The following is a 108,513-nucleotide window of genomic DNA, read 5'->3' on the forward strand; positions in this document are numbered from 1 at the left end:
GCCCGCTCCGACATCGCGACCGAGCCGCACAACACCAACGGGCTGAACGCGCTGAAGAACTTCGTGATGGATGTCGACGGCTATATCGGGCTGTATTCGATCCAGAACGGCAACGAACAACTGGTCGATTGCCTGCGCAGCGAAGTCACGGCCGATATCCAGCTCAATCACCGGGTGCTCCAGGTCGGCAAGACGTCCTCCGGCCGCTATCAGCTCAACATGATGAACGGCAAGGGACCGGAGACGCGGGACTTCGATCTCGTGGTGATGTGCCTGCCGCATTCCTGGCTTGGCACGATGCGCTGGAACGGCGAAGAGCTGCGCAAGTCGATGGTCAAGCACGTCGCCTATTTCGACCGGCCCGCGCATTATCTGCGGGTCTCGATCCTGTTCGACGAACCGTTCTGGGGCGAGAAGATCCCCGGCGCCTGGTTCATGTCGGAGGCATTCGGCGGCTGCTGCGTTTACAACGAGGGCGCGCGCCATGACGTCGGCAAGCACGGCGTCCTGAACTGGCTGATCGCGGGTTCCGACGCGCTGGCGTTTGCCAATCTCAGCGACCAGGAACTGATCGACGCCGCGTTGAAGTCGCTGCCGGCTTCGCTCGGCAACGCCCGTGATTATTTCAAGGAAGGCAAGATCCATCGCTGGCTGTCGTCGGTTAACGCGCTGCCGGGCGGCTTGCCGGTACGCGACGTCATGACCAACCACCGGCCCGAGCCGAAGGAACATCCGGGGATCGTCGTGGTCGGCGACTATCTGTTCGACTCCACGCTGAACGGACTGCTCGACTCCTCCGACGCCGCCACCGACATCATCGTCTCCGAGATGATGCGGCTGCGCCGCGCACGCGCGCAGGCGGGCGGGGCGCTCTCCGACAAGATCGACCGCGATTATTTCCAGAATTATCGCGGGCTTGGCCCCTACAGCGAGGTCTGGCGCGAGTTTACCGACCCGGCCTATCTGACGGACCTGATCAAGATCGTCTGGAACCGGGCGAGGGGCTACAAGCTCCTGATCGCCGGATCCGCCAGCGGCGAATTGGTTGGCGCGCTGCGCGAGCGCGGCATCGACGCCTGGGGCATCGAAAACAACCGGGCCATCCATGCCCGGACGCCGAAGGCGCTGAAGAAATTCAACAAGCTCGGCTCGATCGTCGATTTGCCGTTCAAGGACGGCGAATTCGATTTCGTGTTCGAGACCAGCCTGTGCCACGTCGCGGAGAAGCAGGTGCCGCGTGCCGTGCGCGAGCTGAACCGGGTGATCAAGACCGGACTGCTGTTCGGCTCCGTCACGTCGGACACGCCGCCGGCGCTGATCGACCGCTACGACCTGCTGCGCGGGGTGAAGAAGCTCGGCACCTGGTGGGAATGGTCGGAGTTGTTCTTCGGCAACGGATTCGACCTCTCAATGCATCGCCGTGACGTCACCGATGCATTGTGGGCGGCGACGCTTGCCGCCAACAAGGGGCCGGGGCAGTGGTACGCCGACTCCGACAGCCTGCGTTATTCGTTTTTCGACAAGGTGGAGTCCGAAGACTGATCGGCAGCCGCCGGTACTCGGATTGTTTGGCAATTGTTTTGCCGAATTCATCCTGATCGCATAGGATCGGCGCGATAGCGTCCACCGCTATCGCGTTTCGATTTGCGGTCATGCCGGCCGTGCAGCATCGGTTGGTTTCATGGCGCCAAAGCCTCCTTCTCCGGATGATCAGAATCCCGCGCCAGCGGATGATCCTGAGCTTGCGAAGAGGCTCGCGCTCGAGGCTGTCGCCACTGGCAAGCCGGCCGGCCTGCCCGCCGCCGATGACGGCATCAAAGACAAAGCCAAGAAGGACGAGGGCGACGACGACGAGCTGGAGCTCGACGAAGATGATGACGAGGACCTCGTCGTCTTCACCGCGAAGGAAGCTGCCGGCGCGATGGCGACGGTCTATGGCTTCGTCCGGCCGTATCTGGGCAGTTACAGGAAGCCATTGGCGATCGTCACCTTCGGCGTGCTGGTCGAGACGCTGTTCAACGTCATCATGCCGCTCAGCCTGAAGTTCCTGATCGACGACGCGCTCGGCGAAGAGGATTTCCAGGCGCTGTACAAGATCCTCGGCGTGCTCGCGATCGCCGGCATCATCACCTCGATCGTCGCGATCTGGTATGAGCGCTGGGATGCGCGGCTGGCGGCCGGCATCATTTCCGATGTCCGGACCCGGTTGTTCGAGCATGTCCAGAGCTTGCCGGCGGGCTATTTCGCCCGCACCAAGCGTGGCGAAATTCTCTCGCGCTTCTCGATCGACCTCTCGGCGTTCGAGGGGGCGGTCAAGACCTTTGCCAACAGCGCGGCGCTGCCGTTCCTGGAACTGATCGCCGGCATCATCCTGATGCTGTTCCTGAACTGGCAGCTCGCGGCCGTCGCGCTTCTGGTGTTTCCGATCACGCTGATCGGCCCGCGGATTCTGACGCCAAAGGCGGTGCAGGCCAATTACGAGCAGAAGCTGAATGAATCGGCGCTGCTCGGTACGGTGCAGGAAAACGTCGCGGCCCAGGCGGTGGTGAAAGCGTTCAGCCTGCAGCGCCGCGCGTTCGGCTGGTTCTCCCTGCGCAACCAGGATGTGCGCATCAAGACCGCGTCCGCGGTGTTCCTGTCGACCATGGTGGAACGCACCGTCACGATCTCGGTGCTGTTGCTGCACCTCGTGGTGCTCGCGATCGGCGCCTATCTCGCCACCAAGGGCCAGATCACCATCGGCACCTTCGTGACCTTCGAGAGCGCGTTCTGGGAGGTGTCCTACAACATCGCCCATCTGATGCATTTCATTCCGGTGTCGATCCAGGCGGCCGCGTCGGTGCGGCATATGCAGGAACTGCTGGACGAGCCGACCCGCGGGGCCGACCGCCCCGGCGCGCCCGATCTGCCGCGCATCACCAACGACATCACCTTCGATCGCGTGACCTTCCAATACGAGGGCAGCGAGACCCCGGTGCTCGACAATCTCAGCCTCAAGCTCAACGCCGGCAAGCGTATCGCCATCGTCGGACCCAGCGGCTCCGGCAAGAGCACGCTGCTCAACCTGGTCCTGCGGCTCTACCAGCCCGACGAGGGGCGCCTGACCATCGACGGCGTCGACGTCCGCCGGGTCACCCTGGAATCGCTGCGCGGGAGCATGGCGATCGTGTTCCAGGAGAACATGCTGTTCAACATGTCGATCCGCGAAAACATCCGGCTCGGCAAGGAAGGCGCGAGCGACGAAGAGGTCGAGGAGGCCGCCAGGAAGGCCGAGATTCACCAGTACATCATGAGCCTGCCGCAGAAATACGACACGCCGGTCGGCGAACGCGGCGACACGCTGTCGGGCGGCCAGCGCCAGCGCATCGCGATCGCGCGCGCCGTCATCCGCAATCCGTCCGTCCTGCTGCTCGATGAGGCGACGTCCGCGCTCGACCAGACCACGGAAGCTGCGATCAATCGCACGCTGCTGAAGGTCGCGGAGGGACGCACCATGATCTGGTCGACGCACCGCCTGACCTCGGTGGTCGAGATGGACGAGATTATCGTGATTTCAAACGGCAAGGCGATCGAACGCGGCTCGCACGCGGAACTGCTTGCCCGCAATGGCGCCTACCGCAAGCTCTGGGACGACCAGGGCCACAGGCCGCACAATGCGGCCGGTCAGGCCGACGACGACAATGAAGACGACGACAATGAAGACGACGATGATGATGAGGACGAGGACGACGAGGAGTGAGCGTGGGTTTTTGCGCTGATGGCCTTGCGTAGCCGTCGCAAATTGCCTTTGCCAAACCACGCCAGGAACCGCGCCAGGCGTTGTGCGCGCCAGTAGATGCCGCGGTCCAGCGTGACCTTGCGGAAGCTGAAGGCCTTCGCCATCGACCAGGCGTCGCAGGCCTGCTTGACCGGATCTTCGTAGTACGACGCTATCTTGGCCTCGCTCATGCCCTCGGTCGCCAGCCAGGCGGGAATATGGACGTTGCAGAGCTGCGTGACGTCAGTGAGTACCTTGTCGGCGCCGGTGCCCGTGACGGGGCAGGTGGTCGCGAAGGCGTCGCCGACCAGGACGATGCCGGGCTGCCGATAGCCTGTGCTGACGTAAAGATCCGCCGGCCTGATCTTGACGTCGCCCGACACGGTATACTCGCCGGTGACGCGGCGCAGCCGCGGCAGCGCGGCATTCATGGTCTCGACCGGCTTGTGCCGCATCTCGCGCAGCCAGGGATCGTCGGCCTCGCGATAGGCGAACAGATTGGCCCGCATCTTCGTGCCGACCGGAAACAGCGTCAGATAGGGGATACGGCCGCTCGGACGTTCCGAGAAATACGTCAGCGCGGGAAATGCGAAAGCGGCGCGACCGGCGGGCGCAAGGTCGAACCCGATCGAGATCGAGTGACACGCGCTGATGATCTGGCGTTCGATGCCGAGATTGCGGCGCAGCCCGATGTTCAACCCGTTGGCCAGCACCACCAGCCGCGCCGAGATCGATTCGCCGTTCGAGAGCGTGAGCTTCTGGCGATCGTCGCTGGTCGAGACATCCGTGACCTTGGCGTGGACCAGTTCGGCCGGTTTGGGGATTTCGGCCCGAATCGCCATGATCAGCGCGTCATACATGATGCCGAACTGCTGGCTGGGCCGCTTGTCGAGCAGATAGCCGGCCCGCGCGATCCAGTTTTCGCCGTCATGGGTGGTCGAACGCAGCAGCGAATCGGCGAATCCCGTCTTGTGCAAAAGGTCGACCTGGGTGCCGCCGCTCAGCTTTTCGACGCGAAAATCGAACGGAAAATTTTCATGCGGGTCGATCAGGAGCGTCGGAATCCCGGCGCGTCCGAGCATCGCGGCCGCGGTCGAGCCGGCGAGGCCGCCCCCGATAATTGCAACGTCGGTATACCGCATAGGAATTTCCGGCCTTGAAGGGCCAGTTTTGTGCCGGGAAAGGCAAATAAAGGCTTAGCTTGGCAATCCGCTTTGGACGGGAACCCGGGAATTATGCTTCTGAATATATTTACCCGGGTAAAATAACCGAGAATCGCCGGCACCGTTCGATTCGAGGAAGCGGGGAGTGCCGCCAATTTCGGTGCGCACCGATTCACGCGAAGCTCTGAATCTGCCGGTGCCATAGGCGTTTCCTGCGTTGTCGTTTCGCTTGACTTAGCTACCCACGGCTTATAGAAGACCCCCACTTCACGACAGGCGGTGAGCGTCGCCAGCGTCGGAACGGAACACCCTTCAAATCCTTATGGACCCAAATCCTTCTGGACTGAGACGGGCACCAACCTCGACGAATGCCGCTCAAACGCTGTCGATCATATAGCTAGGCAATGCCAGTGCGATTTTAGTTCTCTTGAGCACGTTCTCTTGAGAGTGAACTCGGATGCATGACCTCGGTAGCAGGCCGAACAGCGAACGCTGATCGGTCTTCAGTCGCGGTCCTCTGTGGCGTCGAAGCGCTTTCCGCTCAGCAATGAGTGGTTGGCGCGATTTCGTTTTGCGTGGGTGTTTTCCCGTGCAGGGCGGCCGAACGGGGCGGCTAGTCCCGAGAAGAATTTGCGAAGCCATCTCCGGTTTCGCGCGAACTAAAGGGTGAAGGCTGACATGCCGACGATCAACCAGCTGATCGCAAAACCGCGTACCGTGCAGAAGTCGCGCAAGAAAGTGCCGGCGCTGCAGCAGTCGCCGCAGAAGCGCGGCGTTTGCACGCGCGTCTATACCACGACCCCGAAGAAGCCGAACTCGGCGCTTCGTAAGGTTGCCAAGGTGCGCCTGACCAACGGCTTCGAAGTGATCGGCTACATTCCCGGTGAAGGCCATAACCTTCAGGAGCACTCGGTGGTCATGATCCGCGGCGGTCGCGTCAAGGATTTGCCCGGCGTGCGCTACCACATTCTCCGCGGCGTCCTCGATACCCAGGGCGTCAAGAACCGTAAGCAGCGTCGTTCGAAGTACGGCGCGAAGCGTCCGAAGTAAGCGGGAACAGCCAAGATGTCTCGTCGCCATTCAGCTGAAAAGCGTGAAGTGAACCCGGATCCGAAGTTCGGGAACATCATCATTACGAAGTTCATGAATTCGATCATGTACGACGGCAAGAAGTCTGCCGCCGAGAGCATCGTCTACGGCGCGCTCGCCATGATCGAGGCCAAGACCAAGCAGGGTCCGCTGCCGGTGTTCGAGCAGGCGCTGGAAAACGTCATGCCGACCATCGAAGTGCGTTCGCGCCGCGTCGGCGGCGCCACCTACCAGGTGCCGGTTGAAGTGCGTTCCGTCCGCCGTCAGGCGCTGGGCATTCGCTGGATCATCACCGCGGCGCGCGATCGCAACGAGAAGACGATGACGGAGCGGCTCTCCGCCGAGCTGCTCGACGCGTCGAATAACCGGGGTAACGCCGTCAAGAAGCGTGAAGACGTGCACCGGATGGCTGAAGCCAACCGCGCCTTCTCGCACTATCGCTGGTAACGGCGAAACACGGATTTTAAGGAACAACCCATGCCCCGCGTTCATGCCATAGAGAACTACCGCAACTTCGGTATCATGGCGCATATCGATGCCGGCAAGACCACGACCACCGAGCGCATCCTTTATTATACCGGCAAGAGCCACAAGATCGGCGAAGTGCACGAAGGTGCCGCGACGATGGACTGGATGGAGCAGGAGCAGGAGCGCGGCATTACGATTACATCGGCTGCGACCACCGCGTTCTGGGAAGGCAAGCGCCTCAACATCATCGACACCCCCGGCCACGTCGACTTCACCATTGAAGTCGAACGTTCGCTGCGCGTGCTCGACGGCGCGGTATGCGTGCTCGACTCCAACCAGGGCGTCGAACCCCAGACCGAAACCGTCTGGCGTCAGGGCGACAAGTACCGCGTTCCGCGCATCGTCTTCGCCAACAAGATGGATAAGACCGGCGCCGACTTCTACAAATGCATGCAGGATATTGTCGATCGCCTCGGCGCCAAGCCGATTGCGATCCAGCTTCCGATCGGCTCCGAAAACAACTTCAAGGGCCTGGTCGATCTCGTCCGCATGAAGGGCGTGGTCTGGGAAGAAGAGAAGCTCGACGCCAAGTTCGTCGACATCGATATTCCCGAAGACATGGTCGAGAAGGCCAATGAATATCGCGAGAAGCTGCTGGAAGCCGCCGTCGAACTCGACGACGACGTTCTTGCAGCTTACCTCGACGGCAAGGAGCCCGATGTCGCGACCTTGAAGCGCATGATCCGCAAGGCCGTGCTGACCGGCGCGTTCTTCCCGGTGCTGTGCGGCTCGGCGTTCAAGAACAAGGGCGTGCAGCCGCTGCTCGACGCGGTCGTGGACTATCTGCCGTCACCGGTCGACGTGCCCGCGATCAAGGGCATCGATGACGACGGCAACGAAGTCACCCGCAAGGCCGACGACAAGGAGCCGCTGGCTCTGCTCGCATTCAAGATCATGGACGATCCGTTCGTCGGCACCATCACCTTCTGCCGCATCTATTCGGGTGTGCTGATGAGCGGTACCGGCGTGGTCAACTCGACCCGCGAGAAGAAAGAACGTATCGGCCGCATGCTTTTGATGCATGCGAACAACCGCGAAGACATCAAGGAAGCTTATGCCGGCGACATCGTCGCGCTGGCCGGCCTGAAGGAAGCGCGCACCGGTGACACGCTGTGCGATCCCGACAAGCAGGTGATCCTGGAAAAGATGGAATTCCCGGAGCCGGTGATCGAAATCGCGATCGAGCCGAAGTCGAAAGCCGACCAGGAAAAGCTCGGCGTCGCACTGGCGAAGCTCGCTGCGGAAGATCCGTCGTTCCGGGTGTCGACCGACCAGGAGTCCGGCCAGACCATCCTCAAGGGCATGGGCGAGCTCCACCTCGACATCAAGGTCGACATCCTGCGCCGTACCTACAAAGTCGATGCGAACATTGGCGCGCCGCAGGTGGCGTTCCGTGAGCGCGTCACCAAAAAGGCCGAGGTCAAGTACACGCACAAGAAGCAGACCGGCGGTACCGGTCAGTTCGCCGAAGTGTCGATCGTGGTCGAGCCGAACGAGCCCGGCAAGGGCTACGAATTCGAGTCCAAGGTTGTTGGTGGTTCGGTGCCGAAGGAATACATCCCCGGCGTCGAAAAGGGCCTCAACAGCGTCATGGGTTCCGGCGTCGTCGCCGGCTTCCCGGTGGTGGACGTCAAGGTGACGCTGGTCGACGGCAAGTATCACGACGTCGACTCGTCGGCGCTGGCCTTCGAAATTGCATCGCGCGCGGCGTTCCGCGAAGCGCTGCAGAAGGGCAAGTCCGTCCTGCTCGAGCCGATCATGAAGGTCGAAGTGGTGACCCCGGAAGACTACACCGGTTCGGTCATCGGCGATCTGAATTCGCGGCGCGGCCAGATCCAGGGTCAAGACATGCGCGGCAACGCCAACGTCATCAACGCGATGGTGCCGCTCATGAACATGTTCGGGTACGTGAATAACCTGCGCTCGATGAGCCAGGGACGCGCGACCTTTACCATGCAATTCGATCACTACGCGGAAGCACCCGCGAACGTGTCGGCAGAAGTCCAGAAGAAGTTTGCCTGATTGTCGTTGGCGGCAGTCAACGATTAAACGGAGAGTCAAATGGCCAAAGCAAAATTTGAACGTAACAAACCGCACTGCAATATCGGAACCATCGGTCACGTCGACCATGGCAAGACTTCGCTGACCGCAGCGATCACCAAGGTTTTGGCTGAAACCGGCGGTGCGACGTTCACGGCGTACGATCAGATCGACAAGGCGCCCGAAGAAAAGGCGCGCGGCATCACGATCTCGACCGCTCACGTCGAATACGAAACCGCCAACCGGCACTACGCCCACGTCGACTGCCCGGGCCACGCCGACTACGTCAAGAACATGATCACCGGTGCGGCGCAGATGGACGGCGCGATCCTGGTGGTGTCGGCCGCCGACGGCCCGATGCCGCAGACCCGCGAGCACATCCTGCTCGCCCGTCAGGTCGGCGTTCCCGCGCTCGTCGTGTTCCTGAACAAGTGCGACATGGTCGACGATCCGGAACTGCTCGAACTGGTCGAGATGGAAGTCCGCGAACTGCTTTCGAAGTACGAATTCCCGGGCGACACCATCCCGATCATCAAGGGTTCGGCTCTCGCCGCCCTCGAAGACAAGGACAAGAAGCTCGGCCACGATGCGGTTCTCGAGCTGATGAAGGCCGTCGACGAAAGCATCCCGCAGCCGGCGCGTCCGATCGACCAGCCGTTCCTGATGCCGGTCGAAGACGTGTTCTCGATCTCGGGCCGCGGCACTGTGGTGACCGGCCGTGTCGAACGCGGCATCGTCAAGGTCGGCGAGGAAATCGAAATCGTCGGTCTGCGCGATACCCAGAAGACCATCGTCACCGGCGTCGAAATGTTCCGCAAGCTGCTCGATCAGGGCCAGGCCGGCGACAACATCGGTGCGCTGCTGCGCGGTACCAAGCGCGAGGAAGTCGAGCGTGGCCAGGTGCTGTGCAAGCCGGGTTCGGTCAAGCCGCACACCAAGTTCAAGGCTGAGGCTTATATCCTGACCAAGGAAGAGGGCGGTCGTCACACCCCGTTCTTCACCAACTACCGGCCGCAGTTCTACTTCCGCACCACCGACGTGACCGGCGTCGTGCATCTGCCCGAAGGCACCGAAATGGTGATGCCGGGCGACAACATCGCGATGGAAGTGCATCTGATCGTGCCGATCGCGATGGAAGAGAAGCTCCGCTTCGCGATCCGCGAAGGTGGCCGCACCGTCGGCTCGGGTGTCGTCTCCGCCATCATTGAGTAAGCGAACAGGAATTGGCGAGTGGCGGATGAAATCATCCGCTACTCGCTAGCCACCATTCGCAGATACGACGACAAAGAAAGACAGCGGCAATGAACGGCCAAAATATTCGCATCCGTCTCAAGGCGTTCGACCATCGAATTCTCGATACGTCGACCCGCGAGATCGTGAACACGGCGAAACGCACCGGTGCTCAGGTTCGCGGACCCATTCCGCTGCCCACCCGCATCGAGAAGTTCACCGTCAACCGTTCACCGCACGTCGACAAGAAGAGCCGCGAGCAGTTCGAGATGCGCACCCACAAGCGCCTGCTCGACATTGTCGACCCGACTCCGCAGACCGTCGATGCTTTGATGAAGCTCGACCTGGCCGCCGGTGTCGACGTCGAGATCAAGCTCTAGATTTTTTTAGATCGTCCGAAGTTAGCGGACAGAAAGAACAGGAAGCACGCCGATGCGCTCCGGAGTGATCGCACAAAAGGTCGGGATGACGCGGGTCTTTACGGAGACCGGTGAACATATCCCTGTGACCGTGCTGAAGCTGGGCAATTGCCAGGTTCTGGGCCACCGCACGACCGAAAAGAACGGTTACGTTGCGCTGCAGCTCGGTTCCGGTACCCGCAAGACCGTCTATCTGCCCAAGGCAGAGCGCGGCCAGTTTGCGGTGTCCAAGGTCGAGCCCAAGCGGAAGGTCACCGAGTTCCGCGTGTCTGAGGACGCGCTGATCCCGGTTGGCGCCGAAATTCAGGCGGACCATTTCGTGGTCGGCCAGTTTGTCGACGTCACCGGCACCTCGGTCGGTAAGGGGTTTGCCGGCGGCATGAAGCGCTGGAACTTCGGCGGTCTTCGCGCCACCCACGGTGTGTCGGTTTCGCATCGTTCGATCGGTTCGACCGGCGGACGTCAGGATCCCGGCAAGACCTTCAAGAACAAGAAGATGCCCGGTCACATGGGCGTCGATCGCATCACCACGCTCAACCTGCGCGTTGTGCAGACCGACGTCGAGCGCGGCCTGATCCTCGTCGAGGGTGCCGTTCCCGGCTCCAAGGGCGGGTGGATCTCGGTGCGTGATGCGGTGAAGAAGCCGTTGCCGAAGGAAGCTCCGAAGCCCGGCAAGTTCAGGGTTGTCGGCGGCGCCGAGCAGGCTGCTGCACCGGCCGAGCAGGAGGGCGCGTGAGATGGAACTGAAAGTCACGACCCTTGAGGGCAAGGAAGCCGGTTCGGTCCAGCTGTCCGATGAGATCTTCGGCCTGGAGCCGCGCAAGGACATCATCCAGCGCTGCGTCAACTGGCAGCTAGCCAAGCGTCAGGCCGGCACGCACAAGACGCAGGGCCGCGCCGATGTCTGGCGCACCGGCAAGAAGATGTACAAGCAGAAGGGCACCGGCGGTGCTCGTCACGGTTCGGCCCGCGTTCCGCAGTTTCGCGGCGGTGGCCGTGCGTTCGGTCCGGTGGTGCGCTCGCACGCCTTCGCCTTGCCGAAGAAGGTGCGCGCACTGGCACTTCGCCATGCGCTCTCCGCCAAGGCAAAGGACGGCGGGCTGATCGTGATCGAATCGGCGACGCTCGAGGCCGCCAAGACCAAGGCTCTGGTCGGGCATTTCTCGGGTCTCGGCCTGACCAATGCGCTGATCATCGACGGCGCCGAGGTCAACACCGGTTTCGCGACCGCGGCCCGCAACATTCCGAACATCGACGTGCTGCCGATCCAGGGCATCAACGTCTATGACATTCTGCGCCGTCACAAGCTGGTGCTGACCAAGTCGGCGGTGGATGCGTTGGAGGCGCGCTTCAAATGAAGAATATCGATCCGCGCCATTACGACGTGATCGTTGCCCCGGTGGTGACCGAAAAGGCGACGGTAGCGTCCGAGCACAACAAGGTTGTGTTCAAGGTTGCCTCCAAGGCGACCAAGCCGCAAATCAAGGAAGCCGTCGAAAAGCTGTTCGACGTCAAGGTGAAGAGCGTGAACACGCTGGTCCGCAAGGGCAAGACCAAGGTGTTCCGCGGTAATTTCGGTTCGCAGTCGGATGTGAAGCGGGCGATCGTGACCCTCGAAGAGGGCCACCGCATCGACGTCACCACCGGACTATAAGGCGTTACGACGATGGCATTGAAAACATACAATCCGACGACGCCGGGCCAGCGCCAGCTGGTGATGGTCGACCGTTCGGCGCTGTACAAGGGCAAGCCGGTCAAGGCGTTGACCGAGGGCAAGCAGAGCAATGGCGGCCGCAACAACACCGGCCGTATCACGGTTCGCTTTCGTGGCGGTGGCCACAAGAAGGCCTACCGGATGGTCGATTTCAAGCGTGACAAGGTCGACGTTTCAGCGACCGTCGAGCGCCTGGAATATGATCCGAACCGCACCGCGTTCATCGCGCTGATCAAGTATGCCGACGGCGAGCAGGCCTACATCCTGGCGCCGCAGCGGCTGGCGGCGGGCGACACCGTCGTTGCCGGCAACTATGTCGACGTGAAGCCCGGCAATGTCATGCCGCTCGGCAACATGCCGGTCGGCACGATCGTGCACAATATCGAGATGAAGATCGGCAAGGGCGGCCAGATCGCACGTTCCGCCGGCACCTATGCGCAGATCGTCGGCCGCGATCAGGACTACGTCATCCTGCGTCTGAACTCGGGCGAGCAGCGCCTGGTGCACGGCCGTTGCCGCGGCACCATCGGCGCGGTGTCGAACCCCGACCACATGAACATCTCGATCGGCAAGGCCGGCCGTACCCGCTGGCTCGGCTGGCGTCCGCATAACCGCGGCGTCGTCATGAACCCGATCGACCATCCCCACGGCGGCGGCGAAGGCCGCACCTCGGGCGGCCGGCACCCGGTGACCCCGTGGGGCAAGCCGACCAAGGGGAAGAAGACCCGTTCGAATAAGTCGACCAACAGATTCATCCTCCTAAGCCGCCACAAGCGGAAGAAGTAAGGAACGCCGGACATGGTTCGTTCAGTCTGGAAAGGCCCGTTCGTCGAAGGCTCTCTGCTCAAGAAAGCAGATGCCGCGCGCGCGTCCGGCCGTCACGACGTCATCAAGATCTGGAGCCGCCGCTCGACCATTCTGCCGCAGTTCGTCGGCCTGGTCTTCGGTGTCTACAACGGCCAGAAGCATGTGCCGGTATCGGTCAACGAGGAAATGGTGGGTCACAAGTTCGGCGAATTCTCGCCGACCCGTACCTTCCATGGCCATTCTGGCGACAAGAAAGCCAAGAAGGCTTGAGGAATAAGCGATGAGCAAACCAAAGCGCGAAAGAGTGCTCGCGGATAACGAGGCCAAGGCTGTGGCCCGGATGCTGCGCGTGAGCCCGCAGAAGCTTAATCTTGTCGCGCAGCTGATCCGCGGCCGGAAGGCGTCTGCGGCACTGGCCGACCTGCAGTTCTCGCGCAAGCGGATCGCGGTCGACGTCAAGAAGTGCCTGGAATCGGCGATCGCGAACGCCGAGAACAACCACGACCTCGAGGTCGACGATCTGGTCGTCGCCGAGGCCCATGTCGGCAACGGCATCGTGATGAAGCGCTTTTCGCCGCGCGGCCGTGGCCGTTCGGGTCGTATCTACAAACCGTTCTCGCACCTGACCATCGTGGTTCGTCAGGTCGAGGCCGAGGCTGGCGCTTAAGGGCGCGGGAGAAGACGATGGGTCAAAAAATCAATCCAATCGGACTGCGTCTCGGCATCAACCGTACGTGGGATTCCCGTTGGTTCGCCGGCAAGAACGAATACGGCAAGCTGCTGCATGAGGACGTGCGGATCCGTGAGATCCTGCACAAGGAACTCAAGCAGGCAGCCGTCGCCCGCATCGTGATCGAGCGTCCGCACAAGAAGTGCCGCGTGACGATCCATTCGGCGCGTCCGGGCGTCGTGATCGGCAAGAAGGGCGCCGACATCGACAAGCTGCGCAAGCGGGTTGCCGACATCACGGCTTCCGACGTCGTCATCAACATCGTCGAAATCCGCAAGCCTGAACTCGACGCCACCCTGGTCGCCGAATCGATCGCCCAGCAGCTCGAGCGCCGCGTTGCATTCCGCCGCGCCATGAAGCGCGCGGTGCAGTCGGCGATGCGTCTTGGCGCCGAAGGCATTCGTATCAACTGCTCGGGCCGTCTCGGCGGCGCCGAAATCGCGCGTATGGAATGGTATCGCGAAGGCCGCGTTCCCTTGCACACGCTGCGCGCCGACGTCGATTACGGCGTGGCGACCGCGTTCACGACATTCGGTACCTGCGGCGTCAAGGTCTGGATCTTCAAAGGCGAGATCCTCGAGCACGATCCGATGGCCCAGGACAAGAAGATGGCCGAAGGCGACAATACCCGTCCGCGTCGCGACGCTGCTTGAGACATTAGAGAAGGTTTGAGGGCGTAAGCCATGATGCAACCAAAGAAAACGAAGTTCCGGAAGGCGCATAAGGGCCGTATCCACGGCGTTGCGACTTCGGGCGCGACGTTGTCGTTCGGACAGTTCGGCCTGAAGGCGATGGCGCCCGAGCGCATCACCGCCCGTCAGATCGAAGCCGCACGCCGCGCGCTGACCCGTCACATGAAGCGCGCCGGCCGCGTCTGGATCCGCGTGTTTCCGGACCTGCCGGTGTCGAAGAAGCCCGCCGAAGTCCGCATGGGTTCGGGCAAGGGTACGCCGGAATTGTGGGTGGCCCGGGTCAAGCCCGGCCGCGTGATTTTCGAGATCGACGGCGTCACGGTGCAGACCGCAAAGGAAGCGCTCTCGCTCGCCGCCGCCAAGCTGCCGATCAAGACGCGCTTCGTCGCGCGCATTGCGGAGTAACCGTCATGGCCGAGATGAAAACCGCCGACATTCGCGCGATGAGCGACGATCAGAGGGAGGACGCCGTCCTCAACCTGAAGAAAGAGCGTTTCAACCTGCGTTTCCAGCGCGCCACCGGGCAGCTGGAGAACACCACGCGGCTGCGTGAAGCCCGCCGCGATATCGCCCGCATCAAGACCATCGCCGCGCAAGCGCGCGCGAAGAAGAAGTAAGAGGCCGGATATGCCGAAACGAACCCTTCAGGGCGTGGTCGTGAGCGACAAGCAAGCCAAGACGATCGTGGTGCGCGTCGATCGCCGCTTCACCCACCCGATCTACAAGAAGACGATCCGCCGCTCCAAGAACTACCACGCGCACGACGAGAACAACGAGTTCAAGCCGGGCGACATGGTGTGGATCGAGGAGAGCAAGCCGATCTCGAAGTTGAAGCGCTGGACGGTTGTCCGGGGCGAACAGAAGAAAACGGCCTGAAGCAGGTCGGGCCTGGCCCGACCGGTTTTGGGAAATTTTAAGCGCGTTTCAGCGCATCAGAAAGAGGACGAGGTGCATCAATGATTCAGATGCAGACCAACCTCGACGTGGCCGATAATTCAGGCGCACGCCGTGTCATGTGCATCAAGGTGCTTGGGGGCTCCAAGCGCCGCTATGCCACCGTGGGCGATGTTATCGTTGTGTCGATCAAGGAAGCGATTCCGCGCGGCAAGGTGAAGAAGGGCGACGTGATGAAGGCTGTCGTGGTGCGGGTCCGCAAGGACATCCGCCGCGCCGACGGCTCGGTCATCCGCTTCGACCGCAACGCCGCCGTGCTGATCAACAATCAGTCGGAGCCGGTCGGCACCCGTATCTTCGGGCCCGTGCCGCGCGAGCTGCGCGCCAAGAACCACATGAAGATCATTTCACTTGCGCCGGAGGTGCTGTGATGGCTGCCAAGATCCGCAAGGGTGACAAGGTCATCGTGCTGAACGGCCGCGACAAGGGCCGTACCGGCGAAGTATTCGAGGTCCGTCCCGACGAGAACAAGGCTCTCGTGCGCGGCGTCAACTTGGTGAAGCGTCACCAGAAGCAGACCCAGTCCCAGGAAGGCGGCATCATCTCCAAGGAGGCGCCGATCCACCTGTCCAACATCGCGTATGTCGGCAAGGACGGCAAACCGACCCGCGTGGGCTTCAAGATTCAGGCTGATGGCAAGAAGGTACGCATTGCCAAGAGCTCGGGAGCAGAGATCGATGGCTGAAACCGCTTATGTGCCGCGCCTGCGCGTGGAGTATGACAAGAGCATCCGCAGCAAGCTGACTGAACAGTTCGGCTATGCCAACGTCATGCAGGTGCCGCGTCTCGACAAGGTCGTCCTCAACATGGGCGTCGGCGATGCCGTCAACGACCGCAAAAAGGCCGAGACCGCAGCTGGCGACCTGTCGCTGATCGCCGGCCAGAAGGCGATCGTGACCTATTCGCGCGTCGCGATCGCGACCTTCAAGCTGCGTGAAAACCAGCCGATCGGCTGCAAGGTCACGCTGCGCAAGGCCAAGATGTACGAGTTCATCGACCGCCTGGTGAACGTGGCGCTGCCGCGCGTGCGCGACTTCCGCGGCCTCAATCCGAAGAGCTTCGACGGCCGCGGCAATTATTCGCTCGGCCTCAAGGAGCACATCATTTTCCCCGAAATCGACTTCGACAAGGTTTCGGAAGCCCGCGGCATGGACATCACGGTTTGCACCACGGCGCAGACCGACGACGAGGCGCGTGCCTTGTTGACCGCTTTCAATTTCCCGTTCCGGCAGTGAGACGCAGTTAAAGCCTCTCAAACGCGGAAACCCAGGAGCCAAGCATGGCAAAGAAGAGTTCAATCGAGAAGAACAACCGGCGCAAGCGGATGACCAAGAACGCCGCCCCCCAGCGCGCGAAGCTGAAGGCGATCATCGCCGACAAGACCAAGCCGATGGAAGAGCGCTTCGCGGCGACGCTGAAGCTTGCCGAGATGCCGCGCAACTCGTCGGCGACGCGCATCCGCAACCGCTGCGAACTGACCGGCCGTCCGCGTTCCATCTATCGCAAGAACAAGCTCAGCCGCATCGCGCTGCGTGAACTCGGCTCCAAGGGCCTGGTTCCCGGGCTCGTGAAGTCGAGCTGGTAAGGAGGGTCGTCAGATGTCAACGCACGATCCGATCAGCGATCTCATCACCCGCATCCGCAACGCGCAGATGCGCTCGAAGTCCAAGGTTTCGACCCCGGGCTCGAAGATGCGCGCCAACGTTCTCGAAGTGCTGAAATCCGAGGGTTACATCCGCGGCTATGCCAGCGTCGAACATGCTTCCGGCCGCAGCGAGCTCGAGATCGAGCTGAAATATTTCGACGGCGAGCCGGTCATTCGCGAAATCGAGCGGGTGTCGAAGCCCGGCCGTCGGGTTTACGCTTCGGTGAAGAACCTGCCGCGCGTGAACAACGGTCTCGGTATTTCGGTCTTGTCGACGCCGAAGGGAATCATGGCTGACCACGACGCGCGTGACGCGAATGTGGGCGGCGAAGTTCTCTTCACGGTGTTCTGAGGAAGGATTCTAGCATGTCACGTGTTGGCAAACGGCCCGTGCCGATCCCGTCCGGTGTGACGGCGACCGTCGAAGGGCAGACCGTCAAGATGAAGGGGCCGAAGGGCCAGCTTCAGTTCGTCGTGCATGACGACGTCGAGGTGAAGTTCGAGGACGGCGCGGTCAAGGTCGCGCCGAAGCTCGAAACCAACCGGGCGCAGGCCATGTACGGCACCGCGCGCGCCCAGGTCGCAAACCTGGTCGAGGGCGTCACCAAGGGTTTCGAGAAGAAGCTCGAGATCACCGGAGTCGGCTACCGCGCCGCGCTGCAGGGCAAGAACCTGCAGCTCGCGCTCGGCTACAGCCACGACGTCGTCTACGCGATCCCGGATGGCATCACCATCGCGGTGCCGAAGCCGACCGAGATCACGATCACGGGCAATGATTCCCAGCGTGTCGGTCAGGTTGCGGCCGAGATCCGCGCCTATCGTCCGCCGGAGCCCTATAAGGGCAAGGGCGTGAAGTACGCCAACGAATTCATCTTCCGCAAGGAAGGCAAGAAGAAGTAACGGAGCCGGCCATGTCACTGAAAGTTACAAATGCCCGGCGCAAGCAGCGTGTGAGGAATTCACTGCGCCGCTCCGCCAATGGACGTCCGCGTCTGTCGGTGTTCCGCTCGTCGAAGCACATCTATGCCCAGGTCATCGACGACCTGAAGGGCGAGACGCTGGCTTCCGCATCGTCGCTGGAAAAGACCATGCGCGAGAGCGGCAACACGGGCGCCAACATCGATGCGGCCAAGGCCGTCGGCAAGCTGCTGGCGGAACGCGCCGTGCAGAAGGGCGTCAAGGAAGTGGTGTTCGATCGCGGTCAGTATCTGTATCACGGGCGCGTCAAGGCGCTTGCGGATGCGGCCCGCGAAAGCGGATTGAGCTTCTAACAACCGATTTTGAACCAAGATGAAGGACAGGGGCGTTAGGCTCCCTGAGATTGGAAAACACCATGGCAGGTGAACGCGAACGCGGCGGACGCGAACGGAGCAGGGATCGCGAAGAGCGCGACAGCGAGTTCGTCGACAAGCTGGTCCACATCAATCGCGTGGCGAAGGTCGTCAAGGGCGGCAAGCGCTTCGGCTTTGCGGCGCTGGTCGTGATCGGCGACCAGAAGGGTCGGGTCGGTTTCGGTCACGGCAAGGCGCGCGAAGTTCCCGAGGCGATCCGCAAGGCGACGGAATCGGCGAAGCGTAACCTGACGCGCGTTGCTCTGCGCGAAGGCCGCACGCTGCATCACGATATCGCCGGCCGTCACGGTGCGGGCCGCGTTTATCTGCGCGCAGCCCCCGCCGGTACCGGCATCATCGCGGGCGGTCCGATGCGCGCGGTGTTCGAAACGCTCGGCATCCAGGATGTGGTGGCGAAGTCGATCGGCTCGTCGAACCCCTACAACATGGTTCGCGCAACCTTCGACGCGCTGAAGCATCAGGATTCGCCGCGTTCGGTGGCGGCGCGCCGCAACATCAAGGTGTCCACGCTGCAGTCGCGCCGCGTCGGTGGCGATGCCGAAGTGGTGGCTGAATAAACAATCAGGCGCAGTTTCCCGCGCCGTTCGGAGTCAAGACGATGGCCAAGGCCGCAAAGATGATCAAGGTCGAGCAGACTGGCAGCGCAATCCGCCGCCACCACTCGCAGCGTGCGACGCTGATCGGCCTCAAGCTTAACAAGATCGGCCGGGTTTCCGAGCTGCAGGATACGCCTGAAGTTCGCGGCATGATCAGCAAGGTTCAACATCTCGTCCGCGTCGTCGGCGAGTAAGCAAGACAGGGAGGAGCATGATCCCGAAAAGTGGGGACCGGTTTTCGGTCAAGATCATGCTCCATAGATAAGGGAATTTCGCGATGAAGCTCAGCGATATCGCCGACAACGCCGGCTCGCGCAAGAAGCGCATGCGCGTCGGCCGTGGCATCGGTTCAGGCAAGGGCAAGACTGCGGGCCGCGGCGGCAAGGGCCAGACCGCGCGTTCGGGCGTGCGCATCAAGGGCTTCGAGGGCGGGCAGATGCCGCTGCATCGGCGCCTGCCGAAGCGCGGCTTCAACAACATCTTCAAGCTCGATTTCGCCGAGATCAATCTCGACCGCCTGCAGGACGCGATCGATGCCAAGCTGGTCGATGCCAATGAGACCGTCACCGCCGAATCGCTGGTGAAGGCCGGCGTGCTGCGCCGCGCCAAGGACGGCCTGCGGCTGCTCGGCCGCGGCGAAATCAAGGCCAAGCTCGCCATCGAGGTGCATGGCGCCTCGAAATCCGCGATCGCGGCGGTCGAAAAGGCCGGCGGCACGGTGAAGGTTCTGGCTCCGGCCAAGAAGGAAGAAGGCGAGGCGGCGTAACATCTGCGTCATTGCCCGCCGCGGCGCGGGCAATGCGCCGATTGAACGATGGACTTATCGAAGCCGAGCACCAAATAATGTCCGGCGTCTGCCGATGGCCCCGCTCGGGGCTTGAGGCGTGAGGGACGGCGGGAGAAAGCCTAGACATGGTCTCAGCAGCAGAACAACTTGCGGCAAACCTCAATTTCTCTGCGCTCGGCAAAGCCGACGAACTGAAGAAGCGCATCTGGTTCACACTGGGTGCGCTGCTTGTTTATCGGCTCGGCACCTATATCCCGCTGCCCGGCATCGATCCCGCGGCCTGGGAGCAGGTGTTCAAGTCGCAGGCCGGCGGCATCCTCGGCATGTTCAACATGTTCGCCGGCGGCGGTATCAACCGCATGGCGATCTTCGCCTTGAACATCATGCCGTATATCTCGGCGTCCATCATCATCCAGCTTCTGACTACGGTTTCGCCGCAGCTCGAGGCGCTGAAGAAGGAAGGCGAGGCCGGCCGCAAGACGCTGAACCAGTATACCCGCTATCTCACGGTGATCCTCGCCGCGTTCCAGTCCTACGGCATCGCCGTCGGCCTGCAGGGCGCCGGTAACGTCGTCAGTGAGCCCGGGCCGTTCTTCCTGATCTCCACCGCGATCACGCTGACCGGCGGCACCATGTTCCTGATGTGGCTCGGCGAGCAGATCACCTCGCGCGGCATCGGCAACGGTATTTCGCTGATCATCCTGGCCGGCATCGTCGCCGAGTTGCCCTCGGCGCTCGCCAACATGCTCGAACTCGGCCGTCAGGGGGCGCTGTCGACCGCCCTGATCCTGATCGTGATCGTGATGGCGGTCGTCGTGATCGCCTTCATCGTGTTCATGGAACGCGCGCAGCGGCGGCTCCTGATCCAGTATCCGAAGCGCCAGGTCGGCAACAAGATGTTCGAGGGCCAGTCCTCGCATCTGCCGCTCAAGCTCAACACCTCGGGCGTGATCCCGCCGATCTTCGCCTCGTCGCTGCTGTTGCTGCCGACGACGGTGGCCAACTTCAACGCCGGCTCGGGTCCGGAATGGTTCCAGTGGCTCAACACCCAGCTCAGCCACGGCCGTCCGCTGTTCCTGTTCTGCTATCTCGGGCTGATCGTGTTCTTCGCGTTCTTCTATACCGCGATCGTGTTCAACCCGACCGAGACCGCGGACAATCTGAAGAAGCATGGCGGCTTCATCCCCGGCATCCGTCCGGGCGAGCGCACCGCCGAATATATCGACTACGTGTTGTCGCGCGTGACGGTGCTCGGCGCGATCTATCTCGCCATCGTCTGCCTGATTCCCGAAGTTCTGATCTCCTACGCCGCGGTGCCGTTCTACTTTGGCGGAACCTCGCTTCTGATCGTCGTCAGCGTGACGATGGATACGGTGGCGCAGGTGCAGGGCTATCTGCTCGCCCATCAGTATGAAGGGCTGATCCGCAAGTCCAAGCTCAAGGGCCGCCGTCGATGAAATCTGAGCTGCCGCGCCGGATCGCGATCACGATCGGCGCGCTGCTCACCTTCCGGCTCGGCAGTCATATCCCGCTTGCGGGCCTCTCGCCACAGATGCAGGCCAGCCTGCTGCTTTCATCGCACGCTGCCGCCCGCATTTCGGTTTTCGCGCTCTTCATCATTCCCTATCTGAGTGTCGCGATCGTCATGCAGCTTGTCGCTGTGGTGTGGGGCAGGCTGAGTGCGCTGGAACGATCGGGTGAGGCCGGCCGCCGCAAGATTGCCCGCTTCACGCTGATCCTGACGCTGCTGCTTGCAGCATTCCAGGCCTTCGGCGTCGCATCCGGTCTTCAGGACGTTCCCGGCCTCGTCACAGAGCCCGGCGGCTGGTTCCTGCTGTCGGCCACTGCAACGATGGTGGGCGGCGTGTTCTTCCTGGTCTGGCTTAGCGAACAAATCACCCGCCACGGGATCGGCAACGGGCTCGCGCTGCTTCTGTTCGTCGGCATCATCGTTTCGCTTCCGGCAGATATTTCCGCCACCTTCCAACTGCTGGGACAGGGCGCGATCTCCGGCAGCCTTCTGCTGTTGCTGGCGATCCTCGCGGTCGTGGGCGTCGCGGTCATCGTGCTCGTCGAAGGCGCGCGGCGGAACGTGCCGGTGCAATATGCCGCGCGCCAGGCGGGAACACGCCTGCTTCCCGCGCGCTCCTCGGTGCTGCCGATCAAGATCAACAGCGCCGGGTTCCTGATCCCGGCCACCGTGACGCCGTGGATTTTCTATCTTCCGCTGGTGCTTGCGACCTTGGCCCTCGGCCAGACGCCAACGCTCGCCGTCGCCTACGACCACATCCAGTTCGCCCGGCCGGTCCACATGATCCTCGGATCCATTGCGGTCTTCGTGCTGGCTTTCATCTATACTGCCTATGTGCTTGATCCCGCGCGCATCGCCGAGGTCTTGCACAAGCGGGGCGGCGCGATTACAGACGTGGCGCCGGGCGAACCCACCGCCGACCATCTCGATCGCGTCGTGACGTTGACGACCTTCATCGGAGCCGTCTACCTCGTGGCCGTGTCGCTGATTCCGGAAGCCTTGGTGGCTTACGGTAAGCTGCCCTTTCTTTTTGGTGGTGGCTCGGCGCTGATTGTGGTTTGCACTATCCTTGATATCAAAACGCAGGTGCGCGGGCATTCGCTCACCAAGCCGGGGGGCGAATTGTCATGAGATTGATCCTTTTGGGGCCGCCGGGTGCGGGCAAGGGGACCCAGGCGCAACGGCTGGTCCACAAACACGACCTGATCCAGCTCTCCACCGGCGAGATGCTGCGCGCTGCGGTGGCCGCGCAGACACCGGTCGGCCTGCAGGCCAAAGACATCATGGCGAGCGGGTCGCTGGTGCCGGATGAAATCGTGATCGGAATCATCTCCGACCGCCTCGACCAGCCCGACATGAAGAACGGGTTCATCCTCGACGGCTTTCCACGCACGGTGCCGCAGGCCGCAGCCCTCGATGAACTGCTGAAGAAGAAGCACATCAAGCTCGACGCCGTGATCGAGCTGCGCGTCAACGAGAGCGCGCTGCTCGACCGCGTCGAGAATCGCGTCGCCGAGATGCGGGCGAGGGGCGAAGAAGTGCGAATCGACGACACTCCGGAAGTGCTGTCGAAGCGGCTGGCGAGCTACCGGACCCTGACCGAGCCCCTGATTCACTACTATTCGGAGCGGCGGAAGCTGCTCACGGTCGATGGTATGATGACCATCGAGCACGTCACCCGGGAAATTAACCGGATCCTGTCCGCCATCGGCGCGGTGGAACCCAAAGCATCGAAGGCAGCTGCGCCGGCCAGGCAGGCCAAGGCGGGCGCCAGGAAGACCGCCAAGCCCGCGGGCAAAAAAGCCGCCAAAACCGCCAGGAAAGCCGCCAAATCCGCTCAAAAGGCCGCCAAAGCCGCCTCCAGGGGGGCAAAAAAGGCCAAAAAGGCGACCAAGAAAACGGCCAAAAAGGTGGTCAAAAAGCCCGCCAAAAAGGCCGTGAAAAAGGTCACGAAAAAGCGAGCTAAACGATAGAGACGGTTGACGAAACCGAGTTGAATCCTTTAATAAGCCCCGCATCCAAGTCGGATAGTTGCAGACGATGCCGGGCCCCAAAGAATCTGAGGGGACGGGCGTCGTGTTCGCGTTTGCGGACGCCTGCCCGAGTTAGCAAGAACATAGCCCGGTCCGCGAGGGATCGGTGACAGGAGAGAAGTCCGTGGCCCGTATTGCCGGCGTGAATATCCCGACCAACAAGCGCGTCTTGATCGCGCTCCAGTACATCCATGGCATCGGCCAGAAGAACGCGGCCGAGATCATCGAGAAGGTGAAGATTCCCGTTGAGCGCCGCGTCAGCCAGCTCAGCGACCAGGAAGTTCTGCAGATCCGCGAAGTCATCGACCGCGACTATCTGGTCGAGGGCGATCTTCGTCGTGAAGTCGGCATCAACATCAAGCGTCTGATGGACCTCGGCTGCTATCGCGGCCTGCGTCATCGCCGCGGCCTGCCGGTGCGCGGCCAGCGCACCCACACCAATGCGCGCACGCGCAAGGGCCCGGCCAAGTCGATTGCCGGCAAGAAGAAGTAATTGGCGAGTAGCGAATGGCGAATGGCGAGTAGGGGCTCGACCCCTATTCGCTATTCGCCACTCACCATTCGCTCTTAGGTGTAGCCGCTGGCACTACGGCGGCGTTTGAGATCACAGGAAAGGTTTTGGAATGGGCAAGGAAGCCACCCGCATACGCCGCCGCGAACGCAAGAACATCGCCTCCGGCATCGCGCATGTGAATTCGTCGTTCAACAACACGACCATCACCATCACCGACGCGCAGGGCAACACTATTGCCTGGTCGTCGGCCGGCACGATGGGCTTCAAGGGTTCGCGCAAGTCGACCCCCTATGCCGCGCAGGTCGCGGCCGAAGACGTTTCCAAGAAGGCGCAGGAACACGGCATGCGCACGCTGGAAGTGGAAGTTGCAGGCCCCGGTTCGGGCCGTGAGTCGGCGCTTCGCGCGCTGCAGGCGGCGGGCTTCACCGTCACATCGATTCGCGACGTGACGACGATCCCGCACAATGGTTGCCGTCCGCGCAAGCGCCGGCGCGTTTGATGTTTTGGTCGCGGGCGGATTTATCCGCCGCGCGATTGCCTTGGAATTTCGACAGCCGCGGGCTGATCCGCGATCTCCAACGTCAGTTGCGGGCACGACTGGCCCAAAGGACTGACACATGGGTGACACAGTGACGATCCAGAAAAATTGGCAAGAACTTATCCGACCGAACAAGCTGCAGGTAACGCCGGGCACCGATGCGGCCCGGTTTGCGACCGTTGTCGCAGAACCCCTCGAGCGCGGCTTCGGCCAGACCCTCGGTAACGCGCTGCGCCGCATCCTGCTGTCGTCGCTGCAGGGCGCAGCGGTGCAGTCGGTGCACATCGACGGCGTGCTGCACGAGTTCTCCTCGATCGCGGGCGTTCGCGAGGACGTCACCGACATCGTGCTCAACATCAAGGACATCTCGATCAAGATGCAGGGCGAAGGCCCCAAGCGCATGGTCGTGAAGAAGCAGGGCCCGGGCGTCGTCACCGCCGGCGACATCCAGACCGTCGGCGACGTCGTGGTGCTCAATCCCGACCTGCAGATCTGCACGCTGGACGAGGGCGCGGAAATCCGCATGGAATTCACGGTCGCTGCCGGCAAGGGCTATGTCGCCGCCGAGCGTAACCGCCCCGAGGACGCGCCGATCGGCCTGATCCCGGTCGACAGCCTGTTCTCGCCGGTCCGCAAGGTTTCCTACAAGGTCGAGAACACCCGCGAGGGCCAGATCCTCGACTACGACAAGCTGACCATGACGATCGAAACCAATGGTGCGATCACGCCGGAAGATTCGGTGGCCTATGCCGCCCGCATCCTGCAGGATCAGCTCAACGTGTTCGTGAACTTCGAAGAGCCGCGCAAGGAAGTGGCGCAGGAGATCATCCCCGATCTCGCGTTCAACCCTGCGTTCCTCAAGAAGGTCGACGAACTGGAGTTGTCGGTGCGTTCGGCAAACTGCCTGAAGAACGACAACATCGTCTACATCGGCGATCTCGTGCAGAAGTCGGAAGCGGAAATGCTCCGTACCCCGAACTTCGGCCGCAAGTCGCTGAACGAGATCAAGGAAGTGCTGGCCCAGATGGGTCTGCATCTCGGCATGGAAGTGCCGGGCTGGCCGCCGGAGAATATCGACGAGCTCGCCAAGCGCTTCGAAGACCACTATTGAGCGAATAGGGAGTGGCGAATAGCGAATGGAAAGACAAACCATTCGCTACTTACTACTCGCTTCCCAGGGCGAACGCAGGCGGCCCACCTGAGCAACAAGTCCGACGAACCGTCGCGACAGAATAAGTATTGAGGAATTCAACATGCGTCACGGCAAGGTTCACCGGAAGCTCAACCGCACCGCCGAGCATCGGCGTGCGATGTTCGCCAACATGTGCGCGGCGCTGATCAAGCACGAGCAGATCGTCACCACGCTGCCGAAGGCCAAGGAATTGCGCCCGATCGTCGAGAAGCTGGTCACGCTCGGCAAGAAGGGCGGTCTGGCCATGCGCCGCCAGGCGATCTCCGAAATGCGCGACAAGGATCAGGTCCGCAAGCTGTTCGACGTGCTGGCGTCTCGCTACAAGGACCGCCAGGGCGGCTACACCCGCATCATCAAGGCCGGCTTCCGCTACGGCGACAACGCCCCGATGGCCGTGATCGAATTTGTCGACCGCGACGTCGATGCCAAGGGCAAGGACTCCGGCCCGGTGCAGGAAAAGTCCGCCGAAGCGGCGTAAGCCTTACAAGTCAAATGGTCTTAAAAGCGGCGCTTTCCGGCGCCGCTTTTTTATTTGCCGAACTCGAACGCGGCGCGCGATGTCCAGCGCCGCGTTCGCTTAACTCACCAGTGGCGCCAGTGGCGATGATAATACCGGGGCCCGCCATAATAGGCGAAGGCCGGGCGGATCACGCGGCGATAGCGAACCACGGGCACATAGGGCCCGCCATAATATCCGCCGTAGTAGGCTGGCGCATAACCGCCGTAATAGGCCGGAGCGTATCCGCCGTAGTAACGAGGGTATCCGTAACCGTAGCCGGGATATCCGCCATAGTATCCGTAACCAGGGCCATAGGCGTAGGCGTTGGACGCAAGGCCGCCGATCAACGCTCCCGCCAGGAGGCCGCCAGCCACAGCCGGGAAAAATCCGCCGCCGCGCCAGCGCGCTTCGGCGGGCGAGGGCGCTGCGACAGCCGTCAGGCCGAGGGTGGCCGCAAGCGCCAGGATCAAAGGTGCTTTCCTCATGGAACACTCCTTTCCGCAAATCCGTAAAGCAGACACTCAATAAACACATTCAAGTGAAGTTCGTTGCACGCCGCAAGCGGCCGAGCGGCCGGGCGGCAGATTTAATATTCATGAACGCCTGTTCACGGCTTCGAGCGGGCCTCCGGGCGCCGCTTTTTTTGTCTCGGCCGAAGCGAGCGTTCGCTTCCCCAATGATCCGAACCACAACGGCGGCGCGCCACCATTCGCGTCCTGAGCGACTGACGGTCGGCGGGATGGCCGACCAATCCTCGAAAGAGTCCTCGACGGCGAAAGCGGAGAGGCGGGGAGAGATCACGAACCGAAGAGAACAATTGCGGTTGCGCTTGTCGCGCCCGATATCCCCGTCATCAAACAGGGAGATACCTCATGAACATCGATCTTGCGGGAAAGACCGCGCTGGTCACAGGCTCGACCGCCGGCATCGGACACGCCATCGCCAAGGGGCTGGCTGCGTCGGGCGCCACGGTCGTGGTCAATGGCCGTGCGCAGGGCAAGGTCGATAGCGCGGTTGCCGCCATCAGCAAGGCGTCGCCCGGCGCCAAGGTCCGCGGCGTGGCCGCGGATGTCTCGACCGCGGCGGGTTGTGGCGCGCTGCTTGAAGCGCTGCCCAGCGTCGACATCCTGATCAACAATGCCGGGATATTCGAGCCCAAGGGGTTTTTCGACATTCCCGACGAGGACTGGAGCCGCTTCTACGAGGTCAATGTGATGTCGGGCGTGCGGCTGTCGCGCGCCTATATGCCCGGCATGCTGATGCGCAACTGGGGCCGCATCGTTTTCATCTCCTCGGAATCGGGACTGAATATTCCAAAGGAGATGATCCACTACGGCATGACCAAGACGGCGCAGCTCGCGGTGGCGCGAGGGCTTGCGGAACTGACCCGCGGCACCGCCGTGACGGTCAATTCGGTGTTGCCCGGGCCTACGATGTCGGAAGGCGTCGAGACCTTCGTCAGGGATCTCGCCAAGCAAAATGGCCAGTCGGTAGAGGAGGCGGCAGCCCGCTTCGTCAAACAGCACCGCCCGACGTCGCTGGTCGAGCGCTTTGCCAGCGTCGAGGAGATCGCCAACATGGTGGTCTATGTCAGCTCAAAGGAAGCCTCCGTCACCAACGGTGCGGCATTGCGGGCCGAGGGCGGCATCATCCAGACCATCGCGTGAGGAGCCATTACGTTTTCGAGCATTCCCCGGACTTGATCCGGGGGTGGGGACCGGTTCGAGGAAAGAAAACGCGCCAAACAAGGAAGGCTTCGATGCCGGCCTATGTCATTTCCGAAGTCGGGGTGCGTGATGCGGCAGACTTCGGTGCCTATCGCAGCCTCGCTGCCGAAACGATCGCGCAGTATGGCGGGCAATATCTCGTTCGTGGCGGGCGCGTCGAACTCATCGAAGGTGAACCGCCGCCGAAGACGATGATCATCGTGGAATTCCCGTCGATGGCGCGCCTGCGTGAATGGTATGCCTCGCCGGAATACGCCGAGGCATTGAAGGTGCGCGCGACCGCGCTGGAGCGCCGGCTGTTGTTTGTCGAGGGGGTGCCAGCAGTTTGAGATCGTAATCGTAGTAGATCGTAGGGTGGGTTAGCCGAAGGCGTAACCCACCACTTTAGTAAATCGCGTGGCAAGTTGGTGGGTTACGCTGCGCTAACCCACCCTACGCAATCTCGAACTACCATCCCTCCAGCACGATCTTGCCGCGCGATTTTCCCGACTCCAAAAGCGCATGCGCGCGTTTGAGGTTGGCGGCGTTGATGGTGCCAAAGGTCTGGTCGAGCGTGGTGCGCAGCACGCCCTTGTCGATGAGGTCGGCAACATCGTTCAGCAGCATGTGCTGCGCGATCATGTCCGGCGTCTGGAACGACGAGCGGGTGAACATCGATTCCCAGTGCACCGAGATCGCCTTGCCCTTGAACGCACTCATCGTGAATTCCGGGGGATCGTCGATCAGGCCGAATTTGCCCTGCGGTGCCATCAGGTCGGCGATCCCCTTGTAGTGCTGATCGGTGTAGGTGAGGCTGGCGACCAGGCCGACCGGCGGCACTTTCAGCTGCTCGATCTGCTCCTTCATCGGCTTGCCGTGATCGATCACGGCATGCGCGCCGAGATCGAGGCACCACTTTTTCGATTCCGGCCGGGTCGCGGTGGCAACCACGGTGAGGCCGGTGAGGCGGCGCGCGAGCTGGATCAGGATCGAGCCGACGCCACCGGCGCCGCCGGTAATCAGCAGCGTGCGCGGATCGACGCTCTTGCCCGGCACCGCGCCGAGCCGATCGAACAGCAATTCCCAGGCGGTGATCGAGGTCAGCGGCAGCGCGGCGGCCTGTGCGAAGGAAAGCGATTTCGGCTTGCGACCGACGATGCGTTCATCGACCAGATGGAATTCCGAATTGGTGCCCTGGCGCAGGATAGAGCCGGCGTAGAACACTTCATCGCCCGGCTTGAACAGCGTCACGTCAGGCCCGACCGCATCAACGACACCGGCCGCGTCATAACCCAAAATCTTGGTCTCGCCTTCGGGCGGCGCGGCGCGCTTACGGACCTTGTAGTCGACCGGGTTGGCCGAGATCGCTTTTACGGCGACTCTGACGTCGCGGCCTTTCGGCTCGCCCTTGGCGGTCTCGAAATCGATCAGCGAATTCGCGTCCTCGATCGGGAGCGATTTTTGGTATCCGACGGCCTTCATGGCTGCTGTCTCCTGCCAGTTCTGTTGATTGAGCCTACCTGTCGCGCTGGCATCAATTTGGCAAGTACTGTAAAATCGGGGAACTAGTCCCTGTTTGGATACTATTGGAAAATAACGCATGAAAAGGCGGAATTCTGCCCATCGGCCCGGCTGCTCGGTGGAAGCCACCCTCGATCTGATCGACGGCAAGTGGAAGGGCGTGATCCTGTTCCATCTGCAGGCCGGTACCCAGCGATTTGGGGAGTTGCGGCGGCGGATGCCCGGCATTACCCAGCGCATGCTGACCAAGCAGCTGCGCGCGCTGGAGGATGACAAACTGGTGGTCCGCAAGGTCTATGCCGAGGTGCCGCCGCGGGTCGAGTATACCCTCTCGGAGCTCGGCGAGAGCCTGCGCCCCGTGATCGATACGCTGAAGGCGTGGGGGGAGAGCCATCGGGACCGGCTGTCCTGTGGACCTGCGCCGGAAACCATCAAAGCGCCCGATCGCGCAGCGTAGTCGTGTACCGCCTTGTCTTCTCTCGTTGCCGCCTCGCATCTATATCTGACGCACCAAATTACGGGATTTCTTGCATGTTGATTCGCTCTCTTGCCCTGCTACTGGTTTCCGCGATCGTTGCCACGCCGGCGCTGGCGCAGGACCGCCGCGTGCCGTCGTCGGGAGCCGAGCTGCGGCTTTCCTTCGCGCCGATCGTGCAACGGGTGCAGCCGGCGGTGGTCAACGTCTATGCCGCCAAGACCGTGCAGAACCGCAATCCCTTGCTGGACGATCCGATCTTCCGCCGCTTTTTCGGCGTGCCCGGCCAGCAGCCCGAGCAGATGCAGCGTTCGCTGGGTTCGGGCGTGATGGTCGACGCCTCCGGCCTCGTCGTCACCAACAACCACGTCATCGAAGGCGCCGATCAGGTCAAGATATCGCTGGCCGACAAGCGTGAATTCGAGGCCGAGATCGTGCTGAAGGACAGCCGCACCGATCTGGCGGTGTTGCGCATCAAGGACAACAAGGAGAAGTTCACGACGATCGACTTTGCCAATTCCGATGAATTGCTGGTCGGCGACGTCGTGCTCGCGATCGGTAATCCCTTCGGCGTCGGCCAGACCGTGACGCAAGGCATCATCTCGGCGCTGGCGCGCACGCAAGTTGGCATCACCGACTACCAGTTCTTCATCCAGACCGATGCCGCGATCAACCCCGGCAATTCCGGCGGCGCGCTGGTCGACATGACGGGCAAGCTTGCGGGCATCAACACCGCGATCTTCTCGCGCTCCGGCGGCTCGCAGGGCATCGGCTTTGCGATTCCGGCCAACATGGTGCGCGTGGTCGTGGCCTCCGCCAAGAGCGGCGGCAAGGCGGTGAAGCGCCCGTATCTCGGCGCCAAGTTGCAGGCGGTGACGCCCGAGATCGCGGAGACGCTGGGGCTGAAGTCGCCGACCGGTGCGCTGGTCGCCAACGTCGCGGCGAACAGCCCGGCAGCGCGCGCCGGATTGAAACTGTCCGACCTGATTACCTCGATCGATGGCCAGGTGATCGACGATCCCAACGCGTTCGACTATCGCTTCGCCACCCGTCTATTGGGTGGTTCGGCGCAGATCGACGTGCAGCGCGCCGGCAAGACCGTGAAGCTGACGATGCCATTGGAAACCGCGCCCGATACCAACCGCGACGAGATCGTGTTGACCGCGCGCTCGCCGTTCCAGGGCGCCAAGGTCGCCAACATCTCGCCGGCGGTGGCCGATGAGCTGCGGCTGGACGCCTCGACCGAAGGCGTCGTCGTGATCGATCTTGCCGATGGCGGAACGGCCGCCAGCGTCGGCTTCCAGAAGGGCGACATCATCCTCGCGGTCAATAGCCAGAAGATCGCCAAGACCAGCGATCTCGACAAGGCCTCGAAAAGTCAGTCGCGGATCTGGCGCATCACCGTGGTACGCGGCGGCCAGCAGATCAACGTGACGCTCGGCGGATGAGCCCGAAGCAGCCACGCGAAGCTGCCAACCTCTTTGCCGCGGCAGGGATGGAGCAGGACGCGCCGCGTCCGCTGCCGGATCGGCTGCGCCCGCAGTCGTTGTCAGATGTCGTCGGCCAGGATCACATCCTCGGCCTCGACGGTGCGCTGACGCGGATGCTGGAAACGCGCACGCTCGGTTCGCTGGTGTTCTGGGGACCGCCCGGCACCGGCAAGACCACGGTGGCGCGGCTGCTGGCCGATGCCACCGAACTGCATTTCGAACAGATCTCTGCGGTATTTTCCGGCGTCGCCGACCTGAAGAAAGTATTCGATGCCGCGCGCGCCCGCCGCGAGACCGGCAAGGGCACGTTGCTGTTCGTCGACGAGGTGCATCGCTTCAACCGCGCGCAGCAGGATTCGTTTCTGCCCGTGATGGAAGACGGCACCGTGGTGCTGGTCGGCGCCACCACCGAAAATCCCTCGTTCGAGCTCAACGCGGCGCTGCTGTCGCGAGCCCGCGTGCTGGTGTTTCATTCGCTCGATGCGGTGGCGGTGGAGCAGCTGTACGCCCATGCGGAAAAGATCGAGGGCAAGAAGCTGCCGCTCGACGTCGAGGCCCGCGCCGTGCTGGTGCGGATGGCCGATGGCGACGGTCGCGCCGCGCTGACGCTCGCCGAAGAAGTCTGGCGCGCCGCGCGCAAGGGCGAAGTCTTCAACGCCACGCAATTGCAGGACATCCTGCAGCGCCGCGCCCCGATCTACGACAAATCCGCCGACGGCCACTACAACCTGATCTCGGCGCTGCATAAGGCGGTGCGCGGCTCCGATCCGGATGCGGCGCTGTATTATCTCGCGCGCATGATGGATGCCGGCGAGGATCCGCTGTTTTTGGCGCGGCGGGTGGTGCGCATGGCGGTGGAGGACATTGGCCTGGCCGATCCGCAGGCGCTGGTGATCTGCAACGCCGCCAAGGATGCCTATGATTTCCTCGGCCATCCCGAGGGCGAACTGGCGATCGCGCAGGCCGTGATCTATCTCGCCACCGCGCCGAAATCCAACGCCGCCTACAAGGCCTTTGGCGCGGCGATGCGCACGGCGAAGGAGGGCGGTTCGCTGCTGCCGCCAAAACACATTCTCAACTCGCCGACCAAGTTGATGAAGTCGGAAGGCTACGGTTCCGGCTACGAATACGACCACGATGCGCCCGATGCGTTTTCCGGCCAGGACTATTTCCCGGAAGCGCTGGGACGCCAGACATTTTATGATCCGCCCGACCGCGGCTTCGAGCGCGAGATCCGCAAGCGGCTGGACTATTGGGCGAAGCTGCGGCGCGAACGCGGCGGAGGAAGTGCTGAATGATTGGTCTGAAGTGCCGTGGCGTGTTCGCTCTTGCGTGCGCGCTGTTTGTCGCGGGGTTCGCGCAATCCGCGTCGGCTGACACCGTGCAGGTTGCGCCGGGAATACAGGTGACGAAGCGGACCTATGCTGCGCCCGCCAAGGAACAGCCGTTCTTTGGCTTCGAAGCCAAGACCGACGCGCAGCGGGACGAGGACGACAAGTTCGTCAAGGCCCTGGTGCAGGCGGCCGGGACCAAGGAGAAGGCGCTGGACGAAGTGGTCAAGCGTGGTTGGCGGGCGCTTGGATCGGGCAAGTACCCCGAAGCCGCACTGCGATTCAACCAGGCCTACCTCGTCGCTCCCGAACAGAGCGTCGTCTATCACGGCCTGGCGGCGATCGCACAAATTCGTTTCAAGGACCTCGACTACGCCGAAGAGCTGTTCCGGATTGCGCAGAAGCAGCCCAATCCGCTGAAGATGCTGAATGCGGACTACGGCCGCGTGCTGCTGGTCGCCAAGCGTCCGAAGGAGGCGCAGCCAGTGCTGGAGCAGGCGGTCAAGGACACGCCGGACTTCGGCGACGCCTGGATCAATCTCGCCCACGCCCGCCTGCAGAACGGCGACCGCGACGCCGCCTGCGCGGCGGCTGATGTCGCGATGAAGCAGCGTCCGTCGTCCAATGCGAAGGTCGATCTCGCCAAGTTGAGAAATGACGCGCAGTGCAAGTGAGTGTCGTTCGCTGATGTCGCTTCGCCGACCAAGCTGACGAAGTCGGAAGTCCATGGCTCCGGCTACGAATTCTACGCCGCTGCCGGAAAAGGGGTCTTGCAAAAATGTGCCAAAAATGGCACATTGAGCAATCCACATGATTGATCGAACAAAAAAAGCTGCCTGCTCGGTTCTATATCAGCCAGCAGGGCCGCAATCCTGTTCGGGAATGGATTTTGGAATTGTCTTCCGGGGACCGTCAAACGGTAGGCAAGGACATTCAGAAAGTGGAGTTTGGCTGGCCCATCGGGCGTCCGCATTGTGCTCCGATTGGGCACGGCTTGTGGGAGGTGCGAAGCGATTTTGACAGCAACCGAATTGGGCGAGTGATTTTCTGCATGGGTGACGGGCACATGATCCTCTTGCACGGCTTCATCAAGAAGACGCAGAAGACGCCGCAGCAAGACATTGAGCTCGCGCTGAAGCGCAAACGAGAGGTGACGTGATGGTGAAGAAGAAAGCGCGCGTGAGCGAAGAAACGTTCGACGAATTCCTTGCCGAACAGGGCGTACTTGGAGCGTGCGAAGAACGCGCAATCAAGGAGATCATCGCCGAGCAATTGGCGGAGGCGATGAAAGCGCAGGGCATTACCAAGAGTGCGATGGCAGAGCGGATGAAAACCAGCCGGCGTCAGCTTGACCGGCTGTTGGATCCCGGCACACCGTCCGTGACGCTCGAGACGTTGCGCCGCGCTGCGAACGCCGTTGGGCGCACCTTGCGTGTTGAGCTGACGTAATGAACGGACCATTGCGTCGCTACTTCCCCGTCTTCACAAACTCCATAATCTCATCAGTCAACCGCGTATCCGCGGTGTTGATCGCGTAGACCTCCGACATGTGGCTGTGCTGCGGCAGCATGAAGGTGCGCGCGCACCCCTCGGCGCTTTTGCAGGTGGCCTGTTTCAGCAATTCGTATTGCTCGATGAAGCGCGGTGGATCGAGTTCGGCGGCAGTGGCCATCAATGGAATCTTTGTCTCCAGCAAGCCTCGCAGCGAAGATCGTTCGGCATAGCGCGAGGGATCGGAGCCGAAATAGGTGATCTCGGCGTCGCCGACCGGCGATGCCGTCAGGTCGTAGATGCCGGAGACCATGATCGCGCCGGCGATGCCGCCGCCCTTCACCTTGTGAAGCTCGGGATGCGATACGTAGTTGGCGACATGCACCGCGCCGGCGGATTGCCCCATCAGGAAGACGCGCGTCGGATCGCCGCCACGCTCGCGGATTTTTTCGCTCACCCATAGCACCACGGACGCAAGGTCTTCGGCGCTGGCTGGATACACGAATTGCGGCGCCAGTCGGTAGGTGGCGTTGACGCCGACGAAGCCGTTCTTCACCGCCCACAGCATGATGTTGTCGTAAAATGGACTGCCGGGGTTGCGCTTGTTGCCGGCAACAAAGCCGCCGCCGTGGATGAAGATCAGCACCGGCCGCGCCGATGAATTGGTGTCCGGCGTAAACACGTCGAGCAGATGCCGCTCCGCCGCGCCGTATTTGACGTCGCGCTCGGTCTTGATGCCCTCGTAGGGCTCCTTTTGCTGCATCGGCGCGTAGAGCGCGGCGGTTTTGGGCGGGTCAATGGTGCGCCCGAGTTCCAGCAGCTTCCACGCCAGATCCTCCGACATCGCCGGCTGCTGCGCGAGGGCCGAACCTGCCCAGATGGCTGCGATCACGGCCAGGAACAGCTTCACGGCCCATGTCGTCGATTTCATCCCCCAACTCCCGTTTGCTTCCCAAACCATCATCCGGCCGCTGCTTGCCTGGCCGCCGGCCAGGCGGACAAGCTTTCGTACGCGACCCGCGCCCACACGAGTATCAGATGGATCTGGCGCGAGACCAAATGGAGCGGAAATTGAAGCCGGATCGGCCGGGTTTTGCTCCGACATTCTCCGGAACGGGCCGATTCACCGTGACGATTCGCTGCTTTTGCGCTAGGCAACGGCCTTATCCGGAGCCAAGCCAATCATGAGCCGTCGCGTCAAAAAACCTCTCCGCCCGGCGGGCGACCGCCCCAAGGGCGCGCGGCCCTATCGGGGCTCGAAAGCCGAGCGGCCGGCCCATCGTCCGGGCGGCAAGCCGCCGGCGCGTTTTTCCGCGTCGGCGCCCCGCGCGCCGAAACCGGCGCCTTACGTTCCCGAGCCTGAGAAGATCGTCGCCGAGCCGCCGTTGCCGACCAAGGTCCAGACCGTGGTCGTGACCGCGGACGAGAACAACATGCGCGTCGATCGCTTCCTCGAGGCGCGTTTTCCGGGCCTGTCGTTCTCCCACATCCAGCGCATCGTTCGCAAAGGCGAACTGCGCGTCAACGGCAAGCGCGCCGACAGCAAGGACCGGATCGAGGAGGGGCAGAGCATCCGGATTCCGCCGCTCAAGCTCGATACGCCGAAGGTCGGCGGCACGCTCTCGGAAGCCGCGACCAAGACGCTGCAGGCGCTCAAGGACATGATCCTGTTCGAGGACGCCGACGTCATGGTGCTGAACAAGCCAGCAGGGCTTGCGGTGCAGGGCGGCTCCGGCATCACGCGCAATGTCGACGACATGCTCGAAGTGATGCGCGACGCCAAGGGGCAAAAACCAAGGCTGGTGCACCGGCTGGACCGCGAAACGTCGGGCTGTCTGTTGATCGCAAAAACGCGCTTTGCCGCCACCGCGCTGACCGGATCGTTCCGCCATCGCTCGGCGCGAAAAATCTATTGGGCGATGGTGGCGGGCGTCCCGAAGCCGAAGCAGGGCCGCATCTCGACCTATCTCGCCAAGGAAGAGAGCGAGGACGACACCATCATGCGGATCGCCAAGCATGGCGATGAAGGTGCCAGCCACGCGGTGACCTATTACGCCGTGGTCGAGACCTCGGCGCAGAAACTCGCCTGGGTGTCACTGAAGCCGGTGACGGGGCGCACCCATCAATTGCGCGCGCATATGGCGCATATCGACCATGCCATCGTCGGCGATCCCAAATACTTCAACAAGGAAAACTGGGACCTGCCGGGCGGCATCCAGAACCGCCTGCATCTTTTGGCGCGCCGGATCGTGATCCCGCATCCGCGCGGTGGCGTGATCGACGCGACCGCGCCGCTGCCGCCGCACATGCTGCAGTCCTGGAATCTGCTCGGCCTCGAGGCCGACCGCTTCGATCCGATCGAGAACGCGCCGGAGGAGTAGCGTCTCCGTCAGCGCTTGAACTGCGCGAGAAACAGCCGCAAGGAATCTTGCGGGCTTTCGATGTCCGAAATCACCCAGCCGTCAGGCCCCTTGACGGCGATGAAGTTCAGCGTGATCGCGCGGCCGTTATTGTTGAAGCTGGCGGTGACATAGGTCTTGCCCGATTCCGTGCGCAGGATTTTGGTCGAGACCGGGCCGATTTTCCAGGTCGGGCTTTGTACCATGAAATCGTACGGCGCCTCGCGCGGGGCGATCCACGCGCTTCGCAGACTGCGATCGAAAAACTGTTCCGCGATCTCGGCGCTGCGCGGCAATCCCTTCGACAGGTCTGACGAGCCCTTGCCGTAATAGGCGTAGACGTTGCGGACCAGGGATTCCGGGGTGCGGAACCCGGCTTGTGCGGGCAGGGCGGCGAGAACAGCCATCGAAATCAGGATCGCAGCAAGGAGTTTCACGGCTCGCGGACCTTTCTTGGTTTCACCGGGCCCATTTTGGCGGCAAATGACATCAGGCGAAAGCCTTGCACACGGCTCGAATTGAAGCGTTTTTTGGCGTGAAGCGGTGTCCATTTCGCCCAAAAGCGCTATAAGGCGCGGATGCGTGAATTATTCGATGAAGTTGCCGGCCAGTCTCCGTTCGACCCGGAGGAGGCGGTGCGGCGCGCGACCCGCGTGCCACAACGCAAGCGCTTTTACGCCAGTGCCGGCGTCGGCGAGGCGGATGGCGGCTTTACGGTCACGCTCGACGGCAAGCCGATCCGCACGCCCTCCGGCCGCCATGTCGTCACGCCCAACGCTGTTATTGCGGAGGCGATCGCGGCAGAATGGAATGCGCAGGTCGAAACCATCAACCCCCTGACCATGCCGCTGACGCGCTTTGCCAACAGCGTCGGGGAAGGCGTCATCGATCGCGTCGATGCGGTGGCCGACGACGTCGAAAAATATCTCGGCACCGATTTGCTGTTCTATCGCGCCGGCCATCCCGAAGCGCTGGTCGCAAAAGAAGCCGCGCATTGGGATCCCGTGGTGTTCTGGGCGGCGAACGAACTCGGCGCCCATTTCATGCTGGCCGAGGGGATCGTGCACGTCACCCAGCCGGAGCCGGCGATCAAGGCGGCGCGCGCGGTATTCCCAACCGATCCCTGGTCGGTCGCGGCGCTGCATGTGGTGACGACACTGACCGGCTCGGCGCTGCTGGCGCTGGCGCTCTTCCACGGCGTGCGCAACGCCGAAGAGGTCTGGGCCGCCGCCCATGTCGATGAGGACTGGAACATTGAAAAATGGGGCCTCGACGAGGAGGTCGCCGCCCGCAGGGCGGCCCGGCTGGTTGATTTCACCGCCGCGGTGACCATTCTGAAGGCCTTGAAGCCTTGAATCGGATGGTCGGTTAACGAGAGGTTTACGACGCCGGGGTAGCCTGATGCCCTGGCCGAGACCTCTGATATGGCGATCTCTATCAACAATTCCGTGCTTCCGGTGCTTGCCGCCCAAGAGGTCGGCGGCGTGGCGCCCGAACTCGTGCTGGCGCAAGGCAGCGTGGTCAATGCGCAGGTCCTGAAGGTTCTCGACGCCAATCTGGTGCGGATCGCGATCGCTGCGCTCTCCATCGATGTCGCCACCGAAATTCCGCTGCAGGCGGGGCAGTCGCTGCAACTCGCCGTGTCGCAGACCAAGGACGGGATCCGGCTTGCACTGGTCGGGCAGGGCGGCGTCGCCAATGATGCCGTCACGCTGTCGCCGCAGGCGATGGTCGACGCGGCGGCCAACCGACCGACAATCGTAGCCCCCTCCAAAAACGTCCTGACGCCGCTGGAACGCGCGGCGGTGTCGGTCGCGGCGCAGAGCGCGGCAACTGAGCAGGATAGTCTCGCGCCATTATTCGCCAATCTCGGCGCCGCGGTATCATCCGCCAACCTGCCGCCTAAATTGCAAGCGGCGATTGCGCAGGTGCTGGCGCAACAGACCAGCCTCGACCAAAATCTCGACGGCGCCGACATCAAGACCGCGTTTCAGAAATCCGGGATTTTCCTCGAGGCGTCGCTGGCCTCGGGCGCGGTGCCGTCATCAGGCGCGCCCGATCTCAAGGCCGCGCTGATCGTGCTGCGCCAGACGCTGCAATCGGCGCTCGGCGGGGATGCAGCGGTGGCTACGAAGGCGGCGCCGGCCCAGGCCGGTTTGCCGAATGCCGCCCCCGGCCTCGTACCGTCTGTGGCTCCCGATCTCGACGTCCACGAAATCCTGCTGCCGCAGGCGCGGCTGCCTGTGGCTCAGGAGATTGCCCAAACGCGCGGTGGCCTGCAGGGCGCTCTCGCCCAGGCGCTTAACTCCGGACCGAGCGCGGGCGCGACCATGAACCTGCTGCAGGAAGCGCTGCAGCAATTCGGCACGCCCGCGCGATCGGCAACACTGTCGAAGGCGGTAGCCGGCGACGACGTCACCGTTCACACCAACACGCCGCCACCGCCGTTTCGCGGCGCATCGCCGACGGCCCAGCCGGTCGCGTTACCCTCGCTCGCGCCGGACGCGCCGCTTGCCACCACCGCGCATCATCTGCTCGACGACACCGATGCGGCGATTGCGCGGCAGACCCTGCTGCAGGTTGCCTCGCTGCCGGACCGCATCGATGTTACAGGCCCGAAGGTCGACGCAACGACGCCGCGCTGGAATTTCGAAATCCCGTTCGTGACGCCGCAGGGCACGGCGATGGCGCAGTTCGAGATTGCCCGCGACGGTGCTGCCGCCGAGGTCGAGGCCGCCAAGCAGGTGTGGCGGGCGCGGTTTTCGCTCGATGTCGAGCCGACCGGTCCGATCCATGCGCTGGTGTCACTGGTTGGCGAAAAGACCTCCGTGCGGATGTGGGCGGAACGTCCCGCCACCGCCGCGCAGCTGCGCGCCGGTGCATCAGAATTGAGCCAGGCGCTCACCAGGGCCGAACTGCAGCCCGGCGAGATCGTGATCCGCGACGGCGCGCCGCCGCAGGCCGCCCCTGCCAAGGCCGGGCATTTCCTGGACCGCGCGCTATGAGCGTCGAGGTCCGCAACCAGCTCGCGGTCGCGCTGCACTACGACAAAAAGGGCGCGCCGCGCGTCGTCGCCAAGGGCAAGGGCACCATCGGCGCCAAAATCATCGAGCTCGCCAAGGCCCACGACATCCCGATCGAGGAGAACGAGGTGCTCGCAGGCGCGCTGTCGCATGTCGAGATCGGCGACGAAATCCCGGAAGAGCTCTACAAGGCGGTCGCCGAAGTGCTGATTTTCGTGCTGCGTCTGACGGGGCGAATTCGGTAGCTGCTACGAAACGACCGTTCGCCGCTATTCGATGCCCCAGCGCTGCGGATCGAGCAGTTCAGCCGGCGGCTTTATCTCGTCGAGACTGATCGGGCGCCGAGACAGGCGGATCGCGGTCCAGCTTCGTTCGTCGGTTCTACTTCTGCCGGAGAGACTTTCCTTCAGCAAAATGCCATCGCTTGTCAGACAAATAAGGTGGCTCGCGTCATGCATGTGTATGCCGAACCATCGGCAGGTTTCACCAAGGACCGTTTCGGAACGCTCCAGATCCTTTGGCTCGATCGCTTTCGCTTGCTCGGGAGTAAGTGTAGAGGCTTCTGATTGTGCGTGCTCGTGTCTTGCCAAGCGGAGCTCCTCATGTGGGTGACCATCAGCATGAGTATATTGCAGACGGAAGCTGCGAGAATCGTGCGTGATCCTGACGCTGCGTCGGAAGTGGTTGCCTTTTTCGTCCAGATATTCCCAGGCACCATGACGACGCGTGGTGCGGATCGCTTTTTCCGCCCCGGCGGTGCCGTCGGAGAATTCCATGACCACCTCGTGATCGGGGATCGATTTCGCGCCTGACGTCGGTGGATTCTGATCCCACCAATCCAATGCCAGAAGTGTGCGTGGCGGCTGCACTTCTTCCGGCCTGACAGGTCGGCGTACAATACTGGTGGCTTCAGCCGAACCCGCCACTTCGCCTTTCCCATCGACGCTCTTCGACCATAGTTCGATGCCGTGGTCGGTGATGCAACTCAGATGGGTGACTCCGTGCCTGGAACGCTCGTCAATGGGGCGCGAGACGTTCCACACGGTGCAGCTTTCATCCAGATATGTCTGCCGCTCGCCAGTATTGCGAGGTTCATCGTTGCGGCGACGACTCGGTTTGCGACCGTGCGCGAATGAGATGGATCGGGCGTTATCGTCAATGCCTACACGCACGGCGTCGCTCGCGGAGATATAGGCGGACGTGCCGCCTTGATCGATGCGCTTCCACTTGCCGTGATAGGTCACGGTCCGCTGCCCGGACTTGCCCCAGGAGTTCCAGGCCATGGTGACCACGTAATCGGGTTGGCCGGCGTGACGCGCGAAGGGCGCTTGAGGGGCTGCGGGGCCACTGGCGAAGCAGGCGATGACGGGCAGGAGAAACAACGTCCTCAAGGCGGGCTCCATAATGCCATTCGCACAGATAGCATTCAATTTGCGCCGCAATCTTGACGATTCTACTCGGGAATCCTCTGACAAATCTGGCATTTCCGTTGTCATTGTTTTACCACGATGCCACCTGCATCGTTCCTGCGTTCCTCAATCGTTTCGGATATCTCGTGATCAATCGCCGCCATGCGCTCGGACTTGTTGCCGCCGCCAGCCTTTTGCCTTCGCGCGGTTTCGCCAATGTCTCTTATCAGCGCAGCGAATTTCGCGACGATCTGGCAAAACGGTTCTTCAGCCTGGGAACGGTCGGCACCTTCGTCGGCTACAAGGTCGACGATTATCTGATGATCGCCAGCGACAAGGTCCGCTCCGGAGAGGACAAGCTGCCGGCTTCCACCTTCAAGATTCCGAATTCGCTGATTGCGCTGGAGACCGGCGTGGTCGAGGACCCGGACAAGGATATCTTCAAGTGGGACGGGGTGACCCGCAGCATCGCGGCCTGGAACACCGACCACACCCTGCGCTCGGCGATCGCGGTCTCCGCGGTGCCCGTCTATCAGGAGATCGCCCGGCGCATCGGCTCGGAGCGGATGCAGAAATATCTCGACCTGTTCGAGTACGGCAACCGCGACATCGGCGGCGGCATCGATCAGTTCTGGCTGACCGGCAAGCTGCGCATCGACCCCGTCCAGCAGATCGATTTCATCGACCGGCTGCGGCGCGGCGTGCTGCCGGTCGGCAAGCGCAGCCAGGAGCTGGTGCGCGATATCCTCCCCGTAACGAAAGTCGGCGACGCCACGATCCACGCCAAGAGTGGTTTGCTGGGCGCCGAGCAGGGCAGGCCGTCACTGGGCTGGATGGTCGGGTGGGCCGAGAAGGGCAACATGCAGACCGTGTTCGCGATGAACATGGACTGCAAGGAGCCCGCCCACATCGCCGCGCGCATGACGGTGACGCAGCAATGCCTGTCGGACATTGTCGCGATTTGAATTCTTCTTCCCTTCTCCCTTGTGGGAGAAGGTGGCATAGGCGGCCTCCGGCCGCCGTTCTTAGAACGCCGATGCTTTGCATCGGCTATGGCGCCGGATGAGGGGTCTCTATCCGCCGTGAGATTGATCGTGAGGAGAGAACCCCTCACCCCAACCCTCTAAGAGCGAGCTTCGCTCGTCTCGACCCACAAGGGGAGAGGGGCTCACCGCTGTCGATGAGACACCTGACCTACTTCCAATTCACCCCAGCTTGAACAGCGCCAGCAAAAAGTCGCTCACGGCCTTGCGCGCTTCCGCGGCGGTCGTCGGGTTGCCGCCGACATGCGGGTTGAGCTCGATGCAGGCATCCTTGTAACTGAACGGCGCCTTGGTATCGCCATTCATCAACACGCCGCCTTCGCCCTCGCTGAGCTTGCAATTGCGGGCGGTCTGCGCATTGGTGGACACCGTCGTCGTGCTGAGGCCGAGCAGGCCGGAATCGAAGCCGTGCGGGGAGTCCGGATATTCGGTCAGCACCACGTCGCGCTTGGCTTCCTGCAACCGGGCCAGATAGGCCTTGCAGCTCGACACCGGATTATAATCGTCGGGCGTGCCGTGATGGATCCGGATCGGACGCGCCGCGACTTCGGTGTCGGTGGCATAGCTCGTCGAGCAATCCGGATAGAACGGGATGTAGGCGGCGAACTGCGCGCCGGATTTGTTCCAGAGCTTGTTGAATCGATCGAGGCTGGCGTAGAGCGTGGCCTGTCCGCCGCGCGAAAATCCCATCAGCACGATCCGCTCAGGGTCGACGCGCGGATGCTTGGCCAGGATATCCAGCGAGCGATAGATGTCGACGATGAAATTGAGCCGGCCGAGCAGGCCCTGGTTCGGGCCAACAGCGGTGAGGCCGCGGCCCGAGAAGCCGTCGATCACGAAGGTCGAAATCCCCAGGCTGTTGAGCTGACGCACCCACGGATCCATGCCGGCGCCGACGCCGCTCGAGCCGTGCATCAGCACCACGACCGGCAGCTTTCCAGTGCCTTGCGCGATGCGGAATTGACCGGCGACGGTGACCTGCTTGCCGTTGCTGTCGCCATTCAAAAATTGCTGGTCCGAAATCGTCAGCGACGGGATCGCGTAGATTTCGGTGCGCGCGGCGACGTCCCTGGGGATCGACTGCGCGTTGGCCTCAGGGTCGCTCAGGAGAATCCCGCCGCAAAAGATCGCGGCCGTGACGGCAAAGCGCCAGTCTCTCAGCATCGGTATGCCCCCCAGTATTTTTCGTCGTGGGAGCAACTAGACCAAGCAGAGCAATGCCTGTCAAACCGGTCAGCCCTAGGTCGATCTCTTCCCGATCCGCCCGAGATGGGTGAAGCCGAACCCGGTGGAATATTTCAGCCCAAACCCCAGCGCGCGGTCGAAGCCGATATGGGCGAGCCAGATCATGGCGATGGACAGCACCAAAGGCTCGGCCGTGACAAAGCCGACCGTCATGAGCGCCATCGGCACCATGTAAGTGTGGGCGGCGTTGTAGAGCATCGCCCCGAAGCGCGGCCCGAAAAAATAGGCGGCGAAGCTGAGGTCGGGCGCCAGGAACAGGGCGGCGTAGACCCACCACGATCCGTCCCAGACCCAGTAGAGCAGCGTCATCCCCAAAAACAGCGCCAGGCCTTCCAGCCGGAGCATGGTTCGCAGGCCCCCGGTAACGGCCCCGGCAGGCTCGGCGGTCGCAGTATCCGTCAATTGCATCCCCTGTGCAGAGGTGCGGATATAGGTGCACTTCCGCACCGGTACCAGAGGGCATGAAGGGGTGTTTCCGGTTCGCAAAAGGCCGTGTTAGAACCCCGGCCAATTCGGACCTGAGACGGGCGGCAGCACATGAAAGACATCCTGGACACCCTCGAAGAACGGCGCGCCGGCGCCAAGCTCGGCGGCGGCGAGAAGCGCATCGAGGCGCAGCACGCCCGCGGCAAGCTGACGGCGCGGGAACGCATCGAACTCCTGCTCGACAAGGGCTCGTTCGAGGAATTCGACATGTTCGTCGAGCACCGCTCGGTCGAATTCGGCATGGAAAAGAACAAGATCCCCGGCGACGGCGTCGTCACCGGCTGGGGCACCGTCAACGGCCGCAAGACTTTTGTATTCGCGAAAGACTTTACCGTGTTCGGCGGCTCGCTGTCGGAGACCCACGCGCTGAAAATTACAAAACTGCAGGACATGGCGATGAAGGCGCGGGCGCCGATCATCGGGCTCTATGACGCCGGCGGCGCGCGCATCCAGGAAGGCGTAGCTGCCCTCGCGGGCTATTCCTACGTGTTCCGCCGCAACGTCATTGCGTCAGGCGTGATCCCGCAGATCTCGGTCATCATGGGCCCCTGCGCCGGCGGCGACGTCTATTCGCCCGCAATGACCGACTTCATCTTCATGGTGAAGAACACGAGCTACATGTTCGTCACCGGGCCCGATGTGGTGAAAACCGTCACCAACGAAGTGGTCACGGCCGAAGAACTCGGCGGCGCCTCCGTGCACGCCACGCGCTCCTCGATCGCCGACGGCGCGTTCGAAAATGATGTCGAGACGCTGCTGCAGATGCGCCGGCTGATCGACTTCCTGCCCTCTAACAACACCGACGGCGTGCCGGAATGGCCGAGCTTCGACAATATCGAACGCCTCGATATGTCGCTGGATACGCTGATCCCCGACAATCCGAACAAGCCCTACGACATGAAGGAACTGATCCTCAAAGTCGTGGACGAGGGCGACTTCTTCGAGATCTCGGAGACATTTGCAAAAAACATCGTCACCGGTTTTGGCCGCATCGCCGGCCGCACCGTCGGCTTTGTCGCCAACCAGCCGATGGTGCTGGCGGGCGTGCTCGACTCGGACGCCTCACGCAAGGCCGCGCGCTTCGTTCGGTTCTGCGACGCCTTCAACATCCCGATCGTGACGTTTGTCGACGTGCCGGGCTTCCTGCCGGGCACCGCGCAGGAATATGGCGGCCTGATCAAGCACGGCGCCAAACTGCTGTTCGCCTATTCGCAGTGCACGGTGCCGCTGGTGACCATCATCACCCGCAAGGCCTATGGCGGGGCGTTCGACGTGATGGCGTCCAAGGAAATCGGCGCCGACATGAACTACGCTTGGCCGACCGCCCAGATCGCCGTGATGGGCGCCAAAGGCGCGGTGGAAATCATCTTCCGCAGCGACATCGGTGACTCCGATGCGATCGCCGCGCGAACGAAGGAATACGAAGACCGCTTCCTGTCCCCCTTCATCGCCGCCGAACGCGGCTATATCGACGATGTGATCATGCCGCATTCGACGAGAAAGCGGATCGCGCGGGCGCTGGCGATGCTCAGGGATAAGAAGGTCGAGATGCCGGCGAAGAAGCACGACAATTTGCCGTTGTAAGCTTCGTAGGGTGGGTTAGCGAAGCGTAACCCACCATCTTTGGTCTTCGCGCCCGCAATTGATGGGTATCGCTTCCGCCTTCGCTCTTTGAGCTACGGCGGACAGGTCGCTCCACCCATCCTACGCACCGTTATCGGCCCCCGAGAAACCCCAGCAGCAGCTCGTTATATTTCGCCGGTGCCTCCAGAAACACCAGATGCCCGGTGTCCGGTATCACTTCGGCGCGGGCGTTCGGCATTTTGGCGGCGAGCGCCTTGGCGAGGTCGGCGTTGTGGCCCATCTTCGGCCGCAACGCTTCGGGCGCATTGGCTTTGCCCGGTGCGTTGTGATCGTCGGCGCCCATGATGAACAGGGTCGGCCGCGTGATCAGCGGGATTTCATGCGCCACCGGCTCGCGATAGATCATTTGCGCGGAGCTGACGAAGGCGCGCAGCCAGCGCGGATATTCGGCGCTGCCCTTGATGTTGAAACGCGCATCGATGAAGGGCGTGACCTGGTCTGCCGGCAGCTTTAGCGCATAATTGGTCTCGAGCTGCTTGCGATATCCGTCGGCGGTCAGTCTGTCCTCGTTCTCCAGAATCTTTTCGGTCGGCGTCGGCGGCACATAGAGACGGTAATCCTCAAGCCCGATCGGCGCGGTCAGCACGAGATGGTCGACCCTGTCAGGGTAGGCGCGGGCGATCCGCACGCCGAGCATTCCGCCGAGCGAATGGGCGACGATATCGGCCTTGCCGATCTGCAGATGATCCAGCAGCGCCATCGTGTTGCGCGCCAGCGTGTCGAAATGCAGCTCGCCCTGCGGCTTGGAGGATTTGCCGAACCCGATCTGGTCCGGCACCACCACGCGATAGCCTGCGTCCGAGAGCGTCTTGATGACCGGCGCCCAATAGCTCGACGGGAAATTGCGGCCGTGCAGCAGCACCACGGTGCGCCCGTTCGGCTGCGTCGGCGCGACGTCCATATAGGCCATCCGCACTTGCTCGCCGTCGTTGGTGAGCGGCAGCAGGCTGACCGGATAGGGATAGGCGAATCCTTCCAGCCCGATGCCATAGGGCTCGCGCGCGGCGGCGCTGGCTGGTGCATGAAGTGAAACGAGCAGGGCGCTGGCCAGCGCCGCGGCACAAAGACGATTCATTGGGAACTCCGACGGCGTTGGCCTCGCGTGGCGGCATCGGAATCAAGAAGCGATGTCCACTTTTGGCAACGACATACCGGCGTTATGGTTTCGAGTGGAAGGGGGGCGCCCTTCACGAAACGTCACCATCGCTTGATCGGGATCGCTCCATGAGCGGCGCGGACAAGCCGTGCCACCGATCCTGCGTACAGGCCTGAAGCCCGACGCCTTGATCACCGGCGCCCGCAGCGCGTAGGGTTGACTTCCACCAATTCCGGTAACTACCCTTCAATGATTGAAGACGACCCGATCGAAGAGATTTCACGGATCGAAGCGCGGCTTGAGGAGCTTGCCGAGGCCGCCGAGCGATGCCGGAAGTATATTCTGACTTCCAAGGCGGCCATCGCCGGCGGCGCCGCCTTGCTGCTCGTCACGATGCTCGGTCTGCTAGGGGCCGGTCAGACGGCAGCCCTCGGATCGATCGCGATGATCCTGGGCGGAATTGTCTCGCTCGGGTCGAATGTCAGCACGTTGCGGCAGACGGAGGAAGCTATCGGCGCCGCAGAGCTGCTCCGTTCCGATCTGATCAGCAGGATCGACCTGCGGATGGTCGGCGATGCGCCGATGAAACTGGTGTGAGGCTAGCGGCCTTTCGCAATTACTGTTTTGACCCTGTCCAGCTTCCAGCACATCCATCCGATCGCCGGAACGAACCTCCGCCGCTGCGGCCTGAGAAACGGCCGGACATGGTCCAGCTCAGGCTCCCGGCGCTTCCGACTCCGGACACCGAGCCATTCGGGCTGACTTGAGCGGTGCCATATTGCCCCACCATCTTGCCGCCCGAGACGACCACCGTGTCGGTGGAGCTGCCGCAGGGCGTGCCGACGCTGGTAAGAACCCATGCTCCATCCAGATTGCCACCACCGCCGCCGGCATTGCTTCGCGGTGCCCGGCGCGGTGCCTCCGCTTCGGGCCTGCTGCGTCGTGCCGGCTTTGAAGGTGCAACCGTCCGGGGCGTCGCGCGTGAACCCGACAGCGATTTTTCGTCGTTGCCGATGCTGCCGCCGGCGCTGCCGGATTGCGCGCGCGCGATATCAGGCAGGGCGACAGTGGCGAGCGTGGCTGACAGCAGGGCGACTTTGACGCGATATCGAATGACGTTTTGCATAATAAAATGGTGTCCAATGAAAAGGGTCCTGATGGCCGGACCCGTCGGCAAAACAGCGCGCCGATCTGCGGGCAAGACTTGCCGGTCTCGCCGCGGTCGTCAAGCGCCGCGCCGCTGGGGCTTAGCTTACCGAAATCCACCAACTAAATCTGGAGCGTCCCCAGGGAGCAACGGCTACGCCCGCGCCATGATTCCCGGTTTGCCTGTACGCAAGCCGCGACCAGAAAAAATCCACCAGGCCGACGCCGCCCACGCACCATGCGAAAAAGAACTCGCCCCGGGCATAGCTGTGCGCGCCCAATAGCGTGTCGAATAGTGCGAGGATGAAGCCCGCTGCGACCCAGACGATGTCGCCATCCGTGGGAGGTTTTCGTTTGAAGGCGTGAAGCAGCGTTGCGTAAGCCCATGCAGCCAGGACAGCCATGCCGCCCCAGGTCGCTGCGGCGAGGATGTAGAAGCCCGGCAAGGCCTGACAGGTCTCCCCGCACGTTGCCTGCGCGGATTGGGCCAAAGCGGAATGATAGGCGGCGTGAGCCACCCCGCCGAACAGCAGGGCGAAGCAGGCCACATGACGAAGCGCGTGGAGCGCCGTCTGATGCTGGCTGGTCCAGGCATCAAAGCGGGCCACCGCTGCGCGGAAAGCTTGTTTACTGGATTGAACCAACTGCATGGGCAGTTAGACGGGGTGAACGGCTGGAAGGTTCAGGTCGCTGGGCGAGGCGGGGGTATTGGCTCCGCCACCGGTCCGTAGGGTGGGTTAGTGCAGCGTAACCCACCAATTTTGTTCGCCGCATCGCATCGGTGGGTTACGGCTTGCGCCACCCTACGATTCCGGCGAGTGCCGTTACTTCATCCCCATGCAGCTCGCATAGAACGTCGTGGTCGCCGGCCAGTCCGAGAACATGCCGCGGATGCCGACCTGTTTTGCCAGCACGTCGAGCACCGTCAGCGTGTCGCCGTCGCGGTCGATGGCCGGTTTGATGGAGCGATGATAGAAGCCGCCGCCCTTGTTGAGCGGGCCGTCGCGCTCCAGCGACCAGCCGATCAGATCGAGGCCGGCGGCCTTCGCGGCCTTGGCGTATTCCGACGGGATGATTTCCTTCTTGTCGTTCAGCGTCAGCATGGTCCAGATCGGCGGCGCCAGGATTCGGACGCCTGACGACTTGAGTTCGGCCATCGAAGGCTTCCAGGTCTCGGGCTTGGCGGGATCAAGACCCTGCTTCTCGTAGCGGTCCTCGAGATAGACCGCCTGCGCGCCGAAGTCAGGCTCGCTCTTCACCCAGAACAGCACATCGGCCAGATTAAAACTCTGCGCGAACACGTCGCTCGCCGGAACGCCCGCGGCCTTGTACGCCTGCAGCATTTGCGCGGCGTACTTCTCCTGGGTGTAGTCGCCGTCGAACGGCATCGGCACCTCGGGCGACTTCAGCTCGGGCGTGAACTTGGCGCCGAGGCTCTTGATCAGCGCGATGCTTTCGTCATGCGTCATCAGCGTGCCGGAAGCGGCGTAGAGATCCGTGCGCCAGCGCGGCGTGCCGTTCTGGTAATCGGTCACGTTGGTGGCATCCGGATTGAAGCTGTCCATTTTTGCGGTCAGCGACTTGAACTCGGCGAGCGTGATGTCGCTGGTGCAGCACTTGGCGGAGGCCTTCTTGCCGGCGGCGGGGTCGGACGGGCTGAAGCCTTGCGAGCATTTCGCAGCGAGCGCCGGCACCGACAGGATGTTGGTCGTGGTGTGCAGATCGCATTGTGCATGCCGGCAGACCAGCTGGCGGTCCTTGGTGAAGGTCACGTCGCATTCGATGATGCCGGCGCCCATCCGGGCCGCGGCGGTATAGGATTCTTTTGTGTGCTCGGGAAATTGCATCGCCGCGCCGCGATGGCCGATCGAAAAATCGGTCTTGTGGAACGGCCCGTTGCATTGGCTGAGCTTTTCCTTGAGCGGGCCGTCCTTCATCTTGTCGACGAGGTAGAACGGGCGCGGGCCGATCTGCGCCTCGCGGGGCAGGGGCACACTTTGCGCCGCGGCGGGAGCGGCGGTCGCAAACAGCGCGAGCGCGGAGAATAGAACCAGAAGGCGGCGAGAGTGCATGAACGAACCTCGGAAGTGGCGGTGTAAAAAACGGATATCACCACGACATTATGACGCCTGCGTGTGGGGTTGCGCCCGCTTGCGGTTTATCTACAGTTCGCGCGGTCGCACGGCGGTGATCTTACGCAAAATAACAATCGGGAGGAACCGAAATGCCGAAGGCCCTGTTCGTCGTCCGCGCCACCGTGACGGATGCCGCAAAACGTCAGGCGTTCGATGCCTGGTATTCGCGCGAGCATCTGCCGGACGCTGTCAAATCGTTCGGCGCCGAGAAAGCGTGGCGCTACTGGAGCCTCAGCGATCCCGCGCTGCATCACGCGATGTATCAGTTTCCCGACGAGGCTGCGCTCGATCGCGCGACCAAAGCTCCCGACATGACCCGGCTGATCGCCGATTTCAACCGCGACTGGCCCGACGTGACGCGCACGCGCGAGGTGCTGGTGTTGGCCGAGGAATTTGCGAAGTAACTCACTGTGAGCTCAGATGCGCAATTGCGCATCGGGGGACCCATAGCCACCGTCGGTAATTGTTTAACACGCTGGTCGTTATCTTCTTTTTCCATCAACACCGGCCGCGGCGTATGGGTCCCGGCCCCCGTGCGCAATTGCGCACTAGGCCGGGACGACGTTAGTGGCGGACAGCCAAACCTGAATGCGCAGTTCAGCTGGCATTCATCTCGGCGCACCGAAACTCTCCTGCTCAATCCAACCGATCGCAGAGGAGGAGATGTCATGGAGCGCCGGCACTTTCTGAAACTCGCCTTTGGATTTGCGGCAGGTGGTGTCGCACTTGCGGCCGGCGCACAGGCGGCGCCGCTGACGCCGCAGCCGCTGGTTCCGGACGGCCAACTCCCTGCCAATCCGGATGCGCAACCCGCCGTCACGTCCGGCGATGAGGTCGATCAGCTCCAGCCAGAGGAAGTGCGCGGGGGCCGAGGCCGTGGCCGCGGATGGGGTCGTGGCCGTGGCTGGGGCCGTGGCCGCGGATGGGGCCGTCGGCGCTGGGGCTGGCGCCGTCGGCATTACGGCTGGCGCCGCAGGCATTACGGCTGGCGTCGCCGCCGCTGGCGCCGTCGCTACTGGCGACGCCGTTACTGGTAACGTTCGTGGGGACGGGGCGGGGATGGCATTTGCCGTCCCTGCCTTATCGGGTTGGCGTGGGCTTCATTCCATCCGGCTATTTGATTTTCGGCGAAGTCTCGAAATTCGCCTGCGTGTCCTGCGTGTGAAGGTGCTTCAGCCTTCCGCGTTCTTCGATCAGATAGAAATGGTTTCCGACAATACCGGCCTCGTTGCGGGCGCCGCGGAACACGATCATGCGGCTGTTGGCGCGGCTGACGACGGGATCGAAATCATCTGACACCTCGTGCCAGCCGGAGACCGTGAACAGCTCGATGATCTTGCCGGTGCGCGCATCGAGCAAGGTGGGCGCGACGCAGGTCGAGCCGCAGGGCAGCTTGACCACGATGTAACGGCCCGCCGCATCGATCTTCCCGTCGTCGGCTGCGGCGAGAAAAGTCTCCCGGCGGGCGCGCAAATCCGGCGTCACCAGCCGCGGGATTGCGATTTTGCCGGCGTAGACCCTGACCGGATAATCCGCGAATTTGGGCGGTGCTTCGGCACGCGCCGATAGGGTGAGGCAGGCCAGCGCGATCGCGGTGGCGACAAAGCGGAGGGAGTTCATGGCTGCTTGCCCGGAAAGGTGCATCCCGCTTCGTCTGCGCAACACGCCGTGGCGTTCAATGCCGTCCTGCCCATAAAAAAGCCCCGCCGGAGCGGGGCCTTCTGCCGTATGAATTGATATTACCGAACGCGGCAGCGCCCGTAGGCCCAGACCATGCCGTAGGGGCAAACCCGGCCGCCGGGCCGCACCACAACAACCGGGGGCCGCACGACGCGCGGGGGGACGTAGACGGTGCGCGGCGCCACCACAACACGGCCGCGATTGAGCACGCATCCGCCATAGGGACCGCGATGATAGCCGGGGCCGCATCCGCCCGCGGCATTCGCCGCGCTGAAGCTCGCAAACGAGGCTGCGACCAAGACTGCAGCGAAAAGGTACTTCATGTTTTCTCCCGATTTTTAGCCGCCAGGCGGCGCGCTTCCGAACCTAGTCACGGGACCTGAATAGAAAATGAATGTTGTTGATTCGTGAAACAGCAGCAAGAAATTGCCGGTTGTGCGGCTGTCACATTTTCGTTGCCACGCCTCATTTGGGGCCAATTCGTAAACAAACGGCTGCACGAATTAAGCTTCGCTCGGGCCGAACAGCGCCGCGAACCGCTTCTCGCCGTTGCGCGTGAAATTGACGACGCGGCTGCCCGGCGCGCTATCGCGTGCGGCCCAGTTGAGTTCGGTGAACCGGCTCATGACCGCCGCACCCAGCGTGCCGGCGAGGTGATGCCGCCGTTCGCTCCAGTCGAGGCAGGCCTTGCAGACCGGCCGGCGTGGATGGGCCAGCGTATCGGCGTCGATCTGCAGCGCCTTTGCCATGAAGCGCTTGCCTTCACCGGTGAGTTCGATGGTCTCCTTGCTTTGCCGGACCAGCTTCTGCTTCTTCATGCTGTCGAGCATCTGCACGCCGAGATCGCCGGCGAGGTGGTCGTAGCAAATCCGCGCCCGGCGCAGCGCCGGCTCTTTCGGCCCGGTGCGCACACGCGTGTGACCGGCGCGTTCCGCAAGCCCCGCAAGGCCCTCGAGCACGCCGGCGACATCGGGATCGGTGAGGCGGTAGTAACGGTGCCGGCCCTGCTTCTCCTGCTCGATCAGGCCGCCGGCTTCCAGCTTGGCCAGATGCGAACTCGCCGTCTGCGGCGTGATCCCGGCCTCGTGCGCCAGTTCGGTCGCGGTCAACGCGCGGCCGGTCATCAGCCCGGTCAGCATGTTGGCGCGCGCGGGATCGCCGACCAGGGAAGCGACCATTGCGATGTCGGGGCCTGCTTTCATAGTTCGATGATAGCCGAAGCATCGCCGACGATCAAGCGGGTAGTGTTGGCTCGAACGTCATTGCGAGCGAAGCGAAGCAATCCATCGCGCCACGTGCGGAGGAATGGATTGCTTCGTCGCTTCGCTCCCTTGCGCAAACGCTTCGCGTTTGTCGCAGGCAATGACGACAACAAGGACCGGAGAACAACATGACCATCACCGTCTTCATCCGCTACCAGCTCGATCCGTTCAAGCGGGTGATGTTCGAGGAATATTCGAAAAACTGGCTCAGCATCATTCCGAAATGCGGCGGCGACCTGATCGGCTACTGGATGCCGCATGAGGGCACCAACAACATCGCCTTCGCGCTGATCTCGTTCGACAGCCTCGCGGCCTACGAGAGCTACCGGGCGCGGCTGCGCGCCGACAAGGAGGGTATGGCCAATTTCAGCTTTGCCGAGGAGAACCAGTTCATCCTCGCCGAGGAGCGCACGTTTCTGCGCAAGGTCGTGACGTGAGCGTCTGGCGGAGCAGGCGGTGCGTACCTATGTTGGCCGCGCCAACAAACAATTCGGGGAGTGACCATGCTGACAACTGCTGACAAACGCGCCGCCTTCAAGAAGTTGCACGAGAGCGGCTGCTTCATCATCCCCAATCCGTTCGACGTCGGCAGCGCGAAGGCGTTGCAGCATCTCGGCTTCAAGGCGCTGGCGTCCACCAGCGCCGGTTTTGCCTGGGCCATCGCCAAGGCCGACAACCGCGTCACCGTCGACGACGTCTGCGATCATCTGGCCGCGATCTCTGCGGCGGTCGACATTCCCGTCAATGCCGATTTCGAGGACGGTTTTGCGCATGAGGCGGACAAGGTCGGCGTCAACGTGGCACGCGCGGTCAAGACCGGCATCGCCGGCCTTTCGATCGAGGATTTCACCGGCGACAATTCCAAGCCGCTGTTCGAACGCGAGCTTGCCATCGATCGCATCAGGGCGGCGCGACAGGCGATCGATGCCGATAATAGCGGCGTCCTGCTCACCGGCCGCTGCGAGGCGTTCCTCCGCGGGGTAAAGGATATGAAGCTCGTGATCGACCGGCTCACTGCCTATGCCGAGGCCGGCGCCGACGTTCTCTATGCGCCCGGCATCTCGACGCCGGAAGAGATTTCGGCGGTCGTCAAGGCGGTCGCGCCAAAACCGGTCAATCTGCTGGTCGGCGCCGCCGGTCCGTCGCTGAAGATTGCCGGCGATCTCGGCGTGCGCCGTATCAGCGTCGGCGGTGCGCTGGCGCGGATGGCGTGGGCCGGCTTCATGAAGGCCTCGAAGGAGATGGCGGAGCAGGGCACGTTCACGGAGTTCGCCAACGGCTATCCCGGCGGCGAACTCAACAAGATGTTCAGCTGACACCTTCCAAACAAATACGCACAAAGAAAAACGCAGCGGGCGTAATGCCCGCTGCGCTGTCTTTTCAGATCACTCTTGCTTCAGCCGTTACTGCTTGGCCGGTGCGTCGGCCGGAGCGGGCGGCGCCGCCGGCGAGGGCGCTGCCGGACGCGGCGGCGCGGCACCGGTGGTCGTGCCGGGCTGGTTGTTGGACTTCGGCGTTACGTCACGCATGCCCGGAGGCGCCGCGGGGTTGGCCGGCTGTGTCTGCGCGGTCTGGCTGGACGGCGTGGTGCCGGCCTCGTTGACGCTCGTAGTGTTCAGACCATAGAACAACGCACCCATCACTACGGCGATGGCGATCGCGAACATCGCGATCTTGGCGCCGCTGGCCGGACCCTCTGCGAGCTGCGGGTCGGCCTGTATCTCGTTGTCGAGACTGTTCATACGTGCCTGGCGGCGGATTTCGTCATCACTCAGATTGGCACGATACGGGTCGTTCGGATTGTAGGTCATCAGTCAGTTCCTCCGTTAGAACCCCAAAGTGTTTAGCGGTGATACAATGGCTGGCGCGGCCGGATGTTCCGCGTCAATCTTGCAACCGGTTAATGATGGAACCGTGATTCGCGGGTTCCATCGAACCAGAGGGTGCGAAGAGGCCGCATAAGAGGTTGCCATGTGGGCCCTGCCGCCCAGCGATACCGTGCTGCACCTGTTGTCCTATGTGGCGCTGACCGCGCAGGCGATGACGGCCGCGCTGGCTGCGGGGCGCCGCAGCATGGATTGGGCCGGCGTATGCATGCTGGGTTGCATTACCGCGCTCGGCGGCGGAACCATCCGTGACGTGCTGCTCGGGCACTATCCGCTGGTCTGGGTGAAGAACCCGTCCTACCTGGCGCTGACCGCGATTGCGGCTTTCGTGACCATCCTGATTGCGCGCCATGTGCACCGGCTCAACGTCGCCTTCCTGGTGCTCGATGCGATCGGCCTTGTGGTGTTCACGATGGCCGGCTGCGATGTCGCCCGGCAAGTCGGCGCGCCGCTGCCGATCGTGATCGTCGCCGGCATGATCACGGGCTGCGCCGGCGGCGTGTTGCGCGATATCCTCTGCAACGACGTGCCGCTACTGTTTCGCTCCGAACTCTACGCCAGCGTTTCCGTCGTCACCGGGCTGTTCTACGTCACCGGCTCCGCCTTGCAGTTGGATCACGAACTCTGGACCGGATTGACCTTCGCGCTCGGGCTGACGCTGCGGCTGCTCGCGATCCGCTATAAATGGGAAATGCCGAAATTCGTCTTCGGCGGCAATCAGCGCTGACCGACGAACGCAGCGCACCATAACGTACCAGCCAGAATCGCCTGCAGCCAAAGGCCGCCTGGGGCGTTATCCCCAAACGCAAGGCAGCCGGCCACGTCATGCCGTTTCGTGCCGGGGCGGTCCGGCGACACAAAGCGAAACCGGCCGGCGTTCTTCCCGGCACGAAATTGCGATCTTTGATCGCGCGGCTGCCTTGCCCAGATTTGTGGTGCGGGAAGCGGAAAATCCGGCATAGACTGGTTCTAAGAAGTTCTGACGCCTACATAAAACACAGCCTTGCTCAGAAATCGTCTTGGCGATCAAAGCGGCTGGCAAAGAGGGCTTAAATGGGAATCAACCAGGGTCCGATCAGTCTCGATCAGAAATACACCCAGGGAAGCGGCCATGTCTTCCTGACCGGCATCCAGGCGCTGGTGCGGCTGCCGATGGCGCAGATCCGCCGCGACCGCGCGCAGGGCCTGAACACCGCGGGCTTCATCTCTGGCTATCGCGGCTCGCCCCTTGGCGGCTACGACCAGCAGCTGTTCGCCGCCCGCAAGCATCTCGAGCAATACAACATCAAATTCCAGCCCGGCGTGAACGAAGACCTGGCGGCCACCGCGGTCTGGGGTTCGCAACAGCTCAATCTGTCGCCCGGCGCCAACTATGATGGCGTGGTCGGTATCTGGTACGGCAAGGGCCCCGGCGTCGACCGCTGCGGCGACGTGTTCCGCCACGGCAACGCGGCCGGCTCCGCAAAGCACGGCGGCGTGCTGGTTCTCGCGGGCGACGACCACGGCGCCAAATCCTCCACCGTCCCGCATCAGTCGGACCATGCCTTCATGTCGGCGCTGATGCCCTATCTCTATCCCTCCAGCATCCACGAAATGATCGAGATGGGTTTGCTGGGGATCGCGATGTCGCGCTACAGCGGATGCTGGGTCGGCATGAAGGTGATCACCGAGACGGTGGAAACCACCGCCGAGATCGACCTCACCGACGAGATGACGCCGTTCGTGATCCCGACCGATTTCGAACTGCCGGAGGGCGGCCTCAACCTGCGCTGGCCCGACGACCGCTTCGCGCAGGACCGCCGCCTGCAGGACTACAAGGGCTTTGCCGCCATCGCCTTTGCCCGCGCCAACAAGGTCAACCGCGTCACCATGGATTCGCCGAACGCGCGCTACGGCATCATGGCGTCCGGCAAAAGCTACGAGGATATCAGGCAAGCGCTGCGCGAACTCGGCATCACGCCCGAAGTCGCCGCCAAGATCGGTCTCAGACTCTACAAGATCGGTATGCCCTGGCCGCTGGAGCCGGAAGGGGTCAGGCAATTCGCTGTCGGCCTTGAAGAAATCTTCATCATCGAAGAGCGCCGCGAGATCGTCGAGAACCAGGTCAAGCAGGAGCTGTTCAACTGGCGCGACGATGTCCGTCCCCGCATCATCGGCAAGATGGACGACCACGACAAGCGCTTCCTGCCCTTTGCCGAAGAGCTCAGCGTCGCCTCGCTGGCGAGCTCGCTGACCGAGCGGCTGCTTCGACTTAATCTCAATCCTGAAATCGCAGCACAGCTGCGCGCCAAGGCCGACTGGTTCAACGGCCGGCAGGCGAGCCAGATGCAGGCGGTGGCGCCGATCACCCGCACGCCGTATTTTTGTTCGGGCTGCCCGCACAACACCTCCACCAAAGTGCCGGAAGGCAGCCGCGCCTTTGCCGGCATCGGTTGCCACTTCATGGCGCTGTGGATGGACCGCTCGACCGAGACATTCACCCATATGGGCGGCGAGGGCGTGCCCTGGGTCGGTGTCGCCCCCTTCACCAAGGAAGAGCACGTGTTCGCCAATCTCGGCGACGGCACCTATTTCCATTCCGGCAGCCTCGCGATCCGCCAGGCGGTCGCCTCCGGCGCCAACATCACCTACAAGATCCTCTATAACGACGCGACCGCGATGACCGGCGGCCAGCATGTCGACGGCGAATTGTCGCCGCAGCAGATCACCTTCCAGCTTCACGCCGAAGGTATCCGCGAAATCTATCTGGTCTCGGAAAATCCCGATGCCTATCCGGCGTCCGAAATCGCGCCGGGCGTGAAGACCGCGCATCGCGACGAACTCGACACCGTCCAGAAGACGCTGCGCAAGGTAAAGGGCGCCTCGGCGATCGTGTTCGTGCAGACCTGTGCCGCCGAAAAGCGCCGCCGCCGCAAAAGGGGAATGCTGGAGGATCCGGCGCGCCGCGTCATGATCAATCCGGCCGTCTGCGAAGGCTGCGGCGATTGCTCGGTGCAATCGAACTGCATCTCGGTCGAACCGCTTGAGACGGAGCTGGGGCGCAAGCGCACCATCAACCAGTCGACCTGCAACAAGGATTATTCCTGCCTGAAGGGCTTTTGCCCGTCCTTCGTCACCATCGACGGCGGCAAGATGCGCAAGCGCGCGCCGGGCGGCGTTGGCGATATCGGCGAGCTGCCGGAGCCCGCGTCGCGCCCGACGCTGGAGCGGCCCTACAACGTCGCGGTCGGCGGCGTAGGCGGCACCGGCGTGCTGACCATCGGTGCCTTGCTCGGCATGGCCGCGCATATCGAGGGCAAGGCCAGCATGATCCTGGACATGTCCGGCCTCGCCCAGAAGGGCGGCGCGGTGCTGAGCCATGTGCGTCTGTCAGAACACACCGCCGACGTCACCTGTTCACGCATCGTCACCGGCACCGCCGATCTCGTGCTCGCGGCCGACGAGGTGGTGGCCGTCTCCAAGGAAACCATCACGCTCTGCGAATCCGGCCGCACCACCGGGATCATCAACACCCACCTCATTCCGATCGCCGACTTCATCCTCAACCGCGATTTCAATTTCCAGGCGCGCAAGGTCAACCATGTGCTGGAAACCGCGCTGCGCAAGGATTCGTCGTTCTTCGACTTCACAAAACCCGCCGAAATGCTGCTCGGCGATTCCATCGCCACCAACATGATGATGATGGGCTTTGCCTATCAGAAGGGCCTGCTGCCGCTCTCGGCCAAGGCCATCGAACAGGCGATCGAGGTCAACGGCGTTGCGATCAAGCTGAACATCCAGGCGTTCCAGCTTGGACGCCTTGCCGCGCACGATCCCGCAAAGCTGATCGCGATGATGAAGGATCAGGACGGAAGCGTCGCACCTAAGACGCTGGATGCGATGACGCTGGACGAGATCATCGCCCACCGCAGCAACCTCCTGACCGAGTATCAGGACGCCAAACTGGCCGCCCGCTATCAGGCGCTGGTCAAGAAAGTCCGCGATGCCGCTGTCGATGGCGGCTACGACGAGGCCTTGCCGCGCGCCGTCGCGATCAACTATGCCAAACTGCTGGCCTACAAGGACGAGTACGAAGTCGCACGGCTCTACACCGACGGCCGCTTCGAAAAACAGCTTCGTGACCAGTTCGAGGGCGATTTCAAGTTCAGCTTCAACCTGGCCCCGCCGATCCTGGGTGGCGGCGTCGATGCGCTGGGCCGGCCGAAGAAGCGCGCGTTCGGCGCCTGGATGATGCCGGTTTTCCGGACGCTGGCGAAGATGAAGGGCCTGCGCGGCACCGCGTTCGACATCTTCGGCTACAGCGCCGACCGCAAGATGGAGCGCGACCTGATCTCCGGCTATGAGAAGGACGTCGCAACCGTGCTCGGCCTGCTGTCGCCACTCACGCTCGACATCGCGGTCGAAATCCTCTCGCTGCCCGACCGCATCCGCGGCTACGGCCCGGTCAAGGAAAAGGCGGTGCACGACGCCAAGGCACGCTACACGCAACTGGCGGCCGACCTCGTCAACCCGCCGCCCGCGCCAAGACAGATCGCGGCGGAGTAGGGCGAGCTCTCACACCTACGTCGTCCCGGCCTTGAGCTCAGATGCGCAATGGCGCATCGGGGGACCCATAGCCACCGAACGCAGCTTTGCGAAAGCCGGATCACCAGCTTCGTAAAACGCAAAAGACCTCCGAGCCGAAGCTGGAGGCCTTCACTGTCACGAGGGGTACATCCGCCCTTCGCGACACTACTGGCGCGCATCGCTTGCGCTATGATTGATAGTCATAATCCACGACCGTCAACGTTTTATGACGTTGAAATCGCGATGATGGTGCGCGGGGCGGTGCCGAGCGATATCGAACCACCCCGCAACACTGAAAAATTGGCGACCTCTACAAGCGTCCTCTACAGGTCTGGCGATACCTGCGGCAATTTCCCTCGCCTCGTTCGCCCAACTGGTCCTTGTTGAGGCAGGCTTGTCTCAGTTCGCCGCACACGTCTCTCCGAGCTGATCCTTGGCAAGTCTCCCGGTATCTGCGGCAATTTCCTTCCCCACGCTCCCCTAGCGCGTCCTTGTTTTCGCAGGCACGCCGCAATTGCTCGCATTGCCCACCCCCTCGACCCTCGTACACTCGAACGCCCCCCGGCCCAACCTCAACGGATTGGGAAAAGGCCGGGATCGGAGTTACAAAAAGAGCAGTTGCCGCTGCGGCGCCGAGCGCATACTTGCGCATTCCTCTAAACATCCTGGTCCTCCAGCTGCTAGGTGCCCGTGAACTATCACGCGGGAAGCCGGATTTCGTTCCGAGGAAATGCACGAAAGTCGCTTATGGAACCCCGACGGGAAAATCAGCTCGTGTAGGGCGGGTTCTCTTTAACCCGCCATCTTGCATGGAGCGCGGCGGGTTAAAGAGAACCCGCCCTACCCAGCTGCGTCGCCTCGCTTGCAACTGGAATCTGGCTGCGGTGGGTGCGACAAAGCAACCCGTCGGGCAAATCAGTTCTGATTTACGGAAATCGTGTCAAGCAGAAAAATTCCGGAAATCAAAAATATTTCTCTTTCCTTCGACCCAAATCACCGGCACATTCTCGCCATCCCGTCCCACTCAGAGGGGCGTCGGCCGTCGTCACGACGAGGGGCGGGTCGCGGTGGACGCTGATGTTGCGATTGACGGTCGCGGCAAAGGCGTACGGTGAAAGCGTGTGGTCCTGGCGCCCGTAACGGCGTCAAGCTCTGAAGAAGCTAACGCTTCCGAGGGGTGATGGTGGCAATAGAGGCCGTCTCACCGGGGAGAGCGCGTTATAAGCCGTAAAGCCACTGCGCAGGGAATGTCGGATGTTCTCCGCTGCCCTGTATGCTCGTGTGCAGCTTTCTTAGCACAATCGCACGCGAGACCGCGGGTGCAGCGCGCATCCGGCATTCCCTGCGCCCTCTGTTTTGAAGGGCGAAACGATTTGCAAAACTTCGGGCGCAATGCGCCGCGAGAATGCGAAGGTGCGTTTTGAATGATGGTGCGACAACAAACACCACCGTCGTCCCGGCCTTGAGCTCAGATGCGCAATTGCGCATCGGGGGACCCATACGCCGCGGCCCATCGGTGAGAGCGCTGGCGTCAGATACCTTCTTCAACAACAACTGCCGCGGCGTATGGGTCCCGGGTCGAGCCCGGGACGACGCGTGGATAGAACCGGAGCGTTACAGCGTCGGCATCTCGACCTGATACGATGTTCGCCCATAATCATCCCGACTTGAGTCCAGTCGCTACGTCTCGCCTGACGGAATATTTCCTCGCTTGCCAAGGTCCTTCCGACAGGCCAGAAAAACCTTGGAAATAAGAAACGCCAGCGGAGAATGATTTGACCATCAAGGGCAAAGCCTACATTGCCGGGATCTATGAGCATCCGACCCGGCACGCACCCGATAAATCCACCGCGCAGTTGCACGCCGAGGTCGCCAAGGGCGCGATCGAGGACGCCGGGCTAACCAAGGCCGATATCGACGGCTATTTCTGCGCCGGCGATGCCCCGGGCGGCCTCTGGCCGATGGTCGACTATCTCGGCCTCAAAGTGCGCCACATGGATTCCACCGACACCGGTGGCTGTTCCTATCTGATCCATCTCGGCCACGCCGCCGAAGCGATCGCCGCTGGCAAATGCTCGATCGCGCTGATCACGCTCGCCGGCAAGCCGCGCACCGGCCCGATGCCGCCGCGCGCCGCCGGCGCCGAGGCCGATTTCGAGGCGGCCTATGGCGCGACTACCCACAATGCCTACGGCATGTGTGCCATGCGCCATATGCACGACTACGGCACCACCAGCGAACAGCTCGCCTGGATCAAGGTCGCGGCCTCGCATCACGCCCAGTACAACCCGCATGCGATGCTGAAGGAAGTCGTCACCGTCGAGGACGTCTTGAACTCGCCGATGATATCAGATCCGCTGCATCGCATGGACTGCTGCGTCGTCACCGATGGCGGCGGCGCGCTGATCGTCACCACGCCGGAAATCGCCAAAAGCTTGAAGAAGCCGCTGGTGCGCCTGATCGGCCACGGCGAAGCAATGAAGGGCCCGCGCGGCGGCAAGGATCTCGATCTGACTTATTCCGCCGGCGTCTGGTCCGGCCCGCGCGCGTTCGAGGAAGCGGGCGTGACGCCGAAGGACATCAAATATGCCTCGATCTACGACAGCTTCACCATCACGGTGCTGATGCAGCTCGAGGATCTCGGCTTCTGCAAGAAGGGCGAGGGCGGCAAGTTCGTCGCCGACGGCAATCTGATTTCCGGCGTCGGCAAATTGCCGTTCAACACCGATGGCGGCGGCCTCTGCAGCAACCATCCTGTGAACCGCGGCGGCATGACGAAAATCATCGAAGCGGTGCGCCAGCTGCGCGGCGAAGCGCATCCCAAGGTGCAGGTGCCAAACTGCGATCTCGCGGTCGCCCACGGCACCGGCGGACTTCTCGGCGTGCGCCATGCCGCCTCAACCTGCATTCTGGAGCGTGCGTGATGGCTGAAGCAAAGAAACTCCCCGTGCCGCAAGGCAACCCTGAGACCGCGCCGTTCTGGGAGGCCGCCAAGCAGGGCAAGTTCCTGATCAAGCGCTGCACCGCCTGCGGCGAGCCGCATTTTTTCCCGCGCTCGATCTGCCCGTTCTGCTTCTCCGACAAGACCGAGTGGGAGGAGAGTTCCGGTGAAGCCACGATCTACACCTTCAGCCTGATGCGCAAATCCCCGACCGGGCCTTACGCGATCGCCTATGTCACGCTGAAGGAAGGCCCGTCGCTGCAGACCAACATCGTCGATTGCGACATGGACAAGCTCAAGATCGGCCAGAAGGTGAAGGTGGTGTGGAAGCCGACCGACGGCGCGCCATTGCCGTTCTTCACGCCGGCGTAAGTTTCCCTTCTCCCCTCATGTCCGCCGAAGCCTTGGCGAAGGCGGATGTGGGAGAAGGTGGCAGCGAAGCTGCCGGATGAGGGGTTCTATCCACGGGCATATGTGCTCGTTGAACCAACCCCTCACCCAAGCGAGTTTGTTGCCGGCATCGGTGTAGCCCTCTCCCACAAGGGGAGAGGGCGCATTAATGGGCGCCGGTGAAGAAAAAGAATTCGGGAAGGACGCGCGAAGATGCCGATTAATTACGAACAGCTGATGGCCCTGAAAAATCTCGGCCAGAAATACGCCTATACCGACCGCGAGGTGATGCTCTACGCCTACGGCATCGGGATGGGCGCCGATCCGATGGACGAGAAGGAACTGGCCTTCGTCAACGAGGGCACGCTGACGCCGCGTCCGCTGAAGGTGGTTCCGACGTTCGCTTCGGTGGCGGCCTGGGGGGCAGGGCCCGGCGAGATGAATCTCAATCGCGTGATGGTGGTCGACGGCGAGCGCGACATCACCTTCCACAAGCCGCTGCCCGGCGCGGCGCATATCACGGCCGACTCGACCGTGCTCGACGTGTTCGACAAGGGCAAGGACAAGGGCGCGGTGATCCGCCACCAGACCGTGCTCAGGGACGAGAAGGGTGAGAAGCTTGCGACACTGGTCGCCTCGCGTTTCGCGCGCGGCGATGGCGGCTTCGGCGGACCGTCTGAAGGCCAGCCCGAGCCACACAAGGTGCCGAGCCGCGCGCCCGACAAGATCGTCGACATTTCCACGCGCCCGGATCAGGCGCTGGTCTATCGCCTGTGCGGCGATCGCAACCCGCTGCACTCCGATCCGGAATTCGCCAGGAAGGCCGGTTTCCCAAAACCGATCCTGCACGGCATGTGCACCTACGGCATCACCTGCCGCGGCGTGCTGCAGACCTATGCCGATTATGACTCCTCCGCCTTCAAGCAGCACGCGGCGCGATTCTCCTCGCCGGTCTATCCCGGCGAGACCGTGACGATGGAATTGTGGAAGGACGGCAACGTCGTTTCATTCGAAGCCAAGGTGAAGTCGCGCAATGTCACGGTGATCAAGAGCGGCAAGACGGTGCTGGGTTAAGAGGTCTCGTGCCCCGGACGCAGCGCGGCACGGAGTGCTGCGCTGCAGAGCCGGGGCCCACTGCGCCAGGTCCCGGCTCTGCGAAGCAGCGGTACACGCTGCATCGCGTCCGGGACACGAAACCGGAAAAAAGGAGAAACCACCATGGGATTACTCGACGGCAAGGTTGCGCTCATCACCGGTGCGGGCGGTGGGCTGGGTGAGGCCTACGCCAAATTGTTCGCGCGCGAGGGTGCGGCGGTCGTGGTCAACGATCTCGGCGGCCCGCGTGACGGCTCCGGTGGCGACCAGACCATGGCACAAAAGGTGGTCGAGGCGATCAAGGCCGAGGGCGGCCGGGCGGTCGCCAACGGCGCCGACATCTCGACCATGGCCGGCGGCCAGTCGGTGTTCGATGACGCCATCAAGAATTTCGGCCGCGCCGACATCCTCGTGAACAACGCCGGCATCCTGCTCGACGAGACTTTTTCCAAGGCGAAGGAAGCCAATTGGGACAAGGTGCTGAAGGTGCACCTCAAGGGCACCTTCTGCTGCACCCAGCCGGTGTTCAAATGGATGCGCGAGAATGGCGGCGGCGTCATCGTCAACACGTCCTCGACCTCGGGCCTGATCGGCAATTTCGGCCAGACCAATTACGGCGCCGCCAAGGGCGGTATCTGGGGACTGTCGAATGTGCTGGCGATCGAGGGTCGCAAATACAACATCCGGATCTGGACGCTGGCGCCGGGTGCGCTGACCCGCATGACCGCGGACCTGCCGCGCTATATCGAGAACCCCAAAGCGGCGCTGGGGCCCGATGGCATCGCGCCGGCCGTGCTATACATGGTCAGCGAATTGTCGGGCGACCAGACCGGCAAGACGCTCGGCGTTTCCGGTCCCCGCGGCGTCCGCGAGATGCGGATGATGGAAATGGAAGGCTGGAAGCCGCCCGGCGAGGCCTGGAAGGCGCAGGATATCGTCGAGCACGCCAAGGAGATCTTCTTCTCCGAGGAACAGATCAAGATGGGCGCGCGAAGGTTCTGACGTCGCGTCCCGTCCCCGAAGGAGGCTTCATGCTCGCACTGCGGCCCGCTCGTCCAGAGGAAGCGCCGGCACTTACCGAATTGTGCCTGCGCTCCAAGGCCGTGTGGGGCTATGACGCGGCCTTCATGCAGGCTTGCCGCAAGGAGCTTGCGATGACGCCTGCGGCGATCATGTCATCCCGCGTGCAGGTCGCCGAAGTCGATGGCCGTCTCGCCGGCGTTGCCGAGGTGAAATCCGAAGGCGATGTCGCGCAGCTCGAAAGGCTGTTTGTCGAACCGGGCATGCTTCGCGCCGGCACCGGCCGACAGCTGCTCGATTGGGCCAAGGCCACGGCACGCGCCGCCGGGGCCACGACCATGCTGATCAATGCCGACCCGGACGCGGCCCCGTTCTACCGCCGCATGGGGGCGGTCGACGATGGCGTTGTTCCATCCGGCTCGATCCCCGGAAGGTTCATTCCCAGGCTCAATCTCTCGCTTTGAGGCGCCAGTCAGTCGGTGGTATCACTAGTTCAGGGATTTCGTCCTCTCACCCTCATTTACGGAAACTGACCATGAAGCTTACCGCCCAGGCCGCAGGCACCTTTGCGATTGCGCCGACCCCGTTCCACGATGACGGCCGCATCGACGAGAAATCGATCGACCGGCTGACCGACTTCTATGCCGAAGTCGGCTGCGACGGCGTCACCGTGCTCGGCATTTTGGGCGAGGCGCCGAAGCTCGATGCGCATGAAGCCGAGCAGGTGGCGATCCGGTTTGTAAAACGCGCCAAGAACATGCAGATCATCGTCGGCGTCTCGGCGCCCGGATTTGCCACCATGCGTTCGCTGGCGAAGGCGTCCATGGACGCGGGCGCTGCCGGCGTCATGATCGCGCCGCCGCCTCACTTACGCACCGACGACCAGATCACCGGCTATTTCAAGCAGGCGCAGGAAGCGATCGGCGACGACATTCCCTGGGTGCTGCAGGATTATCCGCTGACGCTCAACGTCGTGTTCACGCCCGCGGTGATCCGCAAGATCGTGATGGATTCGCCTTCCTGCGTGATGCTCAAGCACGAGGACTGGCCGGGGCTGGAGAAGATCTCCACGCTGCGGAGCTTCCAGAAGGACGGCTCGCTGAAGCCGATGTCCATTCTGGTCGGCAATGGCGGCCTGTTCCTCGATTTCGAGATGGAGCGCGGCGCCGATGGCGCGATGACCGGCTACGCTTTCCCGGAATTGCTGATCGATGTCGTAAAACTGCAAAAGGCCGGCAAGCGCGACGCCGCGCACGATCTGTTCGATGCGCATCTGCCGCTGATCCGCTACGAGCAGCAGCCCGGCGCCGGTCTCGCCGTGCGCAAATACGTGCTGCAGAAGCGCGGCGTGATCGCCTCCAGCGCCCAGCGCAAGCCGGGCGCGACCATCACGGCGACGGCAAAGGCCGAAGTCGAATATCTGCTGTCGCGCGTGGCGCGGGTCGATCGCCGCGCCAACCTGCAACCGCAATCCAGCGCGGCGGGTTGATCCCATGACCGAACCCGCCAAAGCACCGCGCCCTGCGTCCACCATCCTGTTGCTGCGCGACGCCACGGAGCGAAGGGGCGACGGCAAGAACCGCGCCGAAATCGAGGTCTTCATGATGGTTCGCCATTATGAGATCGATTTCAATTCCGGCGCGCTGGTGTTTCCCGGCGGCAGCGTCGACAAGGGCGACCAGGAGATCATCGCGGCGCCCGAACTGTATTCAGGCGGCGAGGGGCTCGATGAGGCCACGCTCAGCTTCCGCATCGCGGCGATCCGCGAGACCTTTGAAGAGAGCGGCATCCTGCTGGCGCGCCCCAAGGGGTCGAAGACGCTCGTCGACGCCAAAAGGGCCAGCGAGATCGAGACCGCACATCGTGCCGACCTGTGCGACAGCAAGATCAGCTTCCTCCAGGTGCTGACCGACAACGGCATGGTGCTGGCGCTCGATGAACTCGTGCCCTATGCGCACTGGATTACGCCGGAAGGCATGCCGAAACGTTTTGACACCTGGTTCTTCCTCGCCGCCGCGCCGCCCGAACAGGTCGGCGCCCATGACGGCAAGGAATCCACCGATTCAATCTGGGTGTCGCCGCGCGAGGCGCTGGAAGGCGGCGAGAGCGGCCGCTTCAAGCTGCCGTTCCCGACCACGCGCAACCTGATCAAGCTCGGCAAGCAGGACAGCGTGCAGGCCGCGCTCGAGGATTCCAGAGGCAAATCCGTCGTCACGGTGACGCCGATCATGACCAGGAACAATGGCGGCCGTCAGCTGCGTATCCCGCTGGAGGCCGGCTATGACGGCGACGTGTTCGAGGTCGGCTCGGTCGGTTAGCCGTCATAGACAGACGCCTCACGCGAGATACGTGTCGATCACCGCCTGATCCTGATCCCAAACCCAGCATTCCCCAAGCAACCCGTCCCGCACGGCATAGACCAGCAGCCGCTCGAACTCCGCCGCCTTGCCATCGCGCTCGAAGCGCTCGCGCACCAGCAGCGCGCCACGCTCGGGGCCGGCCATGATGTCGACGATGCCGAGCAGTTTCCGGCTGGTGCGGCGGGTGACCTCGGCCAGGATCGAAAGCGCCGCCATCTTGCCCCGGTGGTCGCCAGCGAGCGGGTTGCGGCCGAAATAGTGCAGCGTGAAGTCGTCGTGGTAGCAGGCGGCGAGCGCGGCGCGGTCGCCGGCAAGCCAGGCGCTTGCGTAGCGCGTCACGGCCTGCCGGTTGCGCTCAATCGCGGCTTGGCTCTCGGTATCATCAGGCTTATCTGTCATCGTGCCGGGTCCTGTTGCTGTCCGGCACCCTACAATCGCCTGATCCATCCTGGCTTTCAGAAACTGGCTATGCGCGCAATCGGCGGGGCGAAATTGTTGGGGTGGGGCGCCCGCGTGCTCTATCTCGGCCCGGCCTTCGGATTGACGCCGCACCGCAATGCGACCGCCGTGCTTGCCGTGGGCCTCGATGCGGCGCTGGAAGTGGCCGACGATCCGACGGACCCCGCGACCGACTATCGTTCCACGCGTAGCGTGTTGATATTGCCCAACAGCCTGCATCATCTGCGGATCGCGCGCGGGCGCATGGCGTTCCTCTATGTCGATCCGCTGGGGCGCGACCTCAAGGCATTGCTGGCGCGAATGACGGATACGCGCGCGCGTGCGGCGTTCGATCTGCGGGAAGAGGCCGCGGTGATCGAGATCATGACCGGCCTTGCCGAAGATCGCATCCCGACGCGCGACGGACGTTCGTCGCTCGGCGAATTGCTCGGTGTCGGCACGCGCACCAAAGCCAATGCGCGGATATCGGTGGCGCTGCGGCTGATGCGGGATGAGCCGCATAAAGCCCACCGGCTCACTGAACTGGCGGAGCAGGCGGGGCTGTCGGCGTCGCGGTTCCTGCATCTGTTCAAGGCGGAGACCGGTGTGCCCTTGCGGCGTTACCGGATCTGGAACCGGATGGGCGCGGCGGTGCGCGCCTGCGGTGAGGGCTCGTCCCTGACAGAAGCCGCCCACGCCGCCGGCTTTGCCAGTTCGGCGCATTTCAGCAGCGCCTTTCGCGACATGTTCGGCATGATGCCGTCCGACCTGCTGAAAACCTTGCAGCCTGTGGAGGGCTAGGCAAGGCGCGGTTGTGTGTGAGGCCCGAGGGAAGGTCTGGCCATTTTGCCGCACGGCAAAGCCCCGCAGCGCCCAAAATCCCGGATTGGGGCAGCCGGGACCGGCAGTGTGACGCCAGCGTGACCAAGGGGGGGTGGACCGGTGCACCGCCCGGCCGGTCTGGCCGGCTTCGCGAGCTATTTCAGCATGTTCCCCACGACCCGAATAACGTCGTATATTACCGCCGATAGGAGCCCGGCCTCGATAACATGACCTCTGAATTGCCGCCGAATTCGCCAATGACGCGATCGTTTTCGTTGTCGATCGGCCAGCTGACATTCGGCAGTTTCATGCTGGTGCTGGCGGTGATCATCATCACCTCCACCGCCAGCGTCATCGCCATCCGCCACATCGATGCGACCTTCGCCGAGCTGCAGCGGCTGGAAAGCGTCGGCGACCTCGCCCAGGATATCGACCGGCGCATGAACGAGCTGCGGCTGGCGGCAAGGGATTTCGTCACCGACCCCGGCACCCAATCGGTCCAGGTCGGCGAGGCGGCGACCTCGCTCAGCGAGGTCCTGAAGAAAACCCGGCTGGAGCTTGCCCCCGAACAGCAGGACATGATCGATGGCGTCACCGAGCGCCTGTCGACCTACCGCAGCGGCATCGAGCGTATTTCCGCGCTGATCAACCGCCGCGCGGAGCTGATCGTCGGGCTACCGCCGCTGCGCGAGAAATTCGATGCCGCGATCGCCGACACCCCCGATCCACTGATGGCGTCGGCGCTGTTTCAGACCCAAAGCCAGATTGCCTCGGCTTTGCTGGCGCGAAATCCCTCCGCGGCTGAACTGGCGGCGCAAAGCATGCGCTCGATGACGATGGCGGAGCCAAAGCTTCGCGCGGCCGTCGATGATTATGCCCTGGCGATTATCAACATTTCGACCCGCGAGCGGCAGATTTCCGACATCGACAAGGAAGTGCTGGGCGCGGAGGGCCGCCTGATCCAGCGCGTCACCGAATTGTTGCGTGAGGTCAGCGCGCGTCGCGGCCATGTACTGTCCCGCGATTTCGCCCGGACGCTGACGGAGGCCAAATGGCAGAGCATCGTGCTCGGCACCGCCGGCGTCCTGATCGGGCTGTTCGCCTCGCTGCTGGTGGTCAGGCGCACCGTGCGCCCGCTCGCAACCATCGCGACCTCGATCCGCAAGGTGGCCGGCGGCGAAAAGAACACCTCGATCCCGCAGACCGATGTCGACAACGAAATCGGCGACATCGCGCGAGCCGCCGAAGTGTTCCGCCAGACGCTGGTCGATGCCGATGCGGCGCGCGAGGCGGCGGTACGTGCGCTGGCCGAACAGCGTCTCGCCGAGGAAAGCTATCGAAAACTGTTCGAAGCGTCGGTGGACGGAATCTACGTCACCACGCCCGGAGGGGCGCTGCTCAATGCCAACCCGGCGCTGGCGCGGATGATGGGTTACGCCACGCCGCAGGATCTGATCAACGGCCTCGGCGACGTCTCCGAATCCGTCTATGTCGATCCGCAGGCGCGCGTGGAATATGAGCGGCTGATGGAACGCGACGGCATGGTACGCGAGTACGAGTACCAGGTTCGCGCGCGCGACGGGACGGTGCTCTGGCTCTCTGACAGCGCCAGCGCGGTGCGCAACGAGAATGGCGAACTGATCCGTTACGAGGGAACGGTCCGCGACATCACCGACCAGAAACGGGCCGAGGATGCGATCGCCGAAGGTCGCCGTTTGCTGCAGCAGGTGATCGATACCGTGCCCGCGGTGATCAACGTCAAGGACAGGCAGCTCCGCTATCTCCTGATGAACCGCTACATGGCCGGTATTTTTGGCATCGAGCCCGGGGAAGCCATCGGTCGCACCACGGCCGAGCTGATGTCACGCTATGGCGCGGCGAAGACCGATGAGCCGGACAAGCGGGTACTGGCCGGCGGCAGCGAACTCGGCTTCTATGAGGAAGAGTACAAGGATTCCACCGGCAATATGCGGCAATGGCTGGTCAACAAGCTGCCGCTACTGGATGCGTCGGGCGAGATCGAGAACATCGTCACGGTCGCGCTCGACATCGGCGAGCGCAAGCGCGTCGAACTCGAGATGCGCAAGGCCAAGGACGCCGCGGAAGGCGCGCTGCGAAATTTGCGGGAAACGCAGAATTCGCTGATTGAAGCCGAAAAGCTCGCAGCCCTCGGGCGGCTGGTGGCGGGCGTCGCGCACGAGGTCAACAATCCCGTCGGCATCAGTCTCACGGTCGCCTCCGCGCTGGAGCGCAAGGCGGCGAATTTCACCGCCGAAGTGGCGCGTGGCGAACTGCGGCGGTCCAGTTTGACCGATTTTCTCGAAACCAGTCGCGACGCGTCATCGCAGCTCGTCGCCAATCTCAATCGCGCCGCCGAACTGATCCAGTCGTTCAAGCAGGTCGCTGCCGACCGCAACTATTCCGACCAGCGCAGCTTCGACCTTGGCGATCTTACCGAGCAGGTGGTGATGAGCTTGCGGCCGGGCCTTCGCAAACACAATCTGACGCTCAACGTCGATTGCCAGCCCAACCTGACGATGAACAGCTATCCCGGGCCTTACGGACAGGTGCTGACCAATCTGTTTCTCAATTCGGTCGCGCACGCGTTCCCTGACGGCAAGCCGGGCACGGTCGATATCCAGGTGCGCGAGTCCGGCAAGGACAATGTCGAGGTTCTGTTTTCCGACAATGGATGCGGCATGACCCTCGACGTTCGTCGCCGCGCGTTCGATCCGTTCTTCACCACACGCCGCGACCAGGGCGGCACCGGGCTCGGCCTGCACATCGTCTACAGCATCGTGACCAACCGTCTCGGCGGGCGGCTCGACCTCGATTCGGAGCCGGGAGGCGGCACACGGATCCAGATGATCCTGCCGCGCATCGCGCCGCTCGAAATGGCGGCGGAGTAGGGAGTAGACTGGCGCGCTAGTTGGTGTCGGCCAGCTTGCGCAGCGTGGCGCCGAAAATCTGGCTGGCTTTGCCGACCAGCGCCGTCCCGTTCATGGTTCCCCGCGTATCGGTGAACGTGCCTGATACGCCGATGCCGACGGGGGCCGGCCCGCCGAACAGCGGATTGGCATCGGGGCTCGACGTGTGACGCTGCACCAGCACCTCGCCCTTGAAGGTATCGCCCTTCACGGTGTAGCTGCCGGTGTAAAACAGATAGGCGTCGCCGCCGAGGATCTGGCCATCGCGGAACAGAATCACACCGCTGCCCTTGCCGGACCGCCCGTCCAGCAGGCTGACGTGGATCGAATACAGACCGTTTTTCATGACGTCCCAATCGGCCTCCGCGCCCACGGAACCCGGTCAGCTTTTATGCCAAAGCGGCACCTGCGGCGTCAACGTGGCAGGCCGTAAATATGCGCGCGCGCAGCGCGGTGGGTCACGCGTATTTCTGGTCGCGCTCCAGGAGCTCGATGGCTATGCCCTGCGGTCCGCGGATGAAGCAGATGCGTACGCCGGGCCGGATCGTTGTCGGTGGCTTGGTGAACTCGACGCCTTTGGCCTTGATCTCGGCGGCGACGGCATCGATGTCCTTTACCGTCAGTCCGAAATGATCGAGGCCCTGATAGGGCGTCACCGGCGGCGTGTTGACGCCGTCACCGGCCGCAACAGGGGCGATGAACACATTGGCGCCACCGAGCTTGACGTCGATTCGGCCTGGGCCGCGGACGATCTCGCCGCCCAGAATATCGGCAAGCCAGGCCGCGGTCGCTTCCGGATCGGGACTGCGCAGGTGGACATGGTCCCAAGTTACTGTCGGCATATTCGTCTCCCCAAGCCTCGTGCCCGTCGCGGTGATTGTTGCCGCGCCGCCAATCTAGCGGCCGGTGGTCCGCAATTCCATCCCCTGCGGTGCGCCTCGGCGGCCGCAAAATTGTCGAGCTCGCGTGCAACCATTCTGACCGTGCGTGATTATTGAGCTAGCGGCGGAACCGTCCAGCGGCAGTCGTGTGAGAGGCCGTACGGCGTAACGCCCGTAGGGCCTTTTTCATGCGCGGGTGCGGTGATATCGCCGCCGGGTGAGGGCATGGCCATGATGATCGCTGGACGGTCGTTTGGAGCCCCGCAAGCGCGACTGCTCGCGTTGCCGGCCATCGCCATCGCGGGATGCACGATATGGATGATGCTTCCCGGACCAAGCGACGCCGAGGGCGACGCCGCAGCAGAACCTTCCTCGGTCATCTACGCGCAGAATGTATCGCTGCTTGAAGATGCGGCGGCTAAGACCACTTTGGCGAATCCGGACCAAGCCTCGACGCCCGCCGCGGTGACCGCACCGTTGTCGCTCGCGCCGGAAGCGAGGTCGCCGATCGAGGGTTTGCGGATTTCCTCGCAATCGTGGCGAAGGGGTGGGCTGGGCTCGAAGGCGCTCGTGACCTTCACGCTGCGCAACGCCAATGAGTATCCGGTGAAGGATATCGAGATTGCCTGCGCCTTTACCCGCCGCGACGGCAGCCATTTGACCGACCGCCGGCGAGTGATCCCCGACACCGTGAACACCAGGAGCCGGAAGGTCTATTCGGGCGTGCTGGTCGGCTTCGTCAACGTTAACGCAAACAAGGCGAAATGTTCGCTGGTAACGGCAAGCCGAACTTAGCCCTGCGACCCAGCGCTGCGAACCCGAAAATGTGATCGCCGCCGTTGAACCTGGGGGATGCCCCAGGAACTAATCATCATATCTCCAGTTAGCCGAATGTACCGCGCGAACGGCGCGGGGGGAGCGACGTCAATGCCCGTAGCGCGCTATTTCCTGTTTGTCGGCGCGGCTTTGCTCGCGCTGTTGTTCGCGCTCGATGCCTTTGCCCCGCAACAGGTCGCCGTGGCTAGCAATTCGACAGGCTCGATCGACAAGACCGTCGTGCGGATCCGTTCCGACCAGAAACCTCCGGAACGCGTGGTTTACGACATGAGCCTTCCCACCATTGTTCCGCCGGCTGTGACCACCCAGGTGGCGGCGGCTCCGGCTGCGCCGATTGCCGACCTCAACGCCCAGGCTCGGGTGCGTGACACTTTTGCCCAGTTCGTACCGGCTGAAGCCAAGAAGGTTGAGCCGCAGGCTCCACGCAAGCGCAAGATCGCCAAGGTTCGCCCGGTTCAGCAGCCGACGATGCGCTTTGCCCAGCAGCAGCACTTTGGCTTTGGCTTCTTCGGGAGTAACACCTGGTAGCATCTATCCGCTTGTGAGGCCGCCCTGAGGACAACCGGTTTGACGGTTACCGGGGCAACTGCGGAAGCTTGTCGACAAATTTGTTGAAGCAGGTCAGCCGCTCGTCTTCTTCCTTCACGAACCGGCATTCACTGACAGTCTTGGCGGCCGCCGGCTTCGGTTTCGGCTGCGGCGCATAGACGCCGTCATAGCAGGTCAGGCGTTCCTTGGTTCCGTCGTCGATGTCCTGACACGCCTGCAGTTTCTGGGCGGGAGACAGGGGCTTGGCGGGCGCCGCCTTGGCCGACTTCTTCTCGCCAGAGGGCTTTTTCGACCCGACCTGCACCAGCGGTTTGCCGCCAACGGTCGGAGGAGGGGCCGGATTCGCGGGGGCGGGCGTAGCCGTTCCCTGAGCAAACGCTGCGGCCGGATACATGATCGCCAGCGCCAGGATCATCTTTCTCATGTCAATCGCTCTCGAATGCTTGGTTTGCCGGTTCGGTCATGCGCGGAAATGGCGCACTCGGAGAGATTCGAACTCCCGACCCTCGGAATCGAAATCCGATGCTCTATCCAGCTGAGCTACGAGTGCCTGTAGCCCGCCCGATTATCAGACTTGTCCGGGCAGGGCCAGCAGCGGAACGTTTAGTAACAGGGGTGCCGGCCGCCCTGGCCGATGTAGGCGGCCGAGCCCTGGCGGCAGTAGTTGGTCGAGGGCCCGTCATAATAGGCAAAAGTGCCGGGCTGGGAGCCGGGCCCGTAATTGTGCATGTAGCTGATCGGGTAGGGCAGCCAGTGATGGTGATGGCGGTGATGCCGGTTATGGCGGGCGTCCGCCAGGCTGGGCGCCAGGGCCGCGGCAGCAAACAGGGCGGCGGCGATCAAGAACTTGGCTTTGGGCATTTGATTCTCCGGGGATCCCACTGGAAACTAGACGTTTTTGGCCGGTCCGGGCACCATTTTACGCGAAACCACCGGAAAAGCTGCGGAAAACTGGCGGAAGCTTGCCTATTTTTGGCCCCTAAGGGATGCTTAACGAAATCCCAACACAGTCCGGCCAAGGTTCTGCGGTGTGGTCGGGACTTCAAGGGCCACCCTCCGCTTTGACAAGGCTACCCGGTTCCTGATCGACCCATGCGCATCACGTCCTTTGCCCTGCTGTTCCTCTCGGTTCTGGTCGCGACCCCGGCGCGGGCCGATCTGCACATCACGCGCGACCATGGCGGCTACGTCGAGGAATACAAGGTTAAGTACAAGCGCATCCGCGACCGCAAGGAACGCGTCATCATCGACGGCATCTGCAACTCGGCCTGCACACTGGTGTTCGGCATCGTGCCGATGAACAAGATTTGCGTGACGCCCAAGGCGAGCCTCGGCTTCCATCAGGCCTATTACGACAAGGCCTTCACCTTCGGCATCAAGGTCACGAGCTCTGACGGAACGTCGGACCTGATGTCCTATTATCCGGATACCGTGAAAGACTGGATCCGCCGCAATGGCGGGCTCACCACCGAGATGAAGAAGATCAAGAACGGTGGCGAGCTCTGGAAGATCGTCGATCCCTGTCCGGAAGCGTTTTGAGCCGGGCGCAACCACGCCGGCCGCGCGCCGTCAGTTCTTCTTAGAACGTCACGAAGCCTCGGATCGATTTCCCGCGCCTTTCGCGGATGTCGAGTGGCTCATGTAGTGGTCAATGGGTTTGCCGCCGAGCGAGAAACGCAAGGTACCGTCGGGCATCAGGCCCTGGCCTCGAGTGCGTTCAGGATCTTGCGATGTTGTCACGACATGGCGCGCGATCGACCCGCGCGATCAGTCCTTGCCGCATGGCATGTGATCGGGCACTACGCGTTCGCAAATGAACCGTGACCATGAAGATATTGCCGCGCGGGCGGCGCCGGCGATTTTCGTCGTGCTGTGGAGCACCGGCTTCATCGCCACCAAATACGTCGTCAATAACGCCGATCCCTTGACCTATCTTGCGATCCGGATGGCGCTGGTGGTGGTCTTGATGGCTGGCATCGTCGCGATCGCGCGGCCCCGCTGGCCGGATCGGATCGGCATCTTCCACAGCGCCGTCGCCGGCATTCTGGTGCACGGGTTCTATCTCGGCGGCACCGCGATTGCGATTGCGCATTCGATTCCCGCAGGACTGTCCGCGCTGATCCCCGGCCTGCAGCCGATCCTGACCTCGACCATCGCCAACCGCTGGCTCGGCGAGCGCGTCACGGCCATTCAATGGGCCGGACTTTTGCTCGGGCTGGCGGGCGTGGTGCTGATCCTGCACAACCGGCCGATGAGCGGCGAGGCGGGGTGGGGCTGGCTCGCTTCCGGCGTGTCGTTGATCAGCATCACGCTCGGCACGCTGTACCAGCGGCGCTATTGCAACGCGATCGACTGGCGCGCGGGCAATCTCGTGCAATACGTCGCGGTGACGATCTTCTTTGGAATCGGGGCATGGCTGTTCGAGAACAACGTGGTGCATTGGACCACGGAGTTCACGCTCGCGCTGAGCTGGCTGGTCGTTGTGCTGTCGATCGGATCGATCGGGTTGTTGTACTGGCTGATCCGTCGCTCAGCCGCGACGTCGGTGGCGAGCCTGTTCTATCTGGTGCCAGCGGTGACGGCGCTGATGGCCTATGTGCTGTTCGGCGAACGTCTCGATGCAATCGCCATCGTAGGGATGATCGCGTGCGCCGCCGCCGTGTTGCTGGTCAACCGGCGCGCCGCGTGAGGATGTTCAGGCATTGCGAATGCTCGCATAGGCCGCGAGAGCGCGTTCGCGACGAGCCTTGTGATCGATGATCGGCCGCGGATAGGTTCTGCCGAGTTCGATGCCGGCGCCGGCCAGTTCAAGCGGTGTCGCGGTCCAGGGTTGATGGATCACTTTGTCGGGCAGTTGCTTCAGCTCCGGCACCCAGCGCCTGACATAGACGCCGTCGGGATCGAACTTCTCGCCTTGCAGGATCGGATTGAATACCCGGAAGTAGGGTGCGGCGTCGGCGCCGCAACCGGCGACCCACTGCCAGTTAGCCGGGTTGCTGCCGGCATCGGCATCGACGAGCGTATCCCAGAACCATTGCTCGCCCTCGCGCCAGTCGATCAGGAGATGCTTGACGAGGAACGAGGCCACCACCATCCGCACCCGGTTGTGCATCACGCCGGTGTGCCAGAGTTCGCGCATGCCGGCGTCGACGATGGGGTAGCCGGTCAGGCCGCGCTGCCAGGCGCGCAATGCCTTGGTGTCGTGCTTCCAGGGAAACGCGTCGAACGATGCCTGCAGATTGCGCGTTGCGAGATCCGGCACGTCGTAGAGCAGATGACGGCAGAATTCGCGCCAGCCGAGTTCGCTGAGGAATTTATCGATATCGGATGACAGGCGAGGGTGCTCAGCGGCGGCGAATTTTGCGGCGTGCCAGACCTGACGCGGGCTGGTCTCGCCGAAGCGCAGATGCGGCGACAGAAGCGAAGTGCCCTCGCGGTCAGGGCGGTCGCGGTCACCGGAATAGCCGGCGATACCACCGGCGAGGAACGCCTTGAGCCGCGCCTGCGCCGCAGCTTCGCCGGGCCGCCAGTTTTCGCGCAGACCGCCGGCCCAGTCGGGACGGGTGGGCTCGAGATGCCAGTCTTCCAGCGCATCGCTGGCGATACCGGATATGCCGTTCAGCTTCGTCGGCGCCGGCAGCGGTTTTGGCGGATCGCCGAGGGATTGCACCCGCCGCCAGAACGGCGTGAACACCCGCAGGCCACGGTTCTCCTTGTTCCGGATCTGGCTCGGCGCCACCAGCAGGTCGCCGGGAGATCTGTGAGTCGTAACACCACCGAGTGCCGCCGCGACCTGATCCGCCACCCGCTGCTGCGGTGCCTGTGCAATCTCGTTCCAATAGACGGCGCCGGCATCGACCTCGCGCGCAAGGCCGGCAATGACCGTGGAGGCCGACCCTCGGCGCAATACGAGGGACGCGCCCCGATCCCGGAGGCTCTCTTGCAAGGCGCGCAACGACTGCGCCAGCCACCAGCGGGCAGCACCTCCGAGCGGACGAACGCCCGGCGTCCTCTCGTCGAGCACGAAAATGCACACAACCGGCGCTTGTGTGCTGGCGGCCGCGTGCAGGGCGGGATGGTCCGAAAGGCGCAGGTCCTCACGGTACCAGACGATGGCCGGTCGAGGACTCGTCATGCGCGCATCAGTTTCATCAAATTCCTGAGGCTTTGCCTAGGGTTGCATTCCATTAATGCGATCGTAAGCAAGAACCGTCAAATTGAGCCCGATTTTGGGGAAAACTGCACATGTCCTTGCTGTCACTTGGAAAACTCCTGCCGTCGCTGAAACTTCGTCTCGGCACCAAGGCGGTCATTTCCGCCGTCCTCCTGATCGCGGTGAATACCGCGCTGGTTGTAGGCGCGGCCTATTGGTCGCTCAACTCTGAGTTCGGCGACCGGGCGCTTCGCGACATCGAGGTCAATCTGCGCACCCTGGCGCTGTCATTTGCCGAGACCTACCCCGACGCCAAGATCACGCTGAAAGACGGCATGGTCGCCAAGGCCGAAGCGGCGAAGATGCCCGAATTCAAGGACCACGCGATCGTCGATCGCTCGGTCGGCTATGTCGGCGGCAACGCGACGCTGTTCGTCTATGACGAGGCCAGCAACCAGTTCGTCCGCCGCTCCACCAACGTGAAGAAGGAAAACGGCGACCGCGCCGTCGGCACCCAGCTTGCGCCCGACCATCCGGGACAGCCGATCCTGCGTCGCGGCGAGGCCTATAAGGGGCCGGCCACGCTGTTCGGCAAGACGTTCATGACGGCCTATTACCCGATCGCGAATTCGACCGGAAAGGTGATCGGCGTTCTCTATGTCGGCATTCCGATGGCGCAGTTCGAGACCATGCTGTCGCATGCGATCCAGAACATGGCGATCGCCGCGGGAATTGCAGCGCTGCTGGTGATGATGCTGACGATGCTGATCGTGCGCCGCGTGACCAAGCCGCTGACTTCGGTCTCGGCGACGCTGACGGCCATCGCCAACGGCAACAGCGATGTCGAGGTCGGTCATCACGAACGCATGGACGAGATCGGCGAGATCGCGCGCACGGTCGCGGTGTTCAAGAACAACTCGCTCGAGCGCCGCCGGCTTCGCGACGAACAGACCGCGGCCGCTTCTGCCGCCGCCGAACAGCGCAAGACCGAATTGCGCGGGTTCGTCGACGAGTTCCAGACCAGCGTCGGCGGCATCCTCGACAAGGTGCTGAATTCCTCGGGTGAATTCGAGCGCGTGGCCAAGCAACTTACCGAGACCGCGCGGACCACCGCCGGGCTTTCGGGCCAGTCGGCGGGCGCGTCGGAGACCGCCTCCGAGCATGTCCGCACCGCAGCTGTTGCTTCCGATGAACTCTCCAACTCGATTGCCGAGATCACCCGCCGCGTCCAGGAATCGAACGGAATCGCGGCCGACGCCGTCAAGCAGGCCGCGGCCACCGACCAGCGCATCAACGAGCTGTCGGAGGCGGGCGCGCGGATCGGCGACGTGGTGAAGCTGATCACCTCGATCGCCGAGCAGACCAATCTTCTGGCGCTCAACGCGACCATCGAGGCCGCCCGCGCCGGCGATGCCGGCCGCGGATTTGCCGTGGTGGCTCAGGAGGTCAAGAGCCTCGCCGGCCAGACCGCCAAGGCCACCGAGGAGATATCGAGTCAGATCGGCAGCATGCAGCTTGCGACCGAAGAGTCGGTCAGCGCGATCAAGGCGATTGGCCAGACCATCGAGCGCATCAGCGATATCGCGACCTCGATCTCGGCCGCGGTCGAGCAACAGCGCGGTGCGACGGCGAACATCGCCCAGAGCGTGCGGGCCGCCGCAAGCGGGACCGCCGACGTCGCCGTCAACATCCGCAACGCTGCACAGGGCGCGGGCGAGACCGGCGAGACTTCCAACCGCATGTTTGCCTCGGCGCAGGCGCTGTCGGGCGAGAGCCTGCATCTGAAGGCCGAGGTCGAGAAGTTCCTGGACCGCGTTCGCGCGGCCTGATCGCAATCTGGCTATTGCCTATCTTTCCGTGACGCCGGTTCTGATGGCATCAGAACCGGCGTCATATTTTTGTCTGACGCGCGAATGCGCGATGAACCGTTACTGTTTCGGCTGCGGCACGATCCGGATGTACGGCTTCGGCGACTTCCAGCCCTGCGGATAGATCGTCTTGGCCTCGTCGTCGGTGACCGAGCCGGCGATGATGACATCTTCGCCCTGTTTCCAGTCGGCCGGCGTCGCGACGCGATGTTTGGCCGTCATTTGCAGGGAATCGATCACGCGCAAGATTTCCTGGAAATTGCGCCCTGTGGTCATCGGATAAACCAGCACCAGCTTGATCTTCTTGTCCGGTCCGATGATGAAGACGTTGCGCACGGTCTGGTTATCTGCAGCGGTCCGCGTTGCGACATCCCCCGAGGTGGAGGCGGGGAGCATGTCGTAGAGTTTTGACACGTTGAAATCGGTGTCGCCGATCATCGGATAGTTCGGCGCCGCGCCTTGCGTCTCCTTGATGTCCTCCGACCATTTCGAATGCTTGTCGACGGGATCGACGCTGAGCCCCATCAGCTTGACGCCGCGCTTGTCGAATTCGCCCTTCAACTTTGCGAGAGCGCCGAGTTCGGTGGTGCAAACCGGCGTGAAATCCTTCGGATGCGAGAACAACAGCGCCCAATTTGAGCCAATCCAGTCGTGGAATTTGATTTTGCCCTCGGTCGTCTGGGCTTCGAAGTCCGGGGCGACTGCGCCAATCTGGAGTGCCATGGTACACCTCATCTTATTCAAGTTGCAGGAGAATTTCTGTTGATCTGTATAGACCCTAGCAGGGTGGAAGGGAACCTCCGGCCAAAAAAGGCGAGATCCTTCTCCGCGAATAGGGAACTCCTAGCACCTTCTTTCGATCTGCGCCCCTGCGACGAAAAATCCACGGCGGCGGTAATCGCCCAGATTGCCCCGATATCGCCTTTTATGGTCCGCAAGACCCCGGTCCCGGTGCCGGGGCGTTCATCGGTCATTCAACTGAACCGTGACATCAGTCACAGCGACTAACTGGAGTCACAGCGACTAATTGGCAACCATCTAAAAATCTCGGAATGCAAGTTTCGAATCGTTAACCACTCGTTTACGCCGGCATCGCAATGCTGGACCAGAAAAAGAAATTGAGAAGTGCAAGCTATGTCTGCCCCTAATACTACCAAATCTATTGAAGCGTTCGCCGTTCTCCAGCCTTCCTGTCGCAAGACCGCCGCCCACGCGCTGACCATCGTGCGCGACGGCGTCATCACCGGCGAGGGCCCGACCACCAAGGGCCGCATCCATTTTTCCCGTGCTCTCGATGCCGATGACGCCGCCTGGTGCGCGCGCATCCTGACCGCGACCGCCGTCGAGCATCAGCCGGTCAGCCGCGCCGAAGCCGAGGCGCTGTTCGAAATCAGCGACGCCGCCGCCGAGCGCAGCGACGGTGGCCGTTTCGACGATCTCTTGGCCAAGGCGGTCGCCCATCATGCGGCGTCCGAATCCGGACTGCCCGTGCCGCCGCGCACGGTTGCCCTGTCGCCGGACACCGACATCGAAAGCTGGGCCCCGGCCAAGGCCGTCAACATCGACACCAAGGTGCTGGAGTGGATTGCCGCCCAGATGCGCGGCAAGCGCCGCTCCAACCACGCGCTGGCCGCGATGGTCGCGACCCTGGTCGGCGCCGCCGCACTGCCGCTCGCGCAACTGCCGGGCATGCTGGACATGGGGATGATGTAACGTCATTCTCGCATCGCTGAATTCAAAGCGGCGGGGATTTTCCCCGCCGCTTTTGCTTGATGGGGCAGGGTGGTGCGCCATCATCCAAGCGCAGATTTCCGTTCTCGCGACGCATCGCGCCCGAGTCTTTCAAGTATTTTGCCCTCGAGAATTCAGAGGGCGCAGGGAATGCCGGATGCGCGCTGCACCCGCGGTCTCGTGTGCGATTATGCAACAAGATGGTGCACACGAGCATACAGGGCAGCGGAGAGCATCCGACATTCCCTGCGCAGTGGCTTTACGGCTTATGGCGTGCTCTCCCCGGTGAGACGGTCTCTATTGCCACCGTCGTCCCTCGGAAGCGTTAGCTCCCGCAGGACTTGACGCCGTTACGGGCGCCTGGACCACACGCTTTCGCCGTACGCTTCAGCCGCGACCGTCAATCGCAACCTCGACGTCCACCGCATCCCCGCCCCTCGTCATGACGACGGCCGACGCCCTCTGAGTGGGGCGGGATGGCGATAGATGCGCACTGATTTGGGTCGGACGACAACAGAAATATTTTTGATTTACGGAATTTTTTGGCTTGACACGAATTCCGTAAATCAGAACTGATTTGCCCGTCGGGTTGATTTGTCGCACCCGGACCGCAAGATTGCGCTTGCGCGCGAGGCGACGCAGCTGGCGTTTTGCAATTCGGCTGGAAGGAAGTGCGATGGTAGCGCAGGGCAGTCCGTAGGGCGGGTTCTCTTTAACCCGCCATCTCGCAATCAACGCGGCGGGTTAAAGAGAACCCGCCCTACGAAGGTCTACTCAAGCAATTCCGGATGCTCTACAACGGCGAACAGCCGGTCGGCGTCGCGCTATGGGCGCTGGCGGATGAGATCGTGGCGCGGGCGACACGCGGCTGACGGCGGTGGAATGGAAGAGCGGCAGCCACATGCGTATTGTCGATGTGGTGGCGCCGTTTGGGGGAGAGGCGGAGATGCGGGGGCAGGTGCCAGCCTAGCTCGAGTACTCCCAATGAGATAGAGGGCGCTGCTCCTCCACAAACTAAGCTGGTCAGATCGATCGGGAGATGACCCGACAACAGACCAAGATAGCAAGGTTCGCATCTATGAACGATCGCGCGGTATGGACCGAAAAGGATGTTGAGCGCCTCATTGACGCGCTTAAGACTGAGCACGGCTTTTGGGACGCCTATGTCGCAGGGGAAATTCGGGAGAAGCAAATCCAACCGCAAGTATCGCAATGGACTCGCATGACGATGCACCGCCTTTTTCCAAGCGCGTCCTTCGAAGAACTCACCGATCTTTTGATTCTATTCCGCGACCTCGTTCGCACGCAGCTTGGCCTGGAACGGTGATTGGTGACCCATGAGCAACTCCTTTTACCTCGACAACAACAGCCTAAACTACGCGTACCGCGCGGGAGGAGTGCTATGGCTTGATACCATCGCTGCAACCTTGACGCAGCGTGGCTATCAACTGAAAATTAGTGATGTAGTCAGAGGCGAAGTCGCGGACGGGGCTCATGGTTGGCCAGCAAGGGCCTATCGACGGAACTCCCACGCAAACAGGCCAGTTGCTCCAGTCAGGCGCCATCTCCACAAAAAGGCCCCGTAGGGCGGGTTCTCTTTAACCCGCCATCTCGCAATCAAGGCGGCGGGTTAAAGAGAACCCGCCCTACGAAGGTCTGTTCGACGACTCTCCTTTAATCGCTAACTTCGGTGGTTATGGGTCGGCTCAAGGCCGGGACGACTTGTTTCACGATCTCGCGGAGCATTACGCCCGAGGTTTGCATGTAATTTCGTCCTTCAAATCGGAGGGCGCGGGAACCCGGGTGCGCGCTGCACCCGCGGTCTCGTGTGCAATTTGTGCATAGGAACGCGCCCACGAGCATACATGGGCCTTTAATTCTCTCTCCGGCACCCCATATAGAATCCCATGGCACAATGGAAAGCATCTGTCGCGCGGCAACCACCGATGACCAAGGCGGAACTGCGGGAGATGCTGACGAACGCGGTCCGCAACACGCAACCCGGTGCTGACCAAAAGCCGAAACGCTCCCCGAAGGTCGAGAACGATCAGTCCTGACGGGTCGCCCGACGATATATCCGCGTCAGTTGCGGTCGATCCGAACAGCCTGGCCTCACAAGTTTCACAGGGAATAGCGTATGCGGCTGGTTGCCAAACCCACCGAGCAAGAGATCATCGAGGGACCGCAAGCGGTATCCTTTCAGATCGCGAACGGCAACGCGCGGCAGCGCTGCCTTCTGCAAACCGATCTTCCGACGCAGGCGCTGGCCCACAAATATCTGCTCACCAATTGGCCCGTGATCGAGCGGATGGCGCGCGAGGCTCTGGCGACCGGCATCCTTGACGATGGTCAAATCAAACTGGCCATGGTCTAAGCGGCACGTTCAACAATCAATGTCGGTTTTGGTCTACAGGGAATAGTCATGCTCAAGGATCGCGAGAATATCCTGAATGCGCTTCGCGAGAAGCCGCTCAAGGTCTACGAGATCATGAAACGCGCCAATCTTCCGAATGAGGAAGCCTGCCAGTCGCTGCTTCTGAAAATGCGCGACGAAGGTCTAGTGAAGTTCGACATCCACAAGGGTCGCTGGCTTGCCGGATGATGGCGCGGCGCGGACGACAAGTCGCGCGCCGAAGCTGGATCGCGGCTAATCCGGGCCGCGTGTGTCTCGAATGTCCCGCAAGAGCCAGGCGAGCACTAGAACCGAAGGCGTCCACGCGAGTAGTGCTCCGATCAACATCGCTTGCGCGCTTGTCATGATGGCTCCTCCACTTACTCTATCGACAAGTTCCACCTCGACGGTTTCGGCTCATCTACGTCCGACAGACGGTCTCCTGTCCGGAGCTGTCGCATCGCTGGATTATTTCTGGTTTGCGACAGACGGCTCGGGGCATTTGTAGAGCCATCTCCAGTAGGCCTTGTTACGATCCCGCTGACGCTTGCACTGCTCGCGGCACCTGGACGAGCAGAATTGCCCGAAGCGCCAGCTGAAACGGACCAACCCGAAGGGGCGGTCGCAGTTCGGATTGTCGCAACGGTTTGTCATGATGCGGCCTCCGCATTCGTTCGCAGGATCAGGCGAATGAATTTTTCCTGGCCCTGGCCGAGACAAGAACGTCCGCAGTAACGTTCACGCGCCGGATTTCGCAGGCATACTATCTTGGGTTCTTCACTGTCGCATTCGGAACAGCGTGGGCCTGTACGCATGGCGACCTCCTCCTGAGGAATTGCCATTCACTGATCGTGGTGTACTGGTTGTCGTGCCGTCGGATGACCGGAGGGCGACGATGCGTCACTCTCATTCCGTCCCGCCCCATATGCAACTTGTCTAGATGGTTGATCGGCTTATCCCTAGGTATGACCGGCTCGAAACTGCCAATTTCGGTGGAATGGAATGGTTGTTCTGTCCCTGTCGCCAGACCGATCGGAATAGCGGTGCGATGCCGTGCTAACCCAATCGGATCGGGTCATCTGCTCTTTTCCTCGCCGTGCTCGCCCAGCGCGGCGTCGAGGCAGTTGATCAACGCCTCTCCCGTGAAGGGTTTGGTGAGAAAGCAGCTCGCGCCGGCCTTCAGCGCTTGCATGCGCGCGCTCTCGGTCGCGAAAGCCGTGATGAAAATGAATGGCAGCCGGTATCCGTCGGCAACCAGGTGAGCTTGCAGCTCGAGACCGCTCATGACCGGCATTTGAATATCTGCGATCACGCACGAGGTGTCATCCAGATGAGGCGACCGCAGGAACGCTCCGGCCGATTCAAAGGTGTGAACGACGTATCCAAGCGTCCGCACGAGATTGTAGGTCGCGGTGCGAACGGAGCCGTCATCGTCAATGATTGAAATCACGGGTGGGTTGGCCAAAGCGGTGCTTCCTGACGTGCTGGCAGAATGCCTCTTGCTGCAAGCCGCTTGGGAGCAGAGTGCGTCGCAAATCAGGGGCGGAAAATCATACTTAGGTTTGCAGAACGGGATTTGGAGCGCTCAACTAGAGCAGAATGACGTTTCTTCGAACCGTCATCCTGCTCCATCTCTTTGTTTGAGCATGATCTTTCGGAAAACCGGTACCCACTTTTCCGGATCATGCTTTATCCGCCAGGCTATTGGGGCGGCGCCGGGCGCTGTATTTCGAGTGCCTGGGCCATCTTCACCAGATCGGCCAGCGATTTCGCGGCCATTTTTCTCATGATGTTTCCGCGGTGTATCTTCACGGTGATCTCGGCAATGCCGATTTCGGCCGCGATCTGCTTGTTCATGAGCCCGGACGTGACCAGCGCCATCACCTCCCGCTCCCGGGCAGTCAAGGTCGCGAACAGCGCGTGCAGGTCAGAGCGGATCTTTGCTTCATTCCGGCTACTTCGATCGCGTTCGATGGCCGCCGTCACGGCATCCAGCATGTCCTGATCGCGGAATGGCTTGGTCAAGAAGTCGACAGCCCCGGCCTTCATGGCCCTGACCGTCATCGGGATATCGCCGTGGCCCGTCATGAAGACGATGGGAATGTGAATGCCTGCCTTGGCAAGGTCGGCCTGAAAGTCGAGGCCGCTCAGTCGAGGCAGCCTGATGTCAAGGATCAGGCAGCTCGCAACGTCCGGCAGCTTGCTCTGCAGAAATTCAGCGCCCGAACCGAACACTTCGACCCGCAAGCCCACCGAGCGGAAAAGATTCCGGAGCGCTTCACGCACCGACACGTCATCGTCGACAACATAGACGATCGGCTCGTCCGGGCCGCCAATGGTGCGAGGCGAGTTTGAGCGGCCGGTCACGGCGTATGGTCCTCTTGATGCATCGGCAGGCTGAACTGAAACGTCGCGCCGGGCCCGACATTGACGGAGGCCGACAATCGCCCGCCATGGGACTCGACGATTGATCGGCAGATCGACAGGCCCATGCCCATGCCGTCGGGTTTGGTGGTGAAGAACGGGGCGAACAGCCGGTCGGCATTCTGAACGGCCAATCCGACACCGGAGTCTGTTACCGTGACCAGAATCTCGTGGGCGTCATCCTGGTGCGTCCGGATCGCCAGCTTGCGCGGCCGGTCAATGACCGGTTGCATCGCTTCAATGGCGTTGATGACGAGATTGAGGATGACCTGCTGCAGCTGAATCCGATCGCCGAGGACCTGGCCGAGAGCGGGCGCGAGGTCCTTCCGCAGCACGATCCGCTGGCTGAACAGTTCGCGATGCAGCAAGGTGACCACCTCATTGACGAGCGCATTGATGTCGAGAGGCGCTTTCTGATCGGCGGTCTTGCTTACCAGCCCGCGGACGCGCTGGATCACTTCGCCCGCCCGGTTGCCGTCATCGATAATCGAGGCCAGAGCGCTGCGCGCTTCCTGCAGTTCGGGAGTGTCGCGGTCGAGCCAACGCAGCGCGGCCGAGGCGTTGGCGACGACGGCGGCCAGCGGCTGGTTCACTTCATGGGCAATCGACGCGGCCAGCTCCCCGAGCGCCGTCACGCGCGTGACATGCGCCAGTTCAGCCTGCGCCTCGTGCAATTTCTCCTCCGCTCGCCTTCGTGCCGTGATGTCCGTCACCGCGCCGACAAATTCGATGCCATCAGATGCATCGGTTACGGCATGCGCCGTTGCATGGACATATTTGACGGAGCCGCCGGGCATCAGCAATCGATATTCGTGATCGAAATGCGTGCCGTCGCGGGATGCCCGGTCGATGTTCTGTTGCGCGCCCGCTCGATCGTCGGGATGAATGCGTTGAACGACCGTGTCGAGTACGACAGAAGGTGCCTTTTCAAAACCGAATATCCTGAAGGTTTCGTCCGACCAGATAATTTCGCCGGTGGCGACGCGCCAGCCGAAGCTGCCGGTGTGGCTCAATCGCTGTGCTTCCGCCAGATAGTTCCCACTCTGCCGCAAGGCGTTTTCAGCCTCCTTGCGCTCGGTGATGTCCTCGCATGCGATCAGGACGATCAGCCGGTCATCCTGCCGTCGTACGGCCTTCGCGTTTTCACGAACCCACAGCGCCGAACCGTCCTTGCGAACCTTTCGGATCTCCCAGCTATGCGTTTGCCCGATATGCGCCAGACAGATTTCAACGCTTTTTCGCACCGTGTCCCAGTCTGCTTCAAAGAACACCCCGAGCACCGGTTGTCCCCGTAGTTCGCTGACGAGATAGCCGAGCTGGGCGGCGCCAAAAGTGTTGACCGACAGGACGATGCCGTCCGCATCGACCATGAAGTACATGACGGGGTTGTGCTCGAACACCTCCTTCCATTGCGCCTCGCTCTCGCGCAGGGCTTCTAATGCGCGTTGTTCGGCGCTTGCCCGGCTCTCAAGCGCGGCTTCCATTTGCCTGCGGGTGCTTCCTACCAGGTGCATCACGATCAATGAGGCGAGAAACAGGGCGAGCAGCAGCGCGACGGCAATCAGATAGTCGGCAACCTCCGGGGCGGGACCGAGCACGAGCCAGATGCAAGCCGCCGTCAACGATGCCAGCGCCATGCCGCCGAGCAGCGACTGCTCGGCCGAGCGCCGGGATTTTAGTATCTGGTTACGCATGGCATTCGGCCATCCGGCCCCGCGCCGCGTCGTCAGGTGATCATCACCATCGACGGCAACACGTGGCCCCACGAATGGGCCGTATCCTAGCAGCTTTTCCCGGCCCGGAGGTATGGTGCATCGCGATACGCAGGTGGCTCAAAGCGCTTGCGGTCGCGGCCGTTCGTCGCGCCTGCAAGCCTCGGTTGACAGTCGCGGAACGCGCAACGTCGACAACTGGATATCGCTGCGGGTGGAGGAGGGCGCTCGTCCCTCGCAAGGCTTGGGCGGCTGATCCTAAACCTAAGTATGCTCCTCTCACCCAAATGTAACGTGCATATCAACCTCCGTTCAATGGTTCGGCGAATCTCCGCGACTAGGCTTGCGCGATAGCCGAGCGGCAGCAGGTATCTCGCGCCATCGCTCTTGCTGATTGAACGTTGAACCTCGGCGCCGCTGTCCGGGGTAGCCGCATTGTAAACATCGCTTGCGTAACGACCGCCGTCTCGTACCGCCACAAATTCGGGGATTGAGATGCCAAAGCCAAGCCTGCAATTGATCCACTGCTCGAACGATATTCGCCCGGGTGCCAAACGCCGTCAGGACAGCACCAACTCCAACTTCCAACCCTACGTCATTCCTGGAGGCGCGCGATCCGTGCCGATCGATCGGTCATGGGAGGCCGCGCTGGATCTGGTCGATTTTGGCGTTCTGGTTTGCTATCAAAACTATCTTGCCTTCCTTGAGGCGAGTGCGGCCGTTCTCGGCGGCTCCAGGTGGACTGATCATGAAGAGACCCGCTAGATTGACAAGGCTCGCCCGAACCATGCGTGGTGCATCGACGATCCCTTGCTCCGGGGCGTCAACGCCACCCGCGTCGGCCAGCTGCGGTGTCCTTCAACTTGTCCGCAGAGCCGAAGCCGGTCACTCTGCTGAGCTGCGCATCTCGAATTGGGGGGCTGGTGCCTGATGTTATCGTCCGACAGGATCGCGCTGTTTATCGATGGCGCCAATCTCTACTCGACCTGCAGAGCGCTTGGTTTCGACGTCGATTACAAGCGTCTGCTCAAGGAATTCCAGAGCCGCGGTACGCTGCTGCGGGCGTTCTATTTCACGACCATTATCGAGGATCAGGAATACACATCGGTCCGCCCGCTGATCGATTGGCTCGACTATAACGGCTACACCGTCGTCACCAAGCTCACCAAGGAGTTCATCGACCCCAGCGGCCGCCGCAAGGTGAAGGGCAGCATGAATATCGAGCTCGCCGTCCACGCGATGGAGCTTGCCGATCATGTTGACCGGATGTTTCTGTTCTCGGGCGACGGCGACTTCCGCTCGCTGCTCGAAGCGGTGCAGCGCCGCGGCGTCCACGTGACCGTGATCTCTACGATTGTCAGCCAGCCGCCGATGGTGGCGGACGACCTGCGGCGTCAGGCCGACGCCTTCATCGATCTTGCCGAATTGAAGCCAGTGCTCGGGCGTGATCCGTCGGAGCGGCCGGCGGCACGTGAGATACGCCAGCAATCGTCGCAATTCCCGTCGCACGTGGCGATCAATGGAAATGACCTCAGGTCATGATGTCTCCGGGATGTCGTCCCGCTCATCCGTGCTGTGTTTGTTCTGATGACGAATCCCCGCGCGCAAAAGGGATTCGCGCACCGTCAAGAATTGACGGGATCGCGTCCCGATGCATCATTGTGCGATGTTCGGTTTCTTCAAAGGTTGCCGCCTGGCCCGCATGAGCAGCGGGCGCTTCTGCGTGGTGCGCGATCTCGGCCTCGTCAAGGGCGGCAAGGGCATGCGGCACCATGAGGTGGTGATCGCCTTCAGCGCCCGCGAGTTGCTGAAGTGGCTGCGCCAGCCGTCGCCGAAGCAGGCGGAGCCGGACGCGAGTTCGCGCGCGAGCAGCGCCTTGCCCCATGAACCAGAGGCGTTGGCTAACCTCGGACCGCGCTCCTGAAGGCAGCCGAAAGCGCGGCAAGCGCATCGCGCGGCCGGCCGTCCTTGACCCTGGAGTGAAGCAAGACCGGCAAGCGCGGCAGATCGGGAAGTCCGAGCTTGGGGCCGACCTCAACGGCGCCGAATGGCAGCATGCGCGGCGCCAAGGCCGCAACGCCGAGCCCGGCCATGACGGCGGCTGCAACCGCCGCAACGCCGCCGCCGACGAAGATTTCCGTCCAGGGCACGTTCGCCGCATCGAGCAGCCGCCCGGCCATCGCACGCACGCCGCAGGGCTCGGCCATCGTGGCAAGCGGCAAGGGCTCGCCCGCGCGGTACTGCCAGCCAGGTGCTGCGAACCAGCCGAATTTCTCTTCGGTAATGATTTCTCCGTCGTCCCGCCCGGCCTCGAGGCGGACGATCACCGTATCGAGCTCGCGCCGGTCGAAGCTTTGCAGCAGGTCGCCCGACGATCCGATCCGGATTTCGATCAGCAGCTGCGGGTCTTGCGCGTTCATTCGTGCGATCAGCGCCGGGAGCTCCGGCCCCGCAACATGGTCGCTGATGCCGATGGTGAGGCGCTGCCGGGCACCGGCAAATACGGCGAGCGCACGATCGTGCACCGCCAGCAGTTCACGGGCGTGTTCGAGAAAGGCTGCGCCTTGCGCCGAAAGCTGCACGTAGCGGGGCGTCCGCTCGATGAGCCGGCAGCCGAACCTCTCCTCGAGCCGTTTCAGCTTCAGGCTGACCGCGGCCTGCGTCGTCCGCATGGCCTCAGCCGCGCGCGTGAAGCTGCCAAGTTCGGCGATGCGGACGAAAGCCCTGATGGCATCGAGGTCGAGGGGGCGTTCTGTCATTTCCAGCCATTATAGCTGATATCCGTATCCATAGCATATCAAAATAGTCCGGCGGCGTTTAGCGTTACGGCCAGTCCAAATGGACCAGCACGATATGGAAAGGATCAGCTGTGCCGCTGCTACACATCTCACTGCGCGCCGGAAAGCCGGAAGCCTACCGCCAGGCGATCTTCGACAGCCTTTATCGCGCGATGCGCGAAGCGTTGAACGTGCCTGAAGACGACCAGTTCATGACCATCACGGAGCATGACGCAGCGAACTTCCGTTACGGCGCTGCCTTTGGCATCGTCCGGAGTGACGACCTCGTGTTTATCCAGATCACCGTGTTCGACACCCGCCCCGCGGAACAGAAGAAGGCGCTGTTCCGGCGGATCGCGGCATTGCTTGGCGAGCGCCCCGGCATACGGCCGGAGGATGTGTTCGTGAACGTGCTCGACGCCGCGAAGGAGAATTGGTCCGTCGGCCACGGGCTCGCGCAATTCGCTTGAGCAGAGGATCGTTAGTCAGCTCGGAACTGTCTCGTATGCAGACGGAACCCATTCGTATGCAGATCTTTGATCGGCTCCACCGGAAACTTTGCTGCTTTCAACCGTTCTCCATGAAAGGAGATTTGCATGAGCACCTTCAGAGAGAAAGCAGAGGCGCAAACCGAGCAGGTGATTGGACAGATGCTCGGCGATGAGTTGCTGGTGAGGGAAGGCCAGTCGCGGTTGCGGAAAGCGGAGAGTGAGGCTGAAGAACCCTCCGAGGATCGGGCCAAGGAACGAGACAAGGATCGTGCCAAGGGTGCGGATCAGGGCATCGTCCGCGATGAACGCGGACAGGATCAGCCAAAGGACAAGGCGCGCGCCCAGCAGGTGAGCCGCGTGGATGAAGGCGGCGATCCGCCCGGCAAGAAGGCCTAGGCGATCGCTCGCCGATGAGAAGCCATGTACCGTGGCCGCAAACGCAGGATATCGATATGAAGAACCAGCTTGTTGCCGACGACCCCGGCGGGCGGATCCACGTCGTCATTCTGGAGTCCGGCGAAGAGGCGTTCGCGGCGCTGACGCGGTTTGCGAACGAGGCAAGGATGACGGCGGCGTCCGTGACGGCGATCGGCGCCTTCGAAAAGGCTGTCGTCGGCTGGTTCGATTTTGCAACGAAGACCTACAAGAAGATCGAGGTCAACGAACAATGCGAAGTGCTGAGCGCGCTCGGCGACGTTGCCGTCGGCGATGACGGCAAGGCCAGCCTTCACGTCCACATCGTGCTCGGACTGTCCGACGGATCGACGCGGGGCGGCCATTTGCTTTCCGGCACGGTGCGGCCGACACTCGAGGTGGTGCTGACCGAAGTCCCCGCCAGGCTGCGGCGGAAGAAGCGGGCGGATATCGGGATCGCGCTGATCGATATCGCTGCGGGCTAAGGCTAGCGCTTCAGTCGGAGGCGATGCTGCCCCGCGGCAAGGCGAGCCTGCGCCGACACCCTGGGCATCAACGAATCGTCACAAATGTTTGCCGCCGGACCCAGGCCGTAAGCAAACGTTTAGCCGAAGGCTATAAAATACCGGCGACCACGTCCTGTGTTAACCACCGGTTAATCATGCGCCTCCTGCCGATGAGCTCCGACAAGTCCTGGCGTTCGATCAAGGCGCAATGGAAGAAGGACGCTGAAAGCGTCGGCGAAGACTTTTCCACGTTTTCGAACGGTAGCTACGCGGCGTTCGACGCCCTGACCAAGGACGGCGACAACCCGACGCTGTATTGCCTTTCGGACGGAGAGAAGATTCACGCGGCTTGTCAGGTCAGCCGCCTGATGATGAGCAAATTCCCGACCCCGATCCTGCGCGCGCGCTTTGTCGTGGTCTCTCCGCTCTACGAACTCGGGGTCGCGACATCAGGCCAGTACGCGCAGACCATGGTCGCCCTGTTCTCCGGGATCGTATGGTTGTCGCGCGACACGCTGTCGGCGGGGCATGTCCGGTTCTTCCTCAAGAGCCCCGGCGATGCGCAGTTCTTCGCGGCGCTGCAGGTCGTGACGGAGCTTTCGCCATTCTCGGCATTCGCGATCGACGGGGCCTTGATCGAGTGCAGCTTGAAAGAGGCGGAAGTTCCGGAAATGGCCTGATCCGGGTGCGCGCTTTAACCCCGCAATAACTGATTTTGCTAACGCCCTCTTGGGTTGTCTTCCCGTACAAAAGCGACTGTGGGGGCGGACGAGAATGCCGGGTAGTGCATCGGATAGCGTCATGGCGGGGAGCCTGCGGTGGTCAATCGCCGGCGTGCTGTCCCGGATGCGCCTGGGCGTGGTGCAGTGGCTCATTCTGTGCGCCGCGGCGACGGTGATCGCGATCATGCTCGGCACCGGCTATTTCGCGCTGCAATTTCGCGAGCGTGCGCTGGACGTTGCCGAGCGCGAACTCAACAACACCGCGCTGCTGCTGTCGCGCCATTTCGACCAGCAGCTCAGCGATCTCCAGCACGTGCACGACGACGTCCTGAACTATATCCGGGCCGGTGGGGTCAACACACCAGACGAATTCGAAAGGAAAATGTCGACCTTGAGCGCGCATGAGATGGTGCGCACAAGGCTTGCGACGCTGCCGCATGTCGGCGCCCTGAACCTGTTCAATGCCAAGGGCTGGCTGATCAATACCTCCCAGATGTGGCCGGTGGGAGACGTGAACATTTCCGACCGGCGTTATTTCCAGGAATTTACCTCGGGAAAGCCGACGCCCGACGTGATCGTCGAACCGGTCGTCAGCAAGGTCACGAAAGTCTGGACCACGGTGTTTGCGCGCAAGATCGTCGGCCGCAATGGCGAGATCATCGGCTTTGCCAGCCGCGGCGTCGAGCCGTCGCATTTCGAAGCTTTTGTGGGCTCCCTGGCGCTGGACAGCGATACCGCGATTTCGATGATCCACCGCGACGGCACTATCATCGCCCGTTATCCGAAAGAAGCCAAGCTGCTCGGCGTGAACGTCGCCAAGTCGCCGTCGTTTCAGCGGGCGCTCGCCCTGAACGGCAACATCTCGGGACGCTTCACCAGCTCGTCGGAGAATGAGGACAAGGTTGGTGCGGTCCGCTCGCTCATGCATTTTCCGATCCTGATCGTTGCGACCACCAAGACCGAGACCGCGCTGGCCGATTGGCGGGCGCAGACCAAACTGCAGTTTTGCGCGGCGGCGCTCGCGATCATCGTCGTTGTCGTCATGATCTTCCTGATCGTGCGCCAGTTGCGCAGCCAGCATGCAGCAGCCCAGTACAAGCTGTCGGAAAAGACCCAGCATCTGGACGCCGCCATCAACAACATGACTCAAGGCCTGTTGCTGTTCGATTCCTCGGCCCGCCTCGTGGTCTGCAACCAGCAATATATCGACATGTTCGGCGTATCACCCGAGATCGTCAAACCAGGTTGCCATTTGCGCGACATCATCCTGCATCGCCAGGAGCAGGGCTCCTTTGTCGGCGACGTCGACGCCTATTGCGCGAGATTTCTGAGCCCCACGGACGACGGCGTTCGGATCATCGAGACGACGACACCTGACGGGCGCACGATCCAGCTGATCTACCAGCGCTCGCCGGACGGCGGCTGGGCGACCACGCTGGAAGACGTGACCGAGAGGCGGCGCGTCCAGGCGAGGATCCAGCATCTCGCCCATTACGACGCGCTGACCAATCTGCCGAACCGCACGCTGTTCCAGCGCCATGCCGAAGCGCTGCTCGGGGAATCCGAAGCCGCGCAATTCGCGATCCTCTACATCGACATCGACGAGTTCAAGCGCATCAACGATTCGCTCGGGCATCTGATCGGCGACGAATTCCTCAAGGGCGTCGCGGATCGCCTGCGCCAGTCGGTCGGGCCCGAAGACTTCGTCGCCCGTCTCGGCGGCGATGAGTTCGCCGTCGTGCAGCGTCACGTCACGTGTGATAACGACGTCAGCATTCTGGTCGCGCGGATTTACGATCGGCTGCGGACGCCGTTCGATTGCAACGGCCATCGCCTTTCCAGCGACGCCAGCATCGGCGTCGCAGTCGCGCCGCGTCACGGCTCCGATCTGTTCGCGCTGCTGAAGAGCGCTGACCTGGCGATGTATGCGGCGAAGGCGGCGGGCCGCCGGACCTATCGCTTCTTCGAACCGACCATGGAAAAACAGGCCAACCATCGCCGCGAACTCGAGAGCGATATGCGCGCGGCGCTGGTCGATGGCGGGTTCGAGCTGCACTACCAGCCGCTGGTCGATTTGCGCAACGACGAGGTCAGGGGATGCGAAGCGCTGCTGCGCTGGCGCCATCCGCTGCGCGGCATGGTTTCGCCCGCCGATTTCATTCCGGTGGCCGAGGAGACCGGCCTGATCGAGGAGATCGGACAGTGGGTGCTGCGGACCGCCTGCGCCGAAGCGACCACCTGGCCCGCGCATGTGCGCGTCGCCGTCAACGTCTCGCCGATCCAGTTCCGCTCGCAGTCACTGTCGCTGAAGGTCGCCGCTGTACTCGCCGACACCGGGCTCGATCCGCGCCGGCTGGAGCTCGAGATCACCGAGGCGGTCTTGATCGCGGACGATGACGCCGCGCTTGTGGCGCTGAATCAATTGCGCGCGCTCGGGGTTCACATCGCGCTCGACGATTTCGGAACCGGCTATTCCTCGCTGCAATATCTGCAGCGCTTCCCGTTCGACAAGATCAAGATCGATCGCAGCTTCGTCAAGGAAGTCACCTGCAATTCGAGTTCGGCCTCCATCATCAAGGCGGTGGTGAGCATCGCGGCCGACCGCGACATGATCACGACGGCCGAAGGTGTCGAGACCTTGCAGCAGCGCGAAACCGTGCAGAATCTGGGCTGCACCCAGATGCAGGGATACCTGTTCAGCGCGGCCCGGCCGGCGCATGAAATCCGCGCGCTGCTGGCCGCGTGCCCGACCGCGGTCGAGAATGCGGCGTAACGGCTGCCGATCGCCGCTAAAGCCGCGCGTCTGAAATCGCCTTCCGCAGGATGCGCGACAGCGACTCGACCGAATAGGGTTTCTGGATCAGCTCGAAGCCGCGATGGGCATTTTCCGCCAGTACGTTGCTGTAACCGCTGGTCAGCACCACGGGCAGGCCCGGATAACGTTCGCGAATGACGCCGGCGAGCTCGACCCCGTTCATGCCGGGCATGATGACGTCGGAGAATACCAGATCGGCGGCAAACTCGTCCTCGGCCAGGATCGCCAGCGCGGTGTCGGCATTGTCGGCGCGGCGCACCATGTAGCCGAGGTCCTCCAACAGCTCGGTGGAGAACTGTCCGACATCGTCATTGTCCTCGACCACGAGAACGCGGTAGCCGCGTCCGCGCGGGCCGGGCTCCTGGCCAGCGGCCGCGGCTACCGCCGCCTGCATCGGCATCGCGGCCTGCGGCAGGTAGATGGTGAAGGTCGCGCCCTGTCCGGGCTCGCTGAGAACGGCGATATCGCCGCCGGATTGCTTGGCAAAGCCGAAGGCCTGGCTGAGGCCGAGCCCGGTTCCCTTGCCGACTTCCTTGGTGGTGAAGAACGGTTCGAAGATCGCCTCGATGTGCTCGGGGGTGATACCGAGGCCGGTGTCGGTCATGGCGATGGCGACGAAGTCGCCGCTGCGTGCGGTCTGGGCACGCAGGGCAGGGATGGAATGAGCCTTCCTGACGCTGATCGCGAGCCGGCCTTCGCCCTCCATGGCGTCGCGCGCGTTGACCGCAAGATTGATCAGCGCGGTCTCGAACTGCGCGATATCGGCAATCGCGAAGCAGTCGGGTGCTGAGATATCGACCTCGATCCTGATCCTCGGGCCGACGAGCGGGCGAACCAGCTGGGCGACGGCTTCGACCTGGGCGCCGACATCGAACACCTGGGGCTTGAGCGGCTGCCGGCGGGCAAACGCCAGCAATTGCGCGGTCAGTTTCGAGGCGCGTTCCACGGTATCGGAAATCGCATCGATGTAACGCCGGCGCCGCTCATCCGGCAGGTCGCGGCGGCGCAGGAAGTCGGTGGCGGAACGGATGATGGTGAGGAGATTGTTGAAATCGTGCGCGACACCGCCGGTCAATTGGCCGACCGCTTCCATCTTCTGCGACTGCCGCAGCGCTTCCTCGCCCTTGCGGCGCTCGGTGATGTCGATGGCTTCCGGAACCGCACCGATGACGGCGCCGTGCTGGTCGCGCAAGGGGCGCATCGCGAAGTCGAAATAGCGCTCGCCGACCGGCAGATGCAGCCGCATCTCGGTCTTCACCTCGTCGCCCCTCATGACCGCGACGAAGGCATTGCGGACGGCGTCAGGCATGCCCTCGGTGGCGCCAAACCACGGCGTTTCCCAGAACGGCTTGCCAATGACGTCGGCGGCGTCGGCGCGAATGCCGTCCAGCGCCGTCTTGTTGGCGTAGAGCACATCGCCATGGGGATTGAGCAGCGCCTGGTACTGGTGGCTGGTCTCGAAAATCGCGCGCATCTGGGCTTCGTTGGATTCCAGTTGCGCCGTCCGCTCGGTAATCCGCAGTTCCAGGGTTTCGTTCAGTCTCCGCAGTTCGGTTTCGGCCTGCTTGGCGGCGGTGATGTCGTGGGCGACGCCGATGAAGCCGATGTGGTTTCCGGTCGGGTCCCAGCGCGGCTGGGATTCCGACCTCAGCCAGCGCCATTCGCCGTCTGCGCGCTTGTAGCGGGCCTCCAGCACGAACGGCTTCAGCGAGGCCTCGCCGGCAACCGATTCCTGCAGGATGCGCGGCAGATCCTCCGGATGCAGCACCTTGCGCCAGTCGAACCCGATCGCCTGCTCGAACGGCAACCCGAGGAAATCGACATAGGCCTGGTTGGCGAAAGAGCGCGTGCGGTCGAGCTTGGTGACCCAGATCGGGACGGGGGCGCTGTCGGCGATCAGGCGGAAGCGCTCCTCGCTTTCGCGCAGCGTTTCCTGGGCCAGCATCTGACCTGACACGTCGAGATCGGCGCCGACCAGGCGCTGCGCGCGACCGTCGCGGCCGCGCTCGATCTTGGCAACGACGCGGATCCATCTGATGTCGCCGTCATTCGGCCGGATGATGCGGTATTCGGCCGAATAGTCCTCGCTCTCGCTCCGCAGCACGCCGAACAGATGTTTGACCGTCCGCTCGCGATCTTCGGGATGGATTCGACTGACCCAGTCCGAATAGGTCTCGCCGGCCGCCTCGGGCGGCAGCCCGTGAACGAGGAGGTATTCCGGAGAGCGGCGGTTCTTGACGCCGTCGCGAAAATCGATTTCTAGGCCGCCGACACCGGCTATTCGCTGGATCCGCGCCAGCTCCGCCTCGCGTTCCTGCAGCGCGCGATGAGCCCGGTCGCGCTCGCGCGCGATTTCTTCGAGATGTTGACGCAGCCTTTCCGCAGCGGCTGCTTCAGGAAGTGGGTTGGAATGATCAGGAGGAGTCATACGCGCCCGCAAGCCTCTTGCCGCACTCTCACACAAGAGGCGCAAGGTTTGCCAGCATCATTTGCTTTCATTTGCTCTTGGCGGGGGGCCGGCAATTATAGGCTCTGCGGAACCCGCCGGCCTGGGCGTCCTCTTCGGAACAAAACCACCGGTCCGGATTGGTCAGTCCCGGATAGCTGCGGCAGGCCTGCAGATGATAGATGCCGAAATTGCCGGTGACGCGGGCGCGGACCGCGAACTTGCCCTTGATGTTGCAGCCGGACGGCATCACGAAATCCTCGGGGAATAGGGCCTCGCGAATCTGGCGGTCGCGGTCGGCGCGGCATGCGGCGCCCAGCAGCGTGCCGTCCTTCAGGCCGCGGCGGAACTCTTGCGGCGCTGCGAAACAGCCTTTCCAAAGTCCCTGACGGTCGTCCCTGGCGCGGGCCTCGTCGGTCTTGAAACGCCCGGTTGCAGAGGCGTCGATATTCAGGGCGAAGCCCTGGCGGACCAGCAACTGGCTGAGGCTGGTGGTGTCGCCCTCGATCTTGCACACGCCGAGGCGCCGCTTTTTGAAGGTGGGATCGGGGCCGAGATCGTCGCAGCGGACCTGGCGGCCGCCGATCAGCTTGACCAGTTGATCGCGCGCCTCGATGCCGCAGGTCCAGCTGTCGGCATGTTCGTCGATGCAGAGCTGATCGAACGCCGGGGCGTCGATCCCGTCGAGCCGGTAGGTAACGTTGCCCAATTGAAGCATGCCGCCATCCTTGACGGTCGCCGTGGCGGCCCAAGCTTGAGATAGAGATACGGGGGGGCACGTCACGAGCAGCATCGCGACAAAGAAAATCAGGAATCGCATTGTCTCACTTCAAATGCATTTCGGCGGGCACGACCTTCTAGCACGGGCCAGTGCTAGCGGCGGAGGAATAACTAGGGCACCTAGGACAAGGCTGTGAGCAGCGCGATGAGGGTCGCAACTACACTGAAGAGCCAGGGAAAGCTGTACGCAGTCCAGCCGAATACTGCAGCGAGGAAAGTCGAAGGCAGCCACCCCAGCTCTAGGCCCTAGGTGTGGTCGCTGCTGATCGCGACCGCATACATCGCCAAAAACACAATGACGGCCACCAGGCCATCCGGTCCGCTTTCGAATCGGGGTCTTTCGCTCCTGATCTTTCGCGATCTCGATATTCGGTTCCATTGGCCCCGGGGGCCTCCTGGTGATTAGTCGGGGAAATCGTGGGCCGGTCGGGACTATCAGTTGACTTGTTTGGAACAAATAGAGAACATGGGGCTCAAGGATCATTTCCATGTCTTCTTCCTCCCAGCCAGCCACCGAACTGAATGACGAACTGGAAACGGCGGTGGATCAGGCCATTTCGGCCTGCGGCGGGGATATGCGCGCGACCGTCCGCGCGCTGGTCGTGGCCAATGAATATCTGGAAACCGAGGTCGGCGAACTGATGAAAGCGGTGTCGCACGCCTATGCGCGCGGCCGATTTCACAGCTATTCCGGCTGACGGGCTGCAGCGGGCCGCAGCCTGAGCAGGCGGCCTGAAACTGGACCGTTGCCTCGGTCGATTTTTGCTGTACGACGGGTTTGTTAGCCGCGTTCCCGCATGTCACATTGCGGGTGAGGATCCTGCCCCAAGCCTTAAAATCCAAGCCTTCAAATCCAAGCCTTCAAGTAAAGCTCAAGCAAGAAGCACATGTTCAAACGAATTCTGATCGCAAATCGCGGCGAGATCGCCTGCCGGGTCATCAAGACTGCGCGGCGCATGGGGATCGAAACGGTAGCCGTATATTCCGAGGCCGACCGCGATGCGGTTCATGTCGAAATGGCCGATGAGGCGGTGCTGATCGGCCCGCCAGCCGCGGCCGAGAGTTACCTTGTGATCGAGAAGATCGTCGAGGCCTGCCGCAAGACCGGGGCGCAGGCCGTGCATCCCGGCTACGGCTTCCTGTCCGAGCGCGAATCCTTTCCGCGCGCGCTGGCCGAGGCGGGCGTCGTCTTCATCGGTCCGAACCCCGGCGCCATCGCCGCGATGGGCGACAAGATCGAATCCAAGAAGGCCGCCGCCAAGGCCAAGGTCTCGACGGTGCCGGGACATCTTGGCGTCATCGAGGACGAAAAGCATGCGGTCAAGATCGCCGACGAGATCGGCTATCCCGTGATGATCAAGGCGTCCGCCGGCGGTGGCGGCAAGGGCATGCGCATCGCGCATTCGAAATCCGAGGTCGCCGAAGGTTTCAACCTGGCCAAGGCCGAGGCCAAATCCTCGTTCGGCGACGACCGCGTCTTTATCGAGAAGTTCATCGTCGATCCCCGCCACGTCGAAATCCAGGTGCTGGGCGACAAGCATGGCAACGTGATCTATCTCGGCGAGCGCGAATGTTCGATCCAGCGCCGCAACCAGAAGGTCATCGAGGAGGCGCCGTCGCCGCTGCTCGACGAGAACACCCGCCGCAAGATGGGCGAGCAGGCGGTCTCATTGGCCAAGGCCGTGAATTATGATTCCGCCGGCACGGTGGAATTCGTCGCCGGCCAGGACAAGAGCTTCTACTTTCTGGAAATGAATACCCGCCTGCAGGTCGAGCACCCCGTCACCGAACTGATCACCGGCATCGATCTGGTCGAGCAAATGATCCGCTCCGCTGCCGGCGAGAAGCTTATCATCGCGCAGAAGGACGTCACGCTGACCGGCTGGGCGGTGGAATCGCGCGTCTATGCCGAAGATCCGTTCCGCAATTTCCTGCCCTCGATCGGCCGGCTGGTGAAATATCGCCCGCCCGCGGAAGCGAGCCATGACGGCATCACGATCCGCAACGACACCGGCGTGCAGGAGGGCGGCGAGATCTCGATCCATTACGATCCGATGATCGCCAAGCTCGTGACGCATGCGCCGTCGCGGGCGGCCGCAATCGAGGCGCAGTCGACGGCGCTGGATTCGTTCTATATCGACGGCATCCGACACAACATTCCGTTCCTCTCCGCGCTGATGAGCCATCCGCGCTGGCGCGAGGGCAATTTGTCCACCGGCTTCATCGCCGAGGAGTTCCCGAAGGGATTTGCAGCGCGGCCGCCCGAAGGCGAGATCGCGCGCCGGCTTGCGGCGGTCGGGGCTGCGATCGATCACGTGCTCGGCGAACGCAAGCGGCAGATTTCCGGCCAGTTGAACGGTCGGCTGGTGCAGCGCGAGCGCCGCCGCGCGGTGTGGCTCGATCGCGCGGAAATCGCGCTCGACGTCGCGCGCGAAGCCGATGGAATCGCGGTGCGCTTCATCGGCGCCGACGATCTGCCGGGCAATCCGCATCAATTGGTCTCGAACTGGACTCCGGGCGAGCCGGTCTGGCAGGGCACCATCGATGGCCATTATGTGGCAATGCAGGTGCGCGCGATCCCGAACGGCATCCGCCTGGCGCATCAGGGCTTTGAAGTTCCGGTCAACGTCTTCACCGAGAGCGAGGCGGCGGCCGCCCGGCTGATGCCGGTGAACTCGGCGGCCGATACCGGCAAGAAGCTGCTGTGCCCGATGCCCGGTCTGGTGGTGTCGATCGCGGTTGCCGAAGGGCAGGAGGTCAAGGCCGGCGAAACGCTGGCCGTGGTCGAGGCGATGAAGATGCAGAACGTGCTGCGCGCCGAACGCGACGGCACCGTGAAGAAGATTCACGCCGCCGCCGGCGCCACGCTCGCGGTGGATGCGCTGATTTTGGAGTTTGCGTAACCCCCGGAGCAATCAAGCCGTCATTGCGAGCGCAGCGAAGCAATCCATAGAACAGCCAAGCAAGAATGGATTGCTTCGTCGCTAACGCTCCTCGCAATGACGAGACACGGAGGAAATCTCGATGGCCTTCCAACAACGCCGCGAAAAACTGCGATCCATCCTCAACGGATCCGCCTGCATCCGCCCGGGTTCGGTTTACGATCCGGTTTCCGTCCGTATCGCCGAAGATCTCGGCTTTGAACTTGGCATGTTCGGCGGCTCGGTGGCCTCGCTGGCGGTGCTCGGCGATCCTGACATTGCGCTGATCACGCTCACCGAACTCGCCGAACAGATGCGCCGGATGTCGCGGGCCGCTTCATTGCCGGTGCTGGTCGACGCCGACCATGGTTACGGCAACGCGCTCAATGTCCGGCGCACCGTGCAGGAACTGGAAACCGCGGGTGCTGCGGGCCTGACCATCGAAGACACGCTGCTGCCGCAGGCTTTCGGCGTCTCGGAGCCGCAGCTGATCCCGCTCGAAGAGGGCGTCGGCAAGATGAAGGCGGCGCTGGACGGGCGCAGCGATCCCGCGCTGGTCATCATGGGCCGCACCGGAACACGCGGCGGTGGCCCGTCGGCGGCGAGCTTCGAGGAATGCCTGGTGCGCGCGAAGGCCTACAACGCCACCGGCGTCGATGCACTGTTCTTCACCGGGCTCACGACGCGCCGGGAAGTCGAGGCGATTGCCGCGGTGACGACGCTGCCAATCGTGCTCGGCAACCCCCAGGGCGAACTCGATGATGCGGCCTTTCTCGGAAGTCAGCGGGTGAAGATTGCGCTGCAGGGACACACGCCTTTCGCCGCCGCCACGCAGGCCGTCTACGAGACGCTGAAAGCACTGCGCGAGGGAGCCTCGCCGAAGAATCTCAAAGGCCTCGCATCGTCTGAGTTGACCGGCCGGGCCATGCGCGAAGCCGATGTGAAGGCGCGCAGCGCCGAATTTCTCGGGCTGAAGAAATAGATGACCGGCGCGATCCGCCATGTCACGGTCACGGGCCGGGTACAGGGCGTCGGCTACCGTGCCTGGGTCGCGGACGAGGCGATGACGCGTGATGTAGAGGGCTGGGTACGCAATCGCAGGGACGGCAGCGTCGAGGCGCTGTTCGCGGGGCCTGCGGATGTCGTCGCCGACATGATCGCAGCGTGCCGGCGCGGGCCGCCATTGGCGCGGGTCGACGCGGTAAGGGAAGAGGACGCCCATCCCGACGCGCTGAAACTGCTGCGGCCAGGGGAGCGGTTCTCGGTGTTGCCGACGATCTGACATTGGCGCGGATCAAGTTCGTTGCCATAGTCGCCACGGGCCGAAACCCGCCAACGAGGTGATCCATGAAACCGCCAACTTCCGAACGCGATTGGAGGCGTGTCCATCATTCGCCGATGTTCTGGGTCGGCCTCGTGCTGTGCCTGGCTGCGATCGCGATCTATCTGTGGTCGGATGATCTGTCGTGGCGGCCGGGGACGCGATAGCGTCCGCGCTGGCGAGGGACGTGCGGCCAAGTCCGGGGTCAGTGACCCTTGCCCATGTAAAGCTGATAGATCGTGATGATGACTTCGAACGCGATCAGCCCGACGATGATGAGTTCGAGGCGCAGGGTTCGGCGCGTGTCGATGATATCGGCAAGGGTGTTGGCGGTCTCCGCGACCACGGCAAGCTTCCGGTTGAGGGCATCGAGGCGCTCCTTGAGTTCGTATTCGTCTTCAAGCCGGGCGTAAAGCCGCTCGAGGTCGGGACGATCCCACAGCACGTCAGGCTTCTCTCCGATCGCGACACGGCCGGATACCCTGTGCTGGACCAGCAGGGCGCTTCCGATCAGTTGCATGATCCCTTTTCGATCACGGCGGGTTCGTCCGTGATCTGCCAGCTCTTTGGCAAACGGTTCGATGATCTCGAATACCTTCGCCACTTCGCGTTCGTCGTGCGCCAGCACGACGCTCTTGGCCAGCACGTCGGCAACGACAAGGAGCCTTGCCGGCGACATGTCGCGCAACTGTATGGGTCCGCCGGACTGGACCTGATCCTCGGCCTCGCCGGAAAAGGCGAGAATGGCGGCTTCCTCTTCGGGACGCGCCAGTTTGCCGTCGATCCGGCGTTTCAGCGTTTCCAGGAAGCGGCTGTGTTCTTCCGGCGCGAGGCCGATCAGCACCGCCACGCCGTAGCGAAACAGAACCGCGACGCCGCTCGTGCCAACCCTGATCGCGAGCGGGATCGCCGAGAGCGCCTCTGTTTCGAAGCCGATCGTATTGATGCGGTCGCCAACATGCAGCGCGTGCACCGTCACCCGCGTCCCGATTTCAGCGGGAATGAATTCGGGTTTGGTCATCTCGCCGTCTCCTCGAGGCCGATGCTGGCCGGCGGAGATTACGCGTGTTCGATGACAGGCGCGATGCGATATCGGCTTATGCGGTCGCGCGAATCGGAGAGGGCGGCGCATCGATGTGCCGGTACTTGTGTTCCGACGACATCACCAACCGATAGGCTCTCAGCTTGGGACCCTGCCAGGCATCGAGAAGCTGGCCGCAGGTCGTGCATTCAATCCGGCCCGGCCGTCCGATCGGTGAACTTGATTCCGCGACCTCATAAGCCGACGCGCAGGATGGGCAGGTGAAATCTGATATTTTCATGGGGAACCTGACAGTGTTTTCCGCAGCTGCGATTGTTCGGGATCAATGTGGCGCCACAAGGATTCAGCTTGACGCAAGCCGCATAAAATTTGGGCGCACGCGCTAAATCCGGCCGCTATGGCAGCAGGGCTGACATGCAGAACTATATGTGGATGGTCTCGCCAAAGACCTTGATGCGCACACGCGCGCGCTAATGCACCAGCTTCCGTTTGACGGGCGGCAGGTCTGGATCGTGCTGGATCGAACCGGTTTCGACATATCGCAGGTTCAGCGATGAATAGACGATGCTACGATTGCGGCCGAGACGCTTGGCTTCGTAAAGCGCGACGTCGGCTTCTCCGACCAGCGCAGCCTCACCAGGCGTCGAACCCGTCCGGCTGGCGATGCCGGCGCTGATGGTGACGAAGCCACGATTGGCGGCGGTGTTGGGAAGGCCGAGGGCGCGCACGGTCAGCCGGATCGATTCGGCGACTTTCAATGCATCGTCTTCGGAAATGTTCGGCAAAACGACGGCGAATTCCTCGCCGCCATAGCGCGCGGAGAGGCCCGATGTATTCGAGGTCGCATCGCCGATGGCGCGGGCAACGGCCTGCAGGCAGCGGTCGCCGGCCTGGTGTCCATAGGTGTCGTTGTAACCCTTGAAGTTGTCGATATCGAACAGCAGCACCGAAATCTCTTCGCAGGTCTCAAACTCGCGCGCCAGGAAGCCGTCGAAGGTGCGGCGATTGGTCAATCCGGTCAGACCGTCGGTGGCCGCAAGCCGGGTCAGGCGGCGGTTGAGCAGGTTCAGCTCATCTTCCATCCGCTTGCGTTCCGTGATGTCGCGCAGCACCCCGACAAACTCGGCCTCGGCGGGATTGTCGCGTTCCGATGCCTGCTTGAAGTTGCTTTCGACCCATACGATCGATCCGTCGGCACGGTAGGTCCGGAACTCGGTTGTGCTGACGGCGCCCGAACCGTTCAGCCGCGCGCTCGCGGCCATCACGCCTTGCTTGTCCTCGGCGTGGACCATGTCGAAGCAGGATTTGCCGACGAGGTCCTGCGGGCGAACGCCCAGCATCTGTTCGACCGAGTGGGACACATAACGAAGCGTGCCGCGGCCATTGAGCAGGATCACGACGTCGGCGATATTGTTCGCCAGCAGGCGATAGTGCTGCTCGCTCTCCCGCAGCGCGCGTTCGGTCCTGACGCGAAAATTGAACTGCGCCGAGAGCAGGGCAGCGAGCAGGATGATCACGCACAGCAATACCACCGCCACGATCGCATCCGTGCGCAGGTCCATCGACCAACTGGCGAGCAGCCAGTCTTCGGACATGGCCACCGTAACGAGCAGCGGATAACGCGGCGCCTGCTCGTAGCCGAAATACTTTACGATGCCGTCGAACGGTGACGTGATCTTGTAGTATCCGGCCGAGCTCCGTTTGAGGTGTGTCGTGAACAGGTCCAGTCTGGAAAGGTCGGTGCTCTGGCTCGAGAACGGCCAGCGGGACATGACGACGCCGTCATTCCGCAGCAGGCTGATGCCGCCGTCCGGGCCGAGCTGGAAGGCGCGGTAGAAGCCACTGAAATAGTCGCTTTCGATCGCGGCCGTCAGCACGCCGCCGAAACTGCCGTCCTCCTTGCTGATGCGCTTCGACAGCAGGATCGTCGGCCGCCCGGTGAAGCGCGACAGGATCGGTTCGCTGATGCGCAGCGTCCTGTCCGCACTGTCGCGATGATAGGCGAAGTAACCTCGGTCGCTATTGTTATAGCGCGGCGTTTCCGGCAGCGACGAGTAGCGCCAATTGCCTTCGGTATCGAGGACGCCGATCTCGCGTATTTGCGGCAGCGCGGCCGCGGTGTCGGCCAGATGTTTGTTGAAACGTTCCGGCACCGGGTTTCGGTATTTGAGCAAGTCGACCATGCCGCTCATCGCGATGTCGACCGCCTGGATGGTGTGCCCGGCGTGCTCGGCCAGCGAGTGGGCGAGGTTTTGAATGTCGGTGGAGCCGCGCGACAGCGCCGCCGACTTGGCTTCGAGCGCCTTCCAGACCACGACGCCCAGGATGCATGCCGTCATGACCAGTGCAAAGAACACCACGACCATCCCCGGCGTGATCCGCCGCAGGAGGCCGCTTTGGTTTGCGAGGTGTCGGTCGGGCATCTTCCGCCTGATGGGGGAGTGCCAAATCATTCTGACCGGCAAGCTAAATGCGTGGCCGGAATCTAGCGGCCAATAGGTGGCGATGCGGTTAATAAGCCGGTCAGGAAAACAACGGAGAAGCCGGCATTTCGGCCGGGATGCCGGTGGAACCGGGACGGCGCGGCCCGCCGGTCACCGCGGCAATTTTGCGATCGCCTGGCTCAATTGATGGATCTCATATGGCTTGCGGAGGATGGGAAAATCGCCGCGCACGTTCAAGGCGGCATCGCTATAGCCGGTCGCCAGCAGAATGGGCAGCTGGGGCCGCATCGCCTTGAGGCGGCGCGCCAGGCCGAGGCCGTCCAGTTTGCCCGGCATCACGATGTCGGTGAATACGAGGTCGATCCCGTCGTGCTCGATCTCGCGCAGGGCGGCCTCGGCATTCTCTACCCTGCGGACGGTGTAGCCGAGTTGTTCGAGCAGGCTGGTGCTGACCGCGGCGACTTCCGGATTGTCATCGACCAGCAGCACGGTGCCGCTTCCACCGGATTCGACGACGCTGACCTCGTCAACCGGCAGACCGCCATGCTGTCGCGGCAGCAGAATGGTGATCTTCGTACCCTTGCCGAGTTCGCTGGCAACTTTGACCGTTCCGCCGGCCTGATGGATGAAACCGTGCACCTGCGAAAGACCCAGTCCGGTGCCCTTGCCGATCGGTTTGGTCGTAAAAAACGGATCGAATATCTTGCTCAGCACGTCAGGCGCGATGCCGGTGCCGGTATCCGTCACGGAGATGGCGACATAGTCGCCGCTATGAGCTTCCTCGATCAGCCTGGTGTTGTCGGCAGCGATCTTGATGATTCCTCCGTCGGGCATGGCGTCGCGCGCGTTGATCACGAGATTGACCAGCGCGGTCTCGAGTTCGGTGATATCGACCATGACCGGCCAGACGCTGCGGTCGAGGTCGAATTGCAGTGTCACCGTGCCGCCGACGCCGGTGTGCAGAACATCGCGCACCGACTTGATTCTTTCGGTGACATCGACCGTTTGCGGATTGACGCTTTGCCGCCTGGCGAATGTCAGCAGCTGGCTGGTCAGGGCTGCGCCGCGCTTTGTCGCCCCGTCGATAGCGGCCAGTGCGCGCTGCATTTTGGGATCGTCGGAGACGCCCTTCCTGAGCGTATGAAGGCTGCCGCTGACGATCATCAGGAGATTGTTGAAATCGTGCGCCACGCCGCCGGTGAGCTGGCCGAGCGCGTCCAGCTTCTGCGATTCCGCCAGCTGCGCCTGCATCTGATCGAGCTTGAGCTGGGCCTCGCGGCGTTCGGTGATGTCGCGGGTAATCTTGGCAAAGCCGACCAGCCGGCCATCCTCGTAGATCGGGTCGATCACCACGCTCGCCCAGAAGAAGGTGCCGTCCTTGCGGACGCGCCAGCCGTCCTCCTCATAGCGGCCGGTTTCGCGCGCGATGCGCAACGCGCGCGTTGGCTTGCCGTTGGCGCGGTCGGGCTCGGTGTAGAAACAGGAGAAGTGCCGGCCCAGGATCTCCGCCGGCGAATAGCCTTTGATGCGCTGACCGCCGATGTTCCAGCTGGTGATGATGCCGGTGGGATCGAGCATGTACAGCGCGTAGTCGGCAACCCCCTCCACCAGAAGCCGGAAACTGCGTTCGCTCTCGAACAGATTCCGCTGCTGTCGTTGGTCTATTTCGGACATCTAAACCCCTAACCTAGTGGCCGAAACGCGCGGGGTGCCGGATGGTTCCGGGCAATGGACAAGTTTTAGGGACATTTTAGCTCGGGCGCGATCGGGCAGGGCACGTTCGGGAACGTGCGGGACGCCGCGGACGGATGGTGGCCCGTTACTCGCGTGGAGGGTCTTGACGTCTGTCCAGAAATATCTGATATTTCTGTCATGACAGAAACAACCGAAAAGAAGAAACTCCCGGCCGCCGTCGAACGGTTCATCCTGCACTGGGGTGACATGGGGGACGAGTGGGGCGTCAACCGCTCGGTCAGCCAGATCCACGGCCTGCTGTACCTCGCCGAGGCGCCGATGACGGCCGAGGATATCGCCGAGACACTCGGCATGGCTAGGTCCAACGTCTCCAACTCCATCAAGGAGCTGCTGTCCTGGAACCTGATCCGCCGGGTGCCGATCCTCGGCGACCGCCGCGATCATTACGAGGCGGAGACCGACATCTGGGAAGTGGCGGCGCGGATCGCGTCCCGTCGCAAGGAGCGCGAGATCGACCCCGCGGTCGATGCGCTGCGCGCCTGCGTTTCTGATGCCGCCGACGATCCGACCATCAGCGAGGTCGCGAGCAAGCGGCTGAGGGAGATGCTGGAATTCACCGAGCTGGTCGACCGCTGGTACATGCAGATGCTGAAGGTGCCGCGGCCGAGATTGGTCGCCCTGATCAAGCTCGGCGAAAAGATCGTCAGCTTCCTGCCGATGGGAAAATCCAAATAGCGCGGGGCAAATAATACTGG

121 protein-coding genes and 1 tRNA gene (1 of these 122 running past the window's edge) are annotated in these 108,513 nt (G+C 62.6%); 88 read left to right on the forward strand and 34 right to left on the reverse strand.

Annotated elements, in window-relative coordinates; genetic code table 11:
- Positions 1 to 1,542, forward strand: the 3' portion of a protein-coding gene (locus tag JQ609_RS04545) for an FAD-dependent oxidoreductase (protein WP_212272175.1). The gene continues 513 nt to the left of window position 1, outside the view; the window shows 1,542 of its 2,055 coding nt (coding positions 514-2,055); its start codon lies beyond the left edge, outside the window; the stop codon is at positions 1,540 to 1,542.
- Between the two features lie 139 nt (positions 1,543 to 1,681).
- Positions 1,682 to 3,739: an ABC transporter ATP-binding protein gene (locus JQ609_RS04550; protein ID WP_212272176.1), complete on the forward strand. Its 2,058-nt coding sequence runs from the start codon at positions 1,682 to 1,684 to the stop codon at positions 3,737 to 3,739.
- Here the strand turns inward: JQ609_RS04550 and JQ609_RS04555 are convergent.
- On the reverse strand, positions 3,664 to 4,899 hold the full coding sequence (locus JQ609_RS04555; RefSeq protein WP_212272177.1) for an NAD(P)/FAD-dependent oxidoreductase: 1,236 nt from the start codon (positions 4,897 to 4,899) through the stop codon (positions 3,664 to 3,666). The two genes, JQ609_RS04550 and JQ609_RS04555, sit on opposite strands and share 76 nt — an antisense overlap.
- 699 nt (positions 4,900 to 5,598) lie before the next feature.
- Between JQ609_RS04555 and rpsL the strand changes: the two genes are divergently transcribed.
- From rpsL to rplQ, 32 genes are all read left to right on the forward strand, one after another.
- The gene (gene rpsL / locus JQ609_RS04560) at positions 5,599 to 5,970 is read left to right on the forward strand and encodes a 30S ribosomal protein S12 (protein WP_057849132.1); all 372 of its coding nucleotides are present in this window, start codon (positions 5,599 to 5,601) and stop codon (positions 5,968 to 5,970) included.
- Between the two features lie 15 nt (positions 5,971 to 5,985).
- On the forward strand, positions 5,986 to 6,456 hold the full coding sequence (gene rpsG, locus JQ609_RS04565) for a 30S ribosomal protein S7 (RefSeq protein ID WP_192733871.1): 471 nt from the start codon (positions 5,986 to 5,988) through the stop codon (positions 6,454 to 6,456).
- 30 nt (positions 6,457 to 6,486) lie between these two features.
- On the forward strand, positions 6,487 to 8,559 hold the full coding sequence (gene fusA / locus JQ609_RS04570; RefSeq protein WP_212211784.1) for an elongation factor G: 2,073 nt from the start codon (positions 6,487 to 6,489) through the stop codon (positions 8,557 to 8,559).
- A 39-nt stretch (positions 8,560 to 8,598) separates the two neighbouring features.
- A complete protein-coding gene (tuf, locus tag JQ609_RS04575; protein WP_192733869.1) occupies positions 8,599 to 9,789 on the forward strand; it encodes an elongation factor Tu in 1,191 nt (396 codons plus the stop codon).
- 89 nt (positions 9,790 to 9,878) lie between these two features.
- A complete protein-coding gene (rpsJ, locus tag JQ609_RS04580) occupies positions 9,879 to 10,187 on the forward strand; it encodes a 30S ribosomal protein S10 (protein ID WP_002712302.1) in 309 nt (102 codons plus the stop codon).
- A 52-nt stretch (positions 10,188 to 10,239) separates the two neighbouring features.
- Positions 10,240 to 10,962: a 50S ribosomal protein L3 gene (gene rplC / locus JQ609_RS04585; protein ID WP_192733868.1), complete on the forward strand. Its 723-nt coding sequence runs from the start codon at positions 10,240 to 10,242 to the stop codon at positions 10,960 to 10,962.
- A 1-nt stretch (position 10,963) separates the two neighbouring features.
- Complete coding sequence (gene rplD, locus JQ609_RS04590; protein ID WP_192733867.1) at positions 10,964 to 11,584, forward strand: 50S ribosomal protein L4; 621 nt, start codon at positions 10,964 to 10,966, stop codon at positions 11,582 to 11,584.
- The gene (locus JQ609_RS04595) at positions 11,581 to 11,880 is read left to right on the forward strand and encodes a 50S ribosomal protein L23 (protein ID WP_192733866.1); all 300 of its coding nucleotides are present in this window, start codon (positions 11,581 to 11,583) and stop codon (positions 11,878 to 11,880) included. Before rplD ends, JQ609_RS04595 begins: the two co-directional genes overlap by 4 nt.
- A 12-nt stretch (positions 11,881 to 11,892) precedes the next feature.
- Positions 11,893 to 12,726, forward strand: a complete 834-nt coding sequence (gene rplB / locus JQ609_RS04600) for a 50S ribosomal protein L2 (protein WP_211998086.1) — start codon at positions 11,893 to 11,895, stop codon at positions 12,724 to 12,726.
- Between the two features lie 12 nt (positions 12,727 to 12,738).
- Positions 12,739 to 13,017, forward strand: coding sequence for a 30S ribosomal protein S19 (gene rpsS / locus JQ609_RS04605; protein WP_027536815.1), 279 nt, complete (start codon positions 12,739 to 12,741; stop codon positions 13,015 to 13,017).
- A 10-nt stretch (positions 13,018 to 13,027) separates the two neighbouring features.
- Positions 13,028 to 13,414: a 50S ribosomal protein L22 gene (gene rplV, locus JQ609_RS04610; RefSeq protein WP_192733864.1), complete on the forward strand. Its 387-nt coding sequence runs from the start codon at positions 13,028 to 13,030 to the stop codon at positions 13,412 to 13,414.
- 17 nt (positions 13,415 to 13,431) lie between these two features.
- Positions 13,432 to 14,130 (forward strand): 30S ribosomal protein S3, encoded by a 699-nt coding sequence (rpsC, locus tag JQ609_RS04615; protein ID WP_192733863.1) that lies wholly within the window; start codon positions 13,432 to 13,434, stop codon positions 14,128 to 14,130.
- Between the two features lie 30 nt (positions 14,131 to 14,160).
- Positions 14,161 to 14,574: a 50S ribosomal protein L16 gene (gene rplP, locus JQ609_RS04620; RefSeq protein ID WP_025588649.1), complete on the forward strand. Its 414-nt coding sequence runs from the start codon at positions 14,161 to 14,163 to the stop codon at positions 14,572 to 14,574.
- Between the two features lie 5 nt (positions 14,575 to 14,579).
- A complete protein-coding gene (gene rpmC, locus JQ609_RS04625) occupies positions 14,580 to 14,786 on the forward strand; it encodes a 50S ribosomal protein L29 (protein WP_192733862.1) in 207 nt (68 codons plus the stop codon).
- A 10-nt stretch (positions 14,787 to 14,796) separates the two neighbouring features.
- Entirely contained in the window at positions 14,797 to 15,045 is a 249-nt protein-coding gene (rpsQ, locus tag JQ609_RS04630) for a 30S ribosomal protein S17 (protein WP_192733861.1), read from the forward strand.
- Between the two features lie 80 nt (positions 15,046 to 15,125).
- On the forward strand, positions 15,126 to 15,494 hold the full coding sequence (gene rplN / locus JQ609_RS04635; RefSeq protein WP_011473865.1) for a 50S ribosomal protein L14: 369 nt from the start codon (positions 15,126 to 15,128) through the stop codon (positions 15,492 to 15,494).
- The gene (gene rplX / locus JQ609_RS04640) at positions 15,494 to 15,808 is read left to right on the forward strand and encodes a 50S ribosomal protein L24 (protein WP_192733860.1); all 315 of its coding nucleotides are present in this window, start codon (positions 15,494 to 15,496) and stop codon (positions 15,806 to 15,808) included. Before rplN ends, rplX begins: the two co-directional genes overlap by 1 nt.
- Positions 15,801 to 16,358 carry a 50S ribosomal protein L5 gene (gene rplE, locus JQ609_RS04645; protein ID WP_192733859.1) on the forward strand — a complete coding sequence of 186 codons (558 nt, stop codon included), beginning with the start codon at positions 15,801 to 15,803 and terminating at the stop codon, positions 16,356 to 16,358. The genes rplX and rplE overlap by 8 nt, the downstream gene beginning before the upstream one ends.
- A 44-nt stretch (positions 16,359 to 16,402) precedes the next feature.
- Positions 16,403 to 16,708, forward strand: coding sequence for a 30S ribosomal protein S14 (rpsN, locus tag JQ609_RS04650; RefSeq protein WP_074276047.1), 306 nt, complete (start codon positions 16,403 to 16,405; stop codon positions 16,706 to 16,708).
- Positions 16,709 to 16,721: 13 nt separating this feature from the next.
- Positions 16,722 to 17,120 (forward strand): 30S ribosomal protein S8, encoded by a 399-nt coding sequence (gene rpsH / locus JQ609_RS04655; protein WP_211998087.1) that lies wholly within the window; start codon positions 16,722 to 16,724, stop codon positions 17,118 to 17,120.
- A 14-nt stretch (positions 17,121 to 17,134) separates the two neighbouring features.
- Positions 17,135 to 17,668: a 50S ribosomal protein L6 gene (gene rplF, locus JQ609_RS04660; protein WP_192733856.1), complete on the forward strand. Its 534-nt coding sequence runs from the start codon at positions 17,135 to 17,137 to the stop codon at positions 17,666 to 17,668.
- An 11-nt stretch (positions 17,669 to 17,679) separates the two neighbouring features.
- The gene (gene rplR, locus JQ609_RS04665; protein WP_212035204.1) at positions 17,680 to 18,039 is read left to right on the forward strand and encodes a 50S ribosomal protein L18; all 360 of its coding nucleotides are present in this window, start codon (positions 17,680 to 17,682) and stop codon (positions 18,037 to 18,039) included.
- Between the two features lie 62 nt (positions 18,040 to 18,101).
- The gene (gene rpsE / locus JQ609_RS04670; RefSeq protein WP_028349043.1) at positions 18,102 to 18,677 is read left to right on the forward strand and encodes a 30S ribosomal protein S5; all 576 of its coding nucleotides are present in this window, start codon (positions 18,102 to 18,104) and stop codon (positions 18,675 to 18,677) included.
- Between the two features lie 41 nt (positions 18,678 to 18,718).
- Positions 18,719 to 18,910, forward strand: coding sequence for a 50S ribosomal protein L30 (gene rpmD / locus JQ609_RS04675; RefSeq protein WP_192733854.1), 192 nt, complete (start codon positions 18,719 to 18,721; stop codon positions 18,908 to 18,910).
- Positions 18,911 to 18,993: 83 nt separating this feature from the next.
- On the forward strand, positions 18,994 to 19,482 hold the full coding sequence (rplO, locus tag JQ609_RS04680) for a 50S ribosomal protein L15 (RefSeq protein WP_212211783.1): 489 nt from the start codon (positions 18,994 to 18,996) through the stop codon (positions 19,480 to 19,482).
- Positions 19,483 to 19,628: 146 nt separating this feature from the next.
- Positions 19,629 to 20,960, forward strand: a complete 1,332-nt coding sequence (gene secY / locus JQ609_RS04685; RefSeq protein ID WP_212211781.1) for a preprotein translocase subunit SecY — start codon at positions 19,629 to 19,631, stop codon at positions 20,958 to 20,960.
- A gap of 95 nt (positions 20,961 to 21,055) precedes the next feature.
- Positions 21,056 to 22,165 carry a preprotein translocase subunit SecY gene (locus tag JQ609_RS04690; protein ID WP_249127646.1) on the forward strand — a complete coding sequence of 370 codons (1,110 nt, stop codon included), beginning with the start codon at positions 21,056 to 21,058 and terminating at the stop codon, positions 22,163 to 22,165.
- Positions 22,162 to 23,007 carry an adenylate kinase gene (locus JQ609_RS04695; protein WP_212272179.1) on the forward strand — a complete coding sequence of 282 codons (846 nt, stop codon included), beginning with the start codon at positions 22,162 to 22,164 and terminating at the stop codon, positions 23,005 to 23,007. Before JQ609_RS04690 ends, JQ609_RS04695 begins: the two co-directional genes overlap by 4 nt.
- A gap of 184 nt (positions 23,008 to 23,191) precedes the next feature.
- Positions 23,192 to 23,560, forward strand: a complete 369-nt coding sequence (gene rpsM / locus JQ609_RS04700; RefSeq protein ID WP_211998091.1) for a 30S ribosomal protein S13 — start codon at positions 23,192 to 23,194, stop codon at positions 23,558 to 23,560.
- 130 nt (positions 23,561 to 23,690) lie between these two features.
- On the forward strand, positions 23,691 to 24,080 hold the full coding sequence (gene rpsK, locus JQ609_RS04705) for a 30S ribosomal protein S11 (protein ID WP_192733848.1): 390 nt from the start codon (positions 23,691 to 23,693) through the stop codon (positions 24,078 to 24,080).
- A gap of 118 nt (positions 24,081 to 24,198) precedes the next feature.
- Positions 24,199 to 25,230 (forward strand): DNA-directed RNA polymerase subunit alpha, encoded by a 1,032-nt coding sequence (locus tag JQ609_RS04710; RefSeq protein ID WP_192733847.1) that lies wholly within the window; start codon positions 24,199 to 24,201, stop codon positions 25,228 to 25,230.
- Positions 25,231 to 25,372: 142 nt separating this feature from the next.
- Positions 25,373 to 25,789 carry a 50S ribosomal protein L17 gene (gene rplQ, locus JQ609_RS04715; protein ID WP_212211768.1) on the forward strand — a complete coding sequence of 139 codons (417 nt, stop codon included), beginning with the start codon at positions 25,373 to 25,375 and terminating at the stop codon, positions 25,787 to 25,789.
- Between the two features lie 104 nt (positions 25,790 to 25,893).
- On the opposite strand, the gene JQ609_RS04720 is transcribed toward rplQ, so the two are convergent.
- Positions 25,894 to 26,295 (reverse strand): hypothetical protein, encoded by a 402-nt coding sequence (locus tag JQ609_RS04720; RefSeq protein WP_212211766.1) that lies wholly within the window; start codon positions 26,293 to 26,295, stop codon positions 25,894 to 25,896.
- Between the two features lie 387 nt (positions 26,296 to 26,682).
- Here JQ609_RS04720 and JQ609_RS04725 point away from each other — a divergent pair, with 387 nt between their 5' ends.
- Positions 26,683 to 27,477, forward strand: a complete 795-nt coding sequence (locus tag JQ609_RS04725) for an SDR family NAD(P)-dependent oxidoreductase (RefSeq protein WP_212211764.1) — start codon at positions 26,683 to 26,685, stop codon at positions 27,475 to 27,477.
- 92 nt (positions 27,478 to 27,569) lie between these two features.
- Positions 27,570 to 27,866 (forward strand): DUF1330 domain-containing protein, encoded by a 297-nt coding sequence (locus JQ609_RS04730; RefSeq protein WP_212272180.1) that lies wholly within the window; start codon positions 27,570 to 27,572, stop codon positions 27,864 to 27,866.
- Positions 27,867 to 27,984: 118 nt separating this feature from the next.
- On the opposite strand, the gene JQ609_RS04735 is transcribed toward JQ609_RS04730, so the two are convergent.
- Complete coding sequence (locus JQ609_RS04735; RefSeq protein ID WP_212272181.1) at positions 27,985 to 28,998, reverse strand: zinc-binding alcohol dehydrogenase family protein; 1,014 nt, start codon at positions 28,996 to 28,998, stop codon at positions 27,985 to 27,987.
- 118 nt (positions 28,999 to 29,116) lie between these two features.
- On the opposite strand from JQ609_RS04735, the gene JQ609_RS04740 reads away from it, so the two are divergent.
- The 6 genes from JQ609_RS04740 to JQ609_RS04765 all read left to right on the forward strand — a co-directional run bounded on the left by JQ609_RS04740 (position 29,117) and on the right by JQ609_RS04765 (position 33,782).
- Positions 29,117 to 29,494: a helix-turn-helix domain-containing protein gene (locus tag JQ609_RS04740; protein ID WP_212272182.1), complete on the forward strand. Its 378-nt coding sequence runs from the start codon at positions 29,117 to 29,119 to the stop codon at positions 29,492 to 29,494.
- 74 nt (positions 29,495 to 29,568) lie between these two features.
- Positions 29,569 to 30,960 carry a DegQ family serine endoprotease gene (locus JQ609_RS04745; RefSeq protein ID WP_212272183.1) on the forward strand — a complete coding sequence of 464 codons (1,392 nt, stop codon included), beginning with the start codon at positions 29,569 to 29,571 and terminating at the stop codon, positions 30,958 to 30,960.
- Positions 30,957 to 32,300 (forward strand): replication-associated recombination protein A, encoded by a 1,344-nt coding sequence (locus JQ609_RS04750; RefSeq protein WP_212272184.1) that lies wholly within the window; start codon positions 30,957 to 30,959, stop codon positions 32,298 to 32,300. The genes JQ609_RS04745 and JQ609_RS04750 overlap by 4 nt, the downstream gene beginning before the upstream one ends.
- Positions 32,297 to 33,007: a tetratricopeptide repeat protein gene (locus tag JQ609_RS04755; RefSeq protein ID WP_212272185.1), complete on the forward strand. Its 711-nt coding sequence runs from the start codon at positions 32,297 to 32,299 to the stop codon at positions 33,005 to 33,007. The genes JQ609_RS04750 and JQ609_RS04755 overlap by 4 nt, the downstream gene beginning before the upstream one ends.
- Before the next feature lie 140 nt (positions 33,008 to 33,147).
- Positions 33,148 to 33,492, forward strand: coding sequence for a type II toxin-antitoxin system RelE/ParE family toxin (locus JQ609_RS04760; RefSeq protein WP_212272186.1), 345 nt, complete (start codon positions 33,148 to 33,150; stop codon positions 33,490 to 33,492).
- Positions 33,492 to 33,782 (forward strand): helix-turn-helix domain-containing protein, encoded by a 291-nt coding sequence (locus JQ609_RS04765; RefSeq protein ID WP_212211752.1) that lies wholly within the window; start codon positions 33,492 to 33,494, stop codon positions 33,780 to 33,782. Before JQ609_RS04760 ends, JQ609_RS04765 begins: the two co-directional genes overlap by 1 nt.
- A gap of 19 nt (positions 33,783 to 33,801) precedes the next feature.
- Here JQ609_RS04765 and JQ609_RS04770 read toward each other — a convergent pair whose 3' ends face one another.
- Positions 33,802 to 34,755, reverse strand: a complete 954-nt coding sequence (locus JQ609_RS04770) for an alpha/beta hydrolase (protein ID WP_212272187.1) — start codon at positions 34,753 to 34,755, stop codon at positions 33,802 to 33,804.
- A gap of 253 nt (positions 34,756 to 35,008) precedes the next feature.
- On the opposite strand from JQ609_RS04770, the gene JQ609_RS04775 reads away from it, so the two are divergent.
- On the forward strand, positions 35,009 to 36,205 hold the full coding sequence (locus JQ609_RS04775; protein ID WP_212272188.1) for an RluA family pseudouridine synthase: 1,197 nt from the start codon (positions 35,009 to 35,011) through the stop codon (positions 36,203 to 36,205).
- An 8-nt stretch (positions 36,206 to 36,213) separates the two neighbouring features.
- On the opposite strand, the gene JQ609_RS04780 is transcribed toward JQ609_RS04775, so the two are convergent.
- Positions 36,214 to 36,660 carry a hypothetical protein gene (locus JQ609_RS04780; protein ID WP_312014801.1) on the reverse strand — a complete coding sequence of 149 codons (447 nt, stop codon included), beginning with the start codon at positions 36,658 to 36,660 and terminating at the stop codon, positions 36,214 to 36,216.
- A 141-nt stretch (positions 36,661 to 36,801) separates the two neighbouring features.
- On the opposite strand from JQ609_RS04780, the gene JQ609_RS04785 reads away from it, so the two are divergent.
- From JQ609_RS04785 to JQ609_RS04795, 3 genes are all read left to right on the forward strand, one after another.
- Complete coding sequence (locus tag JQ609_RS04785; RefSeq protein WP_212272189.1) at positions 36,802 to 37,578, forward strand: ATP12 family chaperone protein; 777 nt, start codon at positions 36,802 to 36,804, stop codon at positions 37,576 to 37,578.
- A gap of 69 nt (positions 37,579 to 37,647) precedes the next feature.
- A complete protein-coding gene (locus JQ609_RS04790) occupies positions 37,648 to 39,228 on the forward strand; it encodes a flagellar hook-length control protein FliK (RefSeq protein WP_212272190.1) in 1,581 nt (526 codons plus the stop codon).
- Positions 39,225 to 39,491, forward strand: coding sequence for an EscU/YscU/HrcU family type III secretion system export apparatus switch protein (locus tag JQ609_RS04795; RefSeq protein ID WP_212211747.1), 267 nt, complete (start codon positions 39,225 to 39,227; stop codon positions 39,489 to 39,491). The genes JQ609_RS04790 and JQ609_RS04795 overlap by 4 nt, the downstream gene beginning before the upstream one ends.
- Before the next feature lie 24 nt (positions 39,492 to 39,515).
- On the opposite strand, the gene JQ609_RS04800 is transcribed toward JQ609_RS04795, so the two are convergent.
- The gene (locus tag JQ609_RS04800) at positions 39,516 to 40,637 is read right to left on the reverse strand and encodes a hypothetical protein (RefSeq protein WP_212272191.1); all 1,122 of its coding nucleotides are present in this window, start codon (positions 40,635 to 40,637) and stop codon (positions 39,516 to 39,518) included.
- Positions 40,638 to 40,801: 164 nt separating this feature from the next.
- Between JQ609_RS04800 and JQ609_RS04805 the strand changes: the two genes are divergently transcribed.
- Positions 40,802 to 41,620 (forward strand): class D beta-lactamase, encoded by an 819-nt coding sequence (locus JQ609_RS04805; RefSeq protein ID WP_212272311.1) that lies wholly within the window; start codon positions 40,802 to 40,804, stop codon positions 41,618 to 41,620.
- Between the two features lie 240 nt (positions 41,621 to 41,860).
- On the opposite strand, the gene JQ609_RS04810 is transcribed toward JQ609_RS04805, so the two are convergent.
- Positions 41,861 to 42,862, reverse strand: a complete 1,002-nt coding sequence (locus tag JQ609_RS04810) for a dienelactone hydrolase family protein (protein ID WP_212272192.1) — start codon at positions 42,860 to 42,862, stop codon at positions 41,861 to 41,863.
- A 75-nt stretch (positions 42,863 to 42,937) separates the two neighbouring features.
- On the reverse strand, positions 42,938 to 43,351 hold the full coding sequence (locus JQ609_RS04815) for a DUF4260 domain-containing protein (protein WP_212272193.1): 414 nt from the start codon (positions 43,349 to 43,351) through the stop codon (positions 42,938 to 42,940).
- A gap of 129 nt (positions 43,352 to 43,480) precedes the next feature.
- Here JQ609_RS04815 and JQ609_RS04820 point away from each other — a divergent pair, with 129 nt between their 5' ends.
- A complete protein-coding gene (locus JQ609_RS04820; RefSeq protein ID WP_212272194.1) occupies positions 43,481 to 45,013 on the forward strand; it encodes an acyl-CoA carboxylase subunit beta in 1,533 nt (510 codons plus the stop codon).
- Between the two features lie 130 nt (positions 45,014 to 45,143).
- Here JQ609_RS04820 and JQ609_RS04825 read toward each other — a convergent pair whose 3' ends face one another.
- The gene (locus tag JQ609_RS04825; protein WP_212272195.1) at positions 45,144 to 46,148 is read right to left on the reverse strand and encodes an alpha/beta fold hydrolase; all 1,005 of its coding nucleotides are present in this window, start codon (positions 46,146 to 46,148) and stop codon (positions 45,144 to 45,146) included.
- Positions 46,149 to 46,418: 270 nt separating this feature from the next.
- Here JQ609_RS04825 and JQ609_RS04830 point away from each other — a divergent pair, with 270 nt between their 5' ends.
- The gene (locus tag JQ609_RS04830) at positions 46,419 to 46,766 is read left to right on the forward strand and encodes a hypothetical protein (RefSeq protein WP_212272196.1); all 348 of its coding nucleotides are present in this window, start codon (positions 46,419 to 46,421) and stop codon (positions 46,764 to 46,766) included.
- A gap of 19 nt (positions 46,767 to 46,785) precedes the next feature.
- On the opposite strand, the gene JQ609_RS04835 is transcribed toward JQ609_RS04830, so the two are convergent.
- The 3 genes from JQ609_RS04835 to JQ609_RS04845 form a co-directional block, all read right to left on the reverse strand.
- On the reverse strand, positions 46,786 to 47,295 hold the full coding sequence (locus tag JQ609_RS04835; protein WP_212272197.1) for a hypothetical protein: 510 nt from the start codon (positions 47,293 to 47,295) through the stop codon (positions 46,786 to 46,788).
- A 121-nt stretch (positions 47,296 to 47,416) separates the two neighbouring features.
- Positions 47,417 to 47,965 (reverse strand): hypothetical protein, encoded by a 549-nt coding sequence (locus tag JQ609_RS04840; RefSeq protein ID WP_212272198.1) that lies wholly within the window; start codon positions 47,963 to 47,965, stop codon positions 47,417 to 47,419.
- Positions 47,966 to 48,139: 174 nt separating this feature from the next.
- The gene (locus tag JQ609_RS04845) at positions 48,140 to 49,387 is read right to left on the reverse strand and encodes a glycerophosphodiester phosphodiesterase family protein (protein ID WP_212272199.1); all 1,248 of its coding nucleotides are present in this window, start codon (positions 49,385 to 49,387) and stop codon (positions 48,140 to 48,142) included.
- Between the two features lie 152 nt (positions 49,388 to 49,539).
- Here JQ609_RS04845 and JQ609_RS04850 point away from each other — a divergent pair, with 152 nt between their 5' ends.
- Together JQ609_RS04850 and JQ609_RS04855 are read left to right on the forward strand one after the other, a co-directional pair.
- Positions 49,540 to 49,854 carry a hypothetical protein gene (locus JQ609_RS04850; RefSeq protein ID WP_212272200.1) on the forward strand — a complete coding sequence of 105 codons (315 nt, stop codon included), beginning with the start codon at positions 49,540 to 49,542 and terminating at the stop codon, positions 49,852 to 49,854.
- Positions 49,855 to 50,118: 264 nt separating this feature from the next.
- Positions 50,119 to 50,487: a twin-arginine translocation signal domain-containing protein gene (locus tag JQ609_RS04855; protein ID WP_212211730.1), complete on the forward strand. Its 369-nt coding sequence runs from the start codon at positions 50,119 to 50,121 to the stop codon at positions 50,485 to 50,487.
- A gap of 76 nt (positions 50,488 to 50,563) precedes the next feature.
- On the opposite strand, the gene JQ609_RS04860 is transcribed toward JQ609_RS04855, so the two are convergent.
- The 3 genes from JQ609_RS04860 to JQ609_RS04870 form a co-directional block, all read right to left on the reverse strand.
- Complete coding sequence (locus tag JQ609_RS04860) at positions 50,564 to 51,070, reverse strand: hypothetical protein (RefSeq protein WP_212211728.1); 507 nt, start codon at positions 51,068 to 51,070, stop codon at positions 50,564 to 50,566.
- Between the two features lie 119 nt (positions 51,071 to 51,189).
- Entirely contained in the window at positions 51,190 to 51,453 is a 264-nt protein-coding gene (locus tag JQ609_RS04865) for a GCG_CRPN prefix-to-repeats domain-containing protein (RefSeq protein ID WP_212272201.1), read from the reverse strand.
- Positions 51,454 to 51,633: 180 nt separating this feature from the next.
- The gene (locus JQ609_RS04870; protein WP_212211724.1) at positions 51,634 to 52,332 is read right to left on the reverse strand and encodes a helix-turn-helix transcriptional regulator; all 699 of its coding nucleotides are present in this window, start codon (positions 52,330 to 52,332) and stop codon (positions 51,634 to 51,636) included.
- A gap of 188 nt (positions 52,333 to 52,520) precedes the next feature.
- Here JQ609_RS04870 and JQ609_RS04875 point away from each other — a divergent pair, with 188 nt between their 5' ends.
- Together JQ609_RS04875 and JQ609_RS04880 are read left to right on the forward strand one after the other, a co-directional pair.
- Positions 52,521 to 52,829 carry an NIPSNAP family protein gene (locus JQ609_RS04875; protein ID WP_212272202.1) on the forward strand — a complete coding sequence of 103 codons (309 nt, stop codon included), beginning with the start codon at positions 52,521 to 52,523 and terminating at the stop codon, positions 52,827 to 52,829.
- Between the two features lie 66 nt (positions 52,830 to 52,895).
- Positions 52,896 to 53,708 (forward strand): oxaloacetate decarboxylase, encoded by an 813-nt coding sequence (locus JQ609_RS04880; protein ID WP_212211720.1) that lies wholly within the window; start codon positions 52,896 to 52,898, stop codon positions 53,706 to 53,708.
- Between the two features lie 87 nt (positions 53,709 to 53,795).
- Here JQ609_RS04880 and JQ609_RS04885 read toward each other — a convergent pair whose 3' ends face one another.
- Entirely contained in the window at positions 53,796 to 54,203 is a 408-nt protein-coding gene (locus JQ609_RS04885; protein ID WP_212211718.1) for a hypothetical protein, read from the reverse strand.
- 160 nt (positions 54,204 to 54,363) lie between these two features.
- Here JQ609_RS04885 and JQ609_RS04890 point away from each other — a divergent pair, with 160 nt between their 5' ends.
- The 9 genes from JQ609_RS04890 (at position 54,364) to JQ609_RS04930 (ending at position 66,608) form a co-directional block, all read left to right on the forward strand.
- Positions 54,364 to 55,005 carry a trimeric intracellular cation channel family protein gene (locus JQ609_RS04890; protein ID WP_212272203.1) on the forward strand — a complete coding sequence of 214 codons (642 nt, stop codon included), beginning with the start codon at positions 54,364 to 54,366 and terminating at the stop codon, positions 55,003 to 55,005.
- Positions 55,006 to 55,331: 326 nt separating this feature from the next.
- Entirely contained in the window at positions 55,332 to 58,823 is a 3,492-nt protein-coding gene (locus JQ609_RS04895; RefSeq protein ID WP_212272204.1) for an indolepyruvate ferredoxin oxidoreductase family protein, read from the forward strand.
- A gap of 1,796 nt (positions 58,824 to 60,619) precedes the next feature.
- Positions 60,620 to 61,768: a thiolase domain-containing protein gene (locus JQ609_RS04900; protein WP_192733811.1), complete on the forward strand. Its 1,149-nt coding sequence runs from the start codon at positions 60,620 to 60,622 to the stop codon at positions 61,766 to 61,768.
- Positions 61,768 to 62,157, forward strand: a complete 390-nt coding sequence (locus tag JQ609_RS04905) for a Zn-ribbon domain-containing OB-fold protein (protein WP_211998121.1) — start codon at positions 61,768 to 61,770, stop codon at positions 62,155 to 62,157. The genes JQ609_RS04900 and JQ609_RS04905 overlap by 1 nt, the downstream gene beginning before the upstream one ends.
- A gap of 231 nt (positions 62,158 to 62,388) precedes the next feature.
- A complete protein-coding gene (locus tag JQ609_RS04910; RefSeq protein ID WP_212208928.1) occupies positions 62,389 to 63,249 on the forward strand; it encodes a MaoC/PaaZ C-terminal domain-containing protein in 861 nt (286 codons plus the stop codon).
- A gap of 144 nt (positions 63,250 to 63,393) precedes the next feature.
- On the forward strand, positions 63,394 to 64,272 hold the full coding sequence (locus JQ609_RS04915) for an SDR family oxidoreductase (protein ID WP_212272205.1): 879 nt from the start codon (positions 63,394 to 63,396) through the stop codon (positions 64,270 to 64,272).
- A gap of 29 nt (positions 64,273 to 64,301) precedes the next feature.
- Positions 64,302 to 64,754 carry a GNAT family N-acetyltransferase gene (locus JQ609_RS04920; RefSeq protein ID WP_212272206.1) on the forward strand — a complete coding sequence of 151 codons (453 nt, stop codon included), beginning with the start codon at positions 64,302 to 64,304 and terminating at the stop codon, positions 64,752 to 64,754.
- A gap of 71 nt (positions 64,755 to 64,825) precedes the next feature.
- Entirely contained in the window at positions 64,826 to 65,779 is a 954-nt protein-coding gene (locus JQ609_RS04925) for a dihydrodipicolinate synthase family protein (RefSeq protein ID WP_212208931.1), read from the forward strand.
- Positions 65,780 to 65,783: 4 nt separating this feature from the next.
- On the forward strand, positions 65,784 to 66,608 hold the full coding sequence (locus JQ609_RS04930) for an NUDIX hydrolase (protein WP_212272207.1): 825 nt from the start codon (positions 65,784 to 65,786) through the stop codon (positions 66,606 to 66,608).
- Positions 66,609 to 66,626: 18 nt separating this feature from the next.
- Here the strand turns inward: JQ609_RS04930 and JQ609_RS04935 are convergent, their stop codons facing one another.
- Positions 66,627 to 67,049: a nuclear transport factor 2 family protein gene (locus tag JQ609_RS04935; RefSeq protein ID WP_212272208.1), complete on the reverse strand. Its 423-nt coding sequence runs from the start codon at positions 67,047 to 67,049 to the stop codon at positions 66,627 to 66,629.
- A gap of 69 nt (positions 67,050 to 67,118) precedes the next feature.
- Between JQ609_RS04935 and JQ609_RS04940 the strand changes: the two genes are divergently transcribed.
- Together JQ609_RS04940 and JQ609_RS04945 are read left to right on the forward strand one after the other, a co-directional pair.
- A complete protein-coding gene (locus tag JQ609_RS04940) occupies positions 67,119 to 67,889 on the forward strand; it encodes an AraC family transcriptional regulator (RefSeq protein ID WP_212272209.1) in 771 nt (256 codons plus the stop codon).
- 248 nt (positions 67,890 to 68,137) lie between these two features.
- The gene (locus JQ609_RS04945; RefSeq protein ID WP_212272210.1) at positions 68,138 to 70,819 is read left to right on the forward strand and encodes a PAS domain S-box protein; all 2,682 of its coding nucleotides are present in this window, start codon (positions 68,138 to 68,140) and stop codon (positions 70,817 to 70,819) included.
- A gap of 16 nt (positions 70,820 to 70,835) precedes the next feature.
- Here the strand turns inward: JQ609_RS04945 and JQ609_RS04950 are convergent, their stop codons facing one another.
- A complete protein-coding gene (locus tag JQ609_RS04950) occupies positions 70,836 to 71,183 on the reverse strand; it encodes a GrlR family regulatory protein (RefSeq protein WP_192733799.1) in 348 nt (115 codons plus the stop codon).
- Between the two features lie 112 nt (positions 71,184 to 71,295).
- The gene (locus tag JQ609_RS04955; protein WP_212272211.1) at positions 71,296 to 71,679 is read right to left on the reverse strand and encodes a VOC family protein; all 384 of its coding nucleotides are present in this window, start codon (positions 71,677 to 71,679) and stop codon (positions 71,296 to 71,298) included.
- A gap of 264 nt (positions 71,680 to 71,943) precedes the next feature.
- Between JQ609_RS04955 and JQ609_RS04960 the strand changes: the two genes are divergently transcribed.
- Entirely contained in the window at positions 71,944 to 72,513 is a 570-nt protein-coding gene (locus JQ609_RS04960; RefSeq protein WP_212208936.1) for a hypothetical protein, read from the forward strand.
- 96 nt (positions 72,514 to 72,609) lie between these two features.
- Positions 72,610 to 73,083 (forward strand): hypothetical protein, encoded by a 474-nt coding sequence (locus tag JQ609_RS04965; protein ID WP_249127647.1) that lies wholly within the window; start codon positions 72,610 to 72,612, stop codon positions 73,081 to 73,083.
- Between the two features lie 46 nt (positions 73,084 to 73,129).
- Here the strand turns inward: JQ609_RS04965 and JQ609_RS04970 are convergent, their stop codons facing one another.
- The 3 genes from JQ609_RS04970 to JQ609_RS04980 form a co-directional block, all read right to left on the reverse strand.
- The gene (locus tag JQ609_RS04970) at positions 73,130 to 73,519 is read right to left on the reverse strand and encodes a hypothetical protein (protein WP_409411162.1); all 390 of its coding nucleotides are present in this window, start codon (positions 73,517 to 73,519) and stop codon (positions 73,130 to 73,132) included.
- A 58-nt stretch (positions 73,520 to 73,577) separates the two neighbouring features.
- Positions 73,578 to 73,654, reverse strand: a tRNA-Arg gene (locus JQ609_RS04975).
- 53 nt (positions 73,655 to 73,707) lie between these two features.
- A complete protein-coding gene (locus tag JQ609_RS04980; RefSeq protein WP_212208938.1) occupies positions 73,708 to 73,965 on the reverse strand; it encodes a hypothetical protein in 258 nt (85 codons plus the stop codon).
- A 231-nt stretch (positions 73,966 to 74,196) separates the two neighbouring features.
- Between JQ609_RS04980 and JQ609_RS04985 the strand changes: the two genes are divergently transcribed.
- Both JQ609_RS04985 and JQ609_RS04990 read left to right on the forward strand, forming a co-directional pair.
- Complete coding sequence (locus JQ609_RS04985) at positions 74,197 to 74,643, forward strand: hypothetical protein (protein WP_212272213.1); 447 nt, start codon at positions 74,197 to 74,199, stop codon at positions 74,641 to 74,643.
- Between the two features lie 274 nt (positions 74,644 to 74,917).
- Complete coding sequence (locus tag JQ609_RS04990; protein ID WP_212272214.1) at positions 74,918 to 75,793, forward strand: DMT family transporter; 876 nt, start codon at positions 74,918 to 74,920, stop codon at positions 75,791 to 75,793.
- 6 nt (positions 75,794 to 75,799) lie between these two features.
- On the opposite strand, the gene JQ609_RS04995 is transcribed toward JQ609_RS04990, so the two are convergent.
- Positions 75,800 to 77,239, reverse strand: a complete 1,440-nt coding sequence (locus JQ609_RS04995) for a deoxyribodipyrimidine photo-lyase (protein WP_212272215.1) — start codon at positions 77,237 to 77,239, stop codon at positions 75,800 to 75,802.
- Between the two features lie 110 nt (positions 77,240 to 77,349).
- On the opposite strand from JQ609_RS04995, the gene JQ609_RS05000 reads away from it, so the two are divergent.
- On the forward strand, positions 77,350 to 79,086 hold the full coding sequence (locus JQ609_RS05000; protein WP_212272216.1) for a methyl-accepting chemotaxis protein: 1,737 nt from the start codon (positions 77,350 to 77,352) through the stop codon (positions 79,084 to 79,086).
- 99 nt (positions 79,087 to 79,185) lie between these two features.
- Here JQ609_RS05000 and JQ609_RS05005 read toward each other — a convergent pair whose 3' ends face one another.
- Complete coding sequence (locus tag JQ609_RS05005; protein WP_212034861.1) at positions 79,186 to 79,848, reverse strand: peroxiredoxin; 663 nt, start codon at positions 79,846 to 79,848, stop codon at positions 79,186 to 79,188.
- Between the two features lie 411 nt (positions 79,849 to 80,259).
- Between JQ609_RS05005 and JQ609_RS05010 the strand changes: the two genes are divergently transcribed.
- The 5 genes from JQ609_RS05010 (at position 80,260) to JQ609_RS05030 (ending at position 83,458) form a co-directional block, all read left to right on the forward strand.
- Positions 80,260 to 80,838, forward strand: a complete 579-nt coding sequence (locus JQ609_RS05010) for a hypothetical protein (protein ID WP_212272217.1) — start codon at positions 80,260 to 80,262, stop codon at positions 80,836 to 80,838.
- Between the two features lie 886 nt (positions 80,839 to 81,724).
- Positions 81,725 to 81,826, forward strand: a complete 102-nt coding sequence (locus JQ609_RS35865; protein ID WP_409411163.1) for a toxin-activating lysine-acyltransferase — start codon at positions 81,725 to 81,727, stop codon at positions 81,824 to 81,826.
- Between the two features lie 108 nt (positions 81,827 to 81,934).
- Positions 81,935 to 82,183 (forward strand): hypothetical protein, encoded by a 249-nt coding sequence (locus JQ609_RS05020; protein ID WP_212272219.1) that lies wholly within the window; start codon positions 81,935 to 81,937, stop codon positions 82,181 to 82,183.
- An 810-nt stretch (positions 82,184 to 82,993) separates the two neighbouring features.
- On the forward strand, positions 82,994 to 83,230 hold the full coding sequence (locus JQ609_RS05025) for a hypothetical protein (RefSeq protein ID WP_211998140.1): 237 nt from the start codon (positions 82,994 to 82,996) through the stop codon (positions 83,228 to 83,230).
- A gap of 48 nt (positions 83,231 to 83,278) precedes the next feature.
- Entirely contained in the window at positions 83,279 to 83,458 is a 180-nt protein-coding gene (locus tag JQ609_RS05030; protein WP_192733787.1) for a hypothetical protein, read from the forward strand.
- 865 nt (positions 83,459 to 84,323) lie between these two features.
- On the opposite strand, the gene JQ609_RS05035 is transcribed toward JQ609_RS05030, so the two are convergent.
- From JQ609_RS05035 to JQ609_RS05045, 3 genes are all read right to left on the reverse strand, one after another.
- Entirely contained in the window at positions 84,324 to 84,713 is a 390-nt protein-coding gene (locus JQ609_RS05035) for a response regulator transcription factor (protein ID WP_249119392.1), read from the reverse strand.
- A gap of 236 nt (positions 84,714 to 84,949) precedes the next feature.
- Complete coding sequence (locus JQ609_RS05040) at positions 84,950 to 85,615, reverse strand: response regulator transcription factor (RefSeq protein ID WP_212208942.1); 666 nt, start codon at positions 85,613 to 85,615, stop codon at positions 84,950 to 84,952.
- Entirely contained in the window at positions 85,612 to 87,366 is a 1,755-nt protein-coding gene (locus tag JQ609_RS05045) for a PAS domain S-box protein (RefSeq protein WP_212272220.1), read from the reverse strand. The genes JQ609_RS05040 and JQ609_RS05045 overlap by 4 nt, the downstream gene beginning before the upstream one ends.
- A gap of 513 nt (positions 87,367 to 87,879) precedes the next feature.
- Here JQ609_RS05045 and JQ609_RS05050 point away from each other — a divergent pair.
- The 3 genes from JQ609_RS05050 (at position 87,880) to JQ609_RS05060 (ending at position 89,308) form a co-directional block, all read left to right on the forward strand.
- Positions 87,880 to 88,149, forward strand: a complete 270-nt coding sequence (locus JQ609_RS05050) for a hypothetical protein (RefSeq protein WP_212272221.1) — start codon at positions 87,880 to 87,882, stop codon at positions 88,147 to 88,149.
- A gap of 165 nt (positions 88,150 to 88,314) precedes the next feature.
- Positions 88,315 to 88,926: an NYN domain-containing protein gene (locus JQ609_RS05055; protein WP_212272222.1), complete on the forward strand. Its 612-nt coding sequence runs from the start codon at positions 88,315 to 88,317 to the stop codon at positions 88,924 to 88,926.
- Between the two features lie 160 nt (positions 88,927 to 89,086).
- Complete coding sequence (locus JQ609_RS05060) at positions 89,087 to 89,308, forward strand: hypothetical protein (protein WP_409411164.1); 222 nt, start codon at positions 89,087 to 89,089, stop codon at positions 89,306 to 89,308.
- Here the strand turns inward: JQ609_RS05060 and JQ609_RS05065 are convergent.
- Entirely contained in the window at positions 89,286 to 90,143 is an 858-nt protein-coding gene (locus JQ609_RS05065; protein ID WP_212272223.1) for a LysR family transcriptional regulator, read from the reverse strand. The genes JQ609_RS05060 and JQ609_RS05065 overlap by 23 nt on opposite strands.
- A gap of 110 nt (positions 90,144 to 90,253) precedes the next feature.
- Here JQ609_RS05065 and JQ609_RS05070 point away from each other — a divergent pair, with 110 nt between their 5' ends.
- The 5 genes from JQ609_RS05070 (at position 90,254) to JQ609_RS05090 (ending at position 95,067) form a co-directional block, all read left to right on the forward strand.
- On the forward strand, positions 90,254 to 90,631 hold the full coding sequence (locus JQ609_RS05070) for a tautomerase family protein (RefSeq protein WP_212272224.1): 378 nt from the start codon (positions 90,254 to 90,256) through the stop codon (positions 90,629 to 90,631).
- A gap of 126 nt (positions 90,632 to 90,757) precedes the next feature.
- A complete protein-coding gene (locus JQ609_RS05075) occupies positions 90,758 to 91,048 on the forward strand; it encodes a hypothetical protein (RefSeq protein ID WP_212272317.1) in 291 nt (96 codons plus the stop codon).
- A gap of 56 nt (positions 91,049 to 91,104) precedes the next feature.
- Positions 91,105 to 91,551, forward strand: coding sequence for a PPC domain-containing DNA-binding protein (locus tag JQ609_RS05080; RefSeq protein WP_212272225.1), 447 nt, complete (start codon positions 91,105 to 91,107; stop codon positions 91,549 to 91,551).
- A 23-nt stretch (positions 91,552 to 91,574) separates the two neighbouring features.
- A complete protein-coding gene (locus tag JQ609_RS05085) occupies positions 91,575 to 92,252 on the forward strand; it encodes a hypothetical protein (protein WP_212272226.1) in 678 nt (225 codons plus the stop codon).
- Between the two features lie 121 nt (positions 92,253 to 92,373).
- The gene (locus JQ609_RS05090; protein ID WP_212272227.1) at positions 92,374 to 95,067 is read left to right on the forward strand and encodes an EAL domain-containing protein; all 2,694 of its coding nucleotides are present in this window, start codon (positions 92,374 to 92,376) and stop codon (positions 95,065 to 95,067) included.
- Positions 95,068 to 95,083: 16 nt separating this feature from the next.
- Here JQ609_RS05090 and JQ609_RS05095 read toward each other — a convergent pair whose 3' ends face one another.
- Together JQ609_RS05095 and JQ609_RS05100 are read right to left on the reverse strand one after the other, a co-directional pair.
- The gene (locus tag JQ609_RS05095) at positions 95,084 to 97,537 is read right to left on the reverse strand and encodes a PAS domain-containing sensor histidine kinase (RefSeq protein ID WP_249127650.1); all 2,454 of its coding nucleotides are present in this window, start codon (positions 97,535 to 97,537) and stop codon (positions 95,084 to 95,086) included.
- Positions 97,538 to 97,604: 67 nt separating this feature from the next.
- On the reverse strand, positions 97,605 to 98,348 hold the full coding sequence (locus tag JQ609_RS05100) for a thermonuclease family protein (RefSeq protein WP_249127673.1): 744 nt from the start codon (positions 98,346 to 98,348) through the stop codon (positions 97,605 to 97,607).
- Positions 98,349 to 98,823: 475 nt separating this feature from the next.
- On the opposite strand from JQ609_RS05100, the gene JQ609_RS05105 reads away from it, so the two are divergent.
- The 5 genes from JQ609_RS05105 to JQ609_RS05125 all read left to right on the forward strand — a co-directional run bounded on the left by JQ609_RS05105 (position 98,824) and on the right by JQ609_RS05125 (position 102,744).
- Positions 98,824 to 99,033 carry a hypothetical protein gene (locus JQ609_RS05105; RefSeq protein ID WP_212272230.1) on the forward strand — a complete coding sequence of 70 codons (210 nt, stop codon included), beginning with the start codon at positions 98,824 to 98,826 and terminating at the stop codon, positions 99,031 to 99,033.
- A gap of 189 nt (positions 99,034 to 99,222) precedes the next feature.
- The gene (locus tag JQ609_RS05110) at positions 99,223 to 101,238 is read left to right on the forward strand and encodes an acetyl/propionyl/methylcrotonyl-CoA carboxylase subunit alpha (RefSeq protein ID WP_212272231.1); all 2,016 of its coding nucleotides are present in this window, start codon (positions 99,223 to 99,225) and stop codon (positions 101,236 to 101,238) included.
- A 121-nt stretch (positions 101,239 to 101,359) separates the two neighbouring features.
- Positions 101,360 to 102,238, forward strand: coding sequence for an oxaloacetate decarboxylase (locus JQ609_RS05115; protein WP_212272232.1), 879 nt, complete (start codon positions 101,360 to 101,362; stop codon positions 102,236 to 102,238).
- A complete protein-coding gene (locus JQ609_RS05120; RefSeq protein ID WP_212208956.1) occupies positions 102,239 to 102,538 on the forward strand; it encodes an acylphosphatase in 300 nt (99 codons plus the stop codon).
- Between the two features lie 65 nt (positions 102,539 to 102,603).
- Positions 102,604 to 102,744, forward strand: coding sequence for a hypothetical protein (locus tag JQ609_RS05125; protein ID WP_212034879.1), 141 nt, complete (start codon positions 102,604 to 102,606; stop codon positions 102,742 to 102,744).
- A 38-nt stretch (positions 102,745 to 102,782) separates the two neighbouring features.
- Here the strand turns inward: JQ609_RS05125 and JQ609_RS05130 are convergent, their stop codons facing one another.
- From JQ609_RS05130 to JQ609_RS05145, 4 genes are all read right to left on the reverse strand, one after another.
- Positions 102,783 to 103,598, reverse strand: coding sequence for an RMD1 family protein (locus tag JQ609_RS05130; RefSeq protein WP_212272233.1), 816 nt, complete (start codon positions 103,596 to 103,598; stop codon positions 102,783 to 102,785).
- A gap of 76 nt (positions 103,599 to 103,674) precedes the next feature.
- Positions 103,675 to 103,899 (reverse strand): MJ0042-type zinc finger domain-containing protein, encoded by a 225-nt coding sequence (locus JQ609_RS05135; RefSeq protein ID WP_212272234.1) that lies wholly within the window; start codon positions 103,897 to 103,899, stop codon positions 103,675 to 103,677.
- 190 nt (positions 103,900 to 104,089) lie between these two features.
- Entirely contained in the window at positions 104,090 to 106,042 is a 1,953-nt protein-coding gene (locus tag JQ609_RS05140) for a diguanylate cyclase (RefSeq protein WP_212272235.1), read from the reverse strand.
- Positions 106,043 to 106,213: 171 nt separating this feature from the next.
- A complete protein-coding gene (locus JQ609_RS05145) occupies positions 106,214 to 107,737 on the reverse strand; it encodes a PAS domain-containing sensor histidine kinase (RefSeq protein WP_212272236.1) in 1,524 nt (507 codons plus the stop codon).
- A gap of 198 nt (positions 107,738 to 107,935) precedes the next feature.
- On the opposite strand from JQ609_RS05145, the gene JQ609_RS05150 reads away from it, so the two are divergent.
- The gene (locus JQ609_RS05150; RefSeq protein WP_212272237.1) at positions 107,936 to 108,493 is read left to right on the forward strand and encodes a GbsR/MarR family transcriptional regulator; all 558 of its coding nucleotides are present in this window, start codon (positions 107,936 to 107,938) and stop codon (positions 108,491 to 108,493) included.
- Positions 108,494 to 108,513 lie beyond the last annotated feature (20 nt).

The sequence above is a fragment of the Bradyrhizobium sp. AUGA SZCCT0169 genome (assembly GCF_018130085.1).
Lineage (GTDB): Bacteria > Pseudomonadota > Alphaproteobacteria > Rhizobiales > Xanthobacteraceae > Bradyrhizobium.

Excerpts from the sequence above, each read along its gene's own strand:
- rplE (WP_192733859.1), top strand. The coding sequence starts at position 15,801 with ATGGCTGAAACCGCTTATGTGCCGCGCCTGCGCGTGGAGTATGACAAG.
- rpsG (WP_192733871.1), top strand. The coding sequence starts at position 5,986 with ATGTCTCGTCGCCATTCAGCTGAAAAGCGTGAAGTGAACCCGGATCCG.
- JQ609_RS05060 (WP_409411164.1), top strand. The coding sequence starts at position 89,087 with ATGAGCAGCGGGCGCTTCTGCGTGGTGCGCGATCTCGGCCTCGTCAAG.
- JQ609_RS04880 (WP_212211720.1), top strand. The coding sequence starts at position 52,896 with ATGCTGACAACTGCTGACAAACGCGCCGCCTTCAAGAAGTTGCACGAG.
- JQ609_RS04840 (WP_212272198.1), bottom strand. The coding sequence starts at position 47,965 with ATGCAGTTGGTTCAATCCAGTAAACAAGCTTTCCGCGCAGCGGTGGCC.
- fusA (WP_212211784.1), top strand. The coding sequence starts at position 6,487 with ATGCCCCGCGTTCATGCCATAGAGAACTACCGCAACTTCGGTATCATG.
- JQ609_RS04690 (WP_249127646.1), top strand. The coding sequence starts at position 21,056 with ATGCAGGCCAGCCTGCTGCTTTCATCGCACGCTGCCGCCCGCATTTCG.
- rpmD (WP_192733854.1), top strand. The coding sequence starts at position 18,719 with ATGGCCAAGGCCGCAAAGATGATCAAGGTCGAGCAGACTGGCAGCGCA.
- rpsH (WP_211998087.1), top strand. The coding sequence starts at position 16,722 with ATGTCAACGCACGATCCGATCAGCGATCTCATCACCCGCATCCGCAAC.
- JQ609_RS04995 (WP_212272215.1), bottom strand. The coding sequence starts at position 77,239 with ATGACGAGTCCTCGACCGGCCATCGTCTGGTACCGTGAGGACCTGCGC.
- JQ609_RS05025 (WP_211998140.1), top strand. The coding sequence starts at position 82,994 with ATGCGGCTGGTTGCCAAACCCACCGAGCAAGAGATCATCGAGGGACCG.
- JQ609_RS05005 (WP_212034861.1), bottom strand. The coding sequence starts at position 79,848 with ATGGCACTCCAGATTGGCGCAGTCGCCCCGGACTTCGAAGCCCAGACG.
- JQ609_RS04965 (WP_249127647.1), top strand. The coding sequence starts at position 72,610 with ATGTACCGCGCGAACGGCGCGGGGGGAGCGACGTCAATGCCCGTAGCG.
- rplN (WP_011473865.1), top strand. The coding sequence starts at position 15,126 with ATGATTCAGATGCAGACCAACCTCGACGTGGCCGATAATTCAGGCGCA.
- JQ609_RS05080 (WP_212272225.1), top strand. The coding sequence starts at position 91,105 with ATGAAGAACCAGCTTGTTGCCGACGACCCCGGCGGGCGGATCCACGTC.
- rplF (WP_192733856.1), top strand. The coding sequence starts at position 17,135 with ATGTCACGTGTTGGCAAACGGCCCGTGCCGATCCCGTCCGGTGTGACG.
- JQ609_RS04855 (WP_212211730.1), top strand. The coding sequence starts at position 50,119 with ATGGAGCGCCGGCACTTTCTGAAACTCGCCTTTGGATTTGCGGCAGGT.
- JQ609_RS05050 (WP_212272221.1), top strand. The coding sequence starts at position 87,880 with ATGCCAAAGCCAAGCCTGCAATTGATCCACTGCTCGAACGATATTCGC.
- JQ609_RS04740 (WP_212272182.1), top strand. The coding sequence starts at position 29,117 with ATGAAAAGGCGGAATTCTGCCCATCGGCCCGGCTGCTCGGTGGAAGCC.
- rpsE (WP_028349043.1), top strand. The coding sequence starts at position 18,102 with ATGGCAGGTGAACGCGAACGCGGCGGACGCGAACGGAGCAGGGATCGC.
- rplV (WP_192733864.1), top strand. The coding sequence starts at position 13,028 with ATGAGCAAACCAAAGCGCGAAAGAGTGCTCGCGGATAACGAGGCCAAG.
- JQ609_RS04860 (WP_212211728.1), bottom strand. The coding sequence starts at position 51,070 with ATGAACTCCCTCCGCTTTGTCGCCACCGCGATCGCGCTGGCCTGCCTC.
- JQ609_RS05085 (WP_212272226.1), top strand. The coding sequence starts at position 91,575 with ATGCTGCCCCGCGGCAAGGCGAGCCTGCGCCGACACCCTGGGCATCAA.
- rpsS (WP_027536815.1), top strand. The coding sequence starts at position 12,739 with ATGGTTCGTTCAGTCTGGAAAGGCCCGTTCGTCGAAGGCTCTCTGCTC.
- JQ609_RS04885 (WP_212211718.1), bottom strand. The coding sequence starts at position 54,203 with ATGACCTACAATCCGAACGACCCGTATCGTGCCAATCTGAGTGATGAC.
- JQ609_RS05115 (WP_212272232.1), top strand. The coding sequence starts at position 101,360 with ATGGCCTTCCAACAACGCCGCGAAAAACTGCGATCCATCCTCAACGGA.
- rpsJ (WP_002712302.1), top strand. The coding sequence starts at position 9,879 with ATGAACGGCCAAAATATTCGCATCCGTCTCAAGGCGTTCGACCATCGA.
- rpsQ (WP_192733861.1), top strand. The coding sequence starts at position 14,797 with ATGCCGAAACGAACCCTTCAGGGCGTGGTCGTGAGCGACAAGCAAGCC.
- rpsN (WP_074276047.1), top strand. The coding sequence starts at position 16,403 with ATGGCAAAGAAGAGTTCAATCGAGAAGAACAACCGGCGCAAGCGGATG.
- JQ609_RS04695 (WP_212272179.1), top strand. The coding sequence starts at position 22,162 with ATGAGATTGATCCTTTTGGGGCCGCCGGGTGCGGGCAAGGGGACCCAG.
- JQ609_RS04985 (WP_212272213.1), top strand. The coding sequence starts at position 74,197 with ATGCGCATCACGTCCTTTGCCCTGCTGTTCCTCTCGGTTCTGGTCGCG.
- JQ609_RS04875 (WP_212272202.1), top strand. The coding sequence starts at position 52,521 with ATGACCATCACCGTCTTCATCCGCTACCAGCTCGATCCGTTCAAGCGG.
- tuf (WP_192733869.1), top strand. The coding sequence starts at position 8,599 with ATGGCCAAAGCAAAATTTGAACGTAACAAACCGCACTGCAATATCGGA.
- rpsL (WP_057849132.1), top strand. The coding sequence starts at position 5,599 with ATGCCGACGATCAACCAGCTGATCGCAAAACCGCGTACCGTGCAGAAG.
- rpsK (WP_192733848.1), top strand. The coding sequence starts at position 23,691 with ATGGGCAAGGAAGCCACCCGCATACGCCGCCGCGAACGCAAGAACATC.
- JQ609_RS04990 (WP_212272214.1), top strand. The coding sequence starts at position 74,918 with ATGAACCGTGACCATGAAGATATTGCCGCGCGGGCGGCGCCGGCGATT.
- JQ609_RS04870 (WP_212211724.1), bottom strand. The coding sequence starts at position 52,332 with ATGAAAGCAGGCCCCGACATCGCAATGGTCGCTTCCCTGGTCGGCGAT.
- JQ609_RS04810 (WP_212272192.1), bottom strand. The coding sequence starts at position 42,862 with ATGCTGAGAGACTGGCGCTTTGCCGTCACGGCCGCGATCTTTTGCGGC.
- JQ609_RS04960 (WP_212208936.1), top strand. The coding sequence starts at position 71,944 with ATGGCCATGATGATCGCTGGACGGTCGTTTGGAGCCCCGCAAGCGCGA.
- JQ609_RS05120 (WP_212208956.1), top strand. The coding sequence starts at position 102,239 with ATGACCGGCGCGATCCGCCATGTCACGGTCACGGGCCGGGTACAGGGC.
- JQ609_RS04725 (WP_212211764.1), top strand. The coding sequence starts at position 26,683 with ATGAACATCGATCTTGCGGGAAAGACCGCGCTGGTCACAGGCTCGACC.
- rplC (WP_192733868.1), top strand. The coding sequence starts at position 10,240 with ATGCGCTCCGGAGTGATCGCACAAAAGGTCGGGATGACGCGGGTCTTT.
- JQ609_RS05100 (WP_249127673.1), bottom strand. The coding sequence starts at position 98,348 with ATGCTGCTCGTGACGTGCCCCCCCGTATCTCTATCTCAAGCTTGGGCC.
- JQ609_RS04720 (WP_212211766.1), bottom strand. The coding sequence starts at position 26,295 with ATGAGGAAAGCACCTTTGATCCTGGCGCTTGCGGCCACCCTCGGCCTG.
- rpmC (WP_192733862.1), top strand. The coding sequence starts at position 14,580 with ATGGCCGAGATGAAAACCGCCGACATTCGCGCGATGAGCGACGATCAG.
- JQ609_RS04830 (WP_212272196.1), top strand. The coding sequence starts at position 46,419 with ATGATTGAAGACGACCCGATCGAAGAGATTTCACGGATCGAAGCGCGG.
- JQ609_RS04940 (WP_212272209.1), top strand. The coding sequence starts at position 67,119 with ATGCGCGCAATCGGCGGGGCGAAATTGTTGGGGTGGGGCGCCCGCGTG.
- JQ609_RS05010 (WP_212272217.1), top strand. The coding sequence starts at position 80,260 with ATGTCTGCCCCTAATACTACCAAATCTATTGAAGCGTTCGCCGTTCTC.
- JQ609_RS04945 (WP_212272210.1), top strand. The coding sequence starts at position 68,138 with ATGACCTCTGAATTGCCGCCGAATTCGCCAATGACGCGATCGTTTTCG.
- JQ609_RS04845 (WP_212272199.1), bottom strand. The coding sequence starts at position 49,387 with ATGCACTCTCGCCGCCTTCTGGTTCTATTCTCCGCGCTCGCGCTGTTT.
- JQ609_RS05140 (WP_212272235.1), bottom strand. The coding sequence starts at position 106,042 with ATGCCCGACCGACACCTCGCAAACCAAAGCGGCCTCCTGCGGCGGATC.
- JQ609_RS04950 (WP_192733799.1), bottom strand. The coding sequence starts at position 71,183 with ATGAAAAACGGTCTGTATTCGATCCACGTCAGCCTGCTGGACGGGCGG.
- JQ609_RS05065 (WP_212272223.1), bottom strand. The coding sequence starts at position 90,143 with ATGACAGAACGCCCCCTCGACCTCGATGCCATCAGGGCTTTCGTCCGC.
- JQ609_RS04895 (WP_212272204.1), top strand. The coding sequence starts at position 55,332 with ATGGGAATCAACCAGGGTCCGATCAGTCTCGATCAGAAATACACCCAG.
- secY (WP_212211781.1), top strand. The coding sequence starts at position 19,629 with ATGGTCTCAGCAGCAGAACAACTTGCGGCAAACCTCAATTTCTCTGCG.
- JQ609_RS04820 (WP_212272194.1), top strand. The coding sequence starts at position 43,481 with ATGAAAGACATCCTGGACACCCTCGAAGAACGGCGCGCCGGCGCCAAG.
- JQ609_RS04890 (WP_212272203.1), top strand. The coding sequence starts at position 54,364 with ATGTGGGCCCTGCCGCCCAGCGATACCGTGCTGCACCTGTTGTCCTAT.
- JQ609_RS04555 (WP_212272177.1), bottom strand. The coding sequence starts at position 4,899 with ATGCGGTATACCGACGTTGCAATTATCGGGGGCGGCCTCGCCGGCTCG.
- JQ609_RS05030 (WP_192733787.1), top strand. The coding sequence starts at position 83,279 with ATGCTCAAGGATCGCGAGAATATCCTGAATGCGCTTCGCGAGAAGCCG.
- JQ609_RS05145 (WP_212272236.1), bottom strand. The coding sequence starts at position 107,737 with ATGTCCGAAATAGACCAACGACAGCAGCGGAATCTGTTCGAGAGCGAA.
- JQ609_RS04710 (WP_192733847.1), top strand. The coding sequence starts at position 24,199 with ATGGGTGACACAGTGACGATCCAGAAAAATTGGCAAGAACTTATCCGA.
- JQ609_RS04755 (WP_212272185.1), top strand. The coding sequence starts at position 32,297 with ATGATTGGTCTGAAGTGCCGTGGCGTGTTCGCTCTTGCGTGCGCGCTG.
- rplB (WP_211998086.1), top strand. The coding sequence starts at position 11,893 with ATGGCATTGAAAACATACAATCCGACGACGCCGGGCCAGCGCCAGCTG.
- JQ609_RS05135 (WP_212272234.1), bottom strand. The coding sequence starts at position 103,899 with ATGAAAATATCAGATTTCACCTGCCCATCCTGCGCGTCGGCTTATGAG.
- JQ609_RS04735 (WP_212272181.1), bottom strand. The coding sequence starts at position 28,998 with ATGAAGGCCGTCGGATACCAAAAATCGCTCCCGATCGAGGACGCGAAT.
- JQ609_RS04730 (WP_212272180.1), top strand. The coding sequence starts at position 27,570 with ATGCCGGCCTATGTCATTTCCGAAGTCGGGGTGCGTGATGCGGCAGAC.
- rplR (WP_212035204.1), top strand. The coding sequence starts at position 17,680 with ATGTCACTGAAAGTTACAAATGCCCGGCGCAAGCAGCGTGTGAGGAAT.
- JQ609_RS05090 (WP_212272227.1), top strand. The coding sequence starts at position 92,374 with ATGGCGGGGAGCCTGCGGTGGTCAATCGCCGGCGTGCTGTCCCGGATG.
- JQ609_RS04770 (WP_212272187.1), bottom strand. The coding sequence starts at position 34,755 with ATGAAATCGACGACATGGGCCGTGAAGCTGTTCCTGGCCGTGATCGCA.
- rplD (WP_192733867.1), top strand. The coding sequence starts at position 10,964 with ATGGAACTGAAAGTCACGACCCTTGAGGGCAAGGAAGCCGGTTCGGTC.
- JQ609_RS05045 (WP_212272220.1), bottom strand. The coding sequence starts at position 87,366 with ATGCGTAACCAGATACTAAAATCCCGGCGCTCGGCCGAGCAGTCGCTG.
- JQ609_RS04785 (WP_212272189.1), top strand. The coding sequence starts at position 36,802 with ATGCGTGAATTATTCGATGAAGTTGCCGGCCAGTCTCCGTTCGACCCG.
- JQ609_RS05075 (WP_212272317.1), top strand. The coding sequence starts at position 90,758 with ATGAGCACCTTCAGAGAGAAAGCAGAGGCGCAAACCGAGCAGGTGATT.
- rplX (WP_192733860.1), top strand. The coding sequence starts at position 15,494 with ATGGCTGCCAAGATCCGCAAGGGTGACAAGGTCATCGTGCTGAACGGC.
- JQ609_RS05020 (WP_212272219.1), top strand. The coding sequence starts at position 81,935 with ATGAACGATCGCGCGGTATGGACCGAAAAGGATGTTGAGCGCCTCATT.
- JQ609_RS04815 (WP_212272193.1), bottom strand. The coding sequence starts at position 43,351 with ATGCAATTGACGGATACTGCGACCGCCGAGCCTGCCGGGGCCGTTACC.
- JQ609_RS05055 (WP_212272222.1), top strand. The coding sequence starts at position 88,315 with ATGTTATCGTCCGACAGGATCGCGCTGTTTATCGATGGCGCCAATCTC.
- JQ609_RS04825 (WP_212272195.1), bottom strand. The coding sequence starts at position 46,148 with ATGAATCGTCTTTGTGCCGCGGCGCTGGCCAGCGCCCTGCTCGTTTCA.
- JQ609_RS04745 (WP_212272183.1), top strand. The coding sequence starts at position 29,569 with ATGTTGATTCGCTCTCTTGCCCTGCTACTGGTTTCCGCGATCGTTGCC.
- rplP (WP_025588649.1), top strand. The coding sequence starts at position 14,161 with ATGATGCAACCAAAGAAAACGAAGTTCCGGAAGGCGCATAAGGGCCGT.
- JQ609_RS04775 (WP_212272188.1), top strand. The coding sequence starts at position 35,009 with ATGAGCCGTCGCGTCAAAAAACCTCTCCGCCCGGCGGGCGACCGCCCC.
- JQ609_RS04970 (WP_409411162.1), bottom strand. The coding sequence starts at position 73,519 with ATGATCCTGGCGCTGGCGATCATGTATCCGGCCGCAGCGTTTGCTCAG.
- JQ609_RS05125 (WP_212034879.1), top strand. The coding sequence starts at position 102,604 with ATGAAACCGCCAACTTCCGAACGCGATTGGAGGCGTGTCCATCATTCG.
- rpsC (WP_192733863.1), top strand. The coding sequence starts at position 13,432 with ATGGGTCAAAAAATCAATCCAATCGGACTGCGTCTCGGCATCAACCGT.
- rplQ (WP_212211768.1), top strand. The coding sequence starts at position 25,373 with ATGCGTCACGGCAAGGTTCACCGGAAGCTCAACCGCACCGCCGAGCAT.
- JQ609_RS05095 (WP_249127650.1), bottom strand. The coding sequence starts at position 97,537 with ATGACTCCTCCTGATCATTCCAACCCACTTCCTGAAGCAGCCGCTGCG.
- JQ609_RS04790 (WP_212272190.1), top strand. The coding sequence starts at position 37,648 with ATGGCGATCTCTATCAACAATTCCGTGCTTCCGGTGCTTGCCGCCCAA.
- JQ609_RS04935 (WP_212272208.1), bottom strand. The coding sequence starts at position 67,049 with ATGACAGATAAGCCTGATGATACCGAGAGCCAAGCCGCGATTGAGCGC.
- JQ609_RS05130 (WP_212272233.1), bottom strand. The coding sequence starts at position 103,598 with ATGACCAAACCCGAATTCATTCCCGCTGAAATCGGGACGCGGGTGACG.
- JQ609_RS04850 (WP_212272200.1), top strand. The coding sequence starts at position 49,540 with ATGCCGAAGGCCCTGTTCGTCGTCCGCGCCACCGTGACGGATGCCGCA.
- JQ609_RS04865 (WP_212272201.1), bottom strand. The coding sequence starts at position 51,453 with ATGAAGTACCTTTTCGCTGCAGTCTTGGTCGCAGCCTCGTTTGCGAGC.
- JQ609_RS04980 (WP_212208938.1), bottom strand. The coding sequence starts at position 73,965 with ATGCCCAAAGCCAAGTTCTTGATCGCCGCCGCCCTGTTTGCTGCCGCG.
- JQ609_RS04930 (WP_212272207.1), top strand. The coding sequence starts at position 65,784 with ATGACCGAACCCGCCAAAGCACCGCGCCCTGCGTCCACCATCCTGTTG.
- JQ609_RS05000 (WP_212272216.1), top strand. The coding sequence starts at position 77,350 with ATGTCCTTGCTGTCACTTGGAAAACTCCTGCCGTCGCTGAAACTTCGT.
- JQ609_RS05150 (WP_212272237.1), top strand. The coding sequence starts at position 107,936 with ATGACAGAAACAACCGAAAAGAAGAAACTCCCGGCCGCCGTCGAACGG.
- JQ609_RS04920 (WP_212272206.1), top strand. The coding sequence starts at position 64,302 with ATGCTCGCACTGCGGCCCGCTCGTCCAGAGGAAGCGCCGGCACTTACC.
- JQ609_RS04595 (WP_192733866.1), top strand. The coding sequence starts at position 11,581 with ATGAAGAATATCGATCCGCGCCATTACGACGTGATCGTTGCCCCGGTG.
- JQ609_RS04750 (WP_212272184.1), top strand. The coding sequence starts at position 30,957 with ATGAGCCCGAAGCAGCCACGCGAAGCTGCCAACCTCTTTGCCGCGGCA.
- JQ609_RS04915 (WP_212272205.1), top strand. The coding sequence starts at position 63,394 with ATGGGATTACTCGACGGCAAGGTTGCGCTCATCACCGGTGCGGGCGGT.
- JQ609_RS04955 (WP_212272211.1), bottom strand. The coding sequence starts at position 71,679 with ATGCCGACAGTAACTTGGGACCATGTCCACCTGCGCAGTCCCGATCCG.
- JQ609_RS04835 (WP_212272197.1), bottom strand. The coding sequence starts at position 47,295 with ATGCAAAACGTCATTCGATATCGCGTCAAAGTCGCCCTGCTGTCAGCC.
- JQ609_RS04795 (WP_212211747.1), top strand. The coding sequence starts at position 39,225 with ATGAGCGTCGAGGTCCGCAACCAGCTCGCGGTCGCGCTGCACTACGAC.
- JQ609_RS04925 (WP_212208931.1), top strand. The coding sequence starts at position 64,826 with ATGAAGCTTACCGCCCAGGCCGCAGGCACCTTTGCGATTGCGCCGACC.
- JQ609_RS05105 (WP_212272230.1), top strand. The coding sequence starts at position 98,824 with ATGTCTTCTTCCTCCCAGCCAGCCACCGAACTGAATGACGAACTGGAA.
- JQ609_RS05110 (WP_212272231.1), top strand. The coding sequence starts at position 99,223 with ATGTTCAAACGAATTCTGATCGCAAATCGCGGCGAGATCGCCTGCCGG.
- rplO (WP_212211783.1), top strand. The coding sequence starts at position 18,994 with ATGAAGCTCAGCGATATCGCCGACAACGCCGGCTCGCGCAAGAAGCGC.
- JQ609_RS04910 (WP_212208928.1), top strand. The coding sequence starts at position 62,389 with ATGCCGATTAATTACGAACAGCTGATGGCCCTGAAAAATCTCGGCCAG.
- JQ609_RS04905 (WP_211998121.1), top strand. The coding sequence starts at position 61,768 with ATGGCTGAAGCAAAGAAACTCCCCGTGCCGCAAGGCAACCCTGAGACC.
- JQ609_RS04765 (WP_212211752.1), top strand. The coding sequence starts at position 33,492 with ATGGTGAAGAAGAAAGCGCGCGTGAGCGAAGAAACGTTCGACGAATTC.
- JQ609_RS04550 (WP_212272176.1), top strand. The coding sequence starts at position 1,682 with ATGGCGCCAAAGCCTCCTTCTCCGGATGATCAGAATCCCGCGCCAGCG.